This window comes from Apibacter adventoris (assembly GCF_002964975.1).
Taxonomy (GTDB): Bacteria; Bacteroidota; Bacteroidia; order Flavobacteriales; family Weeksellaceae; genus Apibacter; species Apibacter adventoris.
This window is the reverse complement of the sequence record NZ_PSZM01000040.1, coordinates 115,344-230,686: the sequence shown is the minus strand read 5'-3', so window position 1 is coordinate 230,686 and position 115,343 is coordinate 115,344. Positions and strand designations below refer to the sequence as shown.

Below are 115,343 nucleotides of genomic sequence, written 5' to 3'. Positions count from 1 at the left end.
AACGTGTAGAACGGTCTATATTATACATGCAAGCAAAGGATATAAACCTAAGCAAAATTGCTGAAATGGTAGGCTACAATAATCCGCAATCTTTTTCTAAAGCTTTTAAAAAACATTTCGGAATATCTCCGAGAGCATATATGAACACCTTTCAAGACAGATTGAAAGGCTATGTAAAAAATAGTGATAATTTAATAAATACACTTGAATGCGAAATTTGTGAAGAAAAAGAAGATCTGGAATTAATTTATATCAGAATCATTGGTAAATACGGAGAAGATAAACCTTATGAAACAGCCTGGAACAAGTTGGTTTGTTTTCTTAAAAATAATCAGGCCATCTCTAATGAAACCCGTTATATCGGATTAAGTTATGATAATCCTAACGTAACTCAATCTGAATATTGTCGTTTTTATGCCTGTGCTTCTGTAAATAAGAAAATTACTCCGACTGGAGAGTTTGGATCCATTAAATTACAAAAAGGAAAATTTGCTGTTTATATACTTAAAGGTAACTATTCAGGACTTCAGGAACTATACAATAATATCAGCATAAACTTTGATCATACTTTGCGTCATGGAATAACGTTTGAGGAATATATAAGTTATTCAGATATAAATAAAGAAAAACAGATTACAAAAGTCTATATTCCAATAAAATAAAATATTAATGGAAACAAAATATTGTCAAAGTTTTGGAAAGCCGTTAAAAAAACAAGAGGATGAAAGAACTAATCTGGATGGAAGCATGAATGATGAATATTGCTGCTATTATTTTAAAGAAGGAGCTTTTACAATGGATTGTACGATGGAACAAATGAGAGAACATTGTGCACAATTTGTATATGAATTTAATAAAGTTTCAGAAATCGTATATACGAAAGAGCAAGCTATTAAAAATATGAAATTTACTTTTTAACTCTCAAACGTTGGTCTATTCAATAAAATAAATAAATCATGGCACGTCCTACAACAAAAGAACAATTAATACAAGCTAGCGAAGATAGTTTCAATAAACTATTTAACCTTATAAATTCTATGACGGAAAAAGAGCAAGAAGAAACATTCTCTTTTGAAGATAGAGACAGAAACATCAGGGATGTTTTAATACACCTCTATGAATGGCATAAACTACTCTTGAACTGGATACATTCTAATCAGTCTGGAAAAAAAGTCAATTTCTTGCCAGAACCATACAATTGGAAAACATATCCTCAAATGAATATTGAGTTCTGGAAAAAACACCAAAATACTTCTTTGAAACAATCTATCAGCTTACTGAAAAACAGCCATAAGGAGGTAATAGAACTTATTAAAACTTTTTCAAACGAGGAATTATTTACAAAGAAATATTTTTCCTGGACAGGTACTACAAGCTTAGGAAGCTCTTGTGTTTCATCTACTTCAAGCCATTATAATTGGGCAATAAAAAAGATCAAAGAGCATAAGAAACATTTAATAGAAAAATAATTGGAATAAGCTTTATAATCTTGTTCCTTGATGCGAAAATACTTTGATTAAGTTTAAGCATTTTTTACAGGTTAGTTATTAATAAGACTATGAGAATATAATTCAATTATCTTTTTCTCATAGTCTTATTGTATTAATTTAATCTAATTTATTTAAAAAGTCATTAAGTAAATTGTGGTCTTTTTTATTAGATTGATAATTTCTGAAATAATTTTCTTCGTATCGTATCTCATCTAATGTTCTTTTTACATCTACCGAATTTTCTTTTATTTCTGATAAATATAAATCGCAAATTTGTCCAATATAATTTTTTATGTGTTTTTTGAGTTTTTTATTTGAAAACTCAGAAATTTTATCTTCAAGGTTAGCACAATATTTTGGAAGCCCGTGCCAGTATGGAGAGTCTTTTTCTAACTCATTTATAGCTAAATTCGTATTTTTTATTTTTGAAGTTTTATATTCGGAATTATAGGTTTTTATGTTATAATTAAATGAGGTTGTTATGGAATCTACTTCAGGATAATTATTTTCATAGTCAAAGGGTTCCTCTGTTGTACAACCAACGGTTTTTAAAATATCTGGTGCTAAAGATTTATCTTTAAGTTCAGTTAAAATTTTTTGCCAATCTAAAGAAATAAAAGCACTTGTTCTAGCCATAGATTTTAACTCAAACCACCCTGCTCCATTTTCTTCAGAACCGATTTTCAAAATTAATCCTTTTATATTTTTATTTTTAGCAGATAACGGACCAACTAAATCCATAGTAGAAGAATAAAATTTTTCTGAAATACACATTTTAGATTTTTCAAAAGGTTTTCCTTCTAACAATATATCATAATACGTACAGGGTAATCCTAATATGCTATCTTTTTTATCTGTTTTTGATAATGTAAAAGAAGGTATAGAATCTAATCTTGCATATTTTGATAAATTAACCATCCTATTTAAATTGACATTAACTGGTACAACCAGATAATCTTTTAATAACATTTTTATATCTCCTGCATCTAAAAAAAATCCATCTGGAGAATAATATACATCTAGATCTATAGTTTTATTCTCTAATTTCATTTGATAGTGTAAACTAGTATTAAAATTTATTCTATCTTCCTGAGCCATAGATAAAACAGGAAGTAGCAGAGCTAATAGCAGTCTTTTCATTGTTTTATTTTTAGTTTTTTTTTTAAGTTCTGATCAAATATATGGTTTTTAAAATATTCCAATGATATAATTGGTGTAATTTTATAAAGAAATAAAAAATCTGCTTTTTAATGTAAAGCAGATTTAATAAAATTCGATTAACAGAATATAAATTAATCTAATTCGTCTAAAAATTCAGTTAATAATTTGCGTTCTTTTTTACTAATGTTGTGTTTCATAAAATAATTTTCTTCATAGCGTATTGCATCTAAAGTACTTTTAACATCTACAGAATATTCTTTTACTTCAGATAAATATAAATCACAAATTTGTCCGGCATAATTTTTAGCATGTTCTTTAAGTTCTTTATCTGAAAAACGGGTAACTATATTTTCCAAATTGCTGCAATATTGTGGAATTCCCGGCCAATAAGGAGAATCATTTTCTAACAATTCTACAGCTAAGTCCATTTCTTTTGTTTTTATAACTTTATATTGAGAATTATATTTTAAAATTCCGTAATCTATAGAGTTCGAATCCATAAAATCTGTATCTTGTGGCTCTGATTCTTTATCTTGAGTAATATAATCGGTATATTCTTCTTCAAATTTTTTCCAATTTAAAGATTTTACTAATTTTACATTATTTATAGATTTTAATTCAATAAAATGATTTCTATCATAATAATCATCAATTCTTAAAATTAATCCTTTGATATTTTTGTTCGTAATCGGTATTGTTGCTAATAAATTAATAGGATGATTTTCTGAAATGCATACTTCATACATACTTCCTGATTCTTTATACATTTCCTTATTATTTATTGCCTTGTAATAATTACAAGGTATTCCATTTATTACCGCTTTATTTTGTGTTTTTGATAATGTAAAAGAAGGTATTGAATCTATATTGTATTTATTATAGGCTTTTAAATCTCCCTCTATATTGATTTTTATGGGAACTGATAGCTTATTTTTAAACAAAATATTATCTCCCATCATTTCTACAAGACTTCCATCCTTGGAATGATATATATTTATATCGGTACTATCTATAAGCGGATTTGTGAAATATGTTAATTTATGGGTGAAATTTATTTTTTCTTCCTGAGCCATAGACAAAACAGGAATTAATAAAGCAAAAAGTATTTTTTTCATGTACTAATTTTTTTGGGTTATAAATTTTTAAATATATTATTTTTTTATAAGAAATTTTATTTAATAAAAACAAAGCTAAAAAATTTTCTTTAATTCTAAAAGTGAAAGTGTTTATACACTTTTTTATTTCATTTTAAGGTATAAATTTTTGATTTGAAAAGGTAGTAACCAGTCTTCTTCTATATATTGAACTTTCAATTTTTTCACACTAATGTTTACAAATAATTAAAGACCTTTTTTTATCTTTTTATAATTTTTACCGTTCCATAAAAACTCTTCTTTTTTCCTTTCTACAGACATATCATCGTAACTGGTAAACTCCTGACCTTCTTCAAGCCATCTTGATTCAATTTTTTTTATAATCCTATTGGGTTTACCACCTTTTTCTAAAGGAAATATAAATTTTTCTGAATAATTAAATATTCCAGCATCTCCTACTCCATATCTTGACGGTAAGTCTAGAATTTTATTTCCATTCCATGCAAAATAATAATAATAGCTGGGAATTCCGCAAGCTTCACCCTCAAAGGAAATACGTATGATATTTTTAACATCTTTTAAGCCCAAATTTTCATATACATTTGCTTCAGTATAGCTTTGTTCGGTATCTGTATAAAATATTTTTTTATCAATTAACATATCTTCAACCAGTATTTTTAATTCTACTTTATAAAGATATTGTGTGTGGTGTTCTTCTGTAGGATATTGCTTTTTATTTAGTTTTATAGCATTAATTCCATAAATAAATTTGGTATTTCCCCTTCTCATAGGGTTAAAAGTGAGATTTCCTTCCCAGACGTATCCTTGTTTATTTATACCATCTTTAACATAACTAACAGAAATCCAACACGCCCTAATACCATTTTGAGTATAAACATATTTATTATCAAAAATATTATTAATGATTACTTCCTGTCCTAAAGTTAATTTATCGATTATGGGATAGTTAATTCCCGGACCCTGGCGAACATTTGTTGTATCTGCATATACATATTGTGAGGTATTTTCCTTAATTTGACTATAAATTCCAAAATATTGTTGAGCAGAAATTTTAATTACTATAAATAAAATTAGAATTAAAGAAATATTTTTTTTCAAAGAGTTTATTTTTGTTACGTAAATATCTTAAATATAATTTGAGATTATGAATTAAAAACAGTTATAAGAATTAAAAACAAAATTTTTTATCCATATTTATAGAAATTAATCTTCCTGTCCTTTCAATTTTTCTGCATTTTCTGCTATTTTCACGGCTTCTATCATTTCATCTATATCTCCATTCATAAAGTTATCTAAATTATAGATGGATTTATTAATCCTATGATCGGTTACTCGTCCTTGAGGATAATTATAAGTACGAATTTTTGCCGAACGGTCACCCGTTGAAACCATCGTTTTTCTATGTGCAGAAATTTTATCCAGGTGTTCTTGTAACTTCATATCATATAATTTATTACGAAGCATTTGCAAAGCCATTTCTCTATTAGCATGCTGAGAACGAGCAACCTGACACTGAATCATAATTCCGGTAGGTTTATGGGTGAGCTGTACTTTGGTTTCCACTTTATTAACGTTCTGTCCACCTGCTCCACTAGAGCGAGCTGTTTGAAATTCTAAATCTGCCGGATTAATTTCTACATCTACTTCTTCTGCTTCAGGTAAAACCGCAACGGTTATTGCAGAAGTGTGTACCCTACCTTGAGATTCTGTTTCAGGAACTCTTTGTACCCGATGTACTCCTGATTCAAATTTCATGGTACCATAGGCTCCTTCCCCACTTACATTAACAATCATTTCCTTATAGCCTTTTACACTTCCCTCAGTGGCATCTACAACTTCAAAATTCCAACCTTTTTGTCGCCAATACATAGAATACATTCGAAAAATGTCTTCTACAAAAATTGCAGATTCATCTCCGCCCGTTCCGGCTCTTAACTCAACAGTTATATTTTTATCATCTTCGGGGTCTTTGGGTATTAACATATATTTGATGTTTTCTTCCATTTCGGGTAATTTACCTAAAGCCTCATTTTTTTCTTCTTTTGCCAACTCTACCATATCAGCATCTTCACCTTCTTTTATAATTTCATCGGCATCAGAAACTGTATTGAGTAAAGATTTGTATTCTTGGTATACATCTACTAATTTTCCTAAATCTTTGTATTCTTTATTAAGCTGGGCATATCTTTTTTGATCGGAAATTACATCCGGTTGTATAATTAAATCAGAAACTTCATCAAATCGTTGTTTAATAGCTTCTAATTTTAATACTAAATCTGACATATTAACGGTTTAAAATAAGCGTGTAAATTTACAATTTAAACTTGATATATTGTATAAACTGAAAAACTAAATTATTCCTTATTTTTGTTCAGATAAACTATGATTTTAATATGAACAAATGGAATAATTTCATAAAAGAATTGAGCAACTTAATATTTTTTTGGTTCTTTGGTATTTTGTTTTTTTTTATTTTCAGAATAATTTTTATTATAAGTTTTCACAAAGAACTTGGCAAAAAAGTAGATTTTTCAGATTATTATAATGCGTTTTTTATGGGAATGCGTTTTGATTCTACGGCTGTTTGTTACTTTATCATGATCCCTTTAATTTCTTTATTAATTCTCTCTCCGTTTAACAAATTCAAAATAATACGAATTATCCGAATTATTTTTCAATATTTATTTTTAATCCTTTCTACATTAATCTGTATGGTTTCTTTAAACTATTATAAAGAATATAGGGAACAATTTAGTAATTTTATTTTCTTAGGATTATATGATGATAAAAAAGCTATTTGGAAAACAATTGTAGAATATTATAATCCTGTATTAAATACTCTTTTTACTTTCATTACATGGCTAATAGGTATATGTATTTTTATTTTTTATGAGAAAAAAAATTCTATCTATAAGGTTCTAATTAAAATCAAACCTTTCTATGGCAAGATAAGCCTGATAATTATTTTACTTATTTTATTTATCGGTGGAATCAGAGGTTCTTTTACAGCTGTTCCTGCAATAAGAAAATGGGCCGCCGTAACAAAAAATAATTTTTTAAATAAAACAATTATAAATCCTTACAGATCTCTCAAATATGCATATGAAGATTTTAAGTCTCTGAATCTGCTGAATGGAAAAAATCCTTTCGGTAATGAAAATATCCAAAAAGAATATGGGGGTAAAAATATAGATCAGATTATATATAAAGAAGCTCAGGGTAATACTATTGAAAAACCTAAACAAATTTTTTTGGTAATTATGGAAAGCTATGATGCCTGGCCTTTAATGGATAAATACCGTGCATTCAGATTATCTGATAATCTCTACAACCTAGCGGAAAACGGAATGCATTTTGTTAATTTTCTTCCTTCTTATAATGCTACATTTTATGCTTATGGAACCATTGTATCAGGAATTCCCTACTGTGGAATTAATATAAGTCAATTAGGAACTATTCATGATCCTTATATAAGTTCCATTTTTAAACAATTTAAAAAATTAGGATATAAAACTAATTTGTTTTATGGAGGGTTTCTTTCATGGGAAAATATTGGGGGATTTTCTCAATATCAAGGCTGTGAAAATATTTACTCAGGGGTTGATGCCGGAGGAAAACAAGATTCAGGAGATTGGGGTGTAGAAGATGAAAAATTATTTGACTTAGTTCTTAATCATGTTAATACTGAAGAATATACTTTTAATTTAATTCTGACTTCGAGCTATCATCCTCCTTATGCTATAAATGTTTGGAAAAAAGGGTTTCCTTATAAAACTCCCGAAGATTTTCCTAAAGATATGCAAAAGTATTATGACGGAGGTATGAATATGAAAGAGTTAGGACATTTATGGTATGGAGATTTTGCTATAGGAAAATTCATGGAAAAAGCTAATTTAAAATATAAATCCGGTCTATTTGGCTTTACGGGAGACCACTATGGTAGAAGATTTATAAATCATTCCCCTAATTTGTATGAAAGATCTGCTGTACCTTTTATTTTGTATGGTAAAAATATTCCGAAACAAAAAATAAATATTCCCGGAAGCCATATAGATATTATGCCTACTCTTATAGAAATGATAGCTCCCAAGGGATTTTCCTATTATAGTTTTGGCAGCTCATTGTTAATACCCGGAAAGAAATACGGTATAGGTTTTGAAAAGGTGATTGATAAAGATTCATTATATTATTTTCCTAAAGATGAATTGATTAGTGAAATTAATTTACTGAATTTTAAAGATAAAAAAATTAGTATAAATAAATATTCAGATGATTATAACAAGCTTATGAGATTATCTTGGCAATATACTATGAAAGGAAATTCTTTGAAATAAAACCTAAACTTTTTATTTTTTTTAATTTTTAGAAATGTTATAGAAACGTGTATTTTCTTTCACAGCCTCTTTTACAATATTTAAATCAATTTTACTATCATCCAAAGGATTTAGATTTTTGTCTACTACATCATACATACCTGACGAATAAATATTGATAATCATATTATTTTCTACAATAGCATACTTCTGATTATATCCACATATAAACCAATCTCTATTTCCAGAAATGTATAAATCTTTCCCCTCACTATAATCATTATAGTTATTTTGTACCCCTAATATAGAGCTCATAATAGTGGGAATTATATCATAGTGTAAAGTAAGATATGTGTAACTTGCAGGTTTCTTGGCACTATCATATATAATGAGAGGAGTTGCGATCTGATAATCAGAAAAATTACCTCCATGTTGCCAGTATCCTTTATGGTTATCATTAAATTCCTGTCCATGGTCTCCGGTTATTACCACAAGGGTAGATTCTAATAATCCTTTTTGTTCTAGTTTTTTTAATATTCCTCCTATAAGATTATCTATATAGTTTAAAGAATTTTTATATCTGTTTAAAAAAGGTAATGGGTCAAACGTATCATTTAAGACCAGATAATTAACTTCATTTAAAGTCGGTTTAAATTTTACGGGATAATCCGCGGGATAATCAAAACCATGAGCAGAATCAAAAAATAAAAAACTAAAGAAAGGTTTTTTATTTGATGATTGCATATTAATAAATTTTATCCATTCATTATAAATATCCTTATCCCTTTCCGAGGAGGAATTTCCTTGAGAATCTAGTCTTAAATTTTTAATTCCTGAAAAAACATTTTTATTAAAAGGAGGATTTTCTAATGTTGAGCTGGAAAGTATGGAAAGGTTATAGTTTTGTTTTTTTAGTTCTTCAAAAAATACAGGTGATATTTGTAAACCTGTAAATTGATCGTAATAAGTTGCAGGAATTGCATAAAATAAAGAAAATATGCCACCGGTTGTCATATTAGATCCACTTTTATGATTTTGAAAAACTTGTGATTGTTTAGATAATTGATAAATATTAGGTGTGATTTTTTCTGTCATACAATTAAATCTCCAAGAATCTATTACTATAAAGAGAATATTTTTCTTTTTACTATTTTGTGATTTGATTGGATGTAAAGGATATTTAATTATTGCTTTTGAATAGGATTTGCTTAATAGAGTATTTTTTTCTATTTCATTTTTATCTACTAAGTTTAATTTATGTAAAAGTTTATCCGCCGTTAAAGGAAAAAATACCGGATATATATTTTTCATTTGTGCGATAGATCTGTATCGATTGGCATCTGACCAAGCAAATAATAAATGAGTACACAAAAGACAGAATGTAATAAAACTTAATATGAGTTTTATATGTAAATTTATAATTCGATTAGCTATTTTTTTTGAAATATACAATATAAAAATCTCACAAACTACTAAACCTAATATGAAAATGATAGAAATTAAAATATTAATAGCAGAAAATTGAAAAGTGTCTGTAGCTCTTTTTCCGAAAAGCAATTTAAAAACGATAGGAGATAAATGATATCTGAACTGACTGTATACTAAAATATCTATTTGTAAATAAATAATAATAGCTACAGATAATACACTAAAAATAATTTTACATATAGAAATAGATTTAAATGTATATAAAATAATAAGGCTTACTAAAAATGGTAATATACATATTAGAAAAAAATGCCCTATTAAAGATGCTACCATATAAAAATAAGAGAGAAATCCAGAAATATTTTCTGTATACTTCAGATATTTACATCCTATGTAAAGAATTATTAATAAATTAAATAAAGTTGCTATATAAATTTGCCTAGTAGTTAATTTTAAATTTTTATTCATATTAAATGTTTGAAAACTATATCTTTAAATATTTTTATTGTAACTAATAAATTAGAGGTACTATTATCTTTAGTAATAACCTGAATAGATTCTAAAAAACAATACGGAATCATGATTATTATAAAGTATTTTAAGGCGCCTAAGAGCATTCCGGCTATTTTATTAGTAAAATCTAAACCCATTTTTTTTAATAAATTCTTAATCAATTTTGTTAAAAATAAAACTACGAAAAGAACAATACCTACTGTGAGAATAAAACTTAACCAAAGTGAGGAAGAAGGCGAAAGTATGCCTTTATCTACAAAAAAATCATGAGCTTGAGAAGAAAATAAAATAGCGATTCCTATACCTAATAAAAGTCCTATAAGAGAGGATATTTGTTTTAAGAAACCTTTTATATAACCCATTAAAGCTCCTAAAAAAGTGCCGCCTAATAAAATATATTCATATATCATTTTTCGATTTTATATTCTTTATATTCTCCTAAAACATGTAAAAATCCTGTTTGTGTTTTTATTTCTTCTAAAGCTTCATAATATGTGTCATATCCGCTTTCTTTTGAAACTATATCTACATGAAATGAATATTGGAATACAGAACCACTTAAGGGTACTGATTGTATTTTAGTCATATTCATTTTATATTTAGCCAAGGTATTTAATACTTTGGCCAAACTTCCCATTGTATGATCGGTAGTAAAATACAAGGATGCTTTATTAAAGTTATTTATTTTTTCCGGTGTGGTCGATAGTAAATAAAAACGTGTGTAATTATCTGAAATATCATGAATGTTTTCTTGCAATATTTTTAAATGATACATTTCAGCAGCCAATTTAGACCCTATAGTAGCTATTCCTTTCAATTTTTTTTCATGAATATTACGGGCACATGTAGCAGTATCATCTTTGGCTAATAATTTCCAATCTGGATATTTTTCTAAAAAATTTTCACATTGTAATAAAGCCATAGGATGTGTACGTACTTCAGTAATGGTATCTATTGTTTCTTCCGGCAAAACAAGTAAATGATGCTTTATGGGAAGTACAATTTCACCTATAATATGTAATTTATATTTAGTTATTAAACTATAATTGGGTAAAATTGCTCCGGCTATGGAGTTTTCTATAGCCATCATACCATAATCTGTTTTTTTGCTCACCACATCTGTAACCAAAGATTTGAATGTGGGACTGTCCAAGATTTCTACTTTTTCATTTTGAAAAAATTTCACTACAGCTTCATGATGAAAAGAACCTTTGATTCCCTGAATTGATATTGATTTCATAAATTAATGGTAATAAACCGTATTTATTTTTTGTTTTATTAGTTATATTTACACAAATTTTAATGTAATTACTTTAGATTAAATTTTAAAAATGTCTGTAAAAATACAAAATCTATCTAAACAATATAGGGGGCAAATAGCTTTACAAAATATTTCTCTGGAAATAAAGAGAGGTGAGATCGTTGGATTATTAGGTCCTAATGGTGCTGGTAAAACTACAATGATGCGATCCATTACCGGATCTCTCACTTTTGACAAAGGTAAGATATGGATAAATGATATGGATAATCAGGAAAAACCATTTGAAACCAAATCGATAATTGGCTATCTTCCTGAAAATAATCCTTTATATATGGATATGTATGTAAAGGAATATTTAAGTTTTGTTGCAGATATACATAAAACTAATAAGAACGAAATTTCAAGGATTATTGAAAAAGTGGGCCTTTCTCAGGAACAAAATAAAAAAATCAATCAATTATCCAAAGGATATAAACAACGAGTTGGGCTGGCCCAGGCAATTCTTTTTGATCCTGAAATTTTAATTTTAGATGAGCCTACTAACGGACTGGATCCGAATCAGATTATTGAAATTAGGGATTTAATTCAAGAATTAGGTAAAGAAAAAACTGTAATTCTTTCAACACATATTATGCAAGAGGTGGAAGCTCTTTGCACTCGCGTAATTTTAATGTATAAAGGAACAATTATACAAGATAAAAGTATAGAGGATTTTAAGGGGAAATATTCAAACCTGGAAGAAGCTTTCTTTGAATATACTCATCCTTTATAAGATAGGAAATTTGTTGAGGGCTCTTTAACATTTTACCTTACTAAAATATTCTAACTCTGAAATTTAATTTTTGTGGATCTGTCATTCTTTTAATAAATAGAGCTAACATTTTTGTAATTTTCCTTTCCTTAAGCAAGAGCTATTATATAACACAAAAATAAGTTTTTCAGTATGTTTCTGTATACTATTAACCACAAAGTAGTCAATATTATTAGATTTATTAAAAGTAAATAATATATACATTAATGGATTACAAATTTTAAAAATATTCTTCATCCAAATCAGGAAAATCATCTTCAAAATATAATTTATAAATAATCTCTGATGTCTTTTTTTCTTTATTGGAAATTTTTGTAATATCTTTTCTATTTTGAGTTTTTATAGATTCTTTTGTTTTACTTTTAGTAGAAACAAAAGAACTTTTCTCTTGTTGTTTTTCAGACATTGTATCAGATGGTAAATTATTATACTTTAACTGATTATTATTAGTAACATAAAGTTTATCTTTAAATGTATCAGCCGGAATATTATTTTGTTGAGCTATACTTATTTTTCCCTTATTATTCGCATTAAAAGCATAAAGTCCGATTATCGTTATAGCAATAATAAGAGAGGCTGCCACAGCAGATGCTATATATACTTTTTTTGTAAAAAAAGTAATTATTTTGCTTTTATGTTTTTCATTTTTCTGAATAGTATTTTCTAATATATTTTTCTCTAAATAGGAAAAATAATCTTCTGGAGTAGTAAAAGGTAATATTTTTTTATCCTTTTCTCCTAGTGTCTTTTGCAAAATAGCATCCTCCAACTTATCAAAATAATTATCTGGAGTTATAAAAGGATTTTTATCTATATTGTTAAGCCTTGTTTCTTTGTTCATTTTTATTTTTCAATACTGTTTAAAAGAAATTCTTCAATTTTTTTGGTAGCATGATGATATGAAGATTTCAAAGCACCTACTGATGTATTCAGTATTTCTGATATTTCTTCATATTTTAAATCATCAAAATATTTCATGTTAAAAACAATCCTTTGTTTTTCCGGTAACATAGCTATGGCTTGTTGTAATTTTAATTGAATTTCCTCACCTTCAAAATAGCTGTCGTCTTCTAATTGAGAGGATAACTGAATAGCTAATTCTTCACTATTTACATTCTTTTTTTGAGCTGCACTATTTAAAAAATTAATAGATTCATTTGTTGCGATCTTATAAATCCAGGTTTTCAGTGAAGAATCTCCTTTAAAGAAATCTAAATTTAAAAAGACTTTAATAAATACATTTTGTGTTACATCATCTGCATTGTTATGATCTAATACTATTTTTCTAATATGCCAATATATGGATTTACTGTATTTTTCAACCAAATACTTAAATCCTTTATTTTTATTTTCCTTTATTAAAAATAAAAGTTCTTTATCGTCCATTTTTAGTTATATTTCTTTGACAAGTAAAGAATCTGATAGTTTAATTTTATTTGAAATTTTTTGTAATTATAAATCTGTTTCAAAGTTCGGTTTATTCTATGCTTTTTACTAAAAATAGTAATAAGGAAGCCATACGACAAAATTAATAATATGAAAATATTCGAAAATTTAATTGGAAATCAACTTTTGATATTTTGTTGATTTTAATATATTAAATTTAAAAATTAATGCTTTTAAAATTAAAAAAGAATTTTAATAATTATACTAGAAATAATACTTTATTATAAATAGTACACTGTTAATTAAAAAAATATACCAACAAGGATTAAAAAAAAGAAGTATGAATTTCATACTTCTCTTTTTATGCATATGCATATAAGAAATCTAATTTTCATCCGGATATAATCCGGAAAATCCCATTTTCGGTAATTGAGTAATTATTTTCATATCCTCATCTGAAATATTAAAATCAAAGACTTGTGTATTAGCAATAATTCTTTCTGGCGTTACTGATTTAGGTAAAGGCAAAGTTTTATTTTGCAAGCACCATCTAATACATAATTGAGCGGTAGATTTATTATATTTTTTAGCTATTTCTGTTAATTTAGGATTTTTTAATACACTACCTGATCCCAAAGGACTCCATGCTTCTACTACAATATCGTTTTTATGACAAAACTGAACAATTTCCGGTTGTGTATATCCGGGATGAAACTCTAATTGGTTTACCATAGGTTTAACTTCGGCTTTATCAATTAAAGGCTGTATATGATGTACTAAAAAATTGCTAATTCCAATAGATTTTATTCTACCTTCTTTATACAGTTTTTCAAAAGCTTTCCATGTTTCATGATTAATCTTATCTCCATCTTTACCAACAGCCGGCCAATGCATTAAATAAAGATCTAAATAATCTAAATTTAATTCTTTCATGCTTTTGTCAAAAGCTTTTAAAGTAGAATCATATCCTCGATCGTCATTCCAAAGTTTAGTTGTAATAAATAAATCTTTTCTATTTATTCCACTTTCTTTAATGCCTTGGGCTACACTTTTTTCATTGCCATATTGCGAAGCAGTATCGATATGTCTATACCCGCATTTAATAGCATTTTTTACAGATTCTACTGCAGTTTCATTTGGAGTTTGCCAAGTTCCAAACCCCACACATGGGATTGTTTTACCATTACTTAATCGATAAGTGTCTGTAATTGATTTCATATTGTTTAAGGTTTTATAGATTTTTATTTATAGATTTTTTTACATTAAAATTGATATTTATCTTTCCATAAAGTATTTAAATAATCTTTTAATTTATTTTCTTTGGTATTGTTCCCTGGTATATAGAAATTCTGATGTGAAACTTCGTTCGGTAAAAATTCCTGAAAAATAAAATTGCCCGGAAAATCATGTGAATATTTATAATCCACACCATAATTTAAATCTTTCATTAATTTCGTAGGAGCATTTCTAAGATGTAACGGAACCGGTAAATTTCCGGTTTTTTTCACATAGGATAAGGCATTATTGATAGCCATATATGACGAATTTGATTTAGGAGATGTAGCCAGATATATTGCACACTGACTTAATAGTATTCGCGATTCAGGATTACCAATAACATTTATTGCTTGAAATGTGTTATTTGCAAGAATAAGCGCTGTAGGATTGGCCATACCTATATCCTCTGAAGCTAAAATAAGCAGCCTTCGGGCAATAAACTTAATATCTTCTCCTCCTTCTAACATCCTTGCCAACCAATATACGGCTGCATTAGGGTCTGAACCACGAATAGATTTAATAAAAGCAGAGATAATGTCATAATGTTGCTCTCCTCCTTTATCATATAAAGCCATATTTTCCTGAATCACTTTTTTCACTGCTTCATTGTTTATGACAACAGTTTCTTTATCTTCAAATTGTTGTATAACTAATTCTAATCCGTTCATAAGTTTACGAGCATCTCCTCCTGAATACTGCATAAGAGCTTCTTCTTCCTGCAATTCAATTTTTTTTGAAGATAGTATACTATCTTTAGAAAGTGCCTTATGTAAAAGGTTTGAAAGTGCTTGTTTATCAAGGGAATATAAAGTATACACTTGACAGCGAGAAAGTAATGCAGAAACTACTTCAAAACTGGGGTTTTCGGTAGTCGCACCAATAAGGATAATCCATCCTTTTTCTACCGCTTGCAATAAACTATCTTGCTGAGATTTGTTAAAGCGATGTATTTCATCTATAAATAATATGGGACTTTTCCCTGTAAATAGATTTTGTTTTTTTGCTTGTTCTATTACTTCTCTTACTTCTTTAACCCCAGAACTAATGGCACTTAAAGTAAAATATTCTCTTTTAGATTCTTTGGCTATAATTTCAGCTAAAGTGGTTTTACCTGTTCCTGGAGGTCCCCAAAAAATAATAGAGGCTATATTTCCGTTTTCAACCATACGTCTAATTGGGCCATATTTTCCTATTAAATGTTCTTGATATTGGTAATCTTCTAATGATTGTGGACGCATTCTTTCTGCAAGGGGAGCTAAATTCATATAGTTATACAATTATATTAAATATTTTAATTTTGATATAATATAATATTTTTATTTTTAACTGTATATATTTTATTTAAAAATTCTACTTTCCAATCTCCCTTCTTCCATGTGTTTTCTTTCTGTTTATTTAATATTATTGATGGGGAAGTTTCTTTAGAAAAAAGTTCTAATTTGTCATTTTTATAAATTATATAAGCAGCATATGTATAATTATTTACAGATTTTATTTTAACTCCTTCTTCAAATGGTCTTATGCATTTTTTTTCTAATTTAGACCATTGGTATCCTGTGGATGGTTTACATTTATTTATAACATCATTTCCCAAAATTTGATTTTTTGAATTTTTATTTGTGGAACATCCAATGATAAAAAAAATCATAGAGATAGATAAAACTATTTTTTTCATTTTTTAATTTTTCAATATAAATATAGCAAATTTTATGCTATTTAATCATATTATAATAAATTTATTTATAATTATAGTTAAATAGACACTTCTAAATCCAATAAAAATAAATTCTTTATGTAATTATTCTTTTTATTGTTGAATTATTTAAACTATTACTATATTTAAAATATATTGATATAATTAAATTGATAAATTCTATACTTGAACTGTGTAATATGCTAAATTAATTTTCTTTTAAATAAAGAAAGAAAATTTAGAATTCTAATATTAAACATATTTAAATTAAAGAGAAATTAATATAAAAATATTATATAAATTTCTTATAAATATATTCATTTTATTCACTTATTACTTTCCTATAATCATTATAAAATTTTGGGAATTATTTTACTTTTTGCTGGTTCAAGTATTATTTAGTATGAAACAAAATCATATTTGTCTGATTAAATAATAAGTTTTTATAATATAAGACTGTAAAAATGTAAGAATATTTTTCAAATATTTATAAGCATATTTAGTTTTTAAAATATTAAACATCCATTTTCAATAATGAATCTAAATATTCTCTATCATTAGCTAATCTAGGTACTTTATTTTGTCCTCCTAATTTTCCTCTTTTTTTCATCCAGTCATAAAATAAATTTTTACGTGCAGAATGAATTATCGGCATATTAAGAGTCATATTATTATAACGTTTAGCCTCATAATCAGAATTTAATTTTTGCAGTTCTTTGTCTAAAATTTCTGTAAATTTTTCTAAGGAATCGGGTTGTCGGGTAAATTCTATAATCCATTCATGAGCACCCTTTTCCTTACCTTTCATAAAAATTGGACCTGCTGTGTATTCTGATATAATAGCTTGTGTTTTTTGTTCTGCTTCTTTAAGTGCTTTTTCTGCATTTTCAACCATTAATTCTTCTCCAAAAGCATTTATATAAAATTTTGTTCTACCTGTAATTTTAATCCTATAAGGAATTTGAGATACAAATTTTACAGTGTCTCCAATTATATATCTCCATAGCCCTCCATTTGTAGTAATTACGATAGCATAATTGGTATGCAATTCTACTTCCTCTAAAGATAAAATTGTGGGTTTGGTAGAATAAAATTCATCCATAGGTATAAATTCATAATAAATTCCATAATCTAACATCAAAAGCATATCTTTAGATCCATTTGTATCTTGCATAGCAAAATATCCTTCTGAAGCATTATATATTTCATAATAATTCAAAGATTTAGAAAATATTGAAGCATATTGTTCTTTATAAGGGACAAAACTAATTCCTCCATGAAAAAAACATTCTACATTAGGCCATACCTCATCTATATAATTTTTACCTGTAGTTTCTAATACTTTTCTTAATAAAACCATCATCCAAGACGGAACTCCTGTAAGACTTCCTACATTTTGTTTAACAACTTGTTCTACAATTGCAGGCATCTTAATTTCCCAATCTTTTAATAAAGATACTTCTTTATCCGGCGTACTTTTCCATTCTGCCCAAAAGGGTAAATTATCTATTAAAACTGCCGATAAATCTCCATATTTTGATTCAAATCCTTCATAATCTTCCCTTGTTCCTCCTAACCTTAAATTTTTACATTCAAAAATTTTTGTTGTCGGATTATTATATGCATATATAGAAAATAAATCTTTACCTGCCTTATAATGACACTCTTGAAGACTATCTTCTGTAATTGGTATAAACTTACTTTTGGCATTGGTAGTACCAGAGGATTTTGCAAACCAGTTTATCTGTCCTGGCCAAATAATATCTTTTTCTCCTTTTCTGGTACGGGTTATGTAAGGTTCAAAATCTTCGTATGTAACTAATGGAACTTTATTTTTAAAATCATTATATAAATGTATATCCTGAAAACCATATTTTTTTCCATATTCTGTATCTTTAGCTTTATACAAAAGTGTTAGTAACACAGACTTTTGTGTATCAATAGGATTTTCCATAAATACCTCCATTTGCTTTACTCTTTTTTTAATATACCATTGAATAAAAGTATTTAAAATTCCTAATGCCATTTTTTCACATTTTTAAATGTTAAATTTACGCAAAATCCTTTGTATATGCAATAATGAAGAATATACAAAATACTTTTTTTAACCATCTTTGCTAGATTAGTATTAATTTTGTACTTACTAATTATAGGCAAATGCTATATAGTATAACTAATAAAAATAGAAATGAATTTCTTACAACTTATATTAAAAAATTATAAAAAATTTCCTTCAAAACCTGTTTTGAAGTATAAAGAGAATAATAAATGGAAGAGTTATTCATGGAAAGAATTTCATGATTTAATCAAGCAAACAGCTAATGCTCTTAAAGAACTAGGCGCAAAACCTAACGACAACATAGCTATTTATGCTGATAATATGCCTCAATGGGTAATTATGGATATGGCTATTATTAGTATTGGAGCTGTGACTATTCCTATTTTTGCTACTTTGACCTCTTCTCAGGTTAAGTACATACTGGATGAAACGGAAACTAAAATTATTTTAACCGGTGGACTGAAACAATATGAAAATATTCTCGAAATTTATTCTAATAGTAATTTTTTAAAACATATTATTACTGCAAAAAGCTCTACTGAACTTCAAAATAAATTTTCATATCATTTTTACAACCTTATAAAGTCACAGTCTACTGAAAGTGAGATATTTGAAAAACAAAATGAAGATATAGCTTCTATTATTTATACTTCAGGGACAACAGGAGAACCTAAAGGGGTTATGTTAACACATGGGAATTTTATAAATGTTTTTGAGGCTCATCACAAATTTTTTAACATTTATCCTGAAAATGAAAATACTTTGGTCTTTTTACCTTTAAGCCATGTATTTGAAAAATGTTGGAGTTCTTTTGTTCTATCTTGTGGTGGACAACTTAGCATTTGTGAAAATCCTAAAGAGGTTGCTCAATTTATGATTGAAGCCCAACCTACTGCAATGTGTTCTGTTCCAAGGCTTTTTCAAAAAATTTATATTTCTATCAATGAGAAAATTGAAAATAGCACTAAAATAGCCCAAAAATTTTTCAAATGGTCTATATCCATAGGATCAAAAGTATCTGAGTTAAAAAGAAATGATCGTAAAATACCTTTATTTTTATTATTTAAATATTATATAGCTGATCAGTTGGCTTTTAAAAGGGTAAAAAAACAACTTGGAGGAAATTTATGGTTTATTCCGGTTGGGGGGGCCTCTATAACGCCTAATATTACTGAATTTTTTGATGCTATAGGTGTACATTTAATCGTTGGATATGGGCTTACTGAAACTACAGCAACAGTTGCTGCGTTTCCTTTAATTCATTATAAACATGGAACTGCCGGAAAACCTATGACCGGTGTCCATATAGAGATTGGTGATGAAAATGAAATATTAATTAAAGGATATGGAGTATTTAAAGGTTATTATAAAAAGCCTGAAGAAACTAAAAAAGCTTTTACAAAAGATGGATGGTTCAAAACAGGAGATGCTGGAAAATTTGATAATGAAGGTAATTTAATTATTATAGACCGAATCAAAGATTTAATGAAAACCTCTAATGGTAAATATATTTCCCCTCAACTTATTGAAAACCTTCTTACTAATGATAACTTCATTCAACAGGCTGTATTAATTGGAGATAACAAACCATATGTAACAGCTCTAATTATTCCCAATTTTGAAACTTTAGAAAAGTATGCTAAAAGTTTAAATATTAACTTTAAATATTTTGACGAACTAGTTAATAATCAATTAATTATTGATTTTTATTCTACAAGGATTAACTCTCTGTTATCTCATTTAGCTGAATTTGAAAAAGTTAAAAAGTTTAAATTATTATCTGCTGATTTCAATATGAATTCAGGAGAAGTTACAGCAACTTTAAAAGTCAGAAGAAAAATAATTCTTGAAAAATACAAATTACTTATTGATGAAATGTATAAAAAATAAAAAAAGAGGAAATAATCCTCTTTTTTAAATTAAATTTTAATAATTTTTACAAAAAATTTTTTGATTTTTGAATAGCTCTCTCTAATCCACCTATATCACTACCCCCTGCAGTAGCAAAGGAAGGCTGGCCTCCTCCTCCTCCTTTTATTTCTTGAGCTAAATCTTTTACTATTGTACCGGCATGGCATTTACCTGATTTTACTAAATCATCAGATATTCCAACGGATATAGTAGGTTTGTTATTTGTTTTGGTACCTACAATAATGAATAAATTCTTTATTTCTGCCTTTAATTGAAAAATAATATCTTTTACTGATGAATTATTTAAGTTCGTTATTAGTCCTAAATAATTAATATCTCCAATTTTTTGGATAGCATTTTTCCATAATGCTTTTTCCTGAACAGCTTTTTCTTTTATATATTGTTCTAATTGTTTTTTAAGTTGTTCATTTTCCGAATATAATTTTTCTACTGCTTTAATAGGATTTTCATTAGTTTTTAAAATACTTTTCAATTCTTCAAATTCATTGAACTGATCTTGTAAAAAGTTTAACCCTGTTTCTCCTGTAATGGCTTCTATTCTTCTAATTCCAGCAGAACTTGAAGTTTCATTCATTATTTTAAATATTAAAATATCTTGAGTATTAGAAACATGTGTACCACCACAAAGCTCTATAGAATCTCCAAATTTAATTACTCGTACAACATCTCCATACTTTTCACCAAATAATGCCATAGCCCCCATTTCAATAGCTTGTTTAAACGGCACAGATCTATTTTCTTCCAGAGGAAGTCTTTCATAAATTTTTATATTAACTTTTTTCTCTACTAAAGCTATTTCTTCTTTAGTCATTTTATTAAAATGAGAAAAGTCAAATCTCAGATAATCTGGTCCTACATATGATCCTTTTTGTTCTACATGATTTCCTAATACTTCTCTAAGTGCTTCATGTAACAAATGGGTCGCAGAATGATTTTGAGTTATCTGTTGTCGTCTTTTAGAATTTACTATTGCCTGAAATGGAAACTCAGGATATTTTGGTAACTCTTTTACTATATGTACTATAAGATTATTTTCTTTTTTTGTATTTAATATTTCAATTTTTTCATTGATATTTTCAATAAATCCGGTATCTCCAACCTGCCCTCCACTTTCAGCATAAAACGGAGTTACCTGAAATACTAATTGATAAAATTCTCCTTCTTTATTTTCAACTTTTCTATATTGGGTTATTTTAATCTGAGTTTTTATGAAGTCATACCCTACAAACTCTTCTTGTTGATCTTCTTCTAATACTACCCAATCATAATTTTTAAAAGTACTTGCAGATTTAGACCTTTGTTTTTGTTTTTTCATTTCTGAAATAAAACCTTGTTCATCTACAGTTAATCCTTTTTCTTCAGCAATTATTCTAGATAAATCTGAAGGAAATCCATAGGTATCATATAATTCAAAAATTACATCTCCAGGAATTATTTTCAAATCTTTATGAGATTTCATAAAATTAGATAATCTTACTAATCCTTGATCTATGGTTTTTAAAAAATTTGTTTCTTCTTCTTTTATTACTTCTTTTATTAAATGCTCTTGCTTTTCAATTTCAGGAAAAAATTCTCCCATCTGTTCTTTAAGAACCGGAATTAATGTGTATAATATGGGGTCTTTAACTTCTAAAAATCTAAAAGCATATCCTATAGCCCTACGTAAAATACGTCTGATCACATAACCTGCTCCGGAATTTGATGGTAACTGCCCATCTGCAATAGAGAAAGCTATGGCTCTTATATGGTCTACTATAACCCTAATTGCTATATCCTTTTCAGCATTATTCCCATATATATAACCTGAAATGCTTTCTATTTTCTGGATTAATGGTGTAAAAACGTCAGTATCATAATTAGACGTTTTTCCTTGTAAAACCATGCATAATCGTTCAAATCCCATCCCCGTATCTACATTTTGCTTTGGTAATTTATCTAAAGAACCATCTGCTTTACGCAAAAATTCCATAAATACTAAGTTCCATATTTCTATTACCTGGGGATGATCTTTATTTACTAGAGTTTTTCCGTCTATTTTCTCTTTTTCTTCTTTGGATCTTATATCTACATGAATTTCAGAACTGGGACCACACGGTCCTGTATCACCCATTTCCCAAAAATTATCTTTTTTATTTCCTAATAAAATTCTATCCTCTGAAATATGTTCTTTCCAATAATTAAAAGCTTCTGAATCTCTTATTAAACCTTCCTTATCATCTCCTTCAAAAATAGTCACATATAAATATTCTTTAGGGATTTTATAAACTTCCGTCAAAAGTTCCCAAGCCCAAGCAATTGCTTCTTTTTTAAAGTAATCTCCAAAACTCCAATTCCCTAGCATTTCAAACATTGTATGATGGTAAGTATCTTTTCCTACATCATCTAAATCATTATGTTTTCCAGATACTCTTAAACATTTTTGTGTATCTGCAACTCTTTTATTTTCCGGATCTTTATACCCTAAAAAAAAGTTTTTAAATTGTGTCATCCCAGAGTTTGAAAACATAAGGGTTGGATCATCTTTTAAAACAATAGGAGCTGAAGGTACTATAGTATGTTGTTTCGATTGAAAAAATTCTAAAAATTTTTGTCTTATCTGTTTTGAAGTCATGTTAATACTTAATTTAGCATACAAAAGTAGTGAAATTGTTTTTTTCTACTTAGTTGATTTGCATGCTTTTTTTTATGTTTATAATTTCTTCTAATATATCCATTGGATACTGAACCCATTCTACTTGTTTTTCTATTTTCCCATCTTTATTAAAATATAACCAACTATTAAACTGCATTTCATTAATTAACTTACCGTTATAATAATACGGATTATATATACCACTAACAATAACTATGCTATCATTAGATATCATCTGATTAATTTTAACAGTTTTGGGAAATTGTGGATGTATTTTATAGGAAGGATCTGTCCAGTTATATTGATTTTGTATGTTCTCTTTTCCTTCTATATTTATTTGAGGTACAGCATCAATATATATAGGAGATTCTGAATAAAAGCTCATAAGTTTTTTTAAATCTTTTCTATCGGCATAAGTTTGATAAAAATCCTCTGCTGTTTTTAAATTTTTTTTGTGTTTTAAAGATTCACAACTTATAAATAAAAAGAATAGTGTTAAAATACTTAAACAATAAGTATGCACTTTCTGTATTTTCTTATTCATATTTTTTTATTATTAATTGATCCAAATTTAATAATTATTAAATTTACATAAAAATATATAATTTATTGAAATTGAATATTTTAAATATAATATCAGTAAATAAACATAAAAATATTAACAATTATTATTTTATTTAACATTTTTTTAACTAAAATGATAAAAGTCTTTATTTATACAGATTGAAGAGTGACAAATCTGATTTAATAAAGAGTTTACAATTTATATTACACATTTTTCTTTTTTTGTGATCGTATTTTTGTCAAGCAAATGAACAAATTACATATGAAGAAAATAACATTAGCATTAGTATTTTTAGTTTCTTTATCATTTACGGCAACTCAAAAAAATAATAAAATTTTAGAGTCTAATAAAAAAGAAAGCTCATTTACTTATGTAAATGAAGATTCTTTAAGTTTAGAATTAAATTCACTTAAATCTAATACTCTAGAAGTATCAAATAAAAAAATAGAAAATCACGTTGAAGAAAAAAGTGAATTATCTAATAAAGGTGTAATCTCTTGGTATGGAAAAAAATTTCAAGGAAGATATACTTCTAGTGGCGAAAAATTTGATATGAACGATTTAACAGCTGCACATAAAACTCTACCTTTTGGAACAAAGGTAAAAATAAGAAATCCAAAAAATGGAAAAGAGGTTATTGTTAGAATTACAGATCGCGGACCTCTTTCTCCAAAAAGAGAATTTGATTTAAGTCAAGCTGCTTTTAAAGAATTAGCAAATTTAGGGTCGGGAGTATTGAATGTTACTTATGAAATCTTGTAAAAAATAATAGTTATAATTTTGATAAATAGATAAAAAGCTTCTGAAATATTCTTCAGAAGCTTTTTTATTCTTAATAAATGATCTAATTAATTTTATTTTATACTACCTCTCCATATAGATCAAATTCTTCTGCTCTTTTAATTTTTACGTTTACAAATTCACCCAAGGATAAGTTAAGATTTTCTTCTTTTATTAATACTTCATTATCTACATCAGGGGAATCATATTCTGTTCTTCCTATAAAATAATCTCCTTCTTTTCTATCTATGATACATTTAAATATTTTTCCTATTTTTTCTTGATTTAATTCCCAAGATATTTGAGATTGTATTTCCATAATTTCATTAACTCTTTCATTTTTCTCTTCATCAGAAATATCATCCTTCAAAGAATAAGCAGAAGTATTTTCTTCATGAGAATAGGTAAAACATCCCAGACGTTCAAATCTTTGTTCTGTAATCCAAGTTTTTAATTCCTCAAATTCCTTACGTGTTTCTCCCGGATAACCTACTATTAAAGATGTTCTTATAGCCATATTGGGAATATGATTCCTAAATTCTTGCAAGAGTTTATTTGTTTTTTCTTTAGTCGTTCCTCGTTTCATTGATTTGAGTATATCGTTTGATATATGTTGAAGAGGTATGTCTATATAATTACAAATTTTAGGTTCTTCTTTCATTATATTTAAAACATCTTCAGGAAAACCTGTTGGAAAAGCATAATGTAAACGAATCCATTCTATGTCTTTTATTTTTACTAATTCTCGTAATAAATCTCCTAACGCTCTTTTTTTATAGATATCTAAACCATAATATGTAAGATCCTGTGCTATTAAAATCAATTCTTTAGTACCTCCTTTAGCCAGAGCTTTGGCCTCTGAAATAAGTTCAGGTACGGGAGTTGAAACATGACGCCCTCTTATAAGTGGAATAGCACAAAAACTACAAGGCCTATCACATCCTTCTGAAATTTTAAGATATGCATAATGTCTTGGTGTTGTAACTAATCTTTCTCCTACTAGTTCATGTTTATAATCTGCTCCTAAAGCTTTAAGTAATAAAGGTAATTCACGAGTTCCGAAATATGTATCTACATCTGGTATTTCTTTCTGGAGATCTGGTTTATATCTTTCAGATAAACATCCGGTGACAAATACTTTTTCTATTAATCCTTGCTTTTTTTGTTCTATACATTCTAAAATAGTTGTAATGCTTTCTTCTTTTGCATTTTCTATAAAACCACAAGTATTTATTACTACAATATCTCCTTTTTTTTCATGTACAACTTCTTTACCATTTGCTTTTAACTGATTCATCAATATTTCTGAATCATAGATGTTTTTAGAGCATCCTAATGTAATTATATTTATTTTTTTCTTTCCAATTGATTTGGTGCGCATTTTTCTAGTTTACTTATTTTTGAATTTTAAAGGAAAAGAAGTTAGAATATTAATTAATTTCTAATATTTTTTTTACCCAATTTTTAATTTGATATTTTTCAATAATTTCTTTGGGTACTTCTTGATATTTTGAATTTAGGAAACTATCTGATATTTCTATATTATCGGGATCTAATAATAATATATTGTTAGGATTATAAAAATCATAATTTACAATATCTTTATTTGTGGTAATAAGTTTTTTTCTATATCCCAGAGCTTCGAAAACTCTAAATGTGAGTCCTTCTTGTTCGGGTCTTTGTACGTCAATCATAATAGTTGAATCTTTTATTTTTTTTAAAGATTCTTCCCTTGAAATCATATGATTCAAGTATTTTATTTTTGTTTTAATTTTGGGTATATAAAAATTTATTTGTCTTCTATTCACTACAAAAAAATCGTAAGGAAAATTTTTTTCTTGTAAAACTTTAGCTATTTTTTCTAAAATGATAGTTCGTTGATCCAAAGAAGAAATATTAAATGCTTTAGGTAAAATATTATCCTTTTTTTGTGTATCCTCTTCGTAAATAAAATTAGGTATAAACTCTAAATTATATTTTTCAACATCTTGTTTATCATAACTGTAAATTTTATCAAAATAATTAAATGTATTGGATATAGCCGGCATTCTTTGTATTCCATCATAATGATATGCAATCATTTTTTTACAGACAGTTTGACAGTACAACAATGTTTCGGAAGATAACCATTCTGCATGTATAATAATTATTTTATCAAAAATACCCAATGGTGATAATTCATTATGAATCAACCTATCTAAATGTTGTCTTTTAATATTAGATTCGAAAAAAGTTTTATTTAAAAGATTTTTAAATCTAACCCATAAATTTGGATATATATATCTATTTGCATAAATATCTATATGGATCGTTTCAATCCCCAAGTTTTTCATCGCTGAAACAATATACTTATCATATCCATAATAGTCTAAAGATATTAAGGCTACTTTCATAAAAATTATCGTTTAACTTGAAAAATACACTTATAATTTTAATCTATTTACAAATATACGTTTTCATAGTTTATTTATTTGTAATAAAATAAACATTTTATTTTTCAAAAAATTATATTATATTTTTATGTATTTTCTTTGTTCCTTCATATATATCATATTGAAAAAAACGACATTCAAGTTTTCCATTAAAAAGTTTTATTTTTTTGGAAGGTCGCAATCCTACTTTTTTAAATGCATCTATATCTGAAGTTATAAACCAAGCTAATGTATTTTTATATGCTTTTTTTAATGTATCTCCTATTTTTTTATAAAAATCTTCTTCTTGTATTGTTAATCTCTCATTATAAGGAGGATTGAATATGACTAAAACAGGGAACATATCTTTTTCAGATTGAAAAAAATCTTGATTTTTGACTTCTATAAATTCAGTTAAATCAGCGGCTTCTATATTAGACATTGCGGAATTTATAGCATTTCGCGATATATCGTACCCTAGAATTTTTCCGTTAAATTCTCTAATTCTGTTAATTCTTGTTTCTTTTATTTTATCATATAGTGATAAATTAAAATTAGCCCAGTTCATAAAACCAAAATGTTTTCTATAAAATTGTGGGGGTATATTTAGTGCCATCATTGCTGCTTCTATTAACAGTGTTCCTGAACCACACATAGGATCTAGTAAATTTCCCTTACCTTCCCAGCCTGCTATATTTAATAAACCTGCTGCCAAAACTTCATTTATAGGAGCTTCAAAATGAGCTTTTCTATACCCTCTTTTAAATAAGGGCTCTCCACTACTGTCTAAAGAAATAGTTACATTATCATTTGCTATATATAAATGAAATTTTATATCCGGATCTTTTGTATCGACATTGGGCCTTTTACCAAATTTTTTTCTGAATCTATCAACTATTGTATCTTTCATTTTTAATGCAATGTATTGAGAATGACTAAAATATTCTGAATATACAGTTGTATCTATAGCAAAGGTTTGTGAGTTATAGAGATATTTCTCCCAAGGAAAATTAATAAGTTCTTTTTCAAAAATTATTTCGTTTTTAGCTCGGAATGAATGTATGGGCAATAAAATTTTAAGTGCCGTACGAAGTGAATAATTAGCTTTATATAAAAAGCCCAAATCTCCGTAGAATTCTACAGCTCTGTTTTTTATTTTTATTTTTGAGGCTCCTAATTGTTTTAGTTCCTGTGCTAATATATCTTCTAACCCGAAAAAGGTTTTAGCCTGCATTTGAAAAGATTCCTGATCAAAATCCATGATATTGTATTTCTTTGGCAAAAATAAAGAAAAGTGTTAGATTTATAAATAATAAAAGAGGTTATCTAAATTTAGATAGCCTCTTTTATTATTTATTTTTATAATTTATTCTTTTATAAATTTTAAACTTTTTACTTTTCCTTGTTCTGAAATTAATTGTATTATATAAACTCCTGTTTTTAAATTGTAAATGGTTAATCCTGTATCTTGTGTAATATTTTTCTGAGATTTTAGTTTATTTCCATTTAAATTATATATAGAAATAGTTGCTGGATATATTAACCCTTTTATATATAGGGTATTATCTTTCACATATGGAATAAGATTTTCTCCATTTTTCTGTGATAGTGAAGCTAAACTTGAATCTTCTTCCCAAATATCTTCCTCTAATACAACTAAAGGTAATCTATCCATATAATATTTATCATTTGTCCTTTCTATTACTTTTATTTCTTTATTTTCTTCTGTATAAGGCATAATGACATAAGTTCCGTCTTGCACTGTATTAGGTATTTTACATGTATATACAGCTCCTTTTCTACTGGTTGTTATATTTGTATAAAAATCTCCATTCGAATAGAACAAACCAATTTTAGATATTTCCTGATTACTTGTTGGCATAGATACCATAAAGTTTTTTTCCATATCTACCTGGAATATTTTATTTACCATATTAGATCCGTTTTCTTTGATATTTAACTGCATATAACTGGTAACCTGAAATTCTTCGGATGGAATATACTTTTTTGTATTAGTTTTATACTGTATTGTCAGAGGTAATCGATCTATCCAAGGACTTGATGGTGCTCTTTTTACTATATTTTTTTCTCCATTTTGTTGTACTATATAAGGAACTAACATAAAGTTACCTATATAATTTTCCGGTAACTGACAAGTATAAATAAATCCATCTTGAGAAATTATGTTTAAAGGTCCTCTAAAACTTCCATCTTTAGGATTATATAATCCAAAATTTATATTTTTATTATTGGATTCACTTGTTCTTAAATATATTTCAATGCTATCTTTTTCTTTAAAAATAAATTTATTATCTTTTTTTATTATTTGTAAGTGAGAGACTATTTGGGGTAAAGCAGGATCTGTACCATTTTTTTGAACATAAAAACCTCTTATCCAACCATTAGGTAATTCTAAAAACCCTGCTGGTGGCAGCTCCTGTAATCCTAATTTTTTTATATCTACTATAGATATATCAAAATTAAAAATTAATCCTGAATCCTTATATTTATTATAATCAGAATCTTTAATATAAAGTTTATAACCTAATACTTCATCTGGTATTCGCTTTGTCCATCTAACATTAAGCCAATGATATAATGCCGGTTCGTAAACTACCTTATGGGTTAAATTATCAAAAACTATTAATCCACCTGTATTTAAACGTAATCTTGCTTACTTATATAACCCATAGAAATCTCCTTCTAATAAACCTTCCCAAGGTCCATTTATTCTTCCACCTCCAGGCATTAAACCAAACCCATAAACATTTTTATTGGGGGCAAACCAATGACCATTATCTATATCCCCACTTTCTAAATTTACAGCGGCTGGGTTATCATTAGTTTTAGCTCCTAAATATTCTTTTATATCTTTATAAGAACCGATACCGCACATTGCTAATAACTGATCAAACTCTGCTATACCAGGCAATACCCAGCTGATTATTTTCGTACATCTTCCCTTTGGGTTCCCATCCTAAACCATAATATTCTCCATAATATTTATTATAATCATTAATGGAAACATTATAAGGTACTCCCCAAACACTCATATGCTTGGTTAACTGTTCTTGTGTTGCCGTATTAAATTTAGGATTATTGAAGTTCTCAGACATCCAATAGTATTCTCCAATTTTAAATGCTTTGTAATTGGCAGTAACATTTTCATTTCGAAATTCTAAATTTAGAATTTCATTTTCTCTCTGACCTTTCATGAAATGAAAAGTCATTAATATTGCAAAAAATAATAAAGAATTTTTAATAAATATTTTGTTTTGATAGTTTAAATTATCTATCAAATATATATTATTTATCTTTAAATTCAATCTAACAAGATAAGATATATATCATATTAATATAAAAAATATTTTAATAATAAAAAAAATCCTGCAATATGCAGGATCTTTTACTTTAATTTATTATACTGTTTATTTCTTTTTAATTTGTAACCAATCTATAGAAAAATTACATTTTTTATATTCATTTTGAACAGTAATAAAAGTTGTAGGTATTTGATTTTCAACCCATTTTTCTATAATATCGTTTTCTTTAGTTCTTTGTGCAAAATTTTTAATTCTATTATAGTCAATTTCTAAATTCATTTTATGAGCCGGTATTACATCTGTTATTTTTAATAATTTTACAACAGTTCTATTGTTATCTTTATCTTCAAAAACTTCAGACAAATCTCCTTTTCCTAGACCTGAAAGATTATATAAAATTTTTGTTGGTAATTTTATTTTTTCAAATCTATTATCTCCTGTTTGCGAATTTGACAAAACTCCTCCGTTATATTTAGTATACTTATCATCTGAATATTTTAAGGCAGCAGCACTAAAGGTTATTTTTTCAGATTTAATTTCATCTTTAATTCCTTCTAATTTTTTGATAGCAGCATTAATTTCTTCTTTATTAGGAACTGCTGCTAATAAAATATGTCTTAGATCTAAAATTTGTCCTTTTCTTTTTTGTAAATATATAATATGATATCCGTATTCTGTTTCAAACGGATCAGAAATTTGTCCTTCTTCTAAACTAAATGCAACTGCATCAAACTCTTTTACCATTTGTCCTCTTTTGACATTCATAATCAAACCACCATTTTCTGCTGATCCTGGATCTTGTGAATATTTTTTAGCCATATCGGCAAAACTGGCTCCTTCTTGTATTTGTTTTTTTATATCATTTAATTGATCGATGAGCTCTTTTTTATGATCTTGAGACAATTCTGGATAAAGAAAAATTTGTGCATATTCAATTTCTTCATTTAGATGCGGAAATTCTTCTTGATGCGTATTATAAAAATCTTTAAGGTATTCCGGAGAAACATCTATATTATGGGTAATACTAGCCATTTTCCTTTGTGTATACATTTGATTTTTAATCATTGTTTCTAGCACATTTTTTAGTTCTCCCATAGTTTTGAACTTAAAATTTGTCAAAACATTTTGATCTGATCCGAAATAATTTCTATAACCATCTAACCGCGAATCTACTTCCCTAGAAACTTCATCATTCCCGACTGTAATAAGTGTATCTTGTTTAGCTTTGTATAAAATAAGTTTTTCTTTCATCATGGTTTCTACAAAACTGCATTTGTCCGTTACTGTTTGTCCTTCTGAACGGGCATAGTTTTCAGCATCATTTATATCTGATTCTGTAATAATCTCATCCCCTACTACAGCTACAATTCCGTCAATTTTCCTTTCCTGAGCTACACTCAAAGTTGTTATTAAAAAAGTTATTAATATCAGTATTTTATTCATATCAAATTTTAATATTTTACAAATTTAAACTTCTTTTTCTCAGTTTCCTCAAATTCTATAGTTTTTTCAATTATAATCCATATTTTCTTATTAAATAATCTTCCTGTAAATTATCTATATGAATTACTACTTCATTTTTTAATTGTTGCATAACTGTATCAATTTTATAATCTATATATTCATTAATAAACATGGTTTGTAGTTCTTTAAGAGTCATTTTATCATTTTTAATTATATTATTTATATATATAATTAATTTTCCGGTCTTGTAATCTGTAGTATAGATTTTTTTTAACAGTTTCTCTTCTGTGGGTAAATTAACCGATTCTCGTGTATATTTCCCTTGATTTATGACCAACAATACATTTTTTTCAGAATCTGTTTTTCCTTTAAAGTAATTACCTATTTCCTGAGTGGACTTTCCTGTATTTAACATTTGTAATACTTTTTTCTCTACCTCAGAATTTAAGCAATAATATAAGGTTCCTTGTATTCTTTCTTTCCAAATTAATCTATCGGAATGTGTTTTTAGAAATTCCTGTTGCCCTTCAATATCTGCTTGAGCATCTTTGGTAATATTTTTTAAGGCAAATTTAATTAATAATTGATTTTCTAAATTATTATAGAATTCTTTATTTCTATCTATTTCATAAAAATGTGAGTTATAATAATTAATTATTGCCTGATTTTCCCATTCGTTGAGAATATATTGACTGAAATTTACTACATTGGGATATTGTTCTTTAGGAATTTGTTTTAAATGCTTTAATAATTCTTTATCTGTAAATTTAATATCATTCCCAATTAATACTAAAATTTTTTCATTTTCTAATTCCATTTTTTGAAAATTCTCGTAAGTTCCTGGAAGTGATTCTTGAAATTTTTTTATATTATAAATATCTTCTTTAAAAAAGGATTTTTGTTTTAATTCTTGAATTAAATGATCATTTAAAGTATTTACTTCAATAGATTTTTTTAAATTTTCAAAAATTCTATTTTTTGAAGTATTATAATCCTCAAAATTATCCCTAAAAATATATTTGTATATTTTAAAACCGTCATTAGTTTTTATTGGAGGAAAAACTGTAGGTTCATGAACATTTTTCACATAATTATATAGAGTATCATTGTTTATATCTGTATAAAAACTATTTTCTTTATCCGTATGTTTTGAATATTTGTTTTTGGCTTCTAAAAAATCTTCTGGATTTTTAATTTTGCTGTATATTAGATCTGCCTCATTTTTGCCATTCTCAGATGAATTATTAATATATATTTCATCTAATACAACATTTCCTAAATATTGCCTCTCCTCACTTACCAAAATAAAATATATTTTTCCATCTATTGCTTTAAATATTGTCGTATGATTTAAAGGAGCATTATAAATTGTGTCCATTAAAGGTTTTTCAAGTGAAAAAACATCTATATAAACTGGTTTTTTATATTTTTGTATTGTTGAATATTTTTCTACTTCCTTCTCAAAAATATATATGTTATTATTTATTTGTTTCAATAAAGTATTAATATATTTATCAATATTTTTTTCATTTAATAATTCTTTTTTTAAAAGTAATAATTGTACTTTCCTTTCTGTTTTTAATTTTTTATAATAATCTCTTAAAAGTGGTTCTACTATTTCTTGAGAATAGTAAATGCTATCTTTAAACTTTTCTGATTCTTTTTTAAGCTGTAATAAGTATTCAGTAGAATTATTTATTCTTTTTTGAATAGAATATTGTTTTAATAAATTAAAATCAATAAAGTTTTTTATAGATTCCTTGACGCCTATTTGTTTTAAATTATTATTTTGAGTTTTCTCAAAATAATCTGTATAAATAGTATCTTTATTAATAGTCATTAATATTGATTGACAGTAATGTATTTGACTACTAAAAAAAATAAAATATAAAATTATTAGTTTTTTCACTCTGAAGATTTTTCACAAAATTATAAAGAATTTATTTGTTTTTCTATGAATAAAAAGTGAGATAAATCTTAAGAAAATTCTTGAAAAAATTTAACATATCATAATGATTCAAAATTATATGTTCTTTTAGTTATCCATTTATAATAAATAATGTATGTTAATTTATTTTAAAGATCTAATTGCTGCTTCCTGTGCATGTATTAAAGTAGTATCAAATAAAGGAATCATTGTATCATTTTGTTGGATCAATAAACCAATTTCTGTACATCCTAAAATAACACCTTGAATACCTAAATTGCAAAGTTTATTTATAATATCTAAACAGATTTTTTTAGAATTCGATTTAATAATACCCAAACATAATTCCTTAAAAATTATATCATTAATTTTCCGTCGATCTTGTTTTTCTGGTATCAAAACATCAATTCCATGATCAATTATAACCTTTTTATAAAAATCTTGCTCCATAGTGTAACAAGTGCCTAATAAAGCAACTTTTTTAATATTTTTATTTTTTAAAGCTTTAACTGTCATTTCAGCAATATGTAAAATAGGTATATTAAGATATGGAAGCATGTCGGGCACAACTTTATGCATAGTATTTGTACAAATAACAATAAAATCTGCCCCTGCTTTTTGTAAGCTAAGTGCTGCTTGAATTAAAATATCAGCACTTTTTTTCCAATTATTATTAGATTGACAATATTCTATTTCATGAAAATCAACACTATATAAAATACATTGGGCTGAATGTAATCCTCCTAATTGTTTTTTCACAACCTGATTAATAGTTTGATAGTATGTTACTGTACTCTCCCAACTCATTCCTCCAATTAAACCAATTGTTCTCATAATAAAAAATCTTCTTTTTATTTTTTGTAATATTATAATACATCTATAAAATTATAACGAGAGAATAGTTATTTAATTTTATGATCATTTCATAACCTTTAATTAATCTATTTTTTTAATTTAAAAAATTGTAATAATATATTTATTTTTATGAAAAATTTATAAAAGATATTGTTATAATATTCACTCTATTATTCTTATGATGGAAAATTTAAATTTAATAATAAATCTCATTTATAATATAAGATATTAGTTTAATTAATGATCCTTTTTTTGTTTGCTATAATAATTACAAGTACAATTAATACTAAATTCAATAATAGGATTTTTTATAAATTTAGCATAAAAAAGTCTCATTATATTTATTTTTTATAAAAAAAAGGAAAACTATAATTTAGTTTTCCTTTTTATAATAATATTTCGATAAAATTATAAATCTATAGCTTCTCCATAAGCATCTTCGGTAGCTCCTTTAAATGCTTCTGATAATGTAGGATGTGGATGTATAGTAGTTAAAATTTCATGAGCTGTTGATTCCAAACGTCTTACGGCTACAGCCTCTGCAATCATATCCGTTACACCATTTCCTACCATGTGGCATCCTAATAACTCACCATATTTAGCATCATAAATCACCTTAATAAATCCGTCTACATCTCCATTAGCTGTAGCTTTTCCTGAGGCAGCAAAAGGAAATTTACCGATTTTTAATTCATAACCTGCTTCTTTTGCTTTTTTCTCTGTCAATCCTACAGATGCTATTTCCGGAGAGCAATATGTGCATCCCGGAATATTTTCATAATTAATAGGTTCTACATCTATCCCTTTTATTTTTTCAACACAAAGAATTCCTTCTGCCGATGCTACATGTGCAAGTGCAGGACCTGGTATAACATCTCCTATAGCATAATAACCAGATACATTAGTTCTATAATAATCATCTACTAAAATTCTTCCTTTATCTGTTGCAATCCCTACATCTTCTAAACCTAGATTTTCAATATTTGCAGAGATTCCTACAGCTGACAGTAAAATATCAGCTTCAAGAGTAACTTCTCCTGAAGATGTTTTCACGAATGCTTTTACCCCCTCTCCTGTTGTATCCACTTTTTCTACAGAAGCATTGGTCATTATATCTATTCCATGTTTTTTTAATGATTTTTCTAAATGTTTAGATGTTTCTTCATCTTCCACAGGAACAATATTTGGCATAAATTCAACTACTTTTACTTGGGTGCCCATAGTTGAATAAAAATAAGCAAATTCAATACCTATGGCCCCTGAACCTACCACAATCATAGATTTAGGTTGTTGGCTAAGTGTTAATGCTTCTCTATATCCAATAATTTTTTTACCATCCTGTGGTAAATTAGGTAACTCTCTAGACCTTGCGCCGGTAGCAATTATTATATGTTGAGCAGAATATTCTGTAATTTTTCCTTCTGCATTTGTTACTTCTATTTTCTTACCTGTTTTTACTTTCGCATTTCCTGTAATAACATCTATCTTATTTTTTTTCATTAAAAAGGCTACTCCTTTATTCATCTTATCAGATACCCCTCTACTTCTTTTTATAATATTGGCAAAATCAAAAGTAGCTTCCGATTTATTTAATCCGAAATCTTCTGCATGATTAATATAATCAAATACGTGTGCACTTTTAAGTAAAGCTTTAGTTGGTATACATCCCCAATTTAAACAAATGCCTCCTAATTTTTCACGTTCTACTACTGCTGTTTTAAAACCTAATTGTGATGCTCTAATAGCCGTAACATATCCCCCTGGACCGCTACCAATAACTATAATATCATAATTCATTTGTCAAATATTTTTAGATAACAAAAATACTACTTTTTTATAAAAAATAGTTCTGAATAAGATTCAAATAAAAAATTATATCTTATTTTTGTCGTAAAATTAAACTTAAAAAATGGAGCAAACAAATTATCCTCAGAATACAAATTCTGATAGTGGAATCACTTCAAGTTCAAATCCTCAAAAAGAAAATAAAAAAATTATAGCTGGAATTTTAGGGATTCTTTTTGGTTCTTTTGGAATTCATAAATTTATTTTAGGATATAATAAAGAAGGTCTTATTATGCTATTAGTTTCCATTCTCACTTGTGGATTAGGCTCTACAATTATGGGACCTATTGGGCTAATTGAAGGAATAATTTATTTAACAAAATCCGATGAAGATTTTTATAATACCTATCAAGTGAATCACAAAGGCTGGTTTTAAAAACATTTTTTCAGATATATAACTAAATTCAAAGTATATTCTACATTACAATATCTAGAAAAAAGTTTCTTTATTGATAAATAAAAAAAATCACATAACAACATATGTGATTTTTTTTAAGTTGTAGCCCCAGCGAGAATCGAACTCACATCTAAAGTTTAGGAAACTTTTGTTCTATCCATTGAACTATGAGGCCATTTTTAAAATGCTTTGCAAAAATATAAAAACTATTGAAATAATCATAATATAAATTTATTCCATAACTTTACAAAATAGGGGGCTTCTTTTCTTATTACTTTTGTATTATTTTAAACATATTAAAATGAGCCCTATAAAAAACGGACAAAAAAATATTATCTATATACCTTTAGAAAATGTTGATAGTGAACATTGTGCTTTAATAGTAAATAAAGGTTTAGATACAGTAAAAGAAATTCAATCACATACCATAGAACTAAACAATAATCGTGTAAAAATACATGCTGAAGATACTGCTTCTGTAATTCCTCTAGTAGTAAAAGAAATAAGGAATTTAGGATATAATGTACCTACTATAAAAAAAACATATCCTATAATGAATTTAAGTTGTGCATCTTGTGCAAACAGTAGTCAGAATGTTTTAAAGCAACAAACAGGAGTTGTCAGCGCTTCAGTTAATTATGCAAATGCATCTGTCAATGTAGAATATATACCGTCATTAATAAACCCAGAAGAATTAAAAAAATCTTTACAAGAAATTGGATATGATTTGATGATCGATGAAAGTGATGAATCTAAAAACTCATTAGATGATATACAAAGACAACATTTCATAACATTAAAAAGAAAAACATGGGGAGCTCTTCTGCTCTCTATTCCACTTGTACTTATTGGAATGATCCCCTTTTTTATGCACCAAAGTTGGGCTAATTACCTTATGTGGTTATTGGCAACCCCTGTGGTTTTTATTTTTGGTAAACAATTTTTTATTGGTGCTTATAAACAGGCAAAACATCATTCTGCCAATATGGATACTTTAGTGGCAGTTAGTACCGGAATTGCATATATATTTAGTGTATTTAACACTCTATTTCCCTCTTTTTGGCTCAATCGTGGGTTAAAACCTCATGTATATTTTGAAGCTTCTGCAGTAATTATTACCTTTATTCTTATTGGTAAAGTTTTAGAACAAACAGCCAAAGGAAATACTTCTTCTGCTATAAAAAAATTAATTGGATTACAGCCTAAGACTGTTACAATTATTCATCATGAAAAACATGAAATGGAAATTCCGATAAAAAATATACAAAAGAATATGATTGTTTTAGTGAAACCCGGTGAAAAAATAGCTGTAGATGGTGAGGTACTAACCGGAAACTCTTTTGTTGATGAAAGTATGATAAGTGGAGAACCTATTCCTGTTGAAAAGTCTAAGGGAAATAAAGTATTTGCAGGAACTATAAATCAAAAAGGAAGTTTCCAATTTAAGGCTGAAAAAGTTGGTAGTGATACCCTACTTTCTCAAATCATAAAAACCGTGCAAGAAGCTCAAGGGAGTAAAGCCCCTGTTCAAAAATTAGTAGATAAAATTGCCGGAATATTTGTACCTATAGTTTTTTCTATAGCTTTTTTAACATTATTGATTTGGATTATTTTAGGAGGAAATCAAGGTTTTATTTTTGGTATACAATGCTTTGTCACAGTCTTAGTTATTGCTTGTCCCTGCGCTTTAGGATTAGCTACTCCCACAGCTATTATGGTAGGTGTAGGCAAAGGCGCTCAAGAGGGAATTTTAATTAAGGATGCAGAAAGTTTAGAAACTGCTAAAAAAACTAATTCCATTATTTTGGATAAAACCGGCACAATTACTGAAGGAAAACCTACCGTAGATTCTATAGAATGGTTTACAGAAACAAATCAAAGTCTTACCGATCTTTTATATAGTATAGAAAAATCTTCAGAACATCCACTAGCAGAAGCTATTGTAAATAGTATCCGTGATAAAGCAAAATTTTTACCAACTATACAGATTGAAAACATTACAGGAAAAGGAATTGTAGGTAACTTTAATAATCAAAAATTTTATATTGGCAATCCTTCTTTCATTAATGAAAAAAACATTTATATTACAGAATCTATTCAAAGTTATATTAGTTCAAAGTTATCTCAAGCTAAAACTGTACTTGTATTTACAAATGATTCACAGGTTCTTTCTGTTATTTCTATATCTGATGCAATAAAAGTTTCTTCCAAAGAGGCTATAAAACAAATTAAAAATTTAGGCATTGAAATCTATATGTTAACAGGTGATAATCACGAAACAGCAAAATTAGTTGCAGAAAAAGTTGGAATTACACATTTTAAGTCTGAAGTTTCTCCTCAAGAAAAAATTGACTTTGTAAAACAACTTCAAAATTCTTCCAAAAATAAAAACATTATAGCTATGATTGGAGACGGAATTAATGACAGTGCTGCTTTGGCTCAGGCTGATGTAAGTATCGCTATGGGGAAAGGTTCGGATATTGCTATTGATGTTGCTAAAATGACTATCATTTCAGGTGATTTATTAAAAGTATCTCAAGCTATTCGTTTATCTAAACAGACAGTAACTACAATTAAGCAAAATTTGTTTTGGGCTTTTGTTTATAATATCATTGGAATTCCTATTGCAGCTGGAGTTTTATATTCTGTAAACAGTTTTTTACTCAACCCAATGATTGCTAGTGCTGCAATGGCTTTAAGTAGTGTAAGTGTTGTTTGCAACAGTATTTTATTAAAATTTAAAAAATAAAATTCCATAAAAAAAGCCTCCGTTTGTAGAAGGAGGCTTTCTGACGCTAAAAAGATCTTTTATGTTTGAAAATTTAATTTTATCCTTTTTTATATAACAAAATTACTTACAAACAATTATATTATTTTACGGAAATCCGTAATTAAATCAATATTTTTAATTATTTTAATATTTTTATTTTTATATTGAGACAAAATAATTATTTTTTATATAAAACACACAATATACAAAAATAAGTGTAAAACCTATACAAATAAATAAAATAATTTATGTAAATAATAGATCTGATAAATTAAAAGATTATCCTGTATTTTTTTCCTAATTTTTCTTTTCCTTCATGGAAATACCTACATTAGCTACCACTATTCACATCATCACCCCTACCATTTACATCTTAAACGTTATTTTTTTACAATCTTTACTATTTTTAATTTTTTTATTTTGTTACCATTGAATAAAAATTGTTAATCCCAATCATTTTATTATACTGTATAAATAGAAAAGATAAATGTCAATATTTAATATTTTTATTTTCATACCGAAAAAAACAATCCTTCTTGCTCATCTATATCTATTATCTATCACTACCTCAATGGCTATTTCAATTCTATATATTTTTTAATTGTTTATTTCTTAATTTATATTTATTTTTTTCTTTATTTTTATTAGTAAAAAAATATTTATTTCTTTACCATAAAGCTAAAGGGATTTTTTTATCAGGAGGTGGAAATAGTTTATCCAGTAATTCTAAATCTTGCAAAGTGAGTTTAATAGATAAGCTTTCATAGTTTTCTTTAACATGAGCAACAGAACCTGCTTTGGGTATAGCTATTAGACCCTCATTTCTGATTGTCCAAGCTAAAGCTATTTGTACGGAAGTTGCCTGGTGTTTTTGAGCTATTTCTTTTATAAGTTTATTTTCCACCAAATTTCCTTCACCAATAGGCGAATAAGCAATAACAGGCATATTTTTATTATTAGCCCAAGGTAATAAATCAAATTCTATTCCTCTGGTTTGTAGATTATATGCTACCTGATCTGCCGCACATGTATTTCCTTGAGGCAGAGCAAAAAACTCTTCCATTTCGGAAACATCCATATTACTAACTCCCCACTGTTTTATTTTACCTTCTTGTTGAAGTTTTATCATAGCTGATACAGTTTCATTAAAGGGATAACTTCCTTGCCAATGTAGTAAGTATAAATCTAAATAATCGGTTTTTAACTTTTTTAAGCTTCTTTCACAAGCCTGTATTGTTCCTTGTAGGCTAGCATTGCTAGGTAAGACTTTACTAATTAGAAATACTTTATCCCTTAATCCTTTTATTGCCTCACCGACTAGCTCTTCATTATTATACATTTCTGCAGTGTCCAATACTTTTAATCCTAAATCTATACCGGTTTGTAATGCGGTTATTTCTTCTATTTTTTTTAAAGAATTTTTACCCATGTGCCATGTACCCTGCCCTAAAGCTGATACCTGTTGACCATTACGAAAAGTTACTGTTTTTTGTTTCATATATAAATTTAATCATATAATTTTAAAATGATATAAAATTTAAAATATTATTTTAAATATTTTAAAAGTGTAAATGATCAGTATCTTTTCATTATATAATTCTTTAACTATTATGCTTGCCCATTGATTAAAATTTTTTACTAAATTCTTTAGAATGTACCTAATCTCTAGTTATAAAAAGCAATGAATGTAGTAAAATTGTTTCAATATCCTAGAATGTATAAAATACAAAAACTTTACATTGCTAGAAGCCATTGGTTTAGCTTTTTTCTATTAAGCACAATTTATCAATTATAGAATATTTATAAAACAAAAATATTTTGTAAAATTGACTTTTAAAGAGTTACTAAATATAATTTTTATAGTTAATAAGCAACTTATTTTCAATTAATTAATTTCAATATTTAAAAAAGATTTTCGACTTTTTATTATTTTAAAAGAATGAAATTAAAATTATTTTTATCTAAAATATAAAGAGAAATTTAACACAAATCATTAAAATAGAAAGTATATAAACACAAAAAAGACTTATAAATAAATATTTATAAGTCTTTAGCAGAGAGGAAGGGATTCGAACCCTCGATACGGTTACCCGTATACTACCTTTCCAGGGTAGCCTCTTCAACATTTCATGTTACCTTATTACTTTATATATTCCTATAAATATCCCTTTTTTATAAATCAATCATCTCAACTCTCATCAAAATATCTGCATTAAAGTATAATACTATTCTTTTTCCTGGTAATTTCAATTTACCGATATATTCATATATTTCATATCTCAGTCCATTTTCTAAAATTTGAGAGGGTCGAAACTCAACCAAATCAAATTCGTAATTTTCATATATAATATTCATTATATATTCAAAAAACCAGGATAAAATGATTATATGTCTTATAAGAAATTTAATTTATTACAATAGTGATTTATAAATCCTAGAATTTATGTTAGCTTCTGATTTATAGAAGTAATTATTAACCTGAATATAATCAGACAACAATATTTTATCCAATTTTATTATGTCAGTTTCTTCAAATTCTAAAATTACAGCAACCAAAATATCCCAATGGAATACTAGTTCTATATTAAGGGGTTCTGTATTAAAAATCATTATTTTCTTACTATAAATATAACTATCATATCCCATTATCCTATCTTGCATTGGCTCTAAATCAAATTCCCAGTTCTCATATTCCATTCCTAACTGAAAAGGTATATTTGTTTTCAAATTTTTTGATTTTTGGATATAAAAAAACCACTCTCATATAAGTATAGAGTGGTTGAATATAAATTTGATTCTACTTTTTCTAATATTTCATTATTTCATATTTGCATTATAATTTTCGTTAAATAATATTTTTCTTGAATAAGTTATTATATGACCATTATTATCTTCGAGTTCTTTATATACAATTGTATATCTATTATTTTGATAAGTAATTAAATTTACTGTTTGTTGTGTAGTCGTACTTCCAATATATTTGTAATTACCTAAATCTGTTTCTATACGAAGACGATTTCTACTCCCTTCTGTACTTATATCGGTATCACTCATATATGTAACAGTATTTAAATTTTTATCTTTATTAATTTCATGGTAAATTGATGCATTTCTATCTGATAAATTGTAATACCTATATACATTACCTTTTTTATCAAGGTAATCCCAATTTCTATTTTCTAAAAAAGTTTTCGCTTTATAAAAATCATAACTAAGTATTTCCATCAAATCATTATTGGAAATGAATGAATTGATATATGAATTTTGAGCATTAATTATTGTTAATGTTGATAGTGTTAATAGAAATGTTAGTAAATGTTTCATTGTTTAAGTATTTAATTTATAAAAAACGAGAGCATTAATTCGATAATTTTTATTATAATCTTGATTATTTAATATTGTAATCAGATAATAATGTGATTTACTTCCTGGTGTTTGGTATGATTCGAATATAAATGTTGTTGTAGCACCTTGATATACATTGGTAGCAATTGCCAATTCATCATATTTTCCTTGTAAATGTTTTGGATTAAATGATAATACTCTTTCTGCATATTCTTGTGCTTTTTTATCACTTGTTGTTAATACTATTATCCGAGATAAATTTGTATTTCCTTTTGGATGTTCCATATATAATACTGTGGATATATAGTTTTGATAATTAAATTCGTACATATTTGGTATTTTATTTCCTCCTTGTTTATATCTACTAAACTCCCAATTCTTATTAGTTAAATAATGTTTTACTTCTGTTATATTACTTTTACGCAATGTCATTAATTCGTCTAACGTAAGGTTTTGTGCATTGGAGAATAATACTATTAGAGAGAATAAGATTATAAATATATTTTTCATCATAATAAAATTTTGAATATTGCCATAAATGGCATTAATATTTACAAAGATAAAGATTTACTTGACTTGTCAAATATGTCAAGAATGAAAAAATCTGAATTACTTAAAACTGTAGGTAAGAAAATTAAGGAAATAAGGGAATCTAAGGGATTAACCCAAGTAGATTTAGTAGGAAAAATAGAAGGAGAAATTGATACTACCAATATTTCCAGAATAGAATCAGGAAGAACTAATCCTACCATTTTTACTCTTTATAGAATTGCTGTTGCTTTGGAAATTCCTGTAAAAGAATTATTGAATGTAGAAGAACTGAACTAAAAAACGCTATTAATACTATCTGTTAAGTTTTATAAAATTCTGATATTAACCTTTTAAGGAGGAGAATTAAATACTTCACACTTTCACTATAAATACTTTATCTCCTGGTTTTTATAATCTTCAATAAACCAGGAAAAGAAGAATATTATATTTTTAACATCATACAGATTTATAAAATAATGCACACTTTTTCTATAATCTTATATATAATCCCTAGAAAAAACGTGCATAAAAATCTAAATTTTACATTTCTTCTTATATAACTCAACAGTAAATTTTGGATTTTTTACAATTTTTTACTCTTCCGATAATTTACGTATATTTACTGTAAATATTACAGTTATGTTACAACAGCATAAAATACGAAAAGAAGTTTCTTTAGATAATCAGACGTTAGCTTTACTTCAAATTCAGGCTGAAAAAGAAGGTAGAAAGTTAAAGAATTATCTGGAAGATATACTTAAACAAAAAGCAAATGAGTTTGAGCTTTCAGATGAATATAAAACTTTGATGGATGAAAGGTTAGATAAACATGAGAAAGGAGAAATAAACTATACTTCATGGGATCAATTCAAAAAAAGCCTGTAATAACTTATGAAGATACTCTATGTAATTCACTTATCAGCACAAGCTCAAACTAATATTCATAAATCTTCCGAGTATTATCAGGCTATTTCTGAATCTCTGAAAACCCGTTTTTATTAATGAATTAATTGAGTGTATTGATTTGCTTAAAGATAATCCTTTACATCACCAAATCAGATACAGAAATATTCGTATTGCTTTTACTCCTACTTTTCCTTATGGAATTCATTTTATTATTGAAAATGAAAATATTTATATTTTGGATATTCTGCATACTAAACAGTTTTTTAAATAATCTTAAATCTTGCTTTTAATTTTATAAGAAGAACTCCTTATCAGCAAAACTAAAATAAGTTTCTTTGGTTAGTACCAAATGGTCTACAAATACTAAATCCAGTAATTTACAGGCATTTTGTATCTTCTCTGTTAAATTCCAATCACTTTTAGAAGGATTTGGATTAGAACTAGGATGATGATTATGTATGACTACAATAGCAGAAGCATTCGCTTTTAAAGCGGTACTAAGTATAAGCCTTATATCTACACAACAAGCAGAAATCCCACCTTTAGCTAAACTATAATATCCTAATACAAGATTGTTTCTATTCAAATACAATACTTTTACCTCTTCCTGCAATTCAATAGTTTTCATATTCCAAATGGATATGGCTAAATCATATAATTGATGACTATTTTCTATTTTTATTTTCTCCTGGTTTTTATTGGTATAGTAGACTTTGATTTCTGATACTTTCATATTAAAACAAATAAAAAGTACGTCCACTTTTTGCAGAACTTATATAACTAAGAATACAAAAAATGGACGTACTAAAAATTAAACGGTTAATTCTTCATTCAGGGAAAATGTATGATTCTCTGCTAATTCCTTTTGAATGTAGGGAGAAGGATTTTCCTTGTGAATAGTAGATTGTGTTTGTGGTTCTGGTGGATTATTAGTACCAGGAACATAAGTATATCGGTGAGTAAGGAGTAAAACTTCTCCCGTATCTTTTACTGTATATTCATAAGGTTCACATTCCTGTTTTTCTATTCTTCCTGGTATTTCAGAACCAAGTAAGGATTGACAAACCAGTTCATCAAAAGTGCAGGATAAATACGCTTTTTTAGCGGTTGCATAATAGTTTCCTGTTTTTTGGCTTAATAGCATTTCTATTCCACCAGAGATTTCTAATACAAAAAAGGAAGTTCCGTCTTGCCTTTTTCTTTCTTTGTAGTTGATAATTTTTACCATTGATTTATGTTTTTGAGTTAGTAAGACCACCAGGAAACAAAAATCCAGAGGAAAAAGATTCAGCTTTCATCTTGAATTTTTATACTGTCTGGAAATTGTTTTGTTTCCTATATAAGTGGTGGGGGAGGTTTTCCCTTTAATACTGGTGGGGGTATTTAATTAGGGTATATTAGACATTCACTATTCTTAGATAAAAATTTTAGGAAAAAATTTATATATTTACTTAGAAAATTTTAGATAAAGCTATATGGATGATAATCTGACAGAAATTAGGTATCAGTTATTTTCTTTAAAATTTACCCCTTTAAAAGGAATAAATTTGAGTAGTAAGGATATTGTTCTTAATATAATAACTTATATTTCAAATAAATTACTCAAAGAGCATCAAGGACACTTGATTGATAAGTATGAAGCAAGACAAAATAACAGAAGAGAAATATTTATGAACCGTGCTGTTATCTTACCTAAAGAAAGGCGAATTAGGTGTTCAATGGCATTATTAAGAAGTGGAAAAGTTCCATTAATAAAACCAAGAGAAGGATTCAAGTTAATTCCCATTACTGAGGCAACAAAAGGTAGTATAGCAGAAGAAACCCATTTTTTTATTGACTATAATAAGAATACAGTAATAATATGTTGTGAATACAACCATCATGGACCAAGAATTTCAGATATAGAATATTATTTTAGAAATGTTGCACATAAAGTTCTAAAAGAAAGTAAAGCTACAGAAGTGACTGCTTTTTTAGAAGCTCCTATTGATGAAACATTAAGTAAATTAAAAAACGTACTTAATATTGATATTAAAATTGCTCCTAATGATTTAAATAAACTTACAAATGATGTACATAATAAATATTTTTCTGGAATGCGAAATTTAAGTAATATTTTAAATCCAAAGTTTTTAAGAATAGAAGCATATTTTCAATCTCCAGGAGGAAGTATACAAAGTAAAGCATTAAATGTTAATGCTAATAATATGGTTTTAGATTTGCTTAATAAAATTAAAGGAAATAGACTAGATGTAGACGCATTTAAATCCTTTATGTTTAAATATGAAGATAAAGAAGGGAACGAAGAATTATTTAATTTGCTAAGTGGAAAAAAAGAAATTATTTTAGAAATAGATGTAAAAAAAATAACTTCATCTAAAAAGTGGTATGATTTGGTTAAAAATGATTTAGATACCTTTATAGAGTCGTTATGATACTTGACTTTTATTTTAGAAAACCTGTTTTATTAGATTACTTGATTGCTATATTAATAACTGTTTTGTTATTTATTTTATATAAGAATAATTTATTTAATCTTCCAACTACACAAGATTCATATGATTTAACAGGAGACCTGACAAATATATCCTTAACAATGGCAGGCTTTATACTTACTATACTTACAGTTCTTATTACATTTAAAGATACATCTAATAACAAACCTACCACAGAAGTAAATTCTACATTTAATAATTTTTTTTCTACGGATTTTTATTATGAAACAGTAAAGCACTTAAAAAATTGTATAAAATCTATAGTATTTATTGCTACAATAGGATTTTTTATAAAACTGTTTTTTGGTTTAGATTACAGAAAATTTTTCTTTTTTTATAATGCTTTTGGATTAGTAATTATTGTATTAACTATATGGCGATGTCTGATTATTCTAAGTAAAATATTGATATTACAAAAAGAAGATAAATAGAAAATACTTCATATCACTATGAATCAACATACTAAATTAAAAATTAATTAAATGTAAAATTTATCCCACTAGAATTTGATAAACATATTTAATACATATACAATGACACAGGAAGAATTAAAATATTTATGGGAATCCATTATTTTCGATACTGAAAATAAAATTCTCTTTTCGACTGAGAATGCTGAAACTATTGGAAACTATGAAATTAATGATGGTATTCTGTTAATAAAAGTTTTAAAAGAATATCTAACTAATGATAAATGGATAAACGAAATTATTGAAAATAAAATAATTGAACATGGTATAGATGATGATTATAATTATGAGATCAAAAAAATAGTATTAAAAGAAAATATACTCTAAAAACTTAAATTATAAAATAGCCCTATATTTTTATAGGGCTATCTAACTAACTCAAAAACCAATGATAGGACTTATCCACCATTGTATTTTGAATACTTTCAGTAAAATTCAGTGCATTTACATTTCTTTCCAGAAACGTATCAATATAACTGGATTTATTGGCTTGGGTAAATAAATTATACACTTTCCATAAATTAATATTTCCTGTTGAATCCCTGCAAAAACTCTCATCCATATAATAATCTTTTGCAATAGTAGAAAACTGACTATCATTAAAAATCAATTCAGGAATTTGTAAGTTCTCTTTTTCCTTTTTGGGTAAATGCTGATATAATCTTGTTTTTCCTAATAATTGAGCAAATTGCTGTTCTGTCAAACTATATTCAGGGAGTTGTTTCATTTGGAATATATGTCTTTCTGCTTCATATTTTTGTAATACTTGTAGAATACTATTCTGTAATTCCTGATAGGAAGATACTCGCATATCTTCTACATATCCATCTGAATTTACACATAAGTTGCAACATACCAGATTCTGAAAACCAATAAAAAACTTAAACTTTTCCATAGTTTTTTTGTTATACAGGTTTTCTTGATTGTAGGCTCTTACTCCTCCAATGGTTAATTCTAAGGGATTTCCTTGTATATCTTCGGTAATACTTGGCATTCTGATAATAAAAGCCATCCTCTCATAATAAATAGTCTTTTCATGGTCTAATAAATCCTTAGCATTTTTATGGATAGCTTCGGGTATTCTTCCCTTAATCTGGTGAGATACCCGAATTTCTGGAATATCTAAACTATGATGAGGAAATATCTTACCTATGCAATCCTGGGTGATTTCTATAAACTCTTGATGAGCAATAGTCCTTTCATTATCCTTAGAAAATACAGGAATAATACACTCTTGTTTTAAATGAGATAAGTTTATTTCTGTAGTATTCGCTTCTATAAAAGGTTTATGCCTGTAGGATTTATTTTCTGGTTTTGTTGTAGATTCTGATTGTTTAAATAAACCAGGAGAAGAAGTATATTCTTGTATAAAGTTTGAAGAAAATTCAGGAAGATTAGCAGGATTTTGTATTACTGTTTGAATTCCATTTGTATTTATTCTCCGTAATACCAGTTGATTCTCCTTATCAGGAATTTCCTGAGGTATGAGTATATTTTCCATTGGTTGAAATGTTTTGAGGATTGGTTAATTGAATTAAGAAATGTTTACGGTTTTCATATTCGTTATGTAATACTTGTTGGTATTCAGGATATTGTATATATAAACCCACTAATTCAGAAATGGAATTAATGAGTTGTATTTTATCCCTGACTGAATTTATGGTAACCTCTTCATGTTGTTCAGATTTTTGCACATGAGTTACTTTATCTCCTGGTTTTAAGGAAGTCCCTTCATTACACCAACTTAAAATTCGTTTTCCTATTTCAGGAGTGATGATAAATTCAGGTTGATTCATAAATAAACCTGTTCTGTCCTTACTAGCCTTAACCAAATGTTTATCATTGATAAGCTCAAAATTAACTGTAAGCTCATACTCAAATCCTTCTCTGGTAATTTCCTTAGTTCCATGTTTGACTACTTTAGTTTTTCCATTAGAAGCTACATCTAAAGAATAATCTACCTTTCTTCTGGCTGTAGTAATAATATGACAAGAAGATTGAAGAATTTTATTGATAAATGCCTGATGTCTGGGAGTAACCAAACTCCAATCCTGAAATCTACCACCTAATTTCTCGTGAATTTCCAGACATCCACCAGTACCAGACCATTCATGAGTGATAGAATCTATAATGATAACAGAAATACCTGATTTTTCACATAATTCAATAGCCTGAATATATCTTTCAGGGGAATAAGGAACGGATAAATCCAGTACATTATAATTTCCTAAATCTGAATAAAGAGAAGCAGAGGAATTTTCTGTATCAATCACAGCTATTTTACTCCAGTCTCCAGTCATTCCATAGGCTAATAATAGGGCTGATTTGGTTTTTCCAAATCCAGAAGCTCCTGATAATCCTAATCGGAGCTTTACTTGTTTTCTTTCGCTTTGTTTTAATTGCATAATTGTAATAGTTAAATATTTAGTATTTAAGGGTTAAGTTTTAAAATGAAGAATGTTAAATGTTAGAAATGAATAAATTCATCAATCAATCTATTAGATTTTTATATACTCTGAATGAATATATTTTGAAACATTGTAGGAATCTGTTTACTATATATTTTTTCTCCTGGTTTTTATAAAAAAGAAAAACCAACCTTATTTAAGATTGGTTAAAAAATCCGAAATTTACTGTAGAGTTATATATAGTAAATTATCTTTTTAAGATTCTTCAATACTTTTTCCAGAATATATATCTACGTCGTATCCTGGTTGTAGAATCCATGGATGTTCCATAGAATATATAAGATTTATGTAATGTGATTTCTCTGGTAATTCAATTTGAGATATAATTCTTGAATATTTTGATTCTTCAAATGTTGTGTCTTTTATTTCAAAAAATAATTTTTTAATAAAACTATAAATTGCTTTTTCATCTGCATTTTTTTGTAAAAAACTAAAAGATTTTAAGACAGAATCATTTTCTTTAAGAGTATTAAAAATAGATTTTAATTCTATGGAATCATTTTTCTTAAAATCAATTTTTGAATCTTTAGGTAATAATAGTTCTCCTTTTTTATTAGTTATAGAGTAATCGTTTAAAAGTATATCTTTAAATTTATATAATGATTGATAATTACGAATTAAATGTTCTTCTTGATTTGATAATTTATCAAACGGCATCATTAGCTCAATAGAATAAGCCATACATATCCTTAAATATGTATTGAGTTCAATTGCTAAGTCAAAAGGTTTTTTCCATGATATAAATTTCCCATTTCTAGCATTCATTCGATTACCATCAGGAGGATAAATTAATTTTAATATATTAAAATTAAACTCCCGTTTTATTCTTTGAATAAATGTAATAATTTGTTTTTCAAAATTAGTGTTTCTATAAGGAGCTATTATTTTATATTTTTCTTTTTTTAAATGCTTATATTTTATTCTATTTGAAAACAAAGATAATCTAAATTTAATGTAACAATCTTTATCAGAATAGAAAGTAAAATATGATGCTCTACCATTAAAAAAAGTTTTAGAATAATATTTTGATAATTGCTCTTGAATACTACCTTCTTCAAATTTAATAGTTGATACAATAATAATATTTTTTAATTTACAATTAACAAATTGATTATTCCAAGCTGCCCAATAAAAATAATTAGATAAATTTTTACCAAAAATATCATAATATTGTTTAAAGTAATCCTCTCCTTTTTCTAATTTATAAATATCATAATCTGGAAACTTAGGAACTATTTCTAACTCCTTTTCATTTACATGTGCTATTTCTTCGGATATATTTTCCTTCTCAGATTTATAAAAATCTTTTAATAATCTATTTTGCTCATTTATGTCATAATATTTTAATTGATAATTCTCTAAATCAAAAGGAAGATAATTTAAGCTTGTTTTTGCTATATAATCAACAGGCTTATTGGGAATAAGTATTAATTTATCAGGAGAAGGAGTTATTACAAATATGTTTGATTTTTTCCTTGGTCTAGCTAATGCCTGAATTAACGAAATAATACCCTCAGAAAAAAGTCCCATCTGCATACCTCCTTTTGGAGTCATATATGATAGTTTCGGAGGCATTATTATAAAAAAAGAACAGTTTTCATCATCAATATTAACTCCTGTTCTAAAAGTGGTTCCAATATTACATTTATCTTCTACGTATTGATTTCCACCACTTACACATAAATTAATCTCTCCATAAGCGTTATTTAATATTGTTCCTATTTTGCTATTAAATATCTGTTTAGATATTTTTTTAGAATAAGATAAAATATGTATTTTACTACTAACAGGAATCTGTTTTTCAATCAAATCTATTAGAAAACCATTTTTCACATCAATATGGAATTGATCATAAAAACAAATATGTAAATCACTTAATTTACTTACATTTTGACATCTCGTACTTTCTACAATCTTGATTTTCTTATTAGTAAGTTCTGCTAAATATTTTACAACAACTTTAGATGCTTCATTATAAGTTGCACTAGAAATAATAATTTTATGGATTACTTCTCTCCATTTATATAAGTTAAAAATGAATTTCTCTTGGAAGCAATCTATGGCTTCATGAATCTCATCAAAAATGACAACAACCCGCCTATTATTCTTTTTACAAAATTCGATTAATCCTTCATAATATTTCCGTTTAATATTTGATTGTTTAACAGCTATTTTACCTGGATTTCCAAGAAGGCTATGAATACTTATAACTTGAATTTGTTTGGTGTAATAGTTTTTAAAATTCTTATCTGTAATCCCTAAAGCTTCAAGACACTGATAATCAAAACAAATATTTTGAATATTACTTACTTCTTCAATATCCTTGATATATTTATTTACAAGAGATTTAGAAGGAGTAGCTACAATGATTGTATAATTTTTATCAGATTTATAGTACTTTTCGATACATTTAATAATTGCTGTTGTTTTACCTTGTCCTACACTAGCATTAATAATAGTAGTATCTTTTTTATATAATTCGATAACTTCATTTAATTTATCAGAAATATACCCTTGTTTATCAGGCTCTATGATAGTTTTATCCTCATTTTCAAACACATAATTCTCAAAATCAGAATGATTGAGTTCTTTAAAATTTATAGGTAAATCTGTGAATGGAGTTACTTCTTTTATTTGCATATCTTGGAATAATAAACGGTGTTGTAAATTTAGTATAACACAGTCATATAAATTACTTTTGAGATAGTTTTTTACTCAATTTTTGAATATGCTCACTTACTTTCTTCTGGACTACTTTTGCATAATGTTCTTGGGTAATAGTAATTTTTGAATGTCCTAGAAGTTCACTTACAATTTCCATAGGAACATCGTTATAAAGTAATACAGTAGTAGCAAAAGTTTTTCTGGCAATATGATGAGTAAGGTTTTTATTAATTCCTACTATATCTGCAATTTCTTTTAAATAAGAGTTAAACTTCTGATTACTAATTATGGGTAATAATTTTTGTTCATTTTGATATTTTTTTATTATATGAACAGCTTTTGGAAGTAAAGGAGCAAGGAATTGTTTTTGTGTTTTCTGCCTATACATATCAATCCATAAAACATTATCATGCTCTATTATATTATTTTGAGTTAAATTATTCATTTCCTGGTATGCTAATCCTGTATAGCAACAGAATATAAACATATCGGCTACCTGCTGTAATCTGGCTTGTGAGAAAGTATAATTTTCTAATTTGGATAATTCTTCAAGTGTAAGGTAAATAATCTGCTTTTTAGGATTTTTAGCTCTATATAGTAAAAAAGGGTCTTTAAGCAAATAATCCATTGCTACAGCGACTCTAATAACCCTCCTGAACCGTTGAATACTTTTAAAAATAGTAGTAGCCATAAATCCTTTTTCTGTTTGTAAGTAATATTCAAAATCCATAATGAAATTTAGATTTAGCTCCCTCAATGAATAATCCTTTTTCTTAAATTTATGCCAAATAAAATCCTTGATATGATTATGAGTGTTATGATACCTTTCCCAACTATTAATTGAAGCTTCAATACCCACAAGACTTTTCATTCGATTATTATGATAATTGAAAATATCCATCAGAGATTTATCTTCGTTTTGAGTTTCTCCTGCATATTGTTTATATATGTGTTCTACTGTAAAATTCTCACTTTGAAGTTGTAGAAATAAAAAAGCCTGATTAATATTATTTTTAATCAGACTTAATTGTGAATTTATAAACTTATTATGTTCACTAGGAGGGTGTGCTTGTTGTTTTGTATTTTGCCAATATTTGGGATTTATAAATAAACCAGTTGAAAATTGTTTCCTTTTCTCCTGGTAAGTTAACCGACAAAATAATGGAGCATTACCCATTTTATTTATCCTACTTTTTGCGATTACAAATAATATATTAAGTTTATTAATTTCCATTTTTCAACAATTTGTAAATATTTGATTTTTAATAATATAATATGCAACCTGAGAAAAAAAGTTGCAACCTTTTTATATTCCTTGAAAAGAATAATATTGAAATTTTTAAATAATTTATATTTTAAATATGAAGAGTAATTGAATGTAGGTAATTTGTTAAAAAACAGAAGTATATAAACTCAAAAAAGACTTATAAATAAATATTTATAAGTCTTTAGCAGAGAGGAAGGGATTCGAACCCTCGATACGGTTACCGTATACTACCTTTCCAGGGTAGCCTCTTCAACCACTCGAGCACCTCTCTGTAATGGTTTGCAAATGTACATATTTTTTTATTATTTAAAAATAATTTTGCTATACAGAAATTTATCCAGCCCAACTTTTTTCAAATTCATATTTGATTTGTTGAGAAGTATAATTATTTTTTCCTAATATGCACATGAGTTTTGTAATTGCTGCTTCAACTGTGATATCATATCCGTTTATTACCTCTAATTCACTAAAAATCAAACTGTTTTGATATTTACCTAAATTTACACTACCTCTGATACATTGTGTTATAATTACTAATTCTTTTCCAAATTCTTTAGCTTTTGCTATTGATTGAAGAGTATGTATATCTGAAGGTATATTTCCTGATCCAAAAGTTCTTAACACAATTCCTTTAATACTGGGATTGGCTATCATAGCGTCTAAATATTCTTTTCTTTTGCCGGGAAAAAATGTGAAAATATCTACTTTATCTTCTATATTTAAATTAACCTGAAGTTCTGTCTTAGATTTTAATAGATTATCAGGAAATATTCCTAAATTTACTCCTGATTCTCCTAACATAGGGTAATTTGGTGATATAAATGCATCAAAATGTTCTGCTGAAAATTTAGTGGTTCGATTTGCCCTGTAAAGTTTATGTTCAAAATATAAACATACCTCACGAATTGCCGGAACATTTTCTAAATATAAACTTGCATAGTAAATAGAAGTTATAAGATTTTCTTTTGAATCTGTTCTTAACTCTCCGATAGGTAATTGAGATCCTGTAAAAATTATAGGTTTTTGTAATCCTTGTAACATAAAGCTTAGTGCTGAAGAAGTATACGACATAGTATCTGTTCCATGTAGAACTACAAAACCATCATATTTCATATATTTCTCTATTATAATATTTGCTAACCTCACCCATTCTTTGGGAGTAATATCAGAAGAATCCATGGGTGTTTCAAATTCTATAAAATCTATTGAAACTTCCATCCATTTAATTTCGGGAATATGATCTAAAATGTGGTTAAAATCAAAAGGTTGTAATACTCCGGTTCCATATTTTTTTACCATTCCTATGGTACCTCCGGTATAAATAATTAAAACCTGTTTTTTCATATTAATTTTTAGATTTTAACTTTGCAATTTATGAAAATATTAACATCTAAAATTCTTATTTTTGAGACATGATTCAAAAAGATTTTCAAAATAATTTAAAACTATATGAATATCTTAAGGATTTTATTACTCCTGAAAAATTACAAAAGATTGAGAATCTAGTAAATGAAAGAAGTAATTTTATAGTTCCAGTATTGGAAGATATTTATCAATTTAGAAATGCAGGTGCTATAGTCAGAAGTATGGAAGCTTTTGGATTTCAAACCTTATATGCTTTGGAGAACCGAAATTCTTTTATACCTGAGAGTTCTGTTTCCAGAGGTGCTGATAAATGGATAGACATTCATTTTATGCAATCAAATATTGATTCATTAAAGAAAATTAAGGATAAAGGGTATTTAATTGCAACGATTTCTCCTGAAAAAACAGCTATAAATATTCAAAATTATATTCCTAATCAACCTACAGCAGTCATATTTGGTACAGAATTTAGGGGTATCAGTAAAGATTTTTTAGATTTTTCTGATGTATGTATTCAAATACCCATGTTAGGATTTACTGAAAGTCTTAATGTTTCTGTTGCTGCAGGGATCTGTTTCTATGAGATGAGAAACAAATTGGAAAAAAGTAACTTAAACTGGAAACTCACCCAACAAGAAAAATTGAATTTAAAAATAAAATGGGCAATAAATTCTGTAAGTTCCGGAGAAGAAATTGCTAAGCATTATTTAAAAAATGTGAAAATATGAAAAAAAGATTGATTGCTAGTATAAGTTTTTTATATGTTTTATTTCTACATGCTCAAAATATTCAAGAAATGACTTATACTGAAAATGATAAAACTATGGATGCTTTTGGGTTTTCTAATCCTATCTGTAATAAAGAGGTATTGGTTAATAACTGGAAAACATTCATTAAGAAACAAAATGGTAAAATCAAAGGAGGCATTGTTAATAAAGTTAAAGGTACAAATATTAAATTTTCATCTTCAGGAGAGGAATGGAATGGAAACTTTGCCTACAGTTACAATGAGGACAATACTATGACTATATTTACTTCTTTTCAAAATATACAGGGAGACTTTTTAACAGCCGAAAGTTCCAAAGAGGAATTGAAACCTGCGGTGATAGCTTTAGAAAAATTCCGTCTCAATATCCTTAAATCCTGTTACTCAGATGATTTAAATAATGCAAAAACATATAGTCTTTCTTTAAATAAGCAAAAAATAAGAAATTTAGATAATATTAAATTTTTAGAAGGCGCTATAAGAAAAGATAGTCAAAGGATAGAAGTTTCTAATTCTGAAGATTTATCTGATAAAGAAATTACCAAATTATCTAAAATAAAAAATAATATAGAAATTAATAAATCTGATATACAAAACCTTACCGAACGAAATAAATCTTTGGATGAAGAAATACAGGCGCAACAATTAGTAATATCTGATTTTCAAAGTAAAATTAAAGCATTGGATGAATTAAATAATAATACTTCTGATTCAATTAATGATATAGAAGGAAATAATTTTTCCAAAGACATGAATATTAATGAGGAAGTTGATAATATTAACGAAGATAATAAAAACGTTCATGATGAATATCAAAAAAAATTATTTGATAAATAAATATGTTTTATATGTGAAAATATTATAATAGTAGTAAATTTTTTATATATAATATTATTTATCTCAGTTAAGGATAAAAACTTCAAAATATAAGATCAATAATTTTTTTAATACTCCTCTATGTGAAATAAATGGAATTAGTTTATATTTATTACAAATTATGTTAAAGAAATTATAGAAGTAATATTTTCAATTTTTTAAATGCTATAAATATTATAATAAAAAACTCTCTTATATAAAGAGAGTTTTTTTATTATTTTGAATTCTATATTTTCTTTATGCATCTATATTAGCATAAGCGGCATTTTTTTCTATAAATTCTCTACGAGGTGGTACATCGTCTCCCATCAACATAGAAAATATACGATCTGCTTCTGATGCATTATTTATTGTAACCTGACGTAAAGTTCTTCGTTCCGGATTCATAGTTGTATCCCATAGCTGTTCTGCATTCATTTCTCCTAACCCTTTATATCTTTGTACTGTAAATCCTTTTCCTTGAGCATTAGCTAGTTGCGTTGCTATTTCTTCTCTATGTTTATCATCCCACGCATAATATTCTTTATTTCCTTTCTTTAATAAATATAAAGGAGGGGTAGCTATATAAATATATCCTCTTTCAATCATTTCTTTCATGTAACGGAAAAAGAATGTTAATATTAGAGTTGTAATATGGGAACCGTCTACATCTGCATCCGTCATAATAACTACTTTATGATATCTTAGTTTTGATAGATTTAATTCCTTTGAATCTTCTTCAGTGCCAACGGAAACTCCTAATGCTGTATATATGTTTTTTATTTCTTCACTTTCAAAAACTTTATAGCTCATGGCTTTCTCTACATTTAAAATTTTACCCCTTAGTGGTAAAATAGCTTGAAACATACGATCACGCCCTTGTTTAGCTGTTCCTCCAGCTGAATCTCCTTCGACTAAAAATAATTCACTTTCTTCAGCATTACGAGAGGAACAATCAGCTAATTTACCAGGAAGTCCGCTTCCTCCCATGGGAGATTTTCTCTGAACTAGTTCTCGAGCCTTTTTGGCAGCTTGTCTTGCTTTGGCTGCTAATAATACTTTTTGTACAATTTGTTTAGCCTCATTAGGATGTTCCTCTAAATAATTAGTTAACATCTCCGAAACAATTTTATCTACAGCTGAACTAACTTCTGAATTTCCTAGTTTAGTTTTAGTCTGTCCCTCAAACTGAGGTTCCATAACTTTTACTGAAACAACTGCTGTTAATCCTTCCCTAAAATCATCACCTGTAATTTCAACTTTTTCTTTTGCTAAATTTATATTCTCATCTGCATACTTCTTTAAAGTTCGGGTTAAAGCTCTTCTGAAACCCGTAAGATGGGTTCCTCCCTCATGGGTATTAATATTATTCACATATGAATGTATATTTTCAGTATAAGAAGTATTATACCTCATAGCCACTTCTACAGGAACATTATCCACTTCACCTTCCATATGTATAATTTCTTCCATTAAAGGTTCCCTATTGCCATCTATAAATTCTACAAATTCTTCTAGTCCTCTTTCTGAATAAAAAGTATCTGATTTGGGATTTCCATCTTCATCTATTTCACGCAGATCTGAAAGGTTTATAGTTATTCCTTTATTTAAAAAAGAAAGTTCTCTTAATCTTGCTGCTAAAGTATCATAATTATATTCTGTATCATTAAAAATCGTAGCATCCGGTGTAAATGTTACAAATGTTCCTGTATGATCGGAAGTTCCTACAACTTCAACAGGAGCTAATGCTACTCCTTTAGAATACACTTGTTTATATTGTTTCCCGTCTCTGTTTACAATAGCTATTAATTCCGTAGATAATGCATTTACACAGGAAACCCCTACTCCATGTAATCCTCCAGAAACCTTATAAGAATCTTTATCAAACTTACCACCCGCACCTATTTTAGTCATTACCAGTTCTAATGCCGAAAGTCCGGTTTTGGTATTTATATCTACAGGTATTCCCCGTCCATTATCTTTTACGGTAATAGAATTATCTTTTTCAATAATTACGTCGATTCGATCACAATAACCAGCTAATGCTTCATCAATGGAATTATCAACAACTTCATATACTAAATGGTGTAGCCCTCTAAGTCCTACATCTCCAATGTACATTGATGGACGCATTCTAACGTGTTCAATTCCTTCTAATGCTTGAATACTATCAGCTGTATATTTTTTTTCACTCATATTATTATAATATCAATTCTTTATTTAACTGAAACAGTTAACTACAAAAATACAATATTTTATTGTATTTCCCTATGAACTAAATGCAAAATGTTTCTTTATTTTTTACATTTTCTATATTATGTAAACAAAAAAAACCGGATAATGATATCCGATTTTTTTGTTTTATACAGGTTTGAATTAAATTTCAGAGTATGTTTTTATTAATGCACTAAAATCTTCTATATTAAGTGATGCTCCTCCTATTAATCCTCCATCTACATCGGGTTTAGAAAAAATTTCTTTAGCATTCGAAGGTTTCACACTTCCACCATATAATATTGATACAGAATCGGCTACTTCTTTCCCATATTTATCTGCTATTAAACTTCTGATATAAGCATGTATTTCCTGTGCCTGTTCTGGAGTAGCTGTTTCTCCTGTTCCTATAGCCCAAACCGGCTCATAGGCAATAACTACTTTACTAATTTCTTCTGCTGAAAGATTAAATAAGGCCACTTCTGTTTGTCTTTTTACAACTTCAAAATGTTTTCCTGCTTTTCTTTCTTCCAATACTTCTCCATTACAAAACATAGGTGTTAATCCATTCTCTAATGCTATTTTAACTTTAGCTCCTATTTGTTCATCGGTTTCTTTATGATACTGTCTTCTTTCGGAATGTCCTATAATGGATCCATCAACATGAAGAGAAGTTAGCATCTCTGCAGACACTTCTCCTGTATAGGCTCCTGATTTATGTTCAGAGATATCTTCAGAAAATATTTTAAAATTTTTATGTTGAGCCTTAGCGTTTTCTAAATAAACAAAAGGAATCCCAGCTATCACTTCACATTTTGGTGAATTTGCTTGTAAATATTTGTCTATTTCTGATAATAATAATTGTGCTTCTGGTAGAGTTTTATTCATTTTCCAGTTACCTGCTACGATTTTTTTTCTCATAATTATACTATTTATCTATAATTTTTCAATTTGTTTTATAGTAGGTAGATCATTTACATGATATTTAGCTACTACTATTCCTTTTTTTAAAATCATTAATCCTATTACACTTCTATTAATTGTTTTTAAAGTAGTAGGATCTGTTATACATGATTTAATAGGAATCATAATCTTCGGATCATTAGTAGCCACTACAAAATTAATATTTTTTTGCATGAGCTCATTAGTGATTTTTCTCAACTTTGCTTTTTCTATAATGCTTAATTTATGAGCATAGGGAATTGTAAATACTAAAAACTTGTCTGAATTTACTACTTCTTTTGCTCTATCAAAACCGTCACATTCTATGTAAAAATCATGAACTGAAGGCAATACTGCTTCTTTAATTATTTTTTGATCCGTTTTTATTATATGCCATAAAGTATCTTCCCAAATGCCACTATTCATGTATTCTTCTGAAGAAACTTTTTTTTGTTTTTTATCCTTACTATTTTCCATAGTATAAATTATAGAAATTTCTGGTGGAATACCATCATTCATTTCTTTTTTTAAATCTTTACCTATGGCATAGGGTCTAAAATCGATAAGAGGTAAATGTGCTATTCCCATATATGCTATCCAACAACAAAAAACAAAAGATATTATAACTAATGTAATTCTTATTTTTGATGGAAATACGGGTTTTATATATTTTAAACCTAAAACCAATATTATTATAAATAACAATAATATTATATCTTTATAAAAAGAAAACCAAGGTTTAAGTTTCAATGCATCACCAAAACATCCACAATCAGTAACTTTATTAAAATATGCTGAATAAAATGTTAAAAATGAAAAAAATATAATAAGTGATAAAAGTGCATATACAGTAAATTTTTTACATATTCCCAGAAGTAATAACACTCCTAACATAACTTCAGCGATTACAAAAAATATAGATAATGGCAAAGCCAAATTTTCTAAAAAAGAAATATTAAAAACTCCTTCTCCAAAATACTCTTCCAGTTTATATGAAAAACCTATGGGGTCTATTGTTTTTACGATTCCAGAAATTATAAAAATGATCCCAACAATAACTCTAAAAAAATTTGTAACGTATTTCATATAACTTCTTTTTAGGAATTATAGTTTAATAAAATTAATGCAAAAACTGCATAATTCACAATGTCATAATAATTAGCATCTAAACCTTCTGAAACTAGAGTTTTACCTTCATTATCTTCAATTTGTTTTATTCGTAACAATTTTTGAAGAATTAAATCTGTAATTGAACTAACCCTCATATCTCGCCAAACTTCTCCATAATCATGATTCTTTTTTTGCATTAAATCTTTAGCCTCATTTACTTTTTTTTCGTATAGTTTGATTGCTTCTTCAGTATTTAAATCCGGTTGTTCTGCTACACCTTTTTCCATTTGAATTAATGACATAACAGAATAATTAATTATGGCAATAAACTCTCCATCAACATTTTCAGGTACTTTTTGTTCTCCTTTTTCTTGTAAAGTTCTTATCCTACTAGCTTTGATATATATCTGGTCAGTTAAAGATGGAAGTCTTAAAATTCTCCATGCCGAGCCATAATCTAACATTTTATTCTTAAATAATTTTTTACAGCTAGAAATAACATTATCAAATTGTTGAGAAGTATCTTTCATATTTTTATAATTCTTAGCAAAAATACTATTATTTAATTAATATATTTTCTTATTAAAAATTTTATCTGAAAATGTAATATATTATATTAGTTAAACATATTGCAAATGAAGAAAGTATAAGCATTATAAATTTCTATTAATTTGTAAATAAATATTTCAAATGTTTTTTAAAAATATATCCCTAATATTTAAAAAAAATAAAAATAGACAACATATAAATTATTTTTTTGCATAAAGAATAATTTAATTCTTATATATAAGTAATTAAAATTATAAATACAACAGTGTTTACATTTAAATTTCAATTCCGACTGTTTCCAACTGGAGTATTCGAAAAATCAATAAAAAATAAGATTATATATTTGCCATATTTAATTTTGTATAAATTATATTTTATATGACTATCAATGTAAATGGAGAGCTAATAGATTTTTCAGAGCCTAAAATTGCCGGAATCTTAAATCTAACTGAAGATTCTTTTTATGATGGAGGCAAATATTCTACTATGGATAAAGCTTTAAAACAAACGGAAAAATTAATTGTAGATGGGGCTGATTTTATAGATATAGGTGGTCAATCTACACGTCCTGGGGCTGATTTTTTATCTGCTGAAGTAGAATTAAAAAGAATAATTCCTGTTCTTAGACAAATAAAAAAAGAATTTCCGGATTCTAAAATTTCCGTAGACACTTTTTGGTCAAAAGTAGCGGAAGAAACAGTCAATGAAGGCGCAGGAATGATAAATGATATTTCTGGTGGGAATATTGATAAAAATATGTTTTCAACTATAGGCCGTTTGAAAGTTCCTTATGTTCTTATGCACATGAAAGGGACTCCTAAAACAATGTCTCAACAAACTAATTACAAAGATCTTATACTAGACATCAATTATTTCTTTTCAGAAAAGATAAATGAATTAAAAGAATTGGGTGTTAATGATATTCTTTTAGATCCGGGATTTGGATTTAGCAAAACTATGGAACAAAACTATGAAATAATGAAAAACCTTGATAAATTCGCTATCTTCAATCTTCCTTTATATGTAGGTATATCCCGTAAAGGAATGATATATAAATTATTAAATACCACTGCCCAGAAAATTCTTACCCCAACTTCTGCTTTACATTTGTATGCTTTAGAACATGGAGCTCATTTACTCAGGGTCCATGATGTAAAAGAAGCAAAAGAAATAATAAAATTATGGGAAATGTTGAAATAGTCTTAAAAATATTTATAATTTTATTACCTCATTTTTTGTATGCAAAATTCAGAAATTATTTTGGTAAATATTACAGGGGCAGATAAACCTGGTATTACTAGTGCTTTAACTCATATATTAGGAAAATATAATGCTAAAATTTTAGATATAGGTCAAGCTAATATCCATCATTCACTATCTTTAGCTTTAATTTTTATGTCTAAAAATGGAAATTCAGGAAATATTCTGAAAGAAATACTTTTTAAGGCTAATGAATTAAATATTAATGTACGTTTTTCTGCATTAACGCAACAAGAATATTCTGATTGGGTAAAAGTACAGGGAAAAAATCGCTATATAATTCATATTTTAGGAAAAGAGTTAAATGCAAATCAAATTTCTATTGTTTCCAAAGTTCTGCTTAAATTTAAACTAAACATTGAAAGAATAATCCGCCTTACTCAGAGAATCCCTTTAGATAAACAAATTAATCGTACTTGTTTTGAATTTGCTGTAAGAGGAAATCTTACTAATATAAGAGAAATTCAAAAAAAATTTTTAATCATCTCATCTGAATTAAATATTGATATAGCTTTGCAAGAGGAAAATAAATATCGGAGAATGCGTAGATTAATCTGTTTTGATATGGACTCTACTTTAATTCAGACCGAGGTAATTGATGAATTAGCGGAAAAAGCAGGAGTTGGCAAAGAAGTAAAAGCTATTACGGAATCTGCAATGAATGGTGAAATTGATTTTTGTGAAAGTTTTAAAAGGCGTATTAAGCTATTAAAAGGTCTAGACCAGTCAATATTAGAAAAAATAGCAAAAAAACTTCCTATAACTGAAGGGTTAGAAAGACTAATGATTATTCTTAAAAAAAGTGGTTATAAAACGGCTATAATATCAGGTGGTTTTACTTATTTCGGAAATTATTTAAAAGAAAAGTTTGGTTTTGATTATGTTTTTGCTAATACTTTAGATATTGTTGATGGTAAGTTAACAGGAAAATATATAGGTGACATAGTTGATGGCAAAAAGAAAGCTGAATATCTAAAATTTTTAGCTCAAAAAGAAAATATTGATATTCAACAAACAGTAGCTGTGGGGGATGGTGCCAATGATTTACCTATGCTTTCTATTGCCGGATTAGGTATCGCTTTTCATGCAAAAAAAACAGTTAAAGAAAATGCAAAACATTCACTTTCTACAATTGGATTAGATGGAATTTTATATTTTTTAGGATACAAAGATTCCTCAGAAGATATAGAAATGTTAAACATATCTTGAAAAAGATTTTTTACTGATTTACTCCAGACATTTCTTTGCCATCTCCCGATTTTAACCTTCGGAAGATAAATGTAGATAGGATTGTTATCAACCCTAAAACAATAAAGGTTGCTTTAAAAGTAAAAATTACATCTTTAAATATTTTAGAAGCATCAAATCCTCTTAAAATCATTGAACTTACAGAAATTCCGAAACTTATTGATAATTGTTGAGTTACTGATAACATAGTATTTCCATGACTAGCATTTTTAAGAGTTAAATCTGCTAATGAAATACTATTCATAGATGCCATTTGAATAGAATTAATAGCTCCATATAAAATTAAAATAGGAATGAAATACACTAAAGGTGTATTTTTATTAGGTAATGCAAATAATGAAATAATAAAACCTAATAGTAAGGTATTAATAATCAGCAATTTTCTATACCCAAAATATTTTACTAAAGGAACTACCCAAGATTTAGCTATCACTGTAGTAATGGCTGAAAAAATAAGCATGATTCCAGCAATAAATGGTTTTTTTCCATAACCTACTTGTAACATTAACGGAAGCATAAGGGGAACTCCCCCAACTCCTAAACGAGTAGCTAAATTTCCTATAATCCCTATTCTTAAAGTCCTTATTTTAAATATATTTAAATTTATTAGAGGAGAATATGTATGTTTTGAGTATATAACATAAATTACTAATAAAAAGAAACCTAAAAGGAAAGTAATTAAAAATTCCCATAAATTAGAAGTTTGATCTCCACCAAATTCCAAGCTCAAAGAAAGCAAAACTAATCCCAATCCGAATAAAAATAAACCTATAAAATCAAATTTACCCTTTTCTCTTTTATAATTGGGCACTACTTTCAATGATAAAAAAATTCCCATAAACCCAATAGGAATATTAATTAAAAATATCCAATGCCATGAAGCTACTTGTACTAACCACCCTCCTAAGGTTGGTCCTATTACCGAGCCAATCAATCCGGGCATAGTAACAAAATTAATAACTTTAAGAAGTTGATTTTTAGGATAGGTATACAAAAGTATCAAACGTGATACAGGTACCATCATAGATCCTCCAATTGCCTGTATAATTCTTGTTATTATTAGCAATTCTAAAGTTTTTGATAAAGCACAGGCTAAAGATCCTAAGGTAAATATAGCTACCGCCATAATAAAAATATTACGCGATCCAAATTTATCTGAAAGCCATCCACTTAAGGGTATTAATAAAGCTAAAGTAAGTGTATAAGCTATGATAATTGAATGCATTTCTAAAGGAGATCTATGTAATTTATTAGCAATAGATGGTAAGGCTGTGTTTAGAATTGTACCATCTAAAGATTGCATAAACATAGCAATGGCTCCTACCCAAGGTAGCCATTTAGAAATTTTTACCTCCTGCATAAATTATTTTTAGATTGTCATGTAAATAATGTAATAAAAAAGTTAAAATTATAATATAAAATTGATTTGATAGATTCACTTGTTATTTTATATTTTACCAATAAATGTTTTATAAAACAGATAATAAATGTGTTTTTTCTAAATTCTTTTAAAAAGAAATTTAAATCAAAGATAAAACCAATTTTCAGAGTAAACCTAAATATCTAAAAATAAATTAGTTTTAGTAAAAATGTTATGGATTAGATTAATTACCTTTTGAGTAGAAAAAAACAATTCTTTTTTTTCTTCATTTTTTAAATCATTAATCTCTATCTTCCAAATAAACCTGTTAAAAGGCAAAATTTTAAATTCAAAAATATCATCTTTTATTAATCCCAATATAACATCTTCTAAAGAATTTAGTTTGGAAAAAATTTCGATAGCTTGAGACTCTAATACAGGTAGTGCTTCTTTTTTATTAATAGAAAGTAAATTCGGTTTATTTTCCAGATAAATATAAATCATTTATTTATTTAAAAATTTTGACTTTGTGATGAGATTAAAACGCCAAAGCAACATTATAGATACAAACCCCAGACCTAAACAAAGACCTATCCAAGTTCCTACTGCTCCCATTTTTTGGTGAATGCATAAATAATATCCTATAGGTAGAGCGATAACCACATAAGAAATAAAACTAATTATTGTTGGTACAACTACATCTCTCATACCTCGTAAACTTCCAATACATACAACCTGTATACCATCAAAAATTTGAAAAAATGCTGTAATTATAACCAATTTTGAAGCTATGGAAATTACTTCTATTTTATCTTTAGAAAAATATATTAATGGAAGTTGATTTTTAAAAAGAATAAAAAATATTCCACATAAAGCCATGAAACCTGTTACCACGTAAATACTTGCCATGCCTGCTTTCCTCATATCCGAAACATTTCTCTTTCCATAAAAACCTGCAACTCTTACTGTGGCTGCTACAGCAAATCCATTGCATATCTGAAAAGTCATTGAAGCTAAATTAGAAGTGACTGAATGAGCAGAAGTATCTAAAAAACTATGCATACCAGCAATAAAAGATGCTGCTGCAAAAGAAGTAATTTCAAATAAGGATTGTAATGAAGAAGGCAAACCTATAGATATCAATTTCCTATAATAAGCTATATTATAATTTTTCCATTTTACTAATTTTAAATAAGCAGATGATTTTTTATTTACATGTAAAACAAAAATTAGTAAAAACATTATAAAAATACGCGATATTAAAGTTGCTGTAGCAGAACCCTTTACTCCCATTTCTGGAAAACCCCAATACCCATACACTAATCCATAATTTAATATAATATTTATTACATTAGAAGTAATTGTAGCTATAGTAACTAAAATTGTCATTGATATACCTTCAGAAAACTGTCTATAAGACTGAAAAATCATTAGAGGTAGTAAACTATAAGCACTTATATTTAAGAATTGAATAGCATCGGGTATGACAGACGGATCTTGATGGGCTTTATATAATAAAGGGGATCCTAATTCTAACATAATTATGATAAATAATGCAAGCCCTACATTCATTGTCATTCCATGGGTGAAAATCTTTGAAATTCTAGTATTATTATTTTTAGCTACCGAAGAAGATATTAATGGAGACATTGAGAATGAAAATCCTAATAAAAAAACTAAAAATATTATAAAAACACTGGTTGCTAATGAAGCAGATGCAACAGCTCTCTCACCTAAACCTGCTATAATTATAATATCAATAAAATTAACTGAAACCTGCCCCAATTGAGTAATTACTACAGGCAAAGCTAATTTTGTGTTTGCTTTAATATGTTCTTTTAAATTCATAAATTATTAGAATTTTAGTAGAGCTTGCAAAAATAAAAATAAAAGGTGATATTTATAAATGTTATTTCTTGTTTTAATAATAATTAAATGCATAAGCCATAAATACATGGATCTATTTTTATATTTGTAGAAATTTTATTTTTTTATAAAAATATACTGGTGACATAATGCTGTTTGTCTTATATACTTAGACTTTTAAAACTCATTATTGGATCTACTCAAATCAGAATAAAACTACAGGTAAATTTTTCAAGAAATTAATTATATAAAGTGTCAAATTTTATTATATTTAACCTATAGTCCGACTTAAAATAAGTACCTTTGCTCCAGCTATAATCAGAGAGACAATAATCTAATACATGAAGAATCCGGTTAAAGAAAGCTATGCTTTCCAGAAAATTATAGTCATTGTAGGTTGTATTTTATTTCTTGTTAAATTATCTGCTTGGTATCTTACAAAATCTGTTTCCATACTTACCGATACTTTAGAAAGTACGATCAATATACTTGCTGGTTTATTTTCTTTGTATAGTTTATATATCTCTTCTAAACCTAAAGATCGTGATCATCCTTATGGACATGGAAAAATTGAATTTATTTCTGCAGGTGTAGAAGGAGGCTTAATTACAATTGCCGGTTTTATTATAATTTTTGAATCTATTAAAAATTTGTTTATTTCTCATTCTATTTCCAAATTGGATTATGGGATAGTATTGGTAACGGCAAGCGGATTTGTAAATTATATTTTAGGGGTAATAGCCATACAAAAAGGAAAAAAAAATAAATCTTTAGCTTTGGTTTCAGGTGGAGAACATTTAAAATCCGATACCTACTCAACTATAGGGTTAGTTATAGGTTTAATACTAATTTATTTTACTCATTTTTTTTGGTTAGATAGTATTATTGCATTATTTTTTGGAGGAATTATTATTTACACAGGAATAAAAATTATAAGAAAATCTTTAGCTGGTATTATGGATGAAGCCGATGAGGATTTAATAAAAGAACTTGTACAAACATTAGAAAAGAAACGTAATGATAATTGGATAGATATCCATAATGTAAGGTTTATAAAATATGGAAGCAGTTTGCATTTAGATAGCCATTTAACCATGCCATGGTATTTTAACTTAAAAGAGTCTGATAAGGAATTACGTTCACTAGAAAAAATTATAAAAGATAATTTTGGAAATCGTTTTGAAATGTTTGTACATGTTGATGGATGTGAAGATTATTCATGCCAAATATGTCAGAAAAAGGATTGTCCTGTAAGAAAGTACCCTTTTAAACAAAAAATTACATGGACCATAGAAAATATAGAATTGAATAGAAACCATAGTCTTGAAAATTTAAATTTATGAATAAACCGGTGAAATATCTTAAAATTGAAAAAAAAATCTTTACCTCTCCATTAGGGAAAATTGGATATATTGTTATATTTGTTCTATTAGGAGCTATCTTTATGAGTATTTTGGATTTTATATTATATGGATTTATAGATAATTTTTATTTAACAAAGTTTATTTTTAATGGTGAAATGAGTTTTTCCCGATGGTTTAGCTTAATATATAGCCAATACAGCTATTCTTTTTTAAAAATATTATTTTTCGGTATTATATTTTTATTTATAGCCATTTATAGAAGTAAAACTTTAAACAAAATTTTTTCTAAATAATTTTATAATGAAAAATTAAATTAAAGTTTACATAAAATTAAATTTATGATTATACTACCTTATCTGAAACAGTTATTCAAATTATAATAAAAAAAGAAAATTTTAGTTAAAAAAATAAATTCCGAATTAATTTCATCATTCGGAATTTAATATTTTATTATTTATTCAAAATTTCGGAAAGAACTTCTTTTATTATATTGGATTTTTTTTGCACCTCTTCATGGGTCCATAATAAGGAAATAGGTATGGTTACAGTCCTACTTATTACAGCATCTGATTTAGAATAATCGGCACTTGCATAATTAGGTAATAATTCTTTATGTTCTTTATATAAAGGAGCTAATGTTTTAACTAATTTTAAATGATCCCATTTTTTAATATAATGCCAGTTATTATCAAACCAATAAGCATTTCCTATACCTTTAGCTGATAGAGCTAAAGAAGCTTTTCTAGCCAACTCTTCAGTTGTAAGAAATATACTAAAAAAAGAAGCATTATCGCCTTCTTCATCTAAAATTTTTCTAAAACTTATCCCTTCTATTTCTTTTAATGCATTTTTAAGTATTTTTTTATTTTCTCTTTGTATAGAAAGAATTTCATCTAACCTCTCAAACTGAGCAAGTCCTACAGCTGCATGTAATTCAGAGATTCTGTAATTTAAACCTAAGTTGGGATGATTTTCCGCACCTCTATTATTTCCTATATGGTCATGACCATGATCTGTATATTGATCTGTATGAATATAATATTCTTTATTATTAGTTAGTACGGCTCCCCCTTCTCCACATGTTACAGTTTTTACAAAATCAAAGGAAAAACAACCTAGGTCTCCAATTGTCCCTAAATATTTTCCTTTATAAGTAGCTCCGAATGATTGACATGCATCTTCTATAAGAAGAATATTGTGTTTTTTTGCAATTTCTTTAAGAGCTGTAAGATCAGCCATTGCGCCACACATGTGTACTGGCATAATCACCTTAGTTCTAGGCGTAATCGCTTGTTCTACAGCTTTAGGATCTAATGTGAGTGTTTCATCAATATCAACTAATATAGGAATTGCTCCAACGCTTAATACAGCTTCAAAACTAGCAACAAAAGTAAAAGTAGGTAGTATTACCTCATCCCCTGCGCCTATTCCTGCTGCATTTAAAGCTGTTAGCAATGCAGTGGTACCACTACTTGTAAGCTGTACATGTTCTACCTTCATTCTTTTTTGAATTGCTTGCTCAAATTCCTTAGCTTTCCAATGATTGTTTCGTAAAGATTCAAAATTATAGCGCATTAATATTCCGCTTTCTATAACATCATTCAGGTGTTTTTTTTCATTATCACCCCAAAGTTCATATCCTGGCATAATATATAATATTTGTGTTTATTTACTTTAATAATACCTAATTGCAAAGTTACTCATTCGCTATGATATTAGAATAAAATAGAAATAAAAAAGAGAGGGTGTATACCAGCAGGGTTGATTTCTAAGAAAAGTAATTGTATATAAACTAATTAAATTTCTAAGTGGCAGAAAGTCAATTAACTGTTATACCCCTCCATTAAGGATGACTTATTTTTCAAAAAACTCTTTTAACTTATGGTCACCAAAATTAATACTTTTATTTTAAATAGTAATTAAAATTACACTAAAATAAATTTATTAAAAAAATAACTTAAACTTTTTTTACAAATAGTAATATTATAAAAAATTTATTAATCTATTAACAATTAATGTATTTGAAGTAACTATATATTTGTTTTCTAGTTCAAAACCAAACTTTTAGAATAAGTTTATATTTTTTAAAATATAGAAACAGAAAAATTTTGTTTTAAACATTAATTTCTAATTTGATTGTTTTAAAATAATTTATAGCCTAAAATTATTTTTTTATATTCTTTTTTTTATTAATATTATTTAAATATCTATAAAATTATATTTATATATTTGTGTATATTAATAAATGATCATATAAAAATATACTACATATGAGAAATCTATCTTTATTTTCCTTCTTTATATTTTTTATCATAGTATTTAATAATTTTTGTAATAGCCAAACAGTTTCTCCTGTAATTATAAAAGATCATAATGAAACAAAAAATTCTATTAATATAGATTGTAATTATAAATTTGAAAATAAAGCACATGGCATTAAGTTTACTGTAGAATATCCTGAAATCAATAAACCTTTAGATTATACTGTCTCATCTATAAATTATACACCTTATGGAAATTTTAGTGAAGGAAAAGAAATTATAATTGACAAAGACGATAAATGGAGTGATGAAATTAAGCTGCCATTCGACTTTTGTTTCTATGGTAATACCTTTAAATCTATTGTAGTAGGAGATAATGGAGTTATAAGTTTTAATGCCGCAGAATATGCCTCTACAGAATGTCCTTATACTATTGCTGGTCCAATTCCGAATGTATCTCTTATGCGTAATACTATTTTTGGGGCTTATCATGACATGACCAATGATAGTAAAGCCTTTGGTTGCGCTAATATTGGTAATTGTGGAAAAATTACTATGGCTACCTATGGATCAAAACCTTTTAGAACTGTAGTTATCAATTATTTTAATATGAATCATTTTAACTGCGATAATAAAAAATCTACACTTCAAGTTGTTCTTTATGAAACTACTAATATAATAGATGTTTTTATAAAAGATAAACCCTTAACGTGTGCTGCTGGAAATGAAAAACAAGCACTTATAGGATTAACCAATGGAAGTGAAAAAAATCCTATAGGTATTTTTCCACCCAACAGAAATAAAGGAATATGGGAAACACAAAATGAGGCTTGGCGTTTTACTCCAAAAGGAAAAATTAAAACTTCAATAGAGTGGTATGATGATAACAATAATTTAATAGGGACTGGAGAAAGTGTTATTGTATATCCTTCAAGTAATACTTCTTATAAAGCTAAAATTTTGTATAATACTTGTTCAGAAACCTATCTTACTGGTACCATTCAAGTTCTTTTTGATAAAGAATTTCCTACAGCTAAAAAAATAGATAAAAATAAATGTTTTGATGGAAATTTCCCTAACAAAGTTGACTTTAATTCATTGGCACTTGAATCTATTGGATCACAAAAAAATGTTAATTATAGTTTTCATAATTCTTTAGATGATGCTATAAATTATCAAAACTCAATAAACGGACTTGATAATTATTTGATGACGGTTGATTCAAAAACTTTTTATTTAAGAGTTGAAAAAACTAAAACCTGTATTACAGTGGTTCCATTAACTATAAAACTATTTAAAACTCCCAAATTAAGAGACAAACAAGAAATTCAATTTTGTTCTAATAAAAATAATAATCCTGTAACCTTATATACCAAAGACTTCAGCGAATCAATTGAAAATTATGCAGATTGGATGAATGTAGAATATTATTATTCTTATGAAGATGCCCAAAAACAAATTAACCCGATAAATTCTCTTGAAATACATTTACCAGACAAAAAAAAGTTATATCTACGTATATATAATAAAAATTATAAGGAATGTTCGCAAATTATTACTGCTCAATTTTCTTTTCCCACTAGCATAGAGTTACCAACTATGAAGATCACAACCTGTGGAAATGTTAAAGGTGAATATAAAGACCTAACGGTTTATGAAAAATTGGTTACCGATTATAAAAAATATCATTTTACCTATCACATAAGTAATAAGGATGCTCTTAAGGGGGTAAACCCTATAGATAACCCGAAGCATTATCCTGTAAATACATATGATGTGTACTATGTAAGAATAAATAACTATGATAATAAATATTGTCCTCCAATAGGAGAAATAATAATTACAGAGGCTGTTACTTCAGTAGAATCTTCAACAAAATATATATGTGATAATAATGATAAAGGAAAAACCAATGTAAATCTAAATGATTTCTTCAAAGAAATGGTTGGCTCCTCTAATATTTCGTTAATTGGCTTTTATTATGACAAAAATGCGACTATCCCTGTTTCTAACCCTAATGTATTTGAAATATCTCAAAATTTTATTAATGTTTATGTAAAATTTCATGATTTTAAATTTAATTGTGATTTTAATCAACCTATTAACATTTATTTTTATAATAAAGTAAAAAAAATATCTACTTTCGAAATTTGTGATATGGGGCATGATGGCAATGAAAAATTCTCATTACATAACTTGAATAAAATTATGCTTGACGGATACCCTATTGGAACCAAAGTCACTTATTATAATTCGCCAACTTTAGATTCATCCATCACTGATATACTATTGACCCAAGATACAGATGTCTATATAAAAGTTGAATTAAAAAATAATTGTTTTTTTACTTATAAAATTAGATTATTATTAGTTAATCATAGTTTTGCTGAAACTAAAGACTATACAGTAAAACTATGTGATAATAATTCTGATAATAGTGAAATTGTAAATCTTACAGAATATAATAATTTCTTAATTAGTAATACTACAGGATATAATTTTTCTTATTTTGAAAGTTATGATGATGCACACGATAATTTAAAACCTATTATTAATTTTACTAATTATGCTGTTAATTTTTCAAAAACCATTTATGTAAGAATAAATGATGATTCTTCTTGTTTCAACATTTCTAAATTAAATTTTCAAGATATTAATACCATAGAAGCGGTTGATTATATTTCTAACTTATGTAATTATGAAAAAAGACCTCCAATAAATTTAATGGATTATGCAAAGAAAGAAATGTTAAAATCTAATATTTCTAATATAAATATAAATTTTTATTATTCAAAAGATGGAGCTGAGAAAGAACTTAATTCAGATTTAATTTCCGATCCTAATAAAATTAATAATTACCCGATTAATTCTACTCAATCTTATGTATGGGTAAGATTTAATAATACAATCAATAATTGCTACACTATTCGTAGTATTGAAATCAATATTATTCCGCTTCCCAAATTAGTAGACAGTAAATATTTAGTTTGTGATGATAATTTTGACGGCATCTTTTCAATATGGTTAGAAAAACTTAAAAATGAAGTAATTGCAGATACTAATGAATATACTTTTTCTTATTTTCATTCCCAACAAGATGCGGATGACAATATAAATCCAATCCCCTATCCGGATAAAAAAGAATTTATCATTACTTCTTTTCCCAAAGATATTTATGTAAAAGCAACTAATAAATTTAATTGTAGTTCTGTAAAAAAAGTAATTCTTTACACTTTAAATAAAATACCAATAGATAAAACTCCTGAAATTATAAATTGTGACGAAGACTTTGACGGTATTACAACTTTTGATCTCACTTCGGTTTCTGATCAAATCAGTTTAGTTAAAGACGTATACTATGAATATTATCATAACCAGTCAGATGCTCAAAATCAAATAAATAAAATTAGCAATCCCGAAAATTATAAAAATATCAACCCGGTTAATGAGGTAGTTTATGTAAGAATATCTTCTCGAACTTCTTCATACTGTCCTTCTATAGGTTCCATTAAACTTACTGTATTACCTGTTCCGAAAAGTTCTTTAAAATCCGGATATAAAATATGTCCGGATGGAGAAACTATAATTATTGATGCTAATACGGGAAATGTTGATGATTTTTACGAATGGAGTAATGGTGAAAAGGGAACAAATCTGCATAAAATTACGATCAATGCTTCAGGTCATTACTGGGTAACAATTACGGGAACTAACGGATGTAAATACACATATAAAACATTTGTATCCGAATATGAAAAAGTTAAAATAAAACAAATCATTGCCGGTAAAGACTATATTAAAATTATTGCTGAAGGTCCGAAACCCCTTGAATATTCCATGGACAATATTACTTGGCAAAAAAGTAACACCTTTAGCAATTTAGAGCCTTCTACTTATTCTATTTATGTAAGGTCTAAAACATCACTCTGTAAACCTACAACAGCAAAAGGTATTATTTTTAAAATTAATAATTTAATAACTCCTAATGGAGATTCTCATAATGATAATTGGACATTATGTGGTTTAGATCTGTTTGATGGAATTCCTTCGCGTTTACAAATTTTTGATCGTTATGGAAAATTAGTATTTGAAGAATCATCAACTACTTGTTTTTCTTGGAATGGTTACTATCTAGGCAGGATATTACCTACCAATTCTTATTGGTATATTATAAACATAGCTGATGGTAGAAAATTTACCGGATGGATTTTATTAAAAAATTATGATCATTTATAATAAAAAATGACACAATGTAAAAGCATCCACAATTAAATTTATGGATGCTTTTATTATAGTTAGTTAGATATTATCAAATTAGAATATTATCTTTCACAATTACATTTCCTAAAGAATCGATTGTATCTAGGCAAACTTTTTCCAATTGATTTACAGATATTTCTGTATAAGGCTGCTTTACCCTGATATAATTTTCTGTATACCCAAACATGTTTCCTTCTTTATTATCATGTTCCCATAAAACTGTTTTTTCCTTACCTAACTGGGATTCATAAAAAGCATGCCTTTTCTTCTCAGAAAGAATTTTTAACATTTTATTTCTTTTTTTTCTTTCTACAATAGGTACGATTCCTTCCATCTTAATAGCTTCCGTATTTTCTCTTTCCGAATAGGTAAAAACATGTAAATAACTTATAGGTAAACTTTGAATGAAATTATAGGTTTCCATAAATTTATCTTCTGTTTCTCCAGGAAATCCAACAATAACATCGACTCCAATACATGCATCCGGCAATACGGACCGGATTTTTTCTACTCTTTCCTTATATAAATGGGAAAGATATCGTCTTTTCATTTTCTTTAATAAATCATCACATCCGGATTGTAAAGGAATATGAAAATGAGGGACAAAAATTTTACTTTGAGAAACAAAATCTATCACATCATCTTTTAATAAGTTGGGCTCTATGGAAGAAATTCTTACCCTCTCTATTCCCTCTATTTTATCCAATTCTTTTACCAATTCAAGAAAGGTATGTTCATGTTTTTTATTTCCATACTCCCCTTTTCCATAATCTCCGATATTAACACCGGTTAAAACAATTTCTCTTATTCCTTTATTAGATATCTCTCTGGCCTGATTTACAATATTATCTAAAGTTGCTGAACGAGAAATTCCTCTCGCTAAAGGAATAGTACAATAAGTACACTTATAATCACAACCATCCTGTACTTTTAAAAAAGCACGTGTTCTGTCTCCTATGGAATAAGATCCGACAAAAAAATCAGCTTCATCAATTTCACAAGAATGAATTTTTGTTTCAGAATCTTTTTTTAAATCATTAATATACCTATGAATATTAAATTTTTCCTTGGCACCTAATACCAAATCAACACCTTCTATTTGGGCAACTTCTTGAGGTTTAAGCTGCGCATAACAACCTATTATACAAATTAAAGCTTCCGGATTTTTACTTAATGCCCTTTTTACAATAGTTTTACATTCTTTATCTGCATTATCTGTTACAGAGCAGGTATTAATAATATAAATATCAGAAGCTTCATCAAAGGAAACTTTTGTAAATCCTTCGTTTAAAAGTTGTCTTGCTATAGTAGAAGTTTCTGCAAAATTTAACTTACATCCCAAGGTATGAAAAGCTACTGATTTTTTTGTTTTCTCAAGCATTTTACAAAATTAATACTTTTTAATAGCTTAATAAAAAATCAATACTTTTAAATTAAACTAATTGTGCGAAATTTCTCTTCCATTAACAGGTTGAATGGGTCTATTGTTATTTTTAGGAAGATGCTTGGCTATTTCTTCTATTTCTTCAATAGACATAGTTATTGGATTTTTAAATATTATCCAGTTTACGTTCTCTACACAAGGTGGAGTGGTTAATGATCCTAAATAATGATAATAACTTTTATCTTTAGGATACATTTTTTCAGGATTGAAATTAACCTCAGTATTTACTTTGCCATTTTTAGCCAAAGTTTTGAAAATTTTTAATTTTTCAAAGTAAGAATTTTCGTTTCCTTGTTTTACAAAAACGCCAATTACTAATACAGAACCATCTTCTGCTTTATGAACAAAATGCAGTTCTAAAGGATATCTTATGCCATCAATTGTATGTTCTGATTCTTCATGGGCATGAAATTGAACTAAATTATATACTTTATGATCATAAATTATAGAACTGCCTTGTTTAAAATCAAACTCTAATGAGTGTCCATTATCAATAATAGTATTTACACTACCATCGCCATAATTAAATAAAATTTTGGGTAATTTTTTATTAATTACAGTTTGAGAGATATTTATATTTATAGGTGATTGTAATTTTCCTATTCCACACTGTATTCCTTCTTCTATTTCGCCCCAATGCTCAGGAGATTCTTGTCCTTCATATCCCCAATGATGATGTTGTGAAAAAGCAATGGTAAAAGATAAAAAACTTGCTAAACATATTATTTTTTTCATTTTGTAAAATATTATAATAAAGTGTAAAATTAGTAAGTATAAAATTATACTTAAAGTTAAATTTGTGTTAATAATTTTACCATTCAAAAGTAACGTCCTGTTCTATATCCGGAGAAAGGGTTAACGCAACCGGACAGGTATGCGCCACACGTTCCAGAATAGTTTTCTGCTTTTCCTTCAGATTTAATTGAGGAAAACGAATTATAATTTTTATTTTTCCTATCCTTCTTGGCGATGCATTCATTATTTTGTAACCTCTGCTTTTGTTCCTTTTAAATCTATATTCATATCCCTGGCTTTGATATCCATGATTGTCAATATACAACTGGCTAATGCACTAGCAACCATATCAGTAGGAGAAAAGTTTTCTCCCTTTCCATGATTATCTACCGGGGCATCTGTTAATATTTTAGCACCACTCTGAATATGAACAGAATCCGTATGCAAATCTCCTTCATAAGTTACCTGTATAGTCATTTGATTTTTTTTTACCTATTTCAAAGTTAAAAATAAAATATGAAAATTAATTTTCTATATTACAATTTATCCATTCCGGATCAAAAGAAGCCTTATATTTTTTATAAAATTTTATTGCCGGTTTATTCCATTCTAAAACCTGCCACATCATACCCGTAAATTTTTGTTCTTTCATTTCCTTAAGAAGTGTATCAAATAACATGCTTCCTATTCCCTTTCCTCTCCATTCTTTATTGACAATAATATCTTCCAGATACAACCGTTGTCCTTTCCAAGTAGAAAAACGTATATAATATAACGAAAACCCAACAATAATATTGGTTTTTGTATCTACAGCGACAAAAGCTCTCCAAACCGGATTTTTACCAAAACCGCTTTCTTCCAGGTGTTCTAAAGTTATAGTAACCTGTTCCGTTGCTTTTTCATATTCTGCTAACTCCCGAATTAATTCTAATAACCTGGAACAATCTCCTTTTTGGGCTCTTCGTATTTGTATATCTAACATCATAATTATTTTACATTTAAAATTGAAACTAAACATATCTAATAAAAAACCTTTTATCTTTAAAAATAAAAGGCTTTTATTTCTTAATCTGTAAAATATGAAATATACAAAATCTATACTTACCTTTTCTAAAAATATATATTATTTATTCTGAGAATCTATTATTTGTTTAAGTTGTTCTATTTGTTTCTGTTGTTCAATTATATATATAGTCATCTCTTCTATCTTTTGCAACAAGAGATTAGTCATTTCTCCCAATTGCAATCCATTTTCCTGAATTTCTTTAGCAGATGGTATTTCTGGTAAATGATGATTTTCTCTGGTATATTTTTCTACTTCTTCTAAAGAAGGTAACTTATATTCTTTTTTTAGCGAAGATCTTCCTGTATAATATTTCTGAAATACATAATCAGCAGGAACCTGCAAATCTATTTTTACTTCTTCTGCATGAATTTTACCTTTTACAGTAAGCCTTTCATCTGGATCATTAGTTCCTAATCCTATAAAACCATTTCCATAATTCATTCTAAAATATTCTTGATTTCCGTGTCCCATCGTTATTCCTACCTTATCATATCTATGGTTTTCAGCAGTACCTACACCGGAAGGTGGAATACTATTAAATTCTATATATCCCTGAGGGGTAATATCAGTTACTAACTGTAATCTCGTACTTGCTGAAATCCACTGGTTATCATTTGCCCACCTCATTTGTTTTATTATTAATTTATTTTGATTAGCATTAGAAGAAGTAAAAGCAGCAATTGGTAATTCAGATCCTTTTTCTTGTCCTAATTTACCTCCAGAAACATCAAATTTGGCTATAGGATTATGAGTAGCTATTCCCAATCTTCCATTTTCCCGTAAAAACATTCCTTTGGATAAGTCATCCCAAGGAGAACTATTTATTCCAAAATATAAAAAATGATAATCATTTCCTATACCAAAAGCCCCTATTCCTGCTGAAATTGGAGAATTAAGTGTTTGTTTATAAACAAACCTTTCGCCCAAACTCCATCCATAGATGGCTTAATCATTTCAATAGCCCCTCCATCAATAACCGGAGATGAATTTTTTTCTGTTGGATATTGATTCTGGGCTTTTACCCATGTAGTTATAAATAACAAAGAACATAGACTCATAAGTATTTTTTTCATAATAATTTAATTTTAAACAAATGTAATTTTTATTTTACTTATACCCAATAATTTTTACTTTAAATGATTCATTGTCATTTTGTCATTCTTTGAGAATTGGTACTTTTTTTGAATTTTAGGACTACAAATAAAATTTGAATTAAAAAGAAAATATATGGCAAAAGGAAATATTAATGTATCGGTAGAAAATATTTTTCCTCTGATTAAGAAGTTTTTATATAGTGACCACGAAATATTTTTACGCGAACTGGTCTCAAATGCTACAGATGCTACTTTAAAGTTAAAACATTTAACCAATATAGGAGAAGCTAAAGTAGAATATGGTAATCCTATGATTGAAATAAAGATCGATAAAGAGAATAAAACTCTTCATATTATCGATCAGGGAATTGGTATGACCGAAGAAGAAGTGCAGAAATATATAAATGAAGTGGCTTTTTCCGGAGCAGAAGATTTTATTTCTAAACATAAAGATGCAGAAAAAGAGGGAATCATCGGACATTTCGGATTAGGTTTTTATTCCTCTTTTATGGTAGCAGATAAAGTTGAAATTATTACTAAATCCTACACAGACACTCCAGCGGTTCGTTGGTCTTGTGATGGCAGTCCACAGTTTGATTTAGGACCTTCAGATAAAACAGATCGAGGAACGGAAATCATACTTCACATTGCAGAAGATTCTGTGGAATTTTTAGAAGAATATAAAATCCGCGAACTTTTATTAAAATACAATCGGTTTATGCCGGTTCCTATAAAATTCGGAACTAAAGAAGAAACTTTGCCTTTACCTGAAGGAGCTGATAAAGACGCTAAACCGGAAAAAGTAACTGTAGATAATATTATTAATAATCCTAATCCTGCATGGACTAAATCTCCTTCTGAGTTAAAAGATGAAGATTATAAAGCCTTTTACCATGAGCTGTATCCTATGCAGTTTGATGAGCCACTGTTTTATATTCATCTAAATGTAGATTATCCATTTCACCTAACCGGTATTTTATTCTTCCCTAAATTAGGAAATAATATAAACATTGAGAAAGATAAAATTCAATTATACCAAAATCAAGTATTTGTTACAGATGAAGTTAAAGGTATTGTTCCAGATTTTTTAATGCTTCTAAGAGGCGTTATAGATTCTCCTGATATTCCATTGAATGTATCCAGGTCTTACTTGCAGGCAGACGGAGCTGTGAAGAAGATATCTTCCTATATCACGAAGAAAGTAGCAGACAAAATGGTTTCATTAATGAATGAAAACCGCGAAGATTATGAGAAAAAATGGAACGATATAAAAGTAGTTATTGAATATGGAATGATATCTGAAGATAAATTCTTCGAAAAATCAGATAAATTTGCTTTATATCCTACTGTAGACGGAGTGTATTATACTTTTGATGAACTAAAAGATAAAATCAAAAATAATCAAACCGATAAAGAGGGAAAATTGGTTATTCTTTATGCTTCAAATATTAATGAACAAGATCAATATATTCAAACCGCTAAAAGTAAAGGGTATGAAGTTCTTCTTTTAGATTCACCTATTGTTCCTCATTTAATACAAAAGTTGGAAACTTCTAAGGAAAATATCTCTTTTGTGCGTGTTGATGCTGACCATATAAACAATTTGATCAAAAAAGAAGAAGAAACCACTTCTATTCTTTCTGAAGATGAAAAAGAAGCATTAAAAAAAGAATTAGAGGAAACTATAGACTCTAAAACCTACACTATAGCATTGGAAAATTTAGGAAGAGATGATGCTCCGTTTATGTTAACCCAACCGGAATTTATGAGACGTATGAAAGATATGCAACAAACCGGAGGAGGAATGTATGGAATGATGGGTAATTTTCCTGAAATGTATAATCTGGTAGTAAATACTAATAGCCCTTTAGCCTCTGAAATTTTATCTAAAGAAGACAAGACAGATAAAGCTCAAATTATAAAACAAGCATTAGATTTGGCTAAACTTTCGCAAAATATATTAAAAGGAAAAGATTTGACTGATTTTATTAAGCGAAGCTTTGAAATGATTAAATAATTTTAAATAAAAAATACTAACAAAAGCCGCTTTTTCAAGCGGCTTTTGTTTATATATAAGGTAAAATATTTATATTATTAAATTAATTTATCTAATTACATAAGTTTAATTCTCCCCCATTTTATTCTTTTCTTAAAAACATTCATATCTTCATATCCCCTTATATCCATGCGATTTATTGTCATGCTATTTCTAAAAGGAAAAAGAGCAATTCTATTCCCAACTCTAAAAGCATAATTTATTCCATATTTTTTTAATAAGGAAAAAAAAGCTTTTTGTTCTTTACCTTTTTTTCTGTAATATCCACCATAGGTATAGGATAAAGCCGGAAATAGTGAAAGATTGTTTTCTTGCACAACTGAAGTACATAATTCTAAATCTTTTTTAATTTCTTCCAAAGAAAGTTGTTCGTAATTATCATGCTTATAAGTATGGTAAGCAAATTGTATATGAGGACCACAACTTTTTATTTGTTGAATGGTCATTAATTTCCTTTCTTTTACAACATACTTGCCTGCCCAATCCATATTTTTACCTAACTTACCTAAAACTAGAAAACAAACAGCCTTAAAACCATATTCTTTCAATAGAGGAAAAGCTTCTTGATAATTATCTAAAAATCCATCATCAAAAGTGATAAGCAAAGCTTTGGGGGGAATAGTGCCATTTTCTATATCTGTAAAATTTATTGTGTTATATCCTTTCTCTTTATAATAATTTAGCTGCTCAATAAATTTCTTTTTTGTAATTGTTATTTGATCTTCAAATTGGTTAGTAGATATTGAATGATACATAACCACTCTAATTTTCTTTTTATATGTTATAATTTTAAACTGATAATTGAAGAAAACAATTATAGTAAATAAAATAAATAAAAATATAATTATTATCATAAAATTTATTTTTAATTTTTCAATATTTTTAATATAATAATATATAACATTAATTATCTTTATGTAAAGTTAATTATATTTGAATATGGGTTTTAAAAATAATGAAAAAAATTTTACACATTACTTCTATTAAAGAACTTAGAGGTGGGGATATTCAGATGTTAAATGTTATTAAACAATTTAAAAATCAAAAAAAATTTGAAAATATTGTTTTAGTTCGAAAAAATGCAGTAATTATTTCAGATTTAATTAAGGAAAAAATTCCTTATTACGAAGTTCCCAGAGCTAACAATTTTGATCTGAGGTTCGTATATAAAATTATAAAACTCGTAAAAAAATTATCAATAGATATTATTCATGTTCATGATTCTACAGCTCTTACATTTACATTAGCCTCTTCTTATTTTCTTCCTAAAAGGGTAATGATTATCTATTCTAGAAAAAGTAATAATATAATTAAAAATAAAAAATTGAATCATTGGAAATATAATCATAAAAGAATTTCAAAAATTATTTGCGTTACAAAGATTATCGAAAAAGTAATGGGAAATTCTATTGAAGATCAATCTAAGTTGATTACCATATATGATGGAATTTCCCTTACAGAGCAATCCGCTGCTCTTCCTTTAGAAAGTATTTATAAAAAAAGTAATGAAAACGAAATTTTAATAGGTACTTTTGCAAGCCTTACTAAGGCAAAAGATTTATTTACTTTTATAGATACTGCTAAAAAAATTCTTATTTATTATTCTAATACGCATTTTCTTATTTTTGGTGATGGTGAATTAAAAGATGATTTAAAAAAATATTCCAAAGAGATAGGAATAGAAAATCATATTCACTTTTTAGGTTTTGTGAATCATGCTTCTCAATATTTAAATTATTTAAATATATATTTAATAACTTCAATCAGAGAGGGAATTCCTCTATCTCTTTTTGAAGCATTCTACAAAAAAGTTCCTGTAGTAAGTACCAACGTTTCAAGTATACCGGAAATAATCGTAGATGGTGAAACTGGGATGTTATGTGAGGTTAAAGATAGTAATAGTTTGGCTTCTAAAACCATACAATTATTGAATAATCCGGAATTATGCAAAAAAATTACCACTAATGCAAATAATCTGATAAAAGAAAAATTTACCCTTGATATTGTTTATAAAAATTATTATGCCTTTTATAAAAATTTGATAAAAAATTGATTATTTACGCATTACATTTCCCTACCTATAATTTATTAAAAAAGCAAATAATGTTATTTAATTTTAACATATAAACATAATTGAACAAATTTGTATTCTTTAGCTAATCCAAACAAACTACTATAATTTTATTTCGTTGCATAATTATTTAGATAATTTCTATTAATATCGAAATTACTTATGTTTGAACTGAAAATAAAAAGTTACAAAAAAATATATATCAAAAAACTATATTTTTTTACATTTCTTTTTCAAAATACTCAAAAAGAATGTCAGCTCTTTTTTTCCCTATCAATTCTTCTAATTCTTTTTTAGTAGACTTTTTTATGCCCTGTACAGATTTAAAATGAGTAAGTAAAAGTTGTATCGTTTTTTCTCCAATTCCGGATATGGTATCTAATTCGGTTGTAAAAGTCTTTTTACTTCTTCTATTTCGATGACGTGTAATCCCATATCTGTGTGATTCATCTCTTACTTTTTGCAAAACTTTTAGTGTTTCAGAAGTTTTATCTAAATACAAAGGAATAGAATCGTGAGGAAAATAAATTTCCTCTAAACGTTTTGCTATACCTATAATAGGAATTTTACCAGCTAAACCTAAATTTTCTAGAGATTTATATGCCGAACTCAGCTGTCCTTTTCCCCCATCAATAAGTATTAATTGGGGTAATTCATTTCCTTCTCTTAATTGCCTACTGTATCTTCGTTGTATAACTTCTTCCATTGTAGCAAAATCATTGGGACCTTCAACTGTTTTAACATTAAAAATTCTATATTCCCCTTTACTGGGTTTACCATTCCTAAATACTACACAAGCAGACACAGGATTAGTTCCCTGAATGTTAGAATTATCAAAACCTTCAATTAAACGGGGCTCTTTAGGCAGATGCAAAAGGTTTTTCATTTCTGCCATAATTCTATTAGTATGTCTTTCCGGATCTGTTATTTTTACCTGTTTAAGTTTTTCTAGCCTATATTCTTTTGCATTTTTTTCTGATAAATCTAATATTTTTCTTTTATCTCCAATTTTAGGAACAAAAAGTTTTACCCCAGGTATCTCTAAATCAATAAAAAAAGGAATATAGATTTCTTTTGAAAATGATTTAAATTTTTCTCTGATTTCTATAATTGATTTTTCAAGAATTTCATCCTCAGTTTCTTCTAATTTTTTCTTTATTTCTGTTGTATAAGATTGAATTATCCTTCCTCTAACTATTTTAAAAAAGTTTACATAAGCTGCAGATTCATCTGAAATAATGCTAAAGACATCTACTTCTGATATGGTTGGAGAAATTACAGTAGATTTAGCTTGATATTTTTCTAATAATTCTAGCTTTTCTTTAATAAATTGGGCTTTTTCAAACTCTGTTTTCTCTGCATATTCCATCATTTTCATTTTAAGTGAAGAAAGAGGCTCTGAAAAATTTCCTTTTATTATTTCGCGAATTTCCTTTATATTTTCATTATAATCTTCTAAAGTCTGATATCCTTCACAAGGACCTAAACAATTATGAATGTGATATTCTAAACAAACCGTATATTTATTTGACTGTATTTTTTCTTGTGTTAAATCTAATTTACATGTTCTGAGCGGGTAAATACTTTTTATAAGTTCTAAAAGAGTACGTGCTATAAGGACAGAGCTATAAGGTCCAAAATACTCAGATCCATCATAAATAAGTTTACGGGTTAGAAAAATACGAGAAAAGGGTTCATTTTTAATACATATCCAAGGATAAGACTTATCATCTTTTAAACGAATATTATATTTGGGTTGAAATTCTTTTATTAGATTATTTTCCAGTAATAAAGCATCAAATTCAGTATCAACTATTGTAGTTTTTATATTTTTAATTTTAGAAACTAAAAGTCGTGTTTTTCCATTATGTTCTTTATTGAAATAAGAATGTACTCTTTTATGTAAATTTTTTGCTTTTCCAACATATATAATTTCTCCTTTATCATCAAAAAACTGATAGACTCCCGGCTTGTTAGGCAATATTTTAAGCTGAAGCTCTAAAGACATAATTTTAAAATCAATATTTGTATATTTTTTAATCTTTCTTTTCTTCCGTTTTTTTCTTTTCTTCTGAATCTTTTTTTTCTTTGGCTGTTTTCTTTTTTCTTCCAATAATTTCTTTAATATTATTAAAAGATTTTTTATACACAATTCCTCCTCCATAAGCCTGATTATTGGCTCCTGAATTGCTTAAAACAGAAGTTTCTAAACCGAAAGTTGAAGGCTTGGAAAAACCACTAATTATAAGGGATTTATCTGCATTCTTAGAAATATCATAATCAATTTTTGCTCCATAAGTCCAAACATCAGCGGCACTTTTTTGTTCTAATGGCATATTTACAGATCCTACAATAGATAATCTATTATTTAACTTAAAAGTTGGATCTAATGATATTCTGTCACTTGTATTTCCAATACGAGAACCTGCATTAAAATTAGCATCTAAGGAAAAAACTCCGCTTATGTTATTTATTACGGAAGTAAGTTGTTTTAATACAATATCATAAGCTGATGAAGCATAATTACTTCCGCCCATATTATCAGAAAGAAAACTACCAAACATAACAATTGCTGCAACTTGATTTAGTTTTTCTCCTTCATTATTATTTAATTTAGTTTTCAATTGGTCTTTTACATTTATTGCTCCGTCAACATCTATATCAAAGTCAATTTTAGGTTTAGATAAATATCCTGATAAAATTGCTTTAACAATAACATTGGTAGCTGGTACAGTAGAGGTACCTAAATACTCACCAATATTACTCACATTTCTTGAATAAGTAGCTGTTATATTTAAATTGGCATCTGTGGGGCCTCTTCCATCCCAAATAATGGTACTCTCAGGAACAATTGTAAAATCTTTGTTAACAAACATTTGATAGTAATATTTACTATCACCTTTTATTGTATATGTTCCTTCCATTGTAATTCTTCCTACCGAAGACAAATTAAATTTTAATTTTTCTGCATCTCCCCTTACTTCTATTCTATCTCCGGTCTCCTGATTTATAATTAAATTTACAACCGAATTCTGATCTGCTGTTACCTCGGCATTAATAGATAATCCTAATGGGGGTTTTACCTCATTTTCTTCTTCATCTTCTTTAATCTTTTGGGGCAAAAATTTAATAAAACTTATATCTGTCGCATTAGTAGTACTACTACTATTAATAGTAAGATTACTTCCTGCCAGAGCCCTAGCCTTAGCCGAAATCCGTATTTCTTTCGTGGTTGTTCCATTTATAGAAAAATCACCAGAAGCATAAACATTTCCATAAAATAAGTCATTATCTTTAGCCGTAGTATTTAAAACCAATAAATTATTGGTTGTAAAATCTAAACTTATCCCCCATTCTTGGAAATTCTTGGTTTCCAAAACCCCATATACTGTTCCTTTGGTTTTGGTTTTGGTATCCATTAATTCTATATTATTGAAGAAAAACCTTCCATCGGAAATTTGTAGATCCTGATCTTGAGTCAATTGGTAGTCTACTCCTAAAAAGTTAACTGTAAATCCCACCTGACTTAATGTTAACATTCCCTGATAAACAGGACTGGTTAAATTACCGGTAATATGCACATCACCGGTAGCTTCTCCTCTAAATTTAGAAAATATTCCTTGTAAAAAGGTTCCTATAGGAGCAATATTCATTTTATTGGGTATAAGTTCTACATCTAATTGTGAAGGTTTTCCCGGTTCATTTTTAATAAAACCTTTCGCTAAAAAACGTTCTTCTCCTGAATCTAATAAACGGGCATTTAGTAAATATTTATCATCATTAGCACTATAAGTAGCAGCCATTGTTAAATTTCCTAATACTTTATTATTAAATTTCAATTCATCTATATTTAAATCTATGAGAGGTTTAACTTCTTGAGAAGTTTTATATATTTTAGCTGAACCATTAGCTATCCCTTCGATAGACATATCTTTAAGTATACTTTGAGGTATAATTTTAGCTAATTCAACATCATTTAAATCTATATTAAAATTATAATTATTTTTAGATATATAATCGCCTGATAATTTAATTTCTGATTCTTCTGATTTAAACTGAATATTTTCTAAGGTAAGCTTATTAGTTATCACATTATAATGGGCTATAGCCTCATTAGGTTCAAAATCAGGATTTAAGGTCCATTGTCCTTTATTTAAATCTATCTTAGATGGGCTAAATCCAAAAATCAGCTCATTCCCTACTCTTGTCTGATACAAATTTAAGTCAAAATGAGTTTGTTGATCCTTATATTTCCCATATGCGAAATTAGTAGATGCAAATAACGAATCATGCTTCTTATATCCTGATAAATTAATATTATCAAAACTATTTCTATTAATTTTGAATGAAGCCATAGACCCTTTAAATTGTCTTAAGGTATCTGCTGTATTTATAAAAATATTAGGTGAAATAAGTTTAAAATTTTTGTAATAAATATACTCGGAAATCAATTGAACCTGTAGTTGATTGCTTTTCCCGATATAATTACCCGTTATAGTAGTTCCCGGTGATATATCTACTCCCAACATTAAGATATCAAATAAAGATTTTTGTACATCAAAAATAAAAGAAAACTCCTGATTGTCAAATCGCTTTTTAGGCCTGTAATTAACTAGTAAATTTCCGACACCGTTTTTTAGCATTTCCGGTACATCATTTAATTTATATTTACCATAAATATTAGCCATAATCATATTAGGCGAAAAAATATCAAAATTCCTGTTTCCATTATCTGAAGTAGTCTTAATTTGAAAATTTTCAACATAATTAATAGAATCATTATGTATTAAAGTAACATTATTCAGATTAATTTCTCCAATTAAGTCATCTATATTATTAAACTGAATATCAGTATTTATATAACCTTTTAGAATAGTATTTTTATCGACTAAAGAAGTAAAATAATTTAGGTCTAAATTATGAATATTGGTTTCAAACTTCGTTATCTTTCTTTTATTTGAAAAATCGAATTGACCTTCTTTAATTTCTAAACTCATATGAGGATCTGCTACATTTAAACTTCCTTTAAATAATTGACGATTCAAATTTCCTACCGTTGAAATATTATTTATTATTTTTCCATTCAAAAATAATTGAGACAACTGAGCGTCAAAGCGTGTATCAATTTGATTTATATTAAATCCTTCGCCTTCAAATGATATTTTAGAAGTTATAGGACCTATAGTTGTACTTTTAGTAAATGGTGCCAAATTAAGATGAAATGTTTCTACATGCCCTTTATATTTAGGTGTTTTTGAAGAATATTCCCATAATTGCAAATCTGCTTCGACTTTTCCTATTGCACTAATCATATATCCTTTAGCTGATACAATATTTTTATTAATGGAAAAATCTCCTTTATAATTTGTTGTACCAAAGTTTGTAATTAATTGAGGAATTTTAACAGAAATAAATTTAGGTAACCATGTACGTAATGAATTATAAGAGGTTTGTAATGTAGCTTCTTTGGTAATTATAGAAAAAGACCGAATCTTATCTTTAGTAACTAAATCTTTCAATATAAGACTTGGAGCTGAAAAAAAAGTTTTATCTGAAGAAAATATTGAATTAGATAATTGTAAATTATTTAAAGTTCCATGTGCTTTAGAAGAAAGATTCATTACTGCATCTGTTTGCCAACCTTTTACAAAATATCGAATATCTTTACCCGAAATCTTACTATTATGCAACAAATCTAAATTCCATAGAACCTTATCTGAAAAGTTACTAAATCCATTCTTTTTAGAATAATTAAAATACAGAGTTCCTAACAATAAAGAAGAATCTGTTTCTAAAGTAAGATTTTTTAAAGCTAATTCGGTATCTGAATAATGAATATCTCCTGAAATTTGTTTAACTATGTAATTTTCATTATGTCTTTTTCCTTTAAATCTGAATTGATCTAAAGTAACATAAACATCAGAATCTATGATTTTAACTTTAGGAATTTTTAAATTTAATTCTTGTGTATCTAACCAAATTTGATCTATTTTGGGGAGGTTCTGATTTATAATTGACAATTGTCCGTTAATTAAATCAACCCTACCTTCTAATTTAAAAACTTCCTTAGATGGAGGTTTATCTGATTTAAACTTTTCAATAAAAAGAGAAAAATTATCTTTTTCTTCCCCTTTGTATGTGATTACTCTTACTACAGGTTCTTTGAGTCTTAACTGATCAATTTTAATATCATTTAAATTTTTAATTAAAGAAAGAGTGTTGGTAAAGGCTTTGAGTTCTTTTATTTTTATAAAATCAAAATTATGATGATCTTTTACTGCTACTTCATAAAAAATTAAATTCCCAAAATAATCCACATCAACTTTTTGAGCTGAAATCTGAGTTTTAAATTGTTGATTTAAAAAAGTTATTCCTCTTTGTGCTATTTTTTCCTTTACAGGCGGTAAATTAATAACCACAAATAAAGAAGTAAATAAAAAGAGTATGAAACAAAGAATATAAAATACACCTTTTAATAATCCGAAAAATAAATTTTTAATTTTTAACTTTGCCATAGAATGAAAACACCTATAATTTTAGGAATCGAATCTTCTTGTGATGATACTTCAGCGGCAATAATACATGGAAGAAAAATTCTTTCAAATATAGTGGCTACTCAAAAAGTACATGAAAATTACGGAGGTGTAGTTCCAGAACTAGCTTCAAGAGCACATCAACAAAACATAGTCCCGGTTGTACATCAAGCAATTTATAAAGCAAATATAAGCAAAAAACAAATAGATGCCATAGCTTTTACAAAAGGTCCCGGATTAGTAGGTTCTCTTCTTGTGGGAACTAGTTTTGCTAAGTCTTTATCTATGTCTTTAGATGTCCCACTCATTGAAGTAAATCATATGCAAGGACATATATTTGCTCATTTTATAGAAGATGCAAATAGATCACCTATAACATTTCCTTTTTTATGCCTTACAGTAAGTGGAGGTCATACTCAAATTGTTCAAGTTAATAATTACTTTGATATGATAATATTGGGAGAAACGTTAGATGATGCTGCCGGAGAAGCTTTTGATAAAATTGGAAAACTATTAGGTTTGAATTATCCTGCGGGTCCATTATTAGATAAGATTTCGCAAGAAGGAAATGAAAATAAATATTCTTTTCCTCTACCGAAATTAAATGGCATAAAATTTTCTTTTAGCGGCATAAAAACATCTGTGCTTTATTTTTTACAAAAAGAAATTAAAAAAAATTCAAACTTTATAAATGAGAATCTGAATGATTTATGTGCTTCTGTACAAAAAACAATTATTAAAGCTCTTATAAAAAAACTGAAAGAAGCTATTCACCTAACAGGAATTAAAAACATCGCAATTGCAGGTGGAGTATCAGCTAATTCAAAATTAAGAACAGAAGTATTAAAATTAAAAGAAAGTGATCATTGCAAAATATTCATTCCAAAACTTGAATATACAACCGACAATGCAGCAATGATTGCAATAGTTGGTAGTATAAAGTTTGAACATCAAAAATTTACAGATCTAAGTGCTTCTGCTAATGCTAGATATAAAATATAAAAACTCTTATAATTAGATTTTCTATATTTATATTTATTACACGTTTTAAGTACAAATTAATCAGCAAAAAATCTGAAAAAAACTTAATTTACCTATATTGAATAAATCTTCATTTACGAAAGTTATTATTTATCCAAATCTATTATTTTTTATTTAAATTGTAATTTTAGTTTCTATTAGTTTCGTTTAACCTGTCTTTTATCATGTAAAAACAAAAAAATATATTTTTTTGCTTTCGTTTTAGTAAGTATATTTGCTATATAAAATTTTTAAGTTAAAAACTAAAACCCAACAAAAAAACATGAACACACAAACATTAAATGAAGGTCCATTAGTTATTGCTATAGACTCATCTACCACTTCAACCAAGGCAATAATTGTAGATGCAAAAGGACATGTATTAGTAACCGCTAAAAGAAACATTCAATTGCACACTCCGGCTATGGACTTTTATGAACATAATCCGGCACGTTGGTGGGAAACGACCTATGAAACCATTGGAGAAGCTATTTCTAAATTATCTTCTACAGACAAAGAAAGAATTCAAGCAATTGGAATAACCCATCAAAGAGAAAGTTTTGCACCCTTTGATAAAGAAGGAAAGCCATTACGAAACGGTATTCTTTGGCTAGATAGTCGAGCCGCCAAACAAATAAATAAATACGGCTCCAAACACATACATGAACTTTCAGGAAAGCCCCCAGGAGTTACACCTGGAATTTATAAAATGGCATGGGTAAAAGAGAACGAACCTGAAATTTTTCAAAAAGCCTATAAAGTAGTAGAAGTGCATGGTTATATCGCATGGAATCTTACCGGGGAATGGGTGACATCTGTGGCTGCTGCAGATTCATTAGGATTATTAGACATCCAAAATTTTGATTATAGTGATGAACTATTAGAAATAGCAGGAGTAACAAGAGATCAAATGGCTAAATTAGTACCACCGGGTGAACCAATGGGTATGTTAAAAACCGAATTAGTATCCCAATGGAAACTTTCAAAATCAATTCCTGTAATTGCAGGTTTAGGAGATGGTCAAGCAGCAGGAATAGGAGCTGCGGCCGTAGCACCGGATATTGCATATTTAAATTTAGGAACAGCAGTTAATGCTGGAGTTGAAAGCCCTATCTATAAGTGTGATTCTGCATTTCGTACCCATGCTTCAGGAATAAAAGGCAATTATGTTTTTGAAGCTTTACAATCTTCCGGATCTTATTTGGCAGGATGGTTTAGACAATCACTTGGAGATCCGAAACTTCTAGGAGAACCCGATCCAAAACTGGATGAAGAAGCCTCTATGATTCCTCCCGGATGTGAAGGTTTAGTAACTCTTCCTTACTGGAATGCTGTTCAAAGTCCATATTGGGATGCTTTAGCACGAGGAGCTGTCGTAGGTTGGAGAGGTACTCACTCAAGAGCACATATGTATCGTTCTATTTTAGAATCTATCGGTTTTGAAATGAGACTAAATCTTGATACAATTGAAAAAGGAACAGGAGTTAAACTAACTTCCATTAGAGCTATGGGAGGAGGAACTCGCTCAAAATTATGGAGACAAATCATGGCTGATACCATTGGTATTCCTATTACTATATGTTTACAAGACGAAATTTCTGCTTTAGGAGCTGCCGTTTTAGCTATGGCTAGTACCAAAGTATATGGGAATAATGATGTTGCTTATACTGCCCAACAAATGGCTCATTTTGGCGATGTAATTGAACCTGATTTAAAGAAAACGGTAGTTTATAATGAAGTTGCTCAAGTACAACGAAACTTATATCCTCAATTAAAAGGAATATTTGAACAATTATACAACTTAGCGCAAAAATATCCAGGTCCAAAACCCGAATCACCTAAATCAGAAATTTAATGCACTAACTTTCCATCAATATTTATAATTAACATCATGAATACAAAAAATTACAATGATGGACCTCTAGTTATAGCTATAGATTCTTCTACTACTTCTACCAAAGCTATTATAGTAAATGCTTCCGGGCACGTAGTAGTAAGTGCTAAAAATTCAATTCAGCTTCATACACCTGCGATGGATTTTTATGAACATAATCCTATCCGTTGGTGGGAAACAACACGAGATAGCATTCAAGAGGCAGTTTCTCAACTATTACCTAAAGACCGTGAACGTATAGCAGCTATAGGTATCACGCACCAAAGAGAAAGTTTTGCCTGTTTTGATAAAAAAGGAAAACCTATTCGTAATGGTATTCTTTGGCTTGATGGAAGAGCTACTAAACAAATTAAACAATTTGGATCTAAACACATTCATAATCTTTCCGGTAAACCACCAGGAGAACCTCCTGCTATCTATAAATTAGCCTGGCTAAAAGAAAATGAACCCCAAACACTTGAAAAAGCTTATAAAATTGTAGATGTGCACGGGTATATAACATGGAATTTAACGGGAGAATGGGTTTCTTCAGAAGCTAGTGCAGATACCTTGGGGTTATTTGATATTCGTAATCGAAATTACAGTAGTGAACTCATGGACATTGCTGGAGTTAAAAGAGATCAAATGGCAGATCTTGTTCCTCCAGGGCAGATAATGGGGTTTTTAAAATCTGAATTAATTACAACCTGGGGTCTTTCAAAATCTATTCCGGTAATTGCCGGAGCAGGAGACGGCATGGCAGCAGGAATAGGAGCAGCTGCGGTTACTCCCGATATTGCATATTTAAATTTAGGCACAGCAGTAGTTGCCGGTGTACAAAGTTCTGAATATAAATATAACCCAGTATTTCGTAATTATGTAGCTGGAATACCCGGAAACTATATTTTTGAAGTAGTTCAACACTCTGGAGCATATCTTGCTGGATGGTTTCGTCAGGCATTAGGAGATCCCAAATTATTGGGTGAACCTGATATTCGATTGGATAAAGAAGCAGATATCATACCTCCTGGTTGTGAAGGTCTTATCACTTTACCCTACTGGAACGCAGTACAAAGTCCATATTGGGATGCCTTGGCGCGAGGTGCTGTCGTCGGATGGAGAGGTACTCACTCCAGAGCCCATATGTATCGTTCAATTCTAGAAGGTATTACCTATGAGGTAAAAATGAATCTGGAATTTTTACAAAAAGGAACCGGAGTTAATCTAACTTCATTACGAATTATGGGAGGAGGAACGCGTTCTGAATTATGGAGGCAAATGGTAACAGATATTACCGGTATACCTATAACAATATGTTTGGAAGATGAAATTTCAGCCTTAGGAGCGGCCATACAAGCTATGGCCAGCACCGGGGTATTTGGAAATAAAGATATCGCATATGCATCAAAACAAATGGCTCATTTTGGAAATACAATTGAACCTAATTTAGAAAGGCATGCAATCTATAATGAGGTAGGTGAAATTCAACGAAAACTTTATCCTCAGCTAAAAGATATTTTTACACAACTCCATAAATTAGCAGAAAAATATCCGGGTCCAAAACCTGAATCTCCTAAATCCGAACTATAGTTATATATCATAAATAAAAAATAATAAATAATTTAATAGATAAAAAAAATAAGAAAATGTCAATTATCACAATTTTAGGAGCTGGCGCAATGGGATCTGGCTTATGTACCCCAGTCCGTAATGCAGGATGGGAAGTAAGGCTTTGGGGTACATGGCTGGATGATCATTTAATCGACGCCTGCGAAGCAGGAAAGCCTCACCCTCGAACTAATGTTCCACTGGCTAAAGGAGTAAAGTTATTCCGAGCTGCCCAATTAGAAAAAGCTTTAGATGGGGCAGATGTAGTTGTTATGTCTGTTGCCTCTGTGGGAGTACCAAAAATTACAGAAATGGCGTTAGAGGGCATTTCCAAAGCAAAGGCATTGTGGCTTACCTCAAAAGGTTTCTGCCCAAATAATGAAGGAAAAATTCAGCTTCTTCCTGAAGCTATACGTACTATAGCTAAACAAAAAGGAATATCCCTCCCACCAATAGTTGCCATAGCTGGTCCTGTAAAGGCGAATGAATGCGCTGAGGGAAAACCTACAGCAACTATATTTGGCTGTAAAGATTTAGAAGTTTCACGTAAATATGCCAGAGAAGCAAGAACAGATGTTTATTGCATTGAAGCAACCGATGATGAGACTGGGGTTGAAATATGTGCTCCTATGAAAAATGTATATGCCATAGCTTTAGGAATTGCTGATGGATTAGAAGAAGGTACCGGATTTCCTCACCATAATCTTAAAGCAGCTACATTTAATAGAGCTGTAAAAGAAATGTCTTTATTAGGTCAGGCCCTTGGAGCTAAAGCAGAAACAGCTTTTGGTCTTCCAGGTGTAGGTGATTTGGAAGTAACAGGATTATCCGGAAGAAACAAAGTTTATGGCGTTAGAATTGGTAGAGGTGAAACAGCAAAAGATGCTCTCGCAGAAATGGATCGTTTGGAGCAAACTGTAGAAGGTGTTCCTGCTGCCGGATTAGCAAGTACTTTAGTTGAACAATCTGCTCCACAGCTTAAAGAAGAACTAACTTTATTAAAAGCTGTAAACGAAATTTTATCTGGAACAGAGAGACCGGTTGTTAAAGTAATATCTGATGCCGTACTTCCTAAAATGCCTTAAATAACTAATATTTTTTACTAGATAAAATGTTAAAAAAAGGATTTAATAAGAATTAAATCCTTTTTTTCATATTTAAATTTTATCTAATTATAAATATATCCCTTCGAAGCTTCTTTTCTTTTATCATTTTTTTTATCAAAAGACGGTTCTAAATCTTGATTATTTTTTGGTATTAATATATTATTACTTCCATGTATTAATGCATTATTATAATATTCTAGAGCTTTAGGCATAATTTGATTGAGCTTTGCTATTCTATTTTCTGGGTCCGGATGGGTTGATAAAAATTCGGGAGTAGTACTATTGCCTGTTTTTCTAATCATCCTTTCCCAAAAAATTGGGGCTTCTCTAGGATCATATCCTGCCATGGCCATTAAATACAATCCCATAGTATCTGCATCTGTCTCTTGTTTTCTTCCATATCTTAACAAAGTGATATCACTAGCTATTGGATAATAATCATTAATTACTTTTCTCAAAACCTGGTTGTCTGTTACTCCTCCTAACAATTGACCGCCTAATTCAGCTACACAAGTCTGCGAAATTTTTTCTGATCCATGTCCTGCTAAAGCATGAGCAATTTCATGTCCCAAAACTACCGCCAAACCTGTTTCATTTTTACAAACGTTCATAATACCTGTATATACTGCTACTTTTCCTCCAGGCATACACCATGCATTGATTGTTTTGGGATCATCTATTAACGTAAATTGCCATTGATACCCGTCTAAAACCGATTGTTTTCCTATGGACTTATAATAATTTTCTGCTGCTATTTTTATACGATTCCCCACTTCAGACACTTCTTTTGCTTGTTGTGTATTGGTAATAATTTTGCTTGAAGATAGAACATCTTTATACTGCTGAAATGAGGAGGGAAATATCTGGTCGTTTGAGATAAAACTTAATGATTTCCTTCCTGTTAAGGGATTAGTAGCGCATTTTATAAATAAAACTAATCCCAATAAAAATATAAATATCTTAATTATTTTCATGTTTAATGTTGTTATTGAAATTTATTATATGATAGATAGCAAATTTTTTAATTAATGTTATTAAATTTACCAAAAATTTTATTGTAATTAAAATCAAAAAATATGCCTTACTTATTTACCTCGGAATCTGTTTCCGAAGGTCACCCAGATAAAGTTGCAGATCAAATTTCTGATTCTATTTTGGATAATTTTTTAGCATTTGATTCTGATTCTAAGGTTGCTTGTGAAACTTTAGTAACAACCGGACAGGTTATATTAGCCGGAGAAATTAAATCCAATACTTATATAGATGTACAACATATTACTAGAGATATAATCAGAAAAATAGGATACACTAAAAGTGAATATAAATTTGAAGCTGAATCATGCGGAATTTTATCTGCCCTACATGAACAATCTCAAGATATAAATAGAGGAGTTGATAGGGAGAAGAAGGAAGATCAAGGTGCTGGAGACCAAGGAATGATGTTTGGTTATGCTACCAATGAAACAGACAATTATATGCCATTGGCTTTAGATATTTCTCATAGCATTTTAAAAGTATTGTCTAAAATAAGAAAAGAAGGAAATGTTATGACCTATCTTCGTCCTGATGCAAAAGCTCAGGTAACTATTGAGTACAGTGATGATAATAAACCAATTCGTATAGATACAATAGTTCTTTCTACCCAGCATGATAGTTTTGACAGCAATGAGGAAACTGTTCTGAATAAAATTGCAGCAGATGTTAAAAACATTGTAATTCCTGAAGTAAAAGCCGAATCTAAAGAAGAGATTAAGGCTTTGTTTGATGGTGATATTACATATCATATTAATCCTACCGGTAAATTTGAAATTGGAGGACCTCATGGAGATACTGGATTAACAGGTAGAAAAATTATTGTTGATACTTATGGGGGAAAAGGAGCCCACGGAGGTGGTGCTTTTTCTGGTAAAGATCCATCAAAAGTAGACCGTTCAGCTGCTTACGCAACTCGACACATTGCAAAAAATTTGGTAGCGGCTGGTGTTGCAGATGAAGTTTTGGTTCAAGTTTCTTATGCGATAGGTATTACAGAACCTTGTGGGGTTTATGTCAATACTTATGGAACTTCTAAAGTAAATTTTTCTGATGGAGAAATTGCTCAAAAAATTCAAAATCTTTTCGATTTGCGTCCCTATGCTATAGAAGAAAGATTAAAACTTAGAAACCCTATTTATACTGAAACAGCTGCTTATGGACATATGGGAAGAAAAAATGAAACTGTAGTAAAAAGATTTGAAAGAAACAAAGAAGGGGGAAATGTTGAAGTAAAAGAAATGGAAGTAGAATTATTTACATGGGAAAAATTAGATTATGTAGATTCCATTAAAAAAGTATTTAATATTTAATTTTATACTCATTTCATATGCCTAAGCTTTTAGCTATTGATTTTGGGGAAAAACGTACTGGTTTGGCTGAAACTGATGATATGCAGATTATTGCCAGTGGATTAGAAGGAATTATGACTCAGGATCTTCTTCCCTATTTAGAGAAATATTTAAGTACTAACAATGTAGATAAAATAATTATTGGATTACCTATAAGGTTAAATGGGGAATTATCGGAGGTTGAAAACTCAATTCAAAAATATATCACTAAAATTAACCATCAATTTCCAACTATCCCAATAGAAAGAGTAGATGAAAGATTTACTTCTAAAATTGCCGCAAATGCAATTAGTCAAAGTAGAAAAAATAAAAGAAAACGAGAAAATAAGCACTTACTAGATAAGGTAAGTGCTACATTAATTCTTCAAACTTATTTAGAAAAAAAATAAAATTATGATTTTACCCATATATGCTTATGGAGAGCCTGTTTTGAGAAAAAAGACAGTTGATATAGACAAAAATTATCCTGAGCTGGATCAATTAATTAAAAATATGTTTGATACCTTGTATGCATCTCACGGGATAGGTTTAGCTGCTCCCCAAATAGGTTTAAATATAAGACTTTTTATTATTGATGCCACTCCTTTAGCAGAAGATGAAGATTATCAAGATATTAAAGAGGATTTGGAAAATAATGGGCAAAAGATTTTTATAAATCCAAAAATTATAAAAAGAGAAGGGGAACTCTGGAAATTTAATGAAGGTTGTTTAAGTATTCCCGATATAAGAGAAGATATTAAAAGACCCGAAATAATAACCATTGAATATTATAATGAGAATTGGGTAAAAAAAACAGAAACTTTTAAAGATATTAGAGCACGAATCATTCAACATGAATATGACCATATTGAAGGAATTTTATTTACAGATTTATTATCTCCTTTAAAAAAGAAATTAATAAAAAGAAAGTTAGAAGATATTTCTAAAGGAAAAATACAGGTAGATTATAAAATTAAATTTCATTCTCGCTAAATTAAAAAACTAATAATAAATAAATCATAATATAATTAATTATAAAAAAATGGATCTTACAAGAATAATTGCTATTACCGGGAAACCCGGATTATTTGAATTAGCTTCTCAAACTAAGGGTGGATTTATTGTAAAAGATTTAGTTACTCAAAAGAAACTTTCAATTAACGCCAACAGCCAAGTAAGTTTATTACAAAATATATCAATTTATACAATTGAAACTGAAGTTTCTCTTATATCAGTTTTAGTAAACATTTCAAAAAAATACTCTTGCAAAGAAATCAATTTTTCTAAAAATGACCCTCAATCTCTTAGGAAAATGATGGCTGAAATTCAACCCGATTATGCTGAAGATAAAGTTTATGATTCTGATTTAAAAAAACTATTTAATTGGTATAATATTTTAATAAAAAACAATATTATTACAGAAGAAAGTATCCAAACTTATGAAAATTCATTAAAGGAAACTGAAGAAAAAGTGGGTGCTGAAAATGAAGAAGATAAAAAAACAAGTCCGAAAACAGAAACTTCAAAAACAAAATCTAGTAAAAATAAAACAGAAGAATAAAAAAATATCTATATTCAATAAATATATAGGCTGAATTAATCTCAGCCTTTTTTATTATTTTTAGTTTATGAATACAAAAGAAGAAAATCTACAAGCTTTTAGCAGATTATTAGATATAATGGATGAATTGAGGGAAAAATGCCCATGGGATAAAAAGCAAACCTTTCAATCTTTAAAAAATAATACTATTGAAGAAACTTATGAGCTTGCTGATGCCATAGAGAATAAACAAATAGAAGAAATAAAAAAAGAGTTAGGAGATCTAATGCTACATTTAGTATTTTACTCTAAAATAGCTTCAGAATCTCAATATTTTGATATAGGAGATGTTATACATGGAATCTGCGAGAAATTAATTTATCGTCATCCACATATTTATGGAGAAATTAAGGTTAAAGATGAAAATGAAGTAAAGCTTAATTGGGAAAAACTTAAACTGAAAGAAGGAAGAGAATCTATATTAGAAGGAGTACCCTCTGCCCTACCAGCCTTGGTTAAAGCCTTTAGAATTCAGGAAAAAGTGAAAGGCATAGGCTTTGAATTTGAACATGATTCACAAATTTTAGAAAAAATAAATGAAGAAATAAATGAGTTTAAAAAAGAACAGGATCCTATAAAAAAAGAAATTGAATTTGGTGATATATTATTTTCACTTATAAATTATGCCAGATATAATAATATTGACGCTGAAAATGCCTTAGAAAAAACAAATAGAAAATTTATATCTCGTTTTAGAAAAATGGAAAAAATTGCTAAAAACTCCAATTTGGATTTACCCTCTTTATCTACAGATGAAATGAATGAGTTATGGGAAAAGGCTAAATTAGAAAATTAGTGTATACATATTTATACAATTTATAATTAACAAAGCCCCCTTAAAGGGGGCTTCTCAGTTGTTCTAACATTCTCTACAACAACTCAAACACAAACCTATTATATTATTTATTTTTCATAAAAATATAAATTTTATACCATATATTGGTTAAATAAAACATGATTTATATCAATTTTATATTAAAATATTTTAATATAACTACTTTTTTATTTTAATAAAATAAAAATTGAATGTTAAACTATATTTCAAATAAATATTTACTTAATTATTAAATATTTAATTTTACATTTTATTTTAGTTGTACTATCATTTAGATTCTTACTTCTATCCCTATTTTTATCCCTTCCCCTATCTCTATTTTTATCTCTTTTAAAATCCCGGTTACGATCTCTATTGTTGTTCATAGCTCTACCTTTATTGATATCCTGATTATTATCTATATTTATAGTTTTGCTTTCGTCATAATTAATCGTTTCATTTGTTGTTTTTGTGAGTGAAATCATATTTTTAAATATATCCTTATTTTGTCCAATCTTTTTATAATTATTATTAAAAAAATTTAAATCTTTTTTTATTGCAGATTTATTTTTTTCTAGATATGTTAACGTATCTAATAATAAATAAGTAGATTCATCTTTAAAAATTTTATTATTATTTTCGCAAATAATAATTCCCTTGGAATCTATATTTATACTCCATTGATTAAATTTCAATAAATTGTCTTTAAAACTGCTATTTTCTTCAAGCTTAATTTTTTTTTCGGATAGAAAATTAAGTGTATCATTTTTCATTTGTGCTTTTATTTTTAAATTGATTAAATAAAACAATAAAAGACTTAGTGTAACAAGAAATATTTTTTTCATATTATTAAATTTTACACACAAAATTGAATTTTAATCTTAACATATGAAATCTAATATTCCCAATTAACTAACTATTATCTTGTTATTTAATAAATTCAATAAAAGTACTTGAATTAATAAAAATAAAAATATAATAAAAGGTTTTACGAATTAAAGACCTTAATGTAAAGTATTGTAGACTGTGAATAAGATTTTAAAAATCATCTAAAAATACTACTATCCTAATAGGATAGGTACTAGATATGAAAATTGTAAGAAGATAATAATTTAGGAGCTATATCAGATAAAAAATATAGCTCCTTGTGATTTATATTTCAACGTATATCAGAAAATACTTTAAATATTACTGAGAATTTAGTTCTTCTTTTTCTATTTGATATGCGTCAGTTTTTGTATTTTTCCCATACCAAAAGACCAATTATAATAGGAATCACTCTCTATTAAGATGATAATAATATCATTAATAGATATTTCCGTAGTGGCTGAAATACTTTTACCTATTTCTGCATATAATTCCCTTTTTTGGTTTTCCGTTCTTCCTGAGCCTGCAATTATTTGTAAAAAGACCATTCTATCAGTATGCCTGATTCCAAGATATTCTTTAGGATATTTTATTTGGTTAGCATCTAGTTCTTCTATTATATGAAAATAATCGTTTTCTGGTATCAGAAATTTTTGCATTAATGCCTGATGTACACATAAAGATATCTGATTCTTTACTTTTTCGTTTAGTTCTTTATGAAGGCTTATTCTTACAAAGGGCATAATTTATCATTTATTTAGATTATCTACTTCATTATATTCCGATTCAGTTAGTGGCATAATAATATTTCCCTCGTCATCACCTATTTGTATGGCTATATGTACAAAAGTGCCATATTTCCCTGCTCCATGCCAATGTATTTCATTGGCATGGATGATCACTATATCTCCCACTTCGATATGTTTTAGTTTCTCTCCTTTTTTCTGAACAAAGCCACTTCCTGATTTTCCTATCAAAATTTGGGTATTAGGATGTGTATGCCAATGTGTATGGCTTCCCATATCAAAGAAAGACTCAGAAATATGGGTACCTGATTCTTTTCCTGCATCTAATAGTTTTGTCATTACATGCCCAACAACATATTTGTCTGTTACCAAATCTTTCTTTATTGTTTTTGGATTTATTGTTTTCATATCTCTGATTATAATATAGTTATTAGATCTTCTTTAGCTTCTCTCAGATAAAAAGCAATAAATGTAAGAGGCTCAGTATGCGAGGCATTATCAAAATGTAGGATAGGAATATCTTTGGGTTCATAAAAAGCATCTCCTTCTTGTAATATCTCTTCAGTTTGTCCTTCAATCTGAAAAAGGACTTTACCCGAACAAACGTAACCTACAACCGGACAAGGATGTGAATGATATGCACCCTTTCCTCCTGCCGGAATTGTCACTTTTTTAATTTCAATATTAGTTACTGATTGGTTTAAGAAAACAGATAGCAAATCTGCTCTGGTCACTTTTTGTTTCATACTTTTAAGTTTTTTAACACTTCAAAGTAACGGCTAGAATATGGATAATTTAATGACCTAGGTTAAGAGATTTAATACGACTCAGCGATTCGGGTTTTATTCCCAGATAAGATGCTATATGGTATTGGGCAACATGTTGTTCAAGATGAGGATAGGTTTGCAAAAGTAACTTGTATCTGTCTAGTGCCGAATCCATAAGCAAGGAAGTTTCTTTCATACACTTTTTAATAAAAAGTGTATCTGAGATATATTTTCCCAACTTAAACCATTCCGATGATTCATTCAATAGCAGATTGTAGGTATCAAAAGAAAGCCAACAGATTTCAGAATTTTCTAGCGATTGAATAGCTCCTGCACTGGATTCCTGATTGATAAAGCTTCTGTAAGAAGTGATAAAAGTGCCGGGTACATAAAAATCACTGATAAACTCTTCTCCATCCTTCTCTCTAAATGAACGCAGATATCCTTTTTCCACAAATCCTATAAACGAACAAGTCTTACCGATTTGCAAAAGATATTCTTTATTTGTAAAAAATCTCTGTTCTGAAACTTCTATTAATCTATCATAGTAATGATCAGAAAGTTTTAGCTTGTCCGTCACTATGGAATATAAGGATTGATACATTATTTTTCAATTTTTTATTACTGAAGTAATTTACCCCATTCGTTCAATTGCCAGAGTACTTCTACTAACTTTTGACCAAGTTCGGTCAATGTATATTCCACTTTCGGAGGCAATTGATTGTATGATTTCTTTGCTATAAGTCCATCCGTTTCCATTTCTTTAAGCTGTTGATTCAGAACACGTCTATCTACATTTTCTATTTCCCGAAGAAATTCACAAGGACGTTTCTTTCCTGCATTCATATGCCAGATTATGGGGATTTTCCATTTTCCTGAAATGGTATTGACTGCAATTTCGAGTGGGCATTCTTTTTCTGTAATTGTTCGTATCTTTTCTTTCATCAAAGAGTGACTTTTATATCCCTACCGCATAAAAATATGCGGTATTGTGTATTTAAAAGGAAATACCGAGTTTCGCTTATAATATATTAAATAAATCGGATATGACAAATCTACAAAAACAAATCGAAAATCTGAATAATACAATAGGTACGCAATTACCTCAGGAAATATTGAAGGCATTTGCTGATTCAATTGCTGATTTAAAGGCAAAAGGAATAGAAAATTATTCTTTTAAGGAAGGAAGGAAAATTCCTTCGTTTTGTCTTAAATCAACACGAAAAGGAATAAGTATTAATTCGGATGATTTATTGAATAATTATGATAAGATTATCTTGGCTTTTTTCAGAGGAAACTGGTGTCCGTATTGTAATCTGGAACTAAAGACGCTACAAAATTCTTTGGGACAAATTGAAAAAAAGAAGGTTAAGCTGCTTGCAATATCTCCCCAAAAACCGGAATACAGCACAATGATGAAAGAGGAAAATAAATTATCTTATGATATATTATTTGATGAAGATAACATTTTTGCTAAACAACTTGGTATTTCATTTGAATTACAGGATTTTGTTATTCCTCATTACCGGCAATTAGGAATTAACTTGAGAGAATTTAACGGAAATGATGAAAATTCTCTTCCTATACCTGCTGTATTTGTTATAGATAAAAATTATAAGATCACATACTCTTTTGTTGATGCCAATTATATGAATCGTATCAATATAGATGAATTGATAAAAAATTTGTGATAAAAAAACATTAAAGTCTTTTACTCCTTTCTTAATTTTCTTTTTATTCAATTGATCAAGTCTGTTAATTATTCGTACGTTTTTTTAGTACCTATAATTACTTTTAATATCCAGAACCTTAGTATATATCATTGTTATCATCAATTAGATATGAAAGAAATAGAAAATATAAAAAAACAGCTAGAAGATAATTTAACTTAATATTCATACAAATATTATACAACTTATATTTGAAAATATAGGTTATTTAAATGATCTATAAATTACAGTTTTTATATAAACTAATAGCCTGTAATATATTAAAATTTACATATTTTTTAATATAATATTTTCAAAATTATATATTCAATAATTATATTTTAAATGTTAAATAAAAATTTCTTTTCAACGTTTGACTTCAATATAATTTCATAATAATTTTGAAAAGATATATACATTCTTATATAAGCAAGGATTTACCTGAAATATGCTATACAGATTTCTAACATTTTTCTCTTTGAAGCATGACACGAAATGTCGTTATGTAAATGCCTAGCAAGTAAGAATTATCATAATGAAAAATTTTTCATCATTTTTTATTGATAATATTCTTCATCGGACACAGATTTTAACCAAACCACACCACCATCATTTAAGTTTGGACTTATTGCTATGTGTATCATTGTATCCTCTGACGAAGCTCCATGCCAATGCACTATATTAGAAGGACATTTTATTACATCTCCTTTTTTAATAACTTCTTTCGGTTTGCCTTTTTCTTGATAGTACCCCACTCCTCTTGTTACCAAAAGTATCTGACCTCCTTTGTGATAGTGCCATTTAGTTCTAGCTTTGGGTTCAAAAGTAACATTGCCAATTTGTGTGTATAATGTACTGTCGGATTGAACCAACATTTGTAGCCAAACTTTGCCAGTAAAATTGTTATTATTTACTTCTTTGCCTTGCGGGAAAACAAGGTTATCTTGTTCGTTCTTATTTTTACTACTCTTGCAGCTTGTATACAAAATAGTTAAAAAAAACAATAGTAATATATACTTTAATTTATGATTTACCATCATTCAATTTTAAAGGTTGATTTTATAGAAATTAACCAATTTATTTACTATTTGTAATACGCATTCAGGTTTCCAATATGTCTGTATATGAGTAGCACCTTCTACTAAAAACAATTGTTTATTTTTTGCATTGACTGCTTTTTTAAATGCTTCATCAGTCATATATTTTGTATCTGCCTTGCTTCCTGCTATCATTAATAAAGGTTGATTAATCAATTCAATTTGATCCGTTGCATCCCAAGCCATTAAATCCATCAAGCTACTTGTAGTATACAGAAAGGTTGAATTAGGATGAGCGTGCGTCCTATAATAGTATTCATATCCTTCGCGATACAGATCGGTTGAAGTTTTTGCAATTTCTTCATCTGTTATGCTTGCAACACCCGAATAAAGTATTTTGCCCCCTGCGGCTTCTTGTGCTCTTGCATCCGATGCTTGTTTCAATCGTTCCTGAATCGTTTTTAATTGAGAATTTTGAAAACCATTACGCCTTACTTGGCCTGAATTAAACATACTTAATGTAGCTACTACTTTAAACCGTTTATCTGTTTGTACTGTTTTTAAAGTATAACCACCTCCACCGCAAATACCCAAAGCACCTAAACGATTTGCATCTACGCCCGGATATTGTGTAATAAAATCAGCTGCTCCACGTATATCTTCGATCCTGTATTGCGGTTTATCCATATGACGAGGTTCACCTCCGCTTGCTCCCTGATAGGCCGCATCAAAAGCGATAGTGATATAACCAGCCTCTGCTAAACGTTGAGCATATAATCCGGCAGTCTGTTCTTTTATTCCCCCATTGGGATGTGCTACAACTATGGCAGGATATTTTTTGGATACATCGTAATTGGCAGGTGTATAAACATTTGCTGCAATATCTATTCCATTAACTTTATAAGTTACAGGGTGAATATTTATCTTACCTTTTATATTCTCTGTAATTGCTCCTTCATATACTAAACCAAAGGGATTTTGATCGTAATTTTTTTGATTTACTTGTGCATTTACCATATCAGTTAATAATAAATTTATTAATACTATTATGAATGTTAATTTTCTCATTATCATAATTATTTTATGATTGCTATTATCTATTTAAACCTTTTTTTAAACTTTTCCATAACCGAAACTTAAACCCATACAACCTAAACCCAATGCAGATACTTCTAATCCACTACTCCCTAATATTCTTTTTTGCATTCTATTTTGATTGATTGATCTTAAGTATCCGTATCCCATTCAAAACTCTCTTTGCTGATTTTGCTTCTTTTTTTCCTAAGGTTGTTTTTATAACATTTATAAATTCATATAATTGTTCGGGAGATAAACCTAAATTCATACAAATGGTTAAATGGCTTTTGAGCATCGGTTCCGATTTACCTATGGATGTAATTACGGAAATGGTCGCCAATTCTCTTTGAATATAGTTTAATACATCTCTTTCAAAAATATCTGCAAACAAATGTTCTTTTAAATAGATATCAATTATTGGTGCAAATGCTGAATAGCCTGTAAGTATATCGGATTGTGGCATTTGGTTTAATTTAACTAAAATATTTTTTCCCCGCTCATACTTACTATCCGTCTCATCAATCTTTGAAGCCTCTTTACCTACCTTATCCTTTAAGCCTTTTCTCTTTCTTTCTTCCATGACCTCCATAAAAGTCTGTAATCCCCTGATGCTGCGGGGAAACCCACAATAAGCATACAAGTGTACCAATATTTCTTTTATTTCATTAACGGTAAGTCCTGCTTCAAGTCCTATATTTAAGGCCGTCTTTAATTTATCTAAATTCCCTTTTGCCGTCAAAGCAGAAATTGAAATAATGCTTTGCTCTTGTAAACTTAAATTTTTATTTCTTGTTTCCATTTGTTGTGCTTTTAAGAAATTTGTAAACAATGAAATAGAAATTATTATAATTATAAGATTAATTATTTTCAATGGTTTTTTCTCTCTTTTTAATTATACAAATTTCGAAATATTAAAAGCTACTTATTTATATCAATTACGTTTTTATCTACCAATATTACAGATTGAAGAACAATAGCGTGAAATAAGGTAAATAATTTTGTAAATTTGTTTTGTTAGTTTAAAAGAGGTAAATAATGAATGATATTCTAAATTTTAATACAATAAAAGAATATAATACCTTCAACAACAATAAGACGTTGCATCCTTTGGTAAGTGTGGTTCATTTATATAAGGCTGAACCAAGAAAACTTAAACGCTTGCGCTATGGTTTTTATACTATATTTTTGAAACAAATTTTCTGTGGTGACCTTCGTTATGGATTAAGTAATTATGATTATGAAGAAGGTACGTTAATTTTTCTTGCTCCTAATCAGGTAATCGGGCAAAGCGAAAATAATTATTATCAGCCACAAGGCATAGCATTAGTATTCCATCATGATTTAATTGCAGGAACCTCACTCGGAAAAAATATAGGTAATTATCATTTTTTCTCTTATGCTGTTAATGAAGCTTTGCATTTGTCTGAACAGGAAAGAAAGATTATTCAGGATTGTTTTTCAAAAATTGAATATGAATTACAACATGCTATTGATAAACATAGTAAACAACTGATTATATCTAATATTGAATTGTTCTTAAATTATTGTACACGATTTTATGATCGTCAATTTATTACAAGAGATAATGTAAATAAAGGAATTTTAGAGCGTTTTGAACTTTTAATGAATAATTATTTCCTTTCGGATAAACCACAAAATATAGGTTTACCATCTGTCGCATGGTGTGCTGAGGAACTTCATTTATCGGCTAATTATTTTGGCGATTTAATTAAAAAAGAAACCGGTTTATCAGCGCAAGAATATATACAATCTAAAGTAATTAATATAGCCAAAGAACGAATTTTTGAAAACAATAAATCTATCAGTGAAATTGCCTATGAATTAGGTTTTAAATATCCGCAACATTTTACAAGACTGTTTAAGCAAAAAACAGGCATTCCCCCTATTCAGTTTAGGAATTTGAATTAATTCCTTACTTTTTTAGCATCAATTATCTAAGGATTACAACTTTAGTCATTTTAGATACCCCTAATTATAATTACAGAAATTATAAGAATTTAGTCAAACTCTATTTTAATAAAATTAGTTCAATAAAAAATAAGGCATTTAGAAAATTTTGTAACATTAAGTCTATTAAAATCATTAATTTTTCATTATAATAAAGAACCTAGCAGAATGTTCAAATTATCTTATATTATCTACTTTACATTGAATTCTAGGTAAAATCTTTATTATCATTAGCCCATAAAGACATTGTTTTTCGATACGAAAAATTAGAATATTCGGAAAGTTTTGGGAAATAAAAAAGTCAATTATCTGACTTACAAATAATTGACTTTTAGTTTAGTAGCGGGAACAGGACTCGAACCTGTGACCTTCGGGTTATGAGCCCGACGAGCTACCTACTGCTCCATCCCGCGATGTTTGTGAGTGCAAATATACAATAATTTTTCTTTCTACCAAAAATTAATTTTCTTTTTTTATGGGTGGGTGATTTTGTATATAATTTAATACCTCTTCCGGTTCATCTGTTAAAAAAAGTAAATCTTTATATTTTGTTCCCACAGCTAATTGATGCAAGGTGGAATATAATGAAGTATCTTCCACATATCTTTTTTTACTCAAAAAAACCATAGGACTATAATACCCATAGGTTCCATAATGATTTTGAGTTGCTTCTTGAAAAATTTCCTGAGTGGTTCCTGCACTTCCAGGTGCATAAATTACTCCATATAAGCAAATAGCTAATAAAATATCTTCTCTTATACTATTAGAAAAATATTTTGCAATATGAGAGGCAAATACATTGCTGGGTTCATGCCCATAAAACCAAGTAGGAACTGCTAAATTTTCCATTCCCGCAGGATATTTCTGTATTACTTTTAACGCTTGTTCCTTGTAATTAGGATGTAAATATTCCTGTTGGCAGGTATCTAAATCTGAAAGAATTTTTAAAGCATCATTAAATTCATCATCAGAATATGAAGCCATATAAGCACCAAAATTTGCTGCCTCCATAATTCCGGGTCCACCTCCGCTTACAATATAATAACCTTTTTTAGCAAGGAGCCTTGCAGATTGTGCTGTTTTTATATAATATTCAGATTTTCTGGAGGAAGAGTGTCCCCCCATAAAACCTACACTTTTTTTCTCTGTCATTCCTTCATCATCAAACATTAATAACTCTCTCAACCCATTATCTATACTATAATCATGTACTCTTTGTGTAAGAGCCTCATCCATAGAGGGATTGAATCTTGTTTGATTAAAATGAGCATAGATTTTTTCGTCTTGTGTAATGTTATCTTCAGGTTCTTTATTCATTAACTCTTTCCAAGTATACAAAGATTTACGTGTGGGTTTGTATGGAAGTTCTTTAAACTTAGGGTATATAAAAACACCTTGTTTAGTCAAATAAATAAAATCTTCCTGAGATAAATCACAATTTATGAATATGGTATTTTTAAAAGTAAATTGGGACCAATCAACCTTCAGTATAACAAAATCTATATTTTGTATGACATTGTCATTAAAGTTATGATTTTCATGTATATAATTTTTAAATTCTGCTTCTGATTTTATAAAATTTTTAAACCGTTTTATACTCATTATAATTCCTCTTAAAATAGCCTCATTAGTTAATTTTTTTTCTTATTTTTTCTTTTAAATGATTTAATTCGTCCCATCTTCTATTCGATGCTAAATTTGCCTGTTCCGGCCAAGAAGAGGGATTATGAATTTTATAGGAATCACCTCCATAAATCCATAAAATATTTTTTAATTTTTCTTCTGTTGTTGAAGCTAATTGTTCCCAAGTATATATTCCGTTTTCATTTAAAAAAAACTCAATCCTTTCTCCAATACCTTCTATAATCTTCAAATCATCTTTAATAATAGAGGATGATATTTCTTTATTTTCAAGTATTCCCCCTTTTATCTGTTGAGTATCTATAAAATTATATTTTTCCTCATCTGATTTCTCGCTTTTTATATGTTTTTTTCTTTTTTCAATAATTCCTCCGGTATAAAGCACTTTCATATCCTCTAATTTATTAACATGTTGTGCTAATTTATTTTTTAATTTCTCATTTTCTTGTTCTATTATATGCAAATTATCCTCTGCTTTTTTACCAAAAAATAAGCCCATGAAATAAAATATAAATGCAGTTATTATTAATGGTACGATTACCCATAATACTCCTCTAAAAAATGCCTGAGTTGAAGGATCTTTACTTGAGAAGTTTTCATTCCAATGAATATTGTTAAAATTTAAATTTTCTACTTCGCTTATATACCAATAACTTACCCCGGCTATCCAAAATATTCCTATAGTAAAAAAAATCCAAAATAATATTTTTTTATTCATAAACAGTTATTTTAATAAATATAACATAATTTTTAATTTATTTTATTTAAAATTACTTATTTTTTTTCAGATATGAATTTACAAGTTTAGAAAACTCTTCAGGTCTATCTAATTCAATATTTATAGGCAAATAATATAAATTATCTCTAAATTGATGAAAATATTTTAATCGCATATAATCTTTTTCTGTAGTAAGAATTATCCTATCTCCTTCTATTTTTTGATAGGATTTTTGTATATTTTCTATATCAAATTCTGTAAAATTATGATGGTCTTTAAATTTTAAATGGATTATAGATTTAAAATGTTGCTCAACAAAATCCAAAATGTTATTACAATTGGCTATGCCTGTTACTAACAAAACTTTATAATGCGATATATCTTTTATATTGAGGGTAAAATTATAAGATTTGATTTTATCTTCATAAACTATTTTAGAAAAAAATAATGATTGATAAGTTTGTAATTTTAGTTTTCTTTCTATTATTTTCTTTTCTTCTGAGGATAGGAATTCGGGACATTTTGTTACTACAACGATCTTTGCTCTTTTAGCTCCATAAATTCCTTCCCGTAAACGTCCTAATGGTAAAAGATGGTCTTCATAATAAGGAGAATGATAATCGGTCAGTAAAATATATAATCCTGCCTTTACATAACGGTGTTGAAAGGCATCATCTAATATAAAAATATCCGGATTGAAATCTTTTATAAAATTATTTATTCCATGTACTCTTTTTTCATCGACTCCAACTACAATTTTATTTCGAAAACGTTCAAAAAACTGCATAGGTTCATCCCCTATTTGTTCAAAAGTTGTTTTATAATTAGCAAAAAAATATCCTTTAGTTTTTCTTCCATATCCGCGACTTATCACACCTATTAATCCTTTATCTTTTAATAATTCAATTAAATAAATAACAAAGGGTGATTTTCCGGTTCCTCCTACATTTAAATTACCTACAACAATTACAGGTTTATTAAATTTTTTGGACCTTAAAAATCCCCAATCAAAAAACTTATTTCTTATATAAGTGACTAACCAGTATATACTAGCAAAAGGATAGAGTAATATCTTCATATTTTCAACAAAATTAAAAATTTAAATAATGATATTTACTTCTCTTTCTAAAAGAATATCAAATAACTTATTAACATCTCTTATTATTTGTTCGGATAATTGATATATTTCTTCTCCGGTTCCTCCACCATAATTAACTAATACTAAAGCCTGTTTTTCATGAACCCCAACATTTCCAACTTTTTTTCCTTTCCAACCAACTTTTTCGATAAGCCAAGCAGCCGGAATTTTTACTGTATTATGAGATAATATATAATGTGGAATTTCGGAATATATTTTCTGTATGTTTTTAAATTTATACAGAGGTATTGTAGGATTTTTAAAAAAACTCCCTGCATTTCCTAATACCATAGGATCAGGTAGTTTGCTCCTACGTATATTAACTATTGCTTTACTAATATCTTTTATAGTCGGTTCTACTATTTTATGTTTATTTAATTCTTCTTTTATAGCTCCATATGAATAATTAAGAATATGATTTTTTGTTGTTAATTTAAACCTTACTTCTAATATTATATATTTATTTTTTGCTATATTTTTAAAAATAGAATCCCTATAACCAAACTCACATTGATTATTGCTAAAAGATTCTATTTTCCTTGTAGATATATTAAGAGCTAAAAGGGAATTAAACGTATCTTTCATTTCTACTCCATAGGCTCCAATATTTTGTACCGGAGAAGTACCCACATTCCCTGGGATAAGTGATAAATTTTCCAAACCACCATAATTTTGATTTACACAATATTTCACAAAACTATGCCAGTATTCTCCTGCCATTGCAGATATTATGATATGTTGATGAGATTCTTCATTTATTTTTAATCCCTTCAAATTTAATTGTACGACTAAACCATTAAATTTTTTTGTAAATAAAACATTACTTCCCCCACCTAAAACTAATAAAGAAATTTTCTTTTCATCACAAAAATCCAACGCTTCATTTAATTCTTCTACTGTATTTACTTTAACAAAATATTTACAAAATGCAGGAACCTTAAATGTGGTAAATGATTCTATGTTTATATTTTCTTGGATAATTATCATGATTTTATTTGTGAATTTTTCATAACTTAATTTAAAAAAACAAGAATTAAATGCAGGTAATGGATCTTAAATTTTGTAAAATTTAAGTATTATTGGACTTTTATTTTAAAAAATAAATTTATTTTTAATTATGCATAGGTAATTAATTAAGATTTTAATACTAAACAATTAAAAAGAAAACTTGGCATAATTTTTTATATTATTCTTGGTGTTGACAAATTTATTGACTAAATTTGTTAGTAACAAGAAAAAAATAAAATTTTGTAAATTAATAAAATCATATTATCATGGGAAATAAAAACGCACAAAACATTCTAACAGGTATAATATTAGGTGCTGCTGCAGGTCTTTTAGCAGGAGTTCTTATGGCTCCAGATAAAGGTAAAAATACACGTAAAAAATTAAAACGAAAAGTAGAAGATTTAAGTGATAACCTTAAAGACACCTATGATAAATATAAACATGAATTGAAAGGAGGCTATGATAAATATAAAAAAGAGTTTCAAAAGAGAAAAGATGATGTTGTAGATAATCTTACAGAAGAGTATAACGATTTAGCTAAAAAATAAATATATTTTTATAAAGAGGGTCAAATAATTATTCTGACTCTTTTTTATTTATTTAAATCCATTAAACTATGGTGGGAATTATAAAAAATTATATTGCAAAAAGAATTGAATTATTAAAGCTTGAATTAATGGAGCAAACTTCTAATTTAGTTAGTATATTAATCTATGTTTTTATTATTCTCACCCTTGTCATGATGTTTTTCTTTCTTTTTAGCTTTGCTATAGGACTACTTATAGGAGAACTATTGGGAAATACAGGTTTAGGTATACTAATTTTTTCTTTATTCTATTTAATTGCATTCTTTGTTTTACTTTTAAATTACAACAGACTAAGAAAATATACTATGCGTAAAATTTTAGAGTTTCAGTTAAATTACAAAGAAAATGCAAATGATGACAAAGACTAATGAAAAATATAGTTATGAAGATTTTTTGCTAAGAAAAAGAATTTTAAAGCAAGAAATTAATGATATTGAAAAATCTGTATCTTTAGAAAATTTGCCTAATACATTAGGGATGTTGGCAAATAATATTAAAGATAAAACATGGGGACTTATTCAAAACCCTAATTTTTTAAATTTATCAGTAAATACGGGAATAGGTTTTATTTCAGAAAAAATTTTATCAAAATTTATAAATAAAAAAAGCATTCCTGGCAAAATTGCCTTAATTGCATTAAGTTATTTAGTTCCTTTGACCATTAATAAAACAAAAAAATATCTAACCAATAAAAAGAAAAACTCACAAATTTCCAACAGTTAAGAATATTTATTAAATAAATAAAGGATTATAACAAAATAATCCTTTATTTTTTCATTAATAAAATTAGTTTACTGCTGAAGATAATTCTGCTCCGGCTTTAAATTTAGCAACTTTTTTAGCTGGGATTTTAATTTTAGCTTTAGTTTGAGGATTAATACCTTCTCTTGCGCTTCTTTCAGAAACTGAAAAAGTTCCAAATCCAACTAAAGTAACTTTATCTCCTTTTTTTAGTGATTTAGTTACATTTGCTAAAAATGAATCTAAAGCTTTTTTTGCTGCTGCTTTAGTAATATCTGCATCAGCTGCAATTGCATCAATTAATTCTGACTTGTTCATATTTTTTTTATTTTAATAAGGTTATTTATCTTAATGTAACAAAGGTAATACTTTGTTTTATATATGCAAGTGATTTTGAATATTTTTTCGTTATATCAAAGAAAGCTAATCATTCTTACTATCTAATTTTTATGATTTCTTATTTTTTAAATTTTTAAAAATAAGCCTTATCCTTTATTAATTTATTATTTTCTGAATATATTATTAGTTCATTATTTATAAATGGAAATATCTCATTTTTTTCCTCCTCTGGATATAGCAAATGTATATTAGCCCCTGCATCTAATGTAAAATAAAGATGATGTCTTGTATCCTTTCTAAACTCCCATATTTTTTTTATTGCGGCTAATGTTTCCGGTTTCATTAAAATAAATGCCGGAAATGAAGTCATCATCATCGCATGAAGACTAAGAGCTTCATGCTCCACAATTCTGCCAAAAGTTTCTAAATCTCCTTTTTGTAACACCATTGTTAATTCAGAAAGATTTTTTCTTGCTTCCGTAAATCTTGTCTTTGCATATGGATGATCTTTCATTAAATCGTGTCCTAATGTACTGCTAATTTCTTTTACTCCTTCATGAATTAGTAATACGGTATCCTGAATAGTTTTAAAAACAGGAGATATTTCAAACGGAAAAGGTATAGCATATAAATCCGAACTTC

Annotated in this window: 108 protein-coding genes and 3 tRNA genes (2 of these 111 cut by a window edge); 37 read left to right on the top strand and 74 right to left on the bottom strand. The window is 27.8% G+C overall.

Annotated features, from left to right (window positions below; translation table 11 throughout):
- The 3 genes in view from C4S77_RS07885 to C4S77_RS07875 are tightly spaced (at most 38 nt apart) and all read left to right on the top strand, a layout consistent with a single transcriptional unit that may run on beyond the window.
- Nucleotides 1-662, top strand: partial view of an AraC family transcriptional regulator gene (locus C4S77_RS07885; RefSeq protein WP_105247083.1) — the 3' portion only. 187 nt of this gene lie to the left of the window's left edge; the window shows 662 of its 849 coding nt (coding positions 188-849); its start codon lies beyond the left edge, outside the window; the stop codon is at nt 660-662.
- Between the two features lie 7 nt (nt 663-669).
- Nucleotides 670-918 carry a zinc ribbon domain-containing protein gene (locus C4S77_RS07880; protein ID WP_221405108.1) on the top strand — a complete coding sequence of 83 codons (249 nt, stop codon included), beginning with the start codon at nt 670-672 and terminating at the stop codon, nt 916-918.
- A 38-nt stretch (nt 919-956) separates the two neighbouring features.
- On the top strand, nt 957-1,469 hold the full coding sequence (locus tag C4S77_RS07875; protein WP_105247082.1) for a ClbS/DfsB family four-helix bundle protein: 513 nt from the start codon (nt 957-959) through the stop codon (nt 1,467-1,469).
- A gap of 138 nt (nt 1,470-1,607) precedes the next feature.
- Here C4S77_RS07875 and C4S77_RS07870 read toward each other — a convergent pair whose 3' ends face one another.
- The 4 genes from C4S77_RS07870 to prfA all read right to left on the bottom strand — a co-directional run bounded on the left by C4S77_RS07870 (nt 1,608) and on the right by prfA (nt 6,049).
- Nucleotides 1,608-2,630, bottom strand: coding sequence for a hypothetical protein (locus C4S77_RS07870; RefSeq protein WP_105247081.1), 1,023 nt, complete (start codon nt 2,628-2,630; stop codon nt 1,608-1,610).
- Nucleotides 2,631-2,782: 152 nt separating this feature from the next.
- On the bottom strand, nt 2,783-3,766 hold the full coding sequence (locus tag C4S77_RS07865; protein WP_105247080.1) for a hypothetical protein: 984 nt from the start codon (nt 3,764-3,766) through the stop codon (nt 2,783-2,785).
- A gap of 225 nt (nt 3,767-3,991) precedes the next feature.
- Nucleotides 3,992-4,864 carry an SH3 domain-containing protein gene (locus C4S77_RS07860; RefSeq protein WP_105247079.1) on the bottom strand — a complete coding sequence of 291 codons (873 nt, stop codon included), beginning with the start codon at nt 4,862-4,864 and terminating at the stop codon, nt 3,992-3,994.
- A gap of 105 nt (nt 4,865-4,969) precedes the next feature.
- Nucleotides 4,970-6,049 carry a peptide chain release factor 1 gene (gene prfA, locus C4S77_RS07855; protein WP_105247078.1) on the bottom strand — a complete coding sequence of 360 codons (1,080 nt, stop codon included), beginning with the start codon at nt 6,047-6,049 and terminating at the stop codon, nt 4,970-4,972.
- 272 nt (nt 6,050-6,321) lie between these two features.
- Between prfA and C4S77_RS07850 the strand changes: the two genes are divergently transcribed.
- The gene (locus C4S77_RS07850; protein WP_260209623.1) at nt 6,322-8,100 is read left to right on the top strand and encodes an LTA synthase family protein; all 1,779 of its coding nucleotides are present in this window, start codon (nt 6,322-6,324) and stop codon (nt 8,098-8,100) included.
- A gap of 21 nt (nt 8,101-8,121) precedes the next feature.
- Here C4S77_RS07850 and C4S77_RS07845 read toward each other — a convergent pair whose 3' ends face one another.
- From C4S77_RS07845 to C4S77_RS07835, 3 genes are read right to left on the bottom strand one after another with little or no spacing between them, the layout of a single operon-like run.
- On the bottom strand, nt 8,122-9,975 hold the full coding sequence (locus C4S77_RS07845) for a DUF3413 domain-containing protein (RefSeq protein ID WP_105247076.1): 1,854 nt from the start codon (nt 9,973-9,975) through the stop codon (nt 8,122-8,124).
- Nucleotides 9,972-10,430, bottom strand: coding sequence for a CvpA family protein (locus C4S77_RS07840; protein ID WP_105194108.1), 459 nt, complete (start codon nt 10,428-10,430; stop codon nt 9,972-9,974). Before C4S77_RS07840 ends, C4S77_RS07845 begins: the two co-directional genes overlap by 4 nt.
- A complete protein-coding gene (locus tag C4S77_RS07835; protein ID WP_105247075.1) occupies nt 10,427-11,260 on the bottom strand; it encodes a prephenate dehydratase in 834 nt (277 codons plus the stop codon). The genes C4S77_RS07840 and C4S77_RS07835 overlap by 4 nt, the downstream gene beginning before the upstream one ends.
- Before the next feature lie 91 nt (nt 11,261-11,351).
- Between C4S77_RS07835 and C4S77_RS07830 the strand changes: the two genes are divergently transcribed.
- Nucleotides 11,352-12,053 carry an ABC transporter ATP-binding protein gene (locus C4S77_RS07830; protein WP_105247074.1) on the top strand — a complete coding sequence of 234 codons (702 nt, stop codon included), beginning with the start codon at nt 11,352-11,354 and terminating at the stop codon, nt 12,051-12,053.
- A 259-nt stretch (nt 12,054-12,312) separates the two neighbouring features.
- Here the strand turns inward: C4S77_RS07830 and C4S77_RS07825 are convergent, their stop codons facing one another.
- The 6 genes from C4S77_RS07825 to C4S77_RS07800 all read right to left on the bottom strand — a co-directional run bounded on the left by C4S77_RS07825 (nt 12,313) and on the right by C4S77_RS07800 (nt 18,475).
- Nucleotides 12,313-12,933 (bottom strand): hypothetical protein, encoded by a 621-nt coding sequence (locus C4S77_RS07825; protein ID WP_105247073.1) that lies wholly within the window; start codon nt 12,931-12,933, stop codon nt 12,313-12,315.
- A 2-nt stretch (nt 12,934-12,935) separates the two neighbouring features.
- The gene (locus tag C4S77_RS07820; RefSeq protein WP_105247072.1) at nt 12,936-13,478 is read right to left on the bottom strand and encodes an RNA polymerase sigma factor; all 543 of its coding nucleotides are present in this window, start codon (nt 13,476-13,478) and stop codon (nt 12,936-12,938) included.
- A 384-nt stretch (nt 13,479-13,862) separates the two neighbouring features.
- A complete protein-coding gene (locus C4S77_RS07815; protein WP_105247071.1) occupies nt 13,863-14,696 on the bottom strand; it encodes an aldo/keto reductase in 834 nt (277 codons plus the stop codon).
- A 44-nt stretch (nt 14,697-14,740) separates the two neighbouring features.
- Nucleotides 14,741-16,021 (bottom strand): replication-associated recombination protein A, encoded by a 1,281-nt coding sequence (locus C4S77_RS07810; RefSeq protein ID WP_105247070.1) that lies wholly within the window; start codon nt 16,019-16,021, stop codon nt 14,741-14,743.
- 26 nt (nt 16,022-16,047) lie between these two features.
- Nucleotides 16,048-16,431 carry a hypothetical protein gene (locus C4S77_RS07805; protein ID WP_105247069.1) on the bottom strand — a complete coding sequence of 128 codons (384 nt, stop codon included), beginning with the start codon at nt 16,429-16,431 and terminating at the stop codon, nt 16,048-16,050.
- A gap of 532 nt (nt 16,432-16,963) precedes the next feature.
- Nucleotides 16,964-18,475: a GH3 auxin-responsive promoter family protein gene (locus tag C4S77_RS07800; RefSeq protein WP_105247068.1), complete on the bottom strand. Its 1,512-nt coding sequence runs from the start codon at nt 18,473-18,475 to the stop codon at nt 16,964-16,966.
- A 162-nt stretch (nt 18,476-18,637) separates the two neighbouring features.
- Between C4S77_RS07800 and C4S77_RS07795 the strand changes: the two genes are divergently transcribed.
- Complete coding sequence (locus C4S77_RS07795; protein WP_105247067.1) at nt 18,638-20,398, top strand: AMP-dependent synthetase/ligase; 1,761 nt, start codon at nt 18,638-18,640, stop codon at nt 20,396-20,398.
- A 46-nt stretch (nt 20,399-20,444) separates the two neighbouring features.
- On the opposite strand, the gene alaS is transcribed toward C4S77_RS07795, so the two are convergent.
- Both alaS and C4S77_RS07785 read right to left on the bottom strand, forming a co-directional pair.
- Nucleotides 20,445-23,051, bottom strand: coding sequence for an alanine--tRNA ligase (alaS, locus tag C4S77_RS07790; protein WP_105247066.1), 2,607 nt, complete (start codon nt 23,049-23,051; stop codon nt 20,445-20,447).
- Nucleotides 23,052-23,100: 49 nt separating this feature from the next.
- Nucleotides 23,101-23,616, bottom strand: a complete 516-nt coding sequence (locus C4S77_RS07785; protein WP_105247065.1) for a hypothetical protein — start codon at nt 23,614-23,616, stop codon at nt 23,101-23,103.
- 282 nt (nt 23,617-23,898) lie between these two features.
- Between C4S77_RS07785 and C4S77_RS07780 the strand changes: the two genes are divergently transcribed.
- Nucleotides 23,899-24,399, top strand: coding sequence for a septal ring lytic transglycosylase RlpA family protein (locus C4S77_RS07780; protein WP_221405107.1), 501 nt, complete (start codon nt 23,899-23,901; stop codon nt 24,397-24,399).
- 97 nt (nt 24,400-24,496) lie between these two features.
- Here C4S77_RS07780 and rimO read toward each other — a convergent pair whose 3' ends face one another.
- The 10 genes from rimO to lpdA all read right to left on the bottom strand — a co-directional run bounded on the left by rimO (nt 24,497) and on the right by lpdA (nt 36,194).
- Nucleotides 24,497-25,798, bottom strand: a complete 1,302-nt coding sequence (gene rimO, locus C4S77_RS07775; protein WP_105247063.1) for a 30S ribosomal protein S12 methylthiotransferase RimO — start codon at nt 25,796-25,798, stop codon at nt 24,497-24,499.
- A gap of 49 nt (nt 25,799-25,847) precedes the next feature.
- On the bottom strand, nt 25,848-26,810 hold the full coding sequence (locus C4S77_RS07770) for a hypothetical protein (protein ID WP_105247062.1): 963 nt from the start codon (nt 26,808-26,810) through the stop codon (nt 25,848-25,850).
- A 112-nt stretch (nt 26,811-26,922) separates the two neighbouring features.
- Nucleotides 26,923-28,089, bottom strand: a complete 1,167-nt coding sequence (locus C4S77_RS07765) for a THUMP domain-containing class I SAM-dependent RNA methyltransferase (protein WP_105247061.1) — start codon at nt 28,087-28,089, stop codon at nt 26,923-26,925.
- Between the two features lie 105 nt (nt 28,090-28,194).
- Nucleotides 28,195-28,950, bottom strand: coding sequence for a T9SS type A sorting domain-containing protein (locus tag C4S77_RS07760; protein ID WP_105247060.1), 756 nt, complete (start codon nt 28,948-28,950; stop codon nt 28,195-28,197).
- Between the two features lie 552 nt (nt 28,951-29,502).
- Complete coding sequence (locus tag C4S77_RS07755) at nt 29,503-29,760, bottom strand: hypothetical protein (protein WP_146106068.1); 258 nt, start codon at nt 29,758-29,760, stop codon at nt 29,503-29,505.
- Complete coding sequence (locus C4S77_RS07750; RefSeq protein ID WP_105247058.1) at nt 29,738-30,043, bottom strand: hypothetical protein; 306 nt, start codon at nt 30,041-30,043, stop codon at nt 29,738-29,740. Before C4S77_RS07750 ends, C4S77_RS07755 begins: the two co-directional genes overlap by 23 nt.
- A 213-nt stretch (nt 30,044-30,256) precedes the next feature.
- Complete coding sequence (locus C4S77_RS07745; protein WP_105247057.1) at nt 30,257-31,594, bottom strand: peptidylprolyl isomerase; 1,338 nt, start codon at nt 31,592-31,594, stop codon at nt 30,257-30,259.
- A gap of 70 nt (nt 31,595-31,664) precedes the next feature.
- On the bottom strand, nt 31,665-33,455 hold the full coding sequence (locus C4S77_RS07740) for a hypothetical protein (protein ID WP_105247056.1): 1,791 nt from the start codon (nt 33,453-33,455) through the stop codon (nt 31,665-31,667).
- 231 nt (nt 33,456-33,686) lie between these two features.
- The gene (locus C4S77_RS07735) at nt 33,687-34,376 is read right to left on the bottom strand and encodes an aspartate/glutamate racemase family protein (protein WP_105194090.1); all 690 of its coding nucleotides are present in this window, start codon (nt 34,374-34,376) and stop codon (nt 33,687-33,689) included.
- 429 nt (nt 34,377-34,805) lie between these two features.
- Nucleotides 34,806-36,194: a dihydrolipoyl dehydrogenase gene (lpdA, locus tag C4S77_RS07730; RefSeq protein WP_105247055.1), complete on the bottom strand. Its 1,389-nt coding sequence runs from the start codon at nt 36,192-36,194 to the stop codon at nt 34,806-34,808.
- 112 nt (nt 36,195-36,306) lie between these two features.
- Between lpdA and C4S77_RS07725 the strand changes: the two genes are divergently transcribed.
- On the top strand, nt 36,307-36,618 hold the full coding sequence (locus C4S77_RS07725; RefSeq protein WP_105247054.1) for a TM2 domain-containing protein: 312 nt from the start codon (nt 36,307-36,309) through the stop codon (nt 36,616-36,618).
- Nucleotides 36,619-36,742: 124 nt separating this feature from the next.
- On the opposite strand, the gene C4S77_RS07720 is transcribed toward C4S77_RS07725, so the two are convergent.
- Nucleotides 36,743-36,814, bottom strand: a tRNA-Arg gene (locus C4S77_RS07720).
- Between the two features lie 126 nt (nt 36,815-36,940).
- On the opposite strand from C4S77_RS07720, the gene C4S77_RS07715 reads away from it, so the two are divergent.
- On the top strand, nt 36,941-39,388 hold the full coding sequence (locus tag C4S77_RS07715; RefSeq protein WP_105247053.1) for a heavy metal translocating P-type ATPase: 2,448 nt from the start codon (nt 36,941-36,943) through the stop codon (nt 39,386-39,388).
- Nucleotides 39,389-40,076: 688 nt separating this feature from the next.
- Here C4S77_RS07715 and C4S77_RS07710 read toward each other — a convergent pair.
- The 5 genes from C4S77_RS07710 to C4S77_RS07690 all read right to left on the bottom strand — a co-directional run bounded on the left by C4S77_RS07710 (nt 40,077) and on the right by C4S77_RS07690 (nt 43,267).
- Nucleotides 40,077-40,907 (bottom strand): aldo/keto reductase, encoded by an 831-nt coding sequence (locus C4S77_RS07710; RefSeq protein ID WP_105247052.1) that lies wholly within the window; start codon nt 40,905-40,907, stop codon nt 40,077-40,079.
- Nucleotides 40,908-41,581: 674 nt separating this feature from the next.
- The gene (locus tag C4S77_RS07705; protein ID WP_105247051.1) at nt 41,582-41,764 is read right to left on the bottom strand and encodes a hypothetical protein; all 183 of its coding nucleotides are present in this window, start codon (nt 41,762-41,764) and stop codon (nt 41,582-41,584) included.
- A 57-nt stretch (nt 41,765-41,821) separates the two neighbouring features.
- On the bottom strand, nt 41,822-42,136 hold the full coding sequence (locus tag C4S77_RS07700; RefSeq protein ID WP_105247050.1) for a hypothetical protein: 315 nt from the start codon (nt 42,134-42,136) through the stop codon (nt 41,822-41,824).
- 90 nt (nt 42,137-42,226) lie between these two features.
- A complete protein-coding gene (locus tag C4S77_RS07695; RefSeq protein WP_105247049.1) occupies nt 42,227-42,733 on the bottom strand; it encodes a hypothetical protein in 507 nt (168 codons plus the stop codon).
- A 3-nt stretch (nt 42,734-42,736) separates the two neighbouring features.
- Entirely contained in the window at nt 42,737-43,267 is a 531-nt protein-coding gene (locus C4S77_RS07690; protein ID WP_146106066.1) for a hypothetical protein, read from the bottom strand.
- Nucleotides 43,268-43,276: 9 nt separating this feature from the next.
- Here C4S77_RS07690 and C4S77_RS07685 point away from each other — a divergent pair, with 9 nt between their 5' ends.
- From C4S77_RS07685 to C4S77_RS13565, 3 genes are all read left to right on the top strand, one after another.
- Complete coding sequence (locus C4S77_RS07685; protein ID WP_260209620.1) at nt 43,277-43,582, top strand: helix-turn-helix domain-containing protein; 306 nt, start codon at nt 43,277-43,279, stop codon at nt 43,580-43,582.
- Nucleotides 43,583-43,924: 342 nt separating this feature from the next.
- Nucleotides 43,925-44,170 carry a hypothetical protein gene (locus C4S77_RS07680; RefSeq protein WP_105247047.1) on the top strand — a complete coding sequence of 82 codons (246 nt, stop codon included), beginning with the start codon at nt 43,925-43,927 and terminating at the stop codon, nt 44,168-44,170.
- Between the two features lie 139 nt (nt 44,171-44,309).
- Nucleotides 44,310-44,462 carry a hypothetical protein gene (locus C4S77_RS13565; RefSeq protein ID WP_181042849.1) on the top strand — a complete coding sequence of 51 codons (153 nt, stop codon included), beginning with the start codon at nt 44,310-44,312 and terminating at the stop codon, nt 44,460-44,462.
- A gap of 21 nt (nt 44,463-44,483) precedes the next feature.
- Here C4S77_RS13565 and C4S77_RS07670 read toward each other — a convergent pair whose 3' ends face one another.
- Together C4S77_RS07670 and C4S77_RS07665 are read right to left on the bottom strand one after the other, a co-directional pair.
- Nucleotides 44,484-44,924, bottom strand: a complete 441-nt coding sequence (locus tag C4S77_RS07670; RefSeq protein ID WP_105247045.1) for a JAB domain-containing protein — start codon at nt 44,922-44,924, stop codon at nt 44,484-44,486.
- A 78-nt stretch (nt 44,925-45,002) separates the two neighbouring features.
- Nucleotides 45,003-45,419, bottom strand: coding sequence for a hypothetical protein (locus C4S77_RS07665; protein WP_181042848.1), 417 nt, complete (start codon nt 45,417-45,419; stop codon nt 45,003-45,005).
- Nucleotides 45,420-45,666: 247 nt separating this feature from the next.
- Between C4S77_RS07665 and C4S77_RS07660 the strand changes: the two genes are divergently transcribed.
- From C4S77_RS07660 to C4S77_RS07650, 3 genes are all read left to right on the top strand, one after another.
- Nucleotides 45,667-46,626: a hypothetical protein gene (locus C4S77_RS07660; RefSeq protein ID WP_105247044.1), complete on the top strand. Its 960-nt coding sequence runs from the start codon at nt 45,667-45,669 to the stop codon at nt 46,624-46,626.
- Entirely contained in the window at nt 46,623-47,117 is a 495-nt protein-coding gene (locus C4S77_RS07655) for a hypothetical protein (protein WP_105247043.1), read from the top strand. The genes C4S77_RS07660 and C4S77_RS07655 overlap by 4 nt, the downstream gene beginning before the upstream one ends.
- Nucleotides 47,118-47,219: 102 nt before the next feature.
- The gene (locus C4S77_RS07650; RefSeq protein WP_105247042.1) at nt 47,220-47,483 is read left to right on the top strand and encodes a hypothetical protein; all 264 of its coding nucleotides are present in this window, start codon (nt 47,220-47,222) and stop codon (nt 47,481-47,483) included.
- 46 nt (nt 47,484-47,529) lie between these two features.
- On the opposite strand, the gene C4S77_RS07645 is transcribed toward C4S77_RS07650, so the two are convergent.
- The 6 genes from C4S77_RS07645 to C4S77_RS07620 form a co-directional block, all read right to left on the bottom strand.
- A complete protein-coding gene (locus tag C4S77_RS07645) occupies nt 47,530-48,657 on the bottom strand; it encodes a DUF3871 family protein (protein ID WP_105247041.1) in 1,128 nt (375 codons plus the stop codon).
- Entirely contained in the window at nt 48,623-49,561 is a 939-nt protein-coding gene (locus C4S77_RS07640; protein WP_105247040.1) for an AAA family ATPase, read from the bottom strand. Before C4S77_RS07640 ends, C4S77_RS07645 begins: the two co-directional genes overlap by 35 nt.
- A 258-nt stretch (nt 49,562-49,819) precedes the next feature.
- Nucleotides 49,820-52,264 (bottom strand): DEAD/DEAH box helicase family protein, encoded by a 2,445-nt coding sequence (locus C4S77_RS07635; RefSeq protein ID WP_105247039.1) that lies wholly within the window; start codon nt 52,262-52,264, stop codon nt 49,820-49,822.
- A gap of 52 nt (nt 52,265-52,316) precedes the next feature.
- Nucleotides 52,317-53,522 carry a site-specific integrase gene (locus tag C4S77_RS07630; protein WP_105247038.1) on the bottom strand — a complete coding sequence of 402 codons (1,206 nt, stop codon included), beginning with the start codon at nt 53,520-53,522 and terminating at the stop codon, nt 52,317-52,319.
- A gap of 218 nt (nt 53,523-53,740) precedes the next feature.
- Nucleotides 53,741-53,826, bottom strand: a tRNA-Ser gene (locus C4S77_RS07625).
- A gap of 62 nt (nt 53,827-53,888) precedes the next feature.
- The gene (locus C4S77_RS07620; protein ID WP_105247037.1) at nt 53,889-54,899 is read right to left on the bottom strand and encodes an asparaginase; all 1,011 of its coding nucleotides are present in this window, start codon (nt 54,897-54,899) and stop codon (nt 53,889-53,891) included.
- A gap of 68 nt (nt 54,900-54,967) precedes the next feature.
- Between C4S77_RS07620 and C4S77_RS07615 the strand changes: the two genes are divergently transcribed.
- Nucleotides 54,968-55,648 carry a TrmH family RNA methyltransferase gene (locus C4S77_RS07615; RefSeq protein ID WP_105247036.1) on the top strand — a complete coding sequence of 227 codons (681 nt, stop codon included), beginning with the start codon at nt 54,968-54,970 and terminating at the stop codon, nt 55,646-55,648.
- Nucleotides 55,645-56,523 (top strand): hypothetical protein, encoded by an 879-nt coding sequence (locus C4S77_RS07610; RefSeq protein ID WP_105247035.1) that lies wholly within the window; start codon nt 55,645-55,647, stop codon nt 56,521-56,523. The genes C4S77_RS07615 and C4S77_RS07610 overlap by 4 nt, the downstream gene beginning before the upstream one ends.
- Before the next feature lie 276 nt (nt 56,524-56,799).
- Here C4S77_RS07610 and gyrB read toward each other — a convergent pair whose 3' ends face one another.
- The 4 genes from gyrB to C4S77_RS07590 form a co-directional block, all read right to left on the bottom strand.
- On the bottom strand, nt 56,800-58,737 hold the full coding sequence (gene gyrB / locus C4S77_RS07605) for a DNA topoisomerase (ATP-hydrolyzing) subunit B (RefSeq protein WP_105194083.1): 1,938 nt from the start codon (nt 58,735-58,737) through the stop codon (nt 56,800-56,802).
- Nucleotides 58,738-58,917: 180 nt separating this feature from the next.
- The gene (gene tpiA, locus C4S77_RS07600; RefSeq protein WP_105194082.1) at nt 58,918-59,676 is read right to left on the bottom strand and encodes a triose-phosphate isomerase; all 759 of its coding nucleotides are present in this window, start codon (nt 59,674-59,676) and stop codon (nt 58,918-58,920) included.
- Nucleotides 59,677-59,691: 15 nt separating this feature from the next.
- Complete coding sequence (locus C4S77_RS07595; protein ID WP_105247034.1) at nt 59,692-60,783, bottom strand: BT_3928 family protein; 1,092 nt, start codon at nt 60,781-60,783, stop codon at nt 59,692-59,694.
- 11 nt (nt 60,784-60,794) lie between these two features.
- Nucleotides 60,795-61,337, bottom strand: coding sequence for a DUF1599 domain-containing protein (locus tag C4S77_RS07590; RefSeq protein WP_105247033.1), 543 nt, complete (start codon nt 61,335-61,337; stop codon nt 60,795-60,797).
- A 397-nt stretch (nt 61,338-61,734) separates the two neighbouring features.
- Here C4S77_RS07590 and folP point away from each other — a divergent pair, with 397 nt between their 5' ends.
- Both folP and serB read left to right on the top strand, forming a co-directional pair.
- Nucleotides 61,735-62,556, top strand: a complete 822-nt coding sequence (gene folP / locus C4S77_RS07585; protein WP_105247032.1) for a dihydropteroate synthase — start codon at nt 61,735-61,737, stop codon at nt 62,554-62,556.
- A 39-nt stretch (nt 62,557-62,595) separates the two neighbouring features.
- On the top strand, nt 62,596-63,825 hold the full coding sequence (gene serB / locus C4S77_RS07580; RefSeq protein ID WP_105247031.1) for a phosphoserine phosphatase SerB: 1,230 nt from the start codon (nt 62,596-62,598) through the stop codon (nt 63,823-63,825).
- Nucleotides 63,826-63,835: 10 nt separating this feature from the next.
- On the opposite strand, the gene C4S77_RS07575 is transcribed toward serB, so the two are convergent.
- The 3 genes from C4S77_RS07575 to C4S77_RS07565 form a co-directional block, all read right to left on the bottom strand.
- Nucleotides 63,836-65,224, bottom strand: a complete 1,389-nt coding sequence (locus C4S77_RS07575; protein ID WP_105247030.1) for a DHA2 family efflux MFS transporter permease subunit — start codon at nt 65,222-65,224, stop codon at nt 63,836-63,838.
- A gap of 195 nt (nt 65,225-65,419) precedes the next feature.
- A complete protein-coding gene (locus C4S77_RS07570; protein ID WP_105194076.1) occupies nt 65,420-65,728 on the bottom strand; it encodes a hypothetical protein in 309 nt (102 codons plus the stop codon).
- The gene (locus C4S77_RS07565) at nt 65,729-67,072 is read right to left on the bottom strand and encodes an MATE family efflux transporter (protein WP_105247029.1); all 1,344 of its coding nucleotides are present in this window, start codon (nt 67,070-67,072) and stop codon (nt 65,729-65,731) included.
- A 359-nt stretch (nt 67,073-67,431) separates the two neighbouring features.
- On the opposite strand from C4S77_RS07565, the gene C4S77_RS07560 reads away from it, so the two are divergent.
- The gene (locus C4S77_RS07560) at nt 67,432-68,433 is read left to right on the top strand and encodes a cation diffusion facilitator family transporter (protein WP_105247028.1); all 1,002 of its coding nucleotides are present in this window, start codon (nt 67,432-67,434) and stop codon (nt 68,431-68,433) included.
- A 471-nt stretch (nt 68,434-68,904) separates the two neighbouring features.
- Here C4S77_RS07560 and C4S77_RS07550 read toward each other — a convergent pair whose 3' ends face one another.
- Complete coding sequence (locus tag C4S77_RS07550; protein ID WP_105247026.1) at nt 68,905-70,101, bottom strand: DegT/DnrJ/EryC1/StrS family aminotransferase; 1,197 nt, start codon at nt 70,099-70,101, stop codon at nt 68,905-68,907.
- Nucleotides 70,102-70,724: 623 nt separating this feature from the next.
- Here C4S77_RS07550 and C4S77_RS07545 point away from each other — a divergent pair.
- The gene (locus C4S77_RS07545; RefSeq protein WP_105247025.1) at nt 70,725-74,951 is read left to right on the top strand and encodes a T9SS type B sorting domain-containing protein; all 4,227 of its coding nucleotides are present in this window, start codon (nt 70,725-70,727) and stop codon (nt 74,949-74,951) included.
- A gap of 73 nt (nt 74,952-75,024) precedes the next feature.
- Here the strand turns inward: C4S77_RS07545 and mtaB are convergent, their stop codons facing one another.
- The 7 genes from mtaB to C4S77_RS07515 all read right to left on the bottom strand — a co-directional run bounded on the left by mtaB (nt 75,025) and on the right by C4S77_RS07515 (nt 79,293).
- The gene (gene mtaB, locus C4S77_RS07540; protein ID WP_105247024.1) at nt 75,025-76,356 is read right to left on the bottom strand and encodes a tRNA (N(6)-L-threonylcarbamoyladenosine(37)-C(2))-methylthiotransferase MtaB; all 1,332 of its coding nucleotides are present in this window, start codon (nt 76,354-76,356) and stop codon (nt 75,025-75,027) included.
- 57 nt (nt 76,357-76,413) lie between these two features.
- The gene (locus tag C4S77_RS07535) at nt 76,414-77,154 is read right to left on the bottom strand and encodes a carbonic anhydrase (RefSeq protein WP_105247023.1); all 741 of its coding nucleotides are present in this window, start codon (nt 77,152-77,154) and stop codon (nt 76,414-76,416) included.
- A 76-nt stretch (nt 77,155-77,230) separates the two neighbouring features.
- On the bottom strand, nt 77,231-77,398 hold the full coding sequence (locus C4S77_RS13560) for a hypothetical protein (RefSeq protein ID WP_395856214.1): 168 nt from the start codon (nt 77,396-77,398) through the stop codon (nt 77,231-77,233).
- The gene (locus C4S77_RS13555; RefSeq protein ID WP_395856212.1) at nt 77,398-77,631 is read right to left on the bottom strand and encodes an OsmC family protein; all 234 of its coding nucleotides are present in this window, start codon (nt 77,629-77,631) and stop codon (nt 77,398-77,400) included. The genes C4S77_RS13560 and C4S77_RS13555 overlap by 1 nt, the downstream gene beginning before the upstream one ends.
- A gap of 46 nt (nt 77,632-77,677) precedes the next feature.
- Entirely contained in the window at nt 77,678-78,139 is a 462-nt protein-coding gene (locus C4S77_RS07525) for a GNAT family N-acetyltransferase (protein ID WP_260209608.1), read from the bottom strand.
- 138 nt (nt 78,140-78,277) lie between these two features.
- Nucleotides 78,278-79,147 (bottom strand): hypothetical protein, encoded by an 870-nt coding sequence (locus C4S77_RS07520; RefSeq protein ID WP_105247021.1) that lies wholly within the window; start codon nt 79,145-79,147, stop codon nt 78,278-78,280.
- Nucleotides 79,090-79,293, bottom strand: a complete 204-nt coding sequence (locus tag C4S77_RS07515) for a hypothetical protein (protein WP_105247020.1) — start codon at nt 79,291-79,293, stop codon at nt 79,090-79,092. Before C4S77_RS07515 ends, C4S77_RS07520 begins: the two co-directional genes overlap by 58 nt.
- A gap of 154 nt (nt 79,294-79,447) precedes the next feature.
- Between C4S77_RS07515 and htpG the strand changes: the two genes are divergently transcribed.
- A complete protein-coding gene (htpG, locus tag C4S77_RS07510; protein WP_105247019.1) occupies nt 79,448-81,331 on the top strand; it encodes a molecular chaperone HtpG in 1,884 nt (627 codons plus the stop codon).
- A gap of 95 nt (nt 81,332-81,426) precedes the next feature.
- On the opposite strand, the gene C4S77_RS07505 is transcribed toward htpG, so the two are convergent.
- Nucleotides 81,427-82,125: a polysaccharide deacetylase family protein gene (locus C4S77_RS07505; protein WP_181042847.1), complete on the bottom strand. Its 699-nt coding sequence runs from the start codon at nt 82,123-82,125 to the stop codon at nt 81,427-81,429.
- Between the two features lie 200 nt (nt 82,126-82,325).
- On the opposite strand from C4S77_RS07505, the gene C4S77_RS07500 reads away from it, so the two are divergent.
- Entirely contained in the window at nt 82,326-83,423 is a 1,098-nt protein-coding gene (locus C4S77_RS07500; RefSeq protein ID WP_105194063.1) for a glycosyltransferase family 4 protein, read from the top strand.
- 238 nt (nt 83,424-83,661) lie between these two features.
- Here C4S77_RS07500 and uvrC read toward each other — a convergent pair whose 3' ends face one another.
- On the bottom strand, nt 83,662-85,449 hold the full coding sequence (gene uvrC, locus C4S77_RS07495) for an excinuclease ABC subunit UvrC (RefSeq protein WP_105247157.1): 1,788 nt from the start codon (nt 85,447-85,449) through the stop codon (nt 83,662-83,664).
- A 28-nt stretch (nt 85,450-85,477) separates the two neighbouring features.
- Nucleotides 85,478-89,956 carry a translocation/assembly module TamB domain-containing protein gene (locus C4S77_RS07490; protein ID WP_105247018.1) on the bottom strand — a complete coding sequence of 1,493 codons (4,479 nt, stop codon included), beginning with the start codon at nt 89,954-89,956 and terminating at the stop codon, nt 85,478-85,480.
- Nucleotides 89,957-89,959: 3 nt separating this feature from the next.
- Here C4S77_RS07490 and tsaD point away from each other — a divergent pair, with 3 nt between their 5' ends.
- The 4 genes from tsaD to C4S77_RS07470 all read left to right on the top strand — a co-directional run bounded on the left by tsaD (nt 89,960) and on the right by C4S77_RS07470 (nt 95,560).
- Nucleotides 89,960-90,976, top strand: coding sequence for a tRNA (adenosine(37)-N6)-threonylcarbamoyltransferase complex transferase subunit TsaD (gene tsaD / locus C4S77_RS07485; RefSeq protein ID WP_105247017.1), 1,017 nt, complete (start codon nt 89,960-89,962; stop codon nt 90,974-90,976).
- Nucleotides 90,977-91,277: 301 nt separating this feature from the next.
- Nucleotides 91,278-92,849: a xylulokinase gene (locus C4S77_RS07480; RefSeq protein ID WP_105194132.1), complete on the top strand. Its 1,572-nt coding sequence runs from the start codon at nt 91,278-91,280 to the stop codon at nt 92,847-92,849.
- Between the two features lie 36 nt (nt 92,850-92,885).
- Nucleotides 92,886-94,457 carry a xylulokinase gene (locus tag C4S77_RS07475; protein ID WP_105247016.1) on the top strand — a complete coding sequence of 524 codons (1,572 nt, stop codon included), beginning with the start codon at nt 92,886-92,888 and terminating at the stop codon, nt 94,455-94,457.
- Nucleotides 94,458-94,513: 56 nt separating this feature from the next.
- The gene (locus C4S77_RS07470; RefSeq protein WP_105247015.1) at nt 94,514-95,560 is read left to right on the top strand and encodes an NAD(P)H-dependent glycerol-3-phosphate dehydrogenase; all 1,047 of its coding nucleotides are present in this window, start codon (nt 94,514-94,516) and stop codon (nt 95,558-95,560) included.
- 83 nt (nt 95,561-95,643) lie between these two features.
- Here C4S77_RS07470 and C4S77_RS07465 read toward each other — a convergent pair whose 3' ends face one another.
- Entirely contained in the window at nt 95,644-96,555 is a 912-nt protein-coding gene (locus tag C4S77_RS07465) for a M48 family metallopeptidase (RefSeq protein WP_105247014.1), read from the bottom strand.
- A gap of 102 nt (nt 96,556-96,657) precedes the next feature.
- Between C4S77_RS07465 and metK the strand changes: the two genes are divergently transcribed.
- The 5 genes from metK to mazG all read left to right on the top strand — a co-directional run bounded on the left by metK (nt 96,658) and on the right by mazG (nt 100,340).
- Entirely contained in the window at nt 96,658-97,926 is a 1,269-nt protein-coding gene (metK, locus tag C4S77_RS07460) for a methionine adenosyltransferase (RefSeq protein ID WP_105194057.1), read from the top strand.
- Nucleotides 97,927-97,943: 17 nt separating this feature from the next.
- Nucleotides 97,944-98,354, top strand: coding sequence for a Holliday junction resolvase RuvX (gene ruvX / locus C4S77_RS07455; protein ID WP_105247013.1), 411 nt, complete (start codon nt 97,944-97,946; stop codon nt 98,352-98,354).
- Nucleotides 98,355-98,358: 4 nt separating this feature from the next.
- Complete coding sequence (gene def, locus C4S77_RS07450; RefSeq protein ID WP_105247012.1) at nt 98,359-98,937, top strand: peptide deformylase; 579 nt, start codon at nt 98,359-98,361, stop codon at nt 98,935-98,937.
- A gap of 49 nt (nt 98,938-98,986) precedes the next feature.
- The gene (locus tag C4S77_RS07445; RefSeq protein ID WP_181042846.1) at nt 98,987-99,505 is read left to right on the top strand and encodes a DUF5606 family protein; all 519 of its coding nucleotides are present in this window, start codon (nt 98,987-98,989) and stop codon (nt 99,503-99,505) included.
- A 67-nt stretch (nt 99,506-99,572) separates the two neighbouring features.
- Nucleotides 99,573-100,340 (top strand): nucleoside triphosphate pyrophosphohydrolase, encoded by a 768-nt coding sequence (gene mazG / locus C4S77_RS07440; RefSeq protein WP_105194054.1) that lies wholly within the window; start codon nt 99,573-99,575, stop codon nt 100,338-100,340.
- Nucleotides 100,341-100,597: 257 nt separating this feature from the next.
- On the opposite strand, the gene C4S77_RS07435 is transcribed toward mazG, so the two are convergent.
- The 6 genes from C4S77_RS07435 to C4S77_RS07410 all read right to left on the bottom strand — a co-directional run bounded on the left by C4S77_RS07435 (nt 100,598) and on the right by C4S77_RS07410 (nt 103,683).
- Entirely contained in the window at nt 100,598-101,203 is a 606-nt protein-coding gene (locus C4S77_RS07435) for a hypothetical protein (RefSeq protein ID WP_105247011.1), read from the bottom strand.
- Between the two features lie 369 nt (nt 101,204-101,572).
- Nucleotides 101,573-101,968 carry a tautomerase family protein gene (locus C4S77_RS07430; protein WP_105247010.1) on the bottom strand — a complete coding sequence of 132 codons (396 nt, stop codon included), beginning with the start codon at nt 101,966-101,968 and terminating at the stop codon, nt 101,573-101,575.
- A gap of 6 nt (nt 101,969-101,974) precedes the next feature.
- The gene (locus C4S77_RS07425) at nt 101,975-102,379 is read right to left on the bottom strand and encodes a cupin domain-containing protein (RefSeq protein WP_105247009.1); all 405 of its coding nucleotides are present in this window, start codon (nt 102,377-102,379) and stop codon (nt 101,975-101,977) included.
- An 8-nt stretch (nt 102,380-102,387) separates the two neighbouring features.
- Entirely contained in the window at nt 102,388-102,717 is a 330-nt protein-coding gene (locus C4S77_RS07420; RefSeq protein WP_105194050.1) for a cupin domain-containing protein, read from the bottom strand.
- Between the two features lie 49 nt (nt 102,718-102,766).
- A complete protein-coding gene (locus C4S77_RS07415) occupies nt 102,767-103,342 on the bottom strand; it encodes a Crp/Fnr family transcriptional regulator (RefSeq protein ID WP_105247008.1) in 576 nt (191 codons plus the stop codon).
- Nucleotides 103,343-103,359: 17 nt separating this feature from the next.
- Entirely contained in the window at nt 103,360-103,683 is a 324-nt protein-coding gene (locus C4S77_RS07410; protein ID WP_105247007.1) for a winged helix-turn-helix transcriptional regulator, read from the bottom strand.
- A gap of 101 nt (nt 103,684-103,784) precedes the next feature.
- On the opposite strand from C4S77_RS07410, the gene C4S77_RS07405 reads away from it, so the two are divergent.
- Nucleotides 103,785-104,429 (top strand): peroxiredoxin-like family protein, encoded by a 645-nt coding sequence (locus C4S77_RS07405; RefSeq protein WP_105247006.1) that lies wholly within the window; start codon nt 103,785-103,787, stop codon nt 104,427-104,429.
- 575 nt (nt 104,430-105,004) lie between these two features.
- On the opposite strand, the gene C4S77_RS07400 is transcribed toward C4S77_RS07405, so the two are convergent.
- From C4S77_RS07400 to C4S77_RS07390, 3 genes are all read right to left on the bottom strand, one after another.
- Entirely contained in the window at nt 105,005-105,487 is a 483-nt protein-coding gene (locus C4S77_RS07400) for a cupin domain-containing protein (RefSeq protein ID WP_260209599.1), read from the bottom strand.
- A 6-nt stretch (nt 105,488-105,493) separates the two neighbouring features.
- Nucleotides 105,494-106,552, bottom strand: coding sequence for an alpha/beta hydrolase (locus tag C4S77_RS07395; protein ID WP_105247005.1), 1,059 nt, complete (start codon nt 106,550-106,552; stop codon nt 105,494-105,496).
- A gap of 139 nt (nt 106,553-106,691) precedes the next feature.
- Entirely contained in the window at nt 106,692-107,360 is a 669-nt protein-coding gene (locus C4S77_RS07390) for a carboxymuconolactone decarboxylase family protein (RefSeq protein WP_105194130.1), read from the bottom strand.
- Between the two features lie 236 nt (nt 107,361-107,596).
- On the opposite strand from C4S77_RS07390, the gene C4S77_RS07380 reads away from it, so the two are divergent.
- On the top strand, nt 107,597-108,490 hold the full coding sequence (locus tag C4S77_RS07380; protein WP_105194045.1) for a helix-turn-helix domain-containing protein: 894 nt from the start codon (nt 107,597-107,599) through the stop codon (nt 108,488-108,490).
- 379 nt (nt 108,491-108,869) lie between these two features.
- Here the strand turns inward: C4S77_RS07380 and C4S77_RS07375 are convergent.
- From C4S77_RS07375 to murB, 5 genes are all read right to left on the bottom strand, one after another.
- Nucleotides 108,870-108,942, bottom strand: a tRNA-Met gene (locus tag C4S77_RS07375).
- Between the two features lie 46 nt (nt 108,943-108,988).
- Nucleotides 108,989-110,131, bottom strand: coding sequence for an LOG family protein (locus tag C4S77_RS07370; protein ID WP_221405004.1), 1,143 nt, complete (start codon nt 110,129-110,131; stop codon nt 108,989-108,991).
- 25 nt (nt 110,132-110,156) lie between these two features.
- Nucleotides 110,157-110,888 carry a hypothetical protein gene (locus C4S77_RS07365; RefSeq protein WP_105247003.1) on the bottom strand — a complete coding sequence of 244 codons (732 nt, stop codon included), beginning with the start codon at nt 110,886-110,888 and terminating at the stop codon, nt 110,157-110,159.
- Nucleotides 110,889-110,940: 52 nt separating this feature from the next.
- Nucleotides 110,941-111,966 carry a tetraacyldisaccharide 4'-kinase gene (gene lpxK / locus C4S77_RS07360; RefSeq protein WP_105247002.1) on the bottom strand — a complete coding sequence of 342 codons (1,026 nt, stop codon included), beginning with the start codon at nt 111,964-111,966 and terminating at the stop codon, nt 110,941-110,943.
- A 21-nt stretch (nt 111,967-111,987) separates the two neighbouring features.
- Nucleotides 111,988-113,013, bottom strand: coding sequence for a UDP-N-acetylmuramate dehydrogenase (gene murB, locus C4S77_RS07355; RefSeq protein ID WP_317614915.1), 1,026 nt, complete (start codon nt 113,011-113,013; stop codon nt 111,988-111,990).
- Nucleotides 113,014-113,300: 287 nt separating this feature from the next.
- On the opposite strand from murB, the gene C4S77_RS07350 reads away from it, so the two are divergent.
- The 3 genes from C4S77_RS07350 to C4S77_RS07340 all read left to right on the top strand — a co-directional run bounded on the left by C4S77_RS07350 (nt 113,301) and on the right by C4S77_RS07340 (nt 114,344).
- Complete coding sequence (locus C4S77_RS07350; protein ID WP_105194042.1) at nt 113,301-113,582, top strand: YtxH domain-containing protein; 282 nt, start codon at nt 113,301-113,303, stop codon at nt 113,580-113,582.
- Nucleotides 113,583-113,650: 68 nt separating this feature from the next.
- On the top strand, nt 113,651-113,989 hold the full coding sequence (locus C4S77_RS07345) for a phage holin family protein (protein ID WP_105194041.1): 339 nt from the start codon (nt 113,651-113,653) through the stop codon (nt 113,987-113,989).
- Complete coding sequence (locus C4S77_RS07340; protein WP_146105717.1) at nt 113,973-114,344, top strand: hypothetical protein; 372 nt, start codon at nt 113,973-113,975, stop codon at nt 114,342-114,344. The genes C4S77_RS07345 and C4S77_RS07340 overlap by 17 nt, the downstream gene beginning before the upstream one ends.
- Nucleotides 114,345-114,407: 63 nt before the next feature.
- On the opposite strand, the gene C4S77_RS07335 is transcribed toward C4S77_RS07340, so the two are convergent.
- Nucleotides 114,408-114,680 carry an HU family DNA-binding protein gene (locus tag C4S77_RS07335; protein WP_105194039.1) on the bottom strand — a complete coding sequence of 91 codons (273 nt, stop codon included), beginning with the start codon at nt 114,678-114,680 and terminating at the stop codon, nt 114,408-114,410.
- 154 nt (nt 114,681-114,834) lie between these two features.
- On the bottom strand, nt 114,835-115,343 hold the final stretch of the coding sequence (locus tag C4S77_RS07330) for a diphosphomevalonate/mevalonate 3,5-bisphosphate decarboxylase family protein (protein ID WP_105247001.1). Its footprint extends 547 nt past the window's final position; the window shows 509 of its 1,056 coding nt (coding positions 548-1,056); the start codon falls outside the window, past its right edge — the gene reads right to left on this strand; its stop codon occupies nt 114,835-114,837.

Coding starts and splice junctions, on each gene's coding strand:
- C4S77_RS07660 (WP_105247044.1), top strand. CDS start 45,667: ATGGATGATAATCTGACAGAAATTAGGTATCAGTTATTTTCTTTAAAA.
- C4S77_RS07715 (WP_105247053.1), top strand. CDS start 36,941: ATGAGCCCTATAAAAAACGGACAAAAAAATATTATCTATATACCTTTA.
- C4S77_RS07785 (WP_105247065.1), bottom strand. CDS start 23,616: ATGAATAAGAAAATACAGAAAGTGCATACTTATTGTTTAAGTATTTTA.
- C4S77_RS07670 (WP_105247045.1), bottom strand. CDS start 44,924: ATGAAAGTATCAGAAATCAAAGTCTACTATACCAATAAAAACCAGGAG.
- C4S77_RS07505 (WP_181042847.1), bottom strand. CDS start 82,125: ATGTATCATTCAATATCTACTAACCAATTTGAAGATCAAATAACAATT.
- C4S77_RS07880 (WP_221405108.1), top strand. CDS start 670: ATGGAAACAAAATATTGTCAAAGTTTTGGAAAGCCGTTAAAAAAACAA.
- C4S77_RS07850 (WP_260209623.1), top strand. CDS start 6,322: ATGGGAATGCGTTTTGATTCTACGGCTGTTTGTTACTTTATCATGATC.
- C4S77_RS07410 (WP_105247007.1), bottom strand. CDS start 103,683: ATGAAAGAAAAGATACGAACAATTACAGAAAAAGAATGCCCACTCGAA.
- C4S77_RS07490 (WP_105247018.1), bottom strand. CDS start 89,956: ATGGCAAAGTTAAAAATTAAAAATTTATTTTTCGGATTATTAAAAGGT.
- C4S77_RS07610 (WP_105247035.1), top strand. CDS start 55,645: ATGAAAAAAAGATTGATTGCTAGTATAAGTTTTTTATATGTTTTATTT.
- lpdA (WP_105247055.1), bottom strand. CDS start 36,194: ATGAATTATGATATTATAGTTATTGGTAGCGGTCCAGGGGGATATGTT.
- C4S77_RS07705 (WP_105247051.1), bottom strand. CDS start 41,764: ATGAATATTATATATGAAAATTACGAATTTGATTTGGTTGAGTTTCGA.
- C4S77_RS07615 (WP_105247036.1), top strand. CDS start 54,968: ATGATTCAAAAAGATTTTCAAAATAATTTAAAACTATATGAATATCTT.
- C4S77_RS07370 (WP_221405004.1), bottom strand. CDS start 110,131: ATGAGTATAAAACGGTTTAAAAATTTTATAAAATCAGAAGCAGAATTT.
- metK (WP_105194057.1), top strand. CDS start 96,658: ATGCCTTACTTATTTACCTCGGAATCTGTTTCCGAAGGTCACCCAGAT.
- C4S77_RS13555 (WP_395856212.1), bottom strand. CDS start 77,631: ATGACTATACAGGTAACTTATGAAGGAGATTTGCATACGGATTCTGTT.
- gyrB (WP_105194083.1), bottom strand. CDS start 58,737: ATGAGTGAAAAAAAATATACAGCTGATAGTATTCAAGCATTAGAAGGA.
- C4S77_RS07595 (WP_105247034.1), bottom strand. CDS start 60,783: ATGAAATACGTTACAAATTTTTTTAGAGTTATTGTTGGGATCATTTTT.
- C4S77_RS07735 (WP_105194090.1), bottom strand. CDS start 34,376: ATGAGAACAATTGGTTTAATTGGAGGAATGAGTTGGGAGAGTACAGTA.
- C4S77_RS07665 (WP_181042848.1), bottom strand. CDS start 45,419: ATGGTAAAAATTATCAACTACAAAGAAAGAAAAAGGCAAGACGGAACT.
- C4S77_RS07480 (WP_105194132.1), top strand. CDS start 91,278: ATGAACACACAAACATTAAATGAAGGTCCATTAGTTATTGCTATAGAC.
- C4S77_RS07630 (WP_105247038.1), bottom strand. CDS start 53,522: ATGGAAATTAATAAACTTAATATATTATTTGTAATCGCAAAAAGTAGG.
- mazG (WP_105194054.1), top strand. CDS start 99,573: ATGAATACAAAAGAAGAAAATCTACAAGCTTTTAGCAGATTATTAGAT.
- C4S77_RS07815 (WP_105247071.1), bottom strand. CDS start 14,696: ATGAAATCAATTACAGACACTTATCGATTAAGTAATGGTAAAACAATC.
- C4S77_RS07635 (WP_105247039.1), bottom strand. CDS start 52,264: ATGCAAATAAAAGAAGTAACTCCATTCACAGATTTACCTATAAATTTT.
- C4S77_RS07415 (WP_105247008.1), bottom strand. CDS start 103,342: ATGTATCAATCCTTATATTCCATAGTGACGGACAAGCTAAAACTTTCT.
- C4S77_RS07875 (WP_105247082.1), top strand. CDS start 957: ATGGCACGTCCTACAACAAAAGAACAATTAATACAAGCTAGCGAAGAT.
- C4S77_RS07795 (WP_105247067.1), top strand. CDS start 18,638: ATGAATTTCTTACAACTTATATTAAAAAATTATAAAAAATTTCCTTCA.
- C4S77_RS07645 (WP_105247041.1), bottom strand. CDS start 48,657: ATGGAAAATATACTCATACCTCAGGAAATTCCTGATAAGGAGAATCAA.
- C4S77_RS07805 (WP_105247069.1), bottom strand. CDS start 16,431: ATGAAAAAAATAGTTTTATCTATCTCTATGATTTTTTTTATCATTGGA.
- C4S77_RS07680 (WP_105247047.1), top strand. CDS start 43,925: ATGTTACAACAGCATAAAATACGAAAAGAAGTTTCTTTAGATAATCAG.
- C4S77_RS07435 (WP_105247011.1), bottom strand. CDS start 101,203: ATGAAAAAAATATTTCTTGTTACACTAAGTCTTTTATTGTTTTATTTA.
- C4S77_RS07650 (WP_105247042.1), top strand. CDS start 47,220: ATGACACAGGAAGAATTAAAATATTTATGGGAATCCATTATTTTCGAT.
- C4S77_RS07750 (WP_105247058.1), bottom strand. CDS start 30,043: ATGAAAGGTCAGAGAGAAAATGAAATTCTAAATTTAGAATTTCGAAAT.
- C4S77_RS07430 (WP_105247010.1), bottom strand. CDS start 101,968: ATGCCCTTTGTAAGAATAAGCCTTCATAAAGAACTAAACGAAAAAGTA.
- C4S77_RS07830 (WP_105247074.1), top strand. CDS start 11,352: ATGTCTGTAAAAATACAAAATCTATCTAAACAATATAGGGGGCAAATA.
- mtaB (WP_105247024.1), bottom strand. CDS start 76,356: ATGCTTGAGAAAACAAAAAAATCAGTAGCTTTTCATACCTTGGGATGT.
- folP (WP_105247032.1), top strand. CDS start 61,735: ATGACTATCAATGTAAATGGAGAGCTAATAGATTTTTCAGAGCCTAAA.
- C4S77_RS07745 (WP_105247057.1), bottom strand. CDS start 31,594: ATGAATAAAATACTGATATTAATAACTTTTTTAATAACAACTTTGAGT.
- C4S77_RS07545 (WP_105247025.1), top strand. CDS start 70,725: ATGAGAAATCTATCTTTATTTTCCTTCTTTATATTTTTTATCATAGTA.
- C4S77_RS07780 (WP_221405107.1), top strand. CDS start 23,899: ATGAAGAAAATAACATTAGCATTAGTATTTTTAGTTTCTTTATCATTT.
- C4S77_RS07380 (WP_105194045.1), top strand. CDS start 107,597: ATGAATGATATTCTAAATTTTAATACAATAAAAGAATATAATACCTTC.
- C4S77_RS13560 (WP_395856214.1), bottom strand. CDS start 77,398: ATGAATGCATCGCCAAGAAGGATAGGAAAAATAAAAATTATAATTCGT.
- C4S77_RS07470 (WP_105247015.1), top strand. CDS start 94,514: ATGTCAATTATCACAATTTTAGGAGCTGGCGCAATGGGATCTGGCTTA.
- tpiA (WP_105194082.1), bottom strand. CDS start 59,676: ATGAGAAAAAAAATCGTAGCAGGTAACTGGAAAATGAATAAAACTCTA.
- uvrC (WP_105247157.1), bottom strand. CDS start 85,449: ATGTCTTTAGAGCTTCAGCTTAAAATATTGCCTAACAAGCCGGGAGTC.
- C4S77_RS07825 (WP_105247073.1), bottom strand. CDS start 12,933: ATGAACAAAGAAACAAGGCTTAACAATATAGATAAAAATCCTTTTATA.
- C4S77_RS07525 (WP_260209608.1), bottom strand. CDS start 78,139: ATGATGTTAGATATACAAATACGAAGAGCCCAAAAAGGAGATTGTTCC.
- murB (WP_317614915.1), bottom strand. CDS start 113,013: ATGATAATTATCCAAGAAAATATAAACATAGAATCATTTACCACATTT.
- C4S77_RS07515 (WP_105247020.1), bottom strand. CDS start 79,293: ATGAAAAAAATACTTATGAGTCTATGTTCTTTGTTATTTATAACTACA.
- C4S77_RS07845 (WP_105247076.1), bottom strand. CDS start 9,975: ATGAATAAAAATTTAAAATTAACTACTAGGCAAATTTATATAGCAACT.
- C4S77_RS07405 (WP_105247006.1), top strand. CDS start 103,785: ATGACAAATCTACAAAAACAAATCGAAAATCTGAATAATACAATAGGT.
- C4S77_RS07390 (WP_105194130.1), bottom strand. CDS start 107,360: ATGGAAACAAGAAATAAAAATTTAAGTTTACAAGAGCAAAGCATTATT.
- C4S77_RS07690 (WP_146106066.1), bottom strand. CDS start 43,267: ATGATGAAAAATATATTTATAATCTTATTCTCTCTAATAGTATTATTC.
- C4S77_RS07400 (WP_260209599.1), bottom strand. CDS start 105,487: ATGATGGTAAATCATAAATTAAAGTATATATTACTATTGTTTTTTTTA.
- C4S77_RS07500 (WP_105194063.1), top strand. CDS start 82,326: ATGAAAAAAATTTTACACATTACTTCTATTAAAGAACTTAGAGGTGGG.
- C4S77_RS07655 (WP_105247043.1), top strand. CDS start 46,623: ATGATACTTGACTTTTATTTTAGAAAACCTGTTTTATTAGATTACTTG.
- tsaD (WP_105247017.1), top strand. CDS start 89,960: ATGAAAACACCTATAATTTTAGGAATCGAATCTTCTTGTGATGATACT.
- C4S77_RS07340 (WP_146105717.1), top strand. CDS start 113,973: ATGATGACAAAGACTAATGAAAAATATAGTTATGAAGATTTTTTGCTA.
- C4S77_RS07350 (WP_105194042.1), top strand. CDS start 113,301: ATGGGAAATAAAAACGCACAAAACATTCTAACAGGTATAATATTAGGT.
- C4S77_RS07835 (WP_105247075.1), bottom strand. CDS start 11,260: ATGAAATCAATATCAATTCAGGGAATCAAAGGTTCTTTTCATCATGAA.
- serB (WP_105247031.1), top strand. CDS start 62,596: ATGCAAAATTCAGAAATTATTTTGGTAAATATTACAGGGGCAGATAAA.
- C4S77_RS07395 (WP_105247005.1), bottom strand. CDS start 106,552: ATGAGAAAATTAACATTCATAATAGTATTAATAAATTTATTATTAACT.
- rimO (WP_105247063.1), bottom strand. CDS start 25,798: ATGCGCACCAAATCAATTGGAAAGAAAAAAATAAATATAATTACATTA.
- C4S77_RS07770 (WP_105247062.1), bottom strand. CDS start 26,810: ATGAAAGTAGCCTTAATATCTTTAGACTATTATGGATATGATAAGTAT.
- C4S77_RS07620 (WP_105247037.1), bottom strand. CDS start 54,899: ATGAAAAAACAGGTTTTAATTATTTATACCGGAGGTACCATAGGAATG.
- C4S77_RS07560 (WP_105247028.1), top strand. CDS start 67,432: ATGAAGAATCCGGTTAAAGAAAGCTATGCTTTCCAGAAAATTATAGTC.
- C4S77_RS07640 (WP_105247040.1), bottom strand. CDS start 49,561: ATGCAATTAAAACAAAGCGAAAGAAAACAAGTAAAGCTCCGATTAGGA.
- alaS (WP_105247066.1), bottom strand. CDS start 23,051: ATGACTTCAAAACAGATAAGACAAAAATTTTTAGAATTTTTTCAATCG.
- C4S77_RS07425 (WP_105247009.1), bottom strand. CDS start 102,379: ATGAAAACAATAAATCCAAAAACAATAAAGAAAGATTTGGTAACAGAC.
- C4S77_RS07820 (WP_105247072.1), bottom strand. CDS start 13,478: ATGGACGATAAAGAACTTTTATTTTTAATAAAGGAAAATAAAAATAAA.
- C4S77_RS07695 (WP_105247049.1), bottom strand. CDS start 42,733: ATGAAACATTTACTAACATTTCTATTAACACTATCAACATTAACAATA.
- C4S77_RS07565 (WP_105247029.1), bottom strand. CDS start 67,072: ATGAATTTAAAAGAACATATTAAAGCAAACACAAAATTAGCTTTGCCT.
- C4S77_RS07840 (WP_105194108.1), bottom strand. CDS start 10,430: ATGATATATGAATATATTTTATTAGGCGGCACTTTTTTAGGAGCTTTA.
- C4S77_RS07870 (WP_105247081.1), bottom strand. CDS start 2,630: ATGAAAAGACTGCTATTAGCTCTGCTACTTCCTGTTTTATCTATGGCT.
- C4S77_RS07475 (WP_105247016.1), top strand. CDS start 92,886: ATGAATACAAAAAATTACAATGATGGACCTCTAGTTATAGCTATAGAT.
- ruvX (WP_105247013.1), top strand. CDS start 97,944: ATGCCTAAGCTTTTAGCTATTGATTTTGGGGAAAAACGTACTGGTTTG.
- htpG (WP_105247019.1), top strand. CDS start 79,448: ATGGCAAAAGGAAATATTAATGTATCGGTAGAAAATATTTTTCCTCTG.
- C4S77_RS07465 (WP_105247014.1), bottom strand. CDS start 96,555: ATGAAAATAATTAAGATATTTATATTTTTATTGGGATTAGTTTTATTT.
- prfA (WP_105247078.1), bottom strand. CDS start 6,049: ATGTCAGATTTAGTATTAAAATTAGAAGCTATTAAACAACGATTTGAT.
- C4S77_RS07865 (WP_105247080.1), bottom strand. CDS start 3,766: ATGAAAAAAATACTTTTTGCTTTATTAATTCCTGTTTTGTCTATGGCT.
- C4S77_RS07590 (WP_105247033.1), bottom strand. CDS start 61,337: ATGAAAGATACTTCTCAACAATTTGATAATGTTATTTCTAGCTGTAAA.
- C4S77_RS07335 (WP_105194039.1), bottom strand. CDS start 114,680: ATGAACAAGTCAGAATTAATTGATGCAATTGCAGCTGATGCAGATATT.
- C4S77_RS07570 (WP_105194076.1), bottom strand. CDS start 65,728: ATGATTTATATTTATCTGGAAAATAAACCGAATTTACTTTCTATTAAT.
- C4S77_RS07810 (WP_105247070.1), bottom strand. CDS start 16,021: ATGAATTTAGCTCCCCTTGCAGAAAGAATGCGTCCACAATCATTAGAA.
- def (WP_105247012.1), top strand. CDS start 98,359: ATGATTTTACCCATATATGCTTATGGAGAGCCTGTTTTGAGAAAAAAG.
- C4S77_RS07550 (WP_105247026.1), bottom strand. CDS start 70,101: ATGCCAGGATATGAACTTTGGGGTGATAATGAAAAAAAACACCTGAAT.
- C4S77_RS07445 (WP_181042846.1), top strand. CDS start 98,987: ATGGATCTTACAAGAATAATTGCTATTACCGGGAAACCCGGATTATTT.
- C4S77_RS07345 (WP_105194041.1), top strand. CDS start 113,651: ATGGTGGGAATTATAAAAAATTATATTGCAAAAAGAATTGAATTATTA.
- C4S77_RS07710 (WP_105247052.1), bottom strand. CDS start 40,907: ATGAAACAAAAAACAGTAACTTTTCGTAATGGTCAACAGGTATCAGCT.
- C4S77_RS07535 (WP_105247023.1), bottom strand. CDS start 77,154: ATGAAAAAAATAATATGTTTAGCAAGTTTTTTATCTTTTACCATTGCT.
- lpxK (WP_105247002.1), bottom strand. CDS start 111,966: ATGAAGATATTACTCTATCCTTTTGCTAGTATATACTGGTTAGTCACT.
- C4S77_RS07800 (WP_105247068.1), bottom strand. CDS start 18,475: ATGGCATTAGGAATTTTAAATACTTTTATTCAATGGTATATTAAAAAA.
- C4S77_RS07760 (WP_105247060.1), bottom strand. CDS start 28,950: ATGTTAGTTCCTTATATAGTACAACAAAATGGAGAAAAAAATATAGTA.
- C4S77_RS07740 (WP_105247056.1), bottom strand. CDS start 33,455: ATGACTATTAATAAAGATACTATTTATACAGATTATTTTGAGAAAACT.
- C4S77_RS07420 (WP_105194050.1), bottom strand. CDS start 102,717: ATGAAACAAAAAGTGACCAGAGCAGATTTGCTATCTGTTTTCTTAAAC.
- C4S77_RS07725 (WP_105247054.1), top strand. CDS start 36,307: ATGGAGCAAACAAATTATCCTCAGAATACAAATTCTGATAGTGGAATC.
- C4S77_RS07765 (WP_105247061.1), bottom strand. CDS start 28,089: ATGGATTTTGATCAGGAATCTTTTCAAATGCAGGCTAAAACCTTTTTC.
- C4S77_RS07365 (WP_105247003.1), bottom strand. CDS start 110,888: ATGAATAAAAAAATATTATTTTGGATTTTTTTTACTATAGGAATATTT.
- C4S77_RS07575 (WP_105247030.1), bottom strand. CDS start 65,224: ATGCAGGAGGTAAAAATTTCTAAATGGCTACCTTGGGTAGGAGCCATT.